This window comes from Janibacter sp. A1S7 (assembly GCF_037198315.1).
In the GTDB taxonomy this organism is placed as follows: Bacteria; Actinomycetota; Actinomycetes; order Actinomycetales; family Dermatophilaceae; genus Janibacter; species Janibacter alittae.
Window position 1 is genome coordinate 1,820,325 of record NZ_CP144913.1, and the last position, 115,343, is coordinate 1,935,667.

At 70.3% G+C, this 115,343-nt stretch carries 103 protein-coding genes, 1 tRNA gene and 1 pseudogene (1 of these 105 only partly in view); 31 read left to right on the forward strand and 74 right to left on the reverse strand.

What is annotated here, in order from left to right:
* The 5 genes from V1351_RS08690 to V1351_RS08710 all read right to left on the reverse strand — a co-directional run.
* Nucleotides 1-267: the 5' end (the start) of a UDP-glucuronic acid decarboxylase family protein gene (locus tag V1351_RS08690; RefSeq protein ID WP_338747764.1), read on the reverse strand. 729 nt of this gene lie to the left of the window's left edge; 267 of the gene's 996 nt are visible here — the first part of the coding sequence; the start codon lies at nt 265-267; its stop codon lies beyond the left edge, outside the window.
* 9 nt (nt 268-276) lie between these two features.
* Complete coding sequence (locus tag V1351_RS08695; RefSeq protein ID WP_338747765.1) at nt 277-1,278, reverse strand: DUF3068 domain-containing protein; 1,002 nt, start codon at nt 1,276-1,278, stop codon at nt 277-279.
* Between the two features lie 108 nt (nt 1,279-1,386).
* Nucleotides 1,387-1,926, reverse strand: coding sequence for a D-glycero-alpha-D-manno-heptose-1,7-bisphosphate 7-phosphatase (locus tag V1351_RS08700; protein ID WP_338747766.1), 540 nt, complete (start codon nt 1,924-1,926; stop codon nt 1,387-1,389).
* A gap of 29 nt (nt 1,927-1,955) precedes the next feature.
* Nucleotides 1,956-2,567, reverse strand: coding sequence for a D-sedoheptulose-7-phosphate isomerase (locus tag V1351_RS08705; protein WP_338747767.1), 612 nt, complete (start codon nt 2,565-2,567; stop codon nt 1,956-1,958).
* Nucleotides 2,564-3,607, reverse strand: coding sequence for a GHMP kinase (locus V1351_RS08710; RefSeq protein WP_338747768.1), 1,044 nt, complete (start codon nt 3,605-3,607; stop codon nt 2,564-2,566). Before V1351_RS08710 ends, V1351_RS08705 begins: the two co-directional genes overlap by 4 nt.
* A 29-nt stretch (nt 3,608-3,636) precedes the next feature.
* On the opposite strand from V1351_RS08710, the gene V1351_RS08715 reads away from it, so the two are divergent.
* Nucleotides 3,637-4,863: an acyltransferase family protein gene (locus V1351_RS08715; RefSeq protein ID WP_338747769.1), complete on the forward strand. Its 1,227-nt coding sequence runs from the start codon at nt 3,637-3,639 to the stop codon at nt 4,861-4,863.
* Here V1351_RS08715 and V1351_RS08720 read toward each other — a convergent pair.
* Genes V1351_RS08720 through V1351_RS08730 form a run of 3 tightly spaced genes read right to left on the reverse strand, consistent with a single transcriptional unit; the run spans nt 4,754 to nt 10,379 of the window.
* Nucleotides 4,754-8,848: an alpha-(1->3)-arabinofuranosyltransferase domain-containing protein gene (locus V1351_RS08720; RefSeq protein WP_338747770.1), complete on the reverse strand. Its 4,095-nt coding sequence runs from the start codon at nt 8,846-8,848 to the stop codon at nt 4,754-4,756. The two genes, V1351_RS08715 and V1351_RS08720, sit on opposite strands and share 110 nt — an antisense overlap.
* Nucleotides 8,815-9,537, reverse strand: a complete 723-nt coding sequence (locus V1351_RS08725; protein ID WP_338747771.1) for a class I SAM-dependent methyltransferase — start codon at nt 9,535-9,537, stop codon at nt 8,815-8,817. Before V1351_RS08725 ends, V1351_RS08720 begins: the two co-directional genes overlap by 34 nt.
* 14 nt (nt 9,538-9,551) lie before the next feature.
* The gene (locus V1351_RS08730) at nt 9,552-10,379 is read right to left on the reverse strand and encodes a class I SAM-dependent methyltransferase (RefSeq protein WP_338747772.1); all 828 of its coding nucleotides are present in this window, start codon (nt 10,377-10,379) and stop codon (nt 9,552-9,554) included.
* A gap of 100 nt (nt 10,380-10,479) precedes the next feature.
* Here V1351_RS08730 and V1351_RS08735 point away from each other — a divergent pair, with 100 nt between their 5' ends.
* Entirely contained in the window at nt 10,480-11,739 is a 1,260-nt protein-coding gene (locus V1351_RS08735) for a glycosyltransferase family 4 protein (protein WP_338747773.1), read from the forward strand.
* A gap of 73 nt (nt 11,740-11,812) precedes the next feature.
* Here the strand turns inward: V1351_RS08735 and V1351_RS08740 are convergent, their stop codons facing one another.
* The 5 genes from V1351_RS08740 to V1351_RS08760 form a co-directional block, all read right to left on the reverse strand.
* Nucleotides 11,813-11,965, reverse strand: a complete 153-nt coding sequence (locus tag V1351_RS08740; RefSeq protein WP_338747774.1) for a hypothetical protein — start codon at nt 11,963-11,965, stop codon at nt 11,813-11,815.
* Nucleotides 11,966-12,045: 80 nt separating this feature from the next.
* On the reverse strand, nt 12,046-13,734 hold the full coding sequence (locus V1351_RS08745) for a hypothetical protein (protein WP_338747775.1): 1,689 nt from the start codon (nt 13,732-13,734) through the stop codon (nt 12,046-12,048).
* A complete protein-coding gene (locus V1351_RS08750; protein WP_338747776.1) occupies nt 13,734-14,855 on the reverse strand; it encodes a glycosyltransferase family 4 protein in 1,122 nt (373 codons plus the stop codon). The genes V1351_RS08745 and V1351_RS08750 overlap by 1 nt, the downstream gene beginning before the upstream one ends.
* Nucleotides 14,852-15,676, reverse strand: a complete 825-nt coding sequence (locus tag V1351_RS08755) for a glycosyltransferase family 2 protein (RefSeq protein WP_338747777.1) — start codon at nt 15,674-15,676, stop codon at nt 14,852-14,854. The genes V1351_RS08750 and V1351_RS08755 overlap by 4 nt, the downstream gene beginning before the upstream one ends.
* Nucleotides 15,673-19,992, reverse strand: a complete 4,320-nt coding sequence (locus V1351_RS08760) for an alpha-(1->3)-arabinofuranosyltransferase domain-containing protein (protein ID WP_338747778.1) — start codon at nt 19,990-19,992, stop codon at nt 15,673-15,675. The genes V1351_RS08755 and V1351_RS08760 overlap by 4 nt, the downstream gene beginning before the upstream one ends.
* Nucleotides 19,993-20,133: 141 nt before the next feature.
* On the opposite strand from V1351_RS08760, the gene V1351_RS08765 reads away from it, so the two are divergent.
* A complete protein-coding gene (locus tag V1351_RS08765; protein WP_338747779.1) occupies nt 20,134-21,402 on the forward strand; it encodes an oligosaccharide flippase family protein in 1,269 nt (422 codons plus the stop codon).
* A gap of 16 nt (nt 21,403-21,418) precedes the next feature.
* Here V1351_RS08765 and V1351_RS08770 read toward each other — a convergent pair whose 3' ends face one another.
* Entirely contained in the window at nt 21,419-22,261 is an 843-nt protein-coding gene (locus V1351_RS08770; RefSeq protein WP_338747780.1) for a class I SAM-dependent methyltransferase, read from the reverse strand.
* On the reverse strand, nt 22,261-22,893 hold the full coding sequence (locus V1351_RS08775; RefSeq protein WP_338747781.1) for a hypothetical protein: 633 nt from the start codon (nt 22,891-22,893) through the stop codon (nt 22,261-22,263). Before V1351_RS08775 ends, V1351_RS08770 begins: the two co-directional genes overlap by 1 nt.
* A gap of 60 nt (nt 22,894-22,953) precedes the next feature.
* On the opposite strand from V1351_RS08775, the gene V1351_RS08780 reads away from it, so the two are divergent.
* Both V1351_RS08780 and V1351_RS08785 read left to right on the forward strand, forming a co-directional pair.
* On the forward strand, nt 22,954-24,903 hold the full coding sequence (locus tag V1351_RS08780) for an acyltransferase family protein (protein ID WP_338747782.1): 1,950 nt from the start codon (nt 22,954-22,956) through the stop codon (nt 24,901-24,903).
* Nucleotides 24,852-25,928: an NDP-sugar synthase gene (locus V1351_RS08785; RefSeq protein WP_338747783.1), complete on the forward strand. Its 1,077-nt coding sequence runs from the start codon at nt 24,852-24,854 to the stop codon at nt 25,926-25,928. Before V1351_RS08780 ends, V1351_RS08785 begins: the two co-directional genes overlap by 52 nt.
* Nucleotides 25,929-25,944: 16 nt before the next feature.
* Here V1351_RS08785 and polA read toward each other — a convergent pair whose 3' ends face one another.
* Complete coding sequence (polA, locus tag V1351_RS08790) at nt 25,945-28,614, reverse strand: DNA polymerase I (protein WP_338747784.1); 2,670 nt, start codon at nt 28,612-28,614, stop codon at nt 25,945-25,947.
* A gap of 82 nt (nt 28,615-28,696) precedes the next feature.
* Here polA and V1351_RS08795 point away from each other — a divergent pair, with 82 nt between their 5' ends.
* Genes V1351_RS08795 through V1351_RS08805 form a run of 3 tightly spaced genes read left to right on the forward strand, consistent with a single transcriptional unit; the run spans nt 28,697 to nt 31,617 of the window.
* Nucleotides 28,697-29,140 (forward strand): PaaI family thioesterase, encoded by a 444-nt coding sequence (locus V1351_RS08795; protein ID WP_338747785.1) that lies wholly within the window; start codon nt 28,697-28,699, stop codon nt 29,138-29,140.
* Entirely contained in the window at nt 29,141-30,847 is a 1,707-nt protein-coding gene (locus tag V1351_RS08800) for a hypothetical protein (RefSeq protein WP_338747786.1), read from the forward strand.
* A 17-nt stretch (nt 30,848-30,864) separates the two neighbouring features.
* Nucleotides 30,865-31,617, forward strand: a complete 753-nt coding sequence (locus V1351_RS08805) for a DUF554 domain-containing protein (RefSeq protein ID WP_338747787.1) — start codon at nt 30,865-30,867, stop codon at nt 31,615-31,617.
* A gap of 1 nt (nt 31,618) precedes the next feature.
* Here the strand turns inward: V1351_RS08805 and V1351_RS08810 are convergent, their stop codons facing one another.
* The 14 genes from V1351_RS08810 to hisI form a co-directional block, all read right to left on the reverse strand.
* Nucleotides 31,619-32,218: an ANTAR domain-containing response regulator gene (locus V1351_RS08810; protein WP_338747788.1), complete on the reverse strand. Its 600-nt coding sequence runs from the start codon at nt 32,216-32,218 to the stop codon at nt 31,619-31,621.
* Between the two features lie 28 nt (nt 32,219-32,246).
* A tRNA-Leu gene (locus tag V1351_RS08815) sits at nt 32,247-32,332 on the reverse strand.
* A gap of 45 nt (nt 32,333-32,377) precedes the next feature.
* Nucleotides 32,378-33,862, reverse strand: coding sequence for a pyruvate kinase (pyk, locus tag V1351_RS08820; RefSeq protein ID WP_338747789.1), 1,485 nt, complete (start codon nt 33,860-33,862; stop codon nt 32,378-32,380).
* 100 nt (nt 33,863-33,962) lie between these two features.
* Nucleotides 33,963-35,420 (reverse strand): glutamate synthase subunit beta, encoded by a 1,458-nt coding sequence (locus V1351_RS08825; RefSeq protein ID WP_338747790.1) that lies wholly within the window; start codon nt 35,418-35,420, stop codon nt 33,963-33,965.
* On the reverse strand, nt 35,413-39,975 hold the full coding sequence (gltB, locus tag V1351_RS08830) for a glutamate synthase large subunit (RefSeq protein ID WP_338747791.1): 4,563 nt from the start codon (nt 39,973-39,975) through the stop codon (nt 35,413-35,415). The genes V1351_RS08825 and gltB overlap by 8 nt, the downstream gene beginning before the upstream one ends.
* A gap of 172 nt (nt 39,976-40,147) precedes the next feature.
* Entirely contained in the window at nt 40,148-40,981 is an 834-nt protein-coding gene (gene lgt / locus V1351_RS08835; protein WP_338752495.1) for a prolipoprotein diacylglyceryl transferase, read from the reverse strand.
* Nucleotides 40,981-41,769: a DsbA family protein gene (locus V1351_RS08840; RefSeq protein ID WP_338747792.1), complete on the reverse strand. Its 789-nt coding sequence runs from the start codon at nt 41,767-41,769 to the stop codon at nt 40,981-40,983. Before V1351_RS08840 ends, lgt begins: the two co-directional genes overlap by 1 nt.
* The gene (locus V1351_RS08845; protein ID WP_338747793.1) at nt 41,766-42,248 is read right to left on the reverse strand and encodes a MauE/DoxX family redox-associated membrane protein; all 483 of its coding nucleotides are present in this window, start codon (nt 42,246-42,248) and stop codon (nt 41,766-41,768) included. The genes V1351_RS08840 and V1351_RS08845 overlap by 4 nt, the downstream gene beginning before the upstream one ends.
* A complete protein-coding gene (gene trpA, locus V1351_RS08850) occupies nt 42,245-43,051 on the reverse strand; it encodes a tryptophan synthase subunit alpha (protein WP_338747794.1) in 807 nt (268 codons plus the stop codon). The genes V1351_RS08845 and trpA overlap by 4 nt, the downstream gene beginning before the upstream one ends.
* Entirely contained in the window at nt 43,048-44,265 is a 1,218-nt protein-coding gene (trpB, locus tag V1351_RS08855; protein WP_338747795.1) for a tryptophan synthase subunit beta, read from the reverse strand. Before trpB ends, trpA begins: the two co-directional genes overlap by 4 nt.
* Complete coding sequence (gene trpC, locus V1351_RS08860; RefSeq protein ID WP_338747796.1) at nt 44,262-45,053, reverse strand: indole-3-glycerol phosphate synthase TrpC; 792 nt, start codon at nt 45,051-45,053, stop codon at nt 44,262-44,264. Before trpC ends, trpB begins: the two co-directional genes overlap by 4 nt.
* A 9-nt stretch (nt 45,054-45,062) precedes the next feature.
* Nucleotides 45,063-45,650 (reverse strand): Trp biosynthesis-associated membrane protein, encoded by a 588-nt coding sequence (locus tag V1351_RS08865; protein ID WP_338747797.1) that lies wholly within the window; start codon nt 45,648-45,650, stop codon nt 45,063-45,065.
* Nucleotides 45,647-47,221, reverse strand: a complete 1,575-nt coding sequence (locus tag V1351_RS08870) for an anthranilate synthase component I (protein ID WP_338747798.1) — start codon at nt 47,219-47,221, stop codon at nt 45,647-45,649. Before V1351_RS08870 ends, V1351_RS08865 begins: the two co-directional genes overlap by 4 nt.
* Nucleotides 47,218-47,598: a phosphoribosyl-AMP cyclohydrolase gene (gene hisI / locus V1351_RS08875; protein WP_338747799.1), complete on the reverse strand. Its 381-nt coding sequence runs from the start codon at nt 47,596-47,598 to the stop codon at nt 47,218-47,220. The genes V1351_RS08870 and hisI overlap by 4 nt, the downstream gene beginning before the upstream one ends.
* 150 nt (nt 47,599-47,748) lie before the next feature.
* Here hisI and V1351_RS08880 point away from each other — a divergent pair, with 150 nt between their 5' ends.
* Nucleotides 47,749-48,387 carry a TIGR03085 family metal-binding protein gene (locus tag V1351_RS08880; RefSeq protein WP_338747800.1) on the forward strand — a complete coding sequence of 213 codons (639 nt, stop codon included), beginning with the start codon at nt 47,749-47,751 and terminating at the stop codon, nt 48,385-48,387.
* Here V1351_RS08880 and hisF read toward each other — a convergent pair.
* The gene (gene hisF / locus V1351_RS08885) at nt 48,384-49,190 is read right to left on the reverse strand and encodes an imidazole glycerol phosphate synthase subunit HisF (RefSeq protein ID WP_338747801.1); all 807 of its coding nucleotides are present in this window, start codon (nt 49,188-49,190) and stop codon (nt 48,384-48,386) included. The two genes, V1351_RS08880 and hisF, sit on opposite strands and share 4 nt — an antisense overlap.
* Before the next feature lie 44 nt (nt 49,191-49,234).
* Between hisF and V1351_RS08890 the strand changes: the two genes are divergently transcribed.
* Nucleotides 49,235-49,783, forward strand: coding sequence for a hypothetical protein (locus V1351_RS08890; RefSeq protein ID WP_338747802.1), 549 nt, complete (start codon nt 49,235-49,237; stop codon nt 49,781-49,783).
* The gene (locus tag V1351_RS08895) at nt 49,780-51,027 is read left to right on the forward strand and encodes a cation:proton antiporter (RefSeq protein ID WP_338747803.1); all 1,248 of its coding nucleotides are present in this window, start codon (nt 49,780-49,782) and stop codon (nt 51,025-51,027) included. Before V1351_RS08890 ends, V1351_RS08895 begins: the two co-directional genes overlap by 4 nt.
* 18 nt (nt 51,028-51,045) lie before the next feature.
* Here V1351_RS08895 and V1351_RS08900 read toward each other — a convergent pair whose 3' ends face one another.
* The 25 genes from V1351_RS08900 to efp all read right to left on the reverse strand — a co-directional run bounded on the left by V1351_RS08900 (nt 51,046) and on the right by efp (nt 76,128).
* A complete protein-coding gene (locus tag V1351_RS08900) occupies nt 51,046-51,480 on the reverse strand; it encodes a PH domain-containing protein (RefSeq protein ID WP_338747804.1) in 435 nt (144 codons plus the stop codon).
* A complete protein-coding gene (gene hisG, locus V1351_RS08905; RefSeq protein WP_338747805.1) occupies nt 51,468-52,307 on the reverse strand; it encodes an ATP phosphoribosyltransferase in 840 nt (279 codons plus the stop codon). Before hisG ends, V1351_RS08900 begins: the two co-directional genes overlap by 13 nt.
* 10 nt (nt 52,308-52,317) lie before the next feature.
* Nucleotides 52,318-52,581, reverse strand: coding sequence for a phosphoribosyl-ATP diphosphatase (locus V1351_RS08910; RefSeq protein WP_338747806.1), 264 nt, complete (start codon nt 52,579-52,581; stop codon nt 52,318-52,320).
* An 11-nt stretch (nt 52,582-52,592) separates the two neighbouring features.
* A complete protein-coding gene (locus V1351_RS08915; protein ID WP_338747807.1) occupies nt 52,593-53,306 on the reverse strand; it encodes a nicotinamide mononucleotide transporter family protein in 714 nt (237 codons plus the stop codon).
* A 27-nt stretch (nt 53,307-53,333) separates the two neighbouring features.
* Nucleotides 53,334-53,990, reverse strand: a complete 657-nt coding sequence (rpe, locus tag V1351_RS08920; RefSeq protein ID WP_338747808.1) for a ribulose-phosphate 3-epimerase — start codon at nt 53,988-53,990, stop codon at nt 53,334-53,336.
* Nucleotides 53,991-54,048: 58 nt separating this feature from the next.
* Entirely contained in the window at nt 54,049-55,542 is a 1,494-nt protein-coding gene (locus tag V1351_RS08925) for an RsmB/NOP family class I SAM-dependent RNA methyltransferase (protein ID WP_338747809.1), read from the reverse strand.
* Nucleotides 55,539-56,471: a methionyl-tRNA formyltransferase gene (fmt, locus tag V1351_RS08930; RefSeq protein ID WP_338747810.1), complete on the reverse strand. Its 933-nt coding sequence runs from the start codon at nt 56,469-56,471 to the stop codon at nt 55,539-55,541. Before fmt ends, V1351_RS08925 begins: the two co-directional genes overlap by 4 nt.
* A gap of 61 nt (nt 56,472-56,532) precedes the next feature.
* Nucleotides 56,533-58,500, reverse strand: a complete 1,968-nt coding sequence (locus tag V1351_RS08935) for a primosomal protein N' (protein ID WP_338747811.1) — start codon at nt 58,498-58,500, stop codon at nt 56,533-56,535.
* 48 nt (nt 58,501-58,548) lie between these two features.
* Nucleotides 58,549-59,772: a methionine adenosyltransferase gene (metK, locus tag V1351_RS08940; protein WP_338747812.1), complete on the reverse strand. Its 1,224-nt coding sequence runs from the start codon at nt 59,770-59,772 to the stop codon at nt 58,549-58,551.
* Nucleotides 59,773-59,826: 54 nt separating this feature from the next.
* The gene (gene coaBC / locus V1351_RS08945) at nt 59,827-61,095 is read right to left on the reverse strand and encodes a bifunctional phosphopantothenoylcysteine decarboxylase/phosphopantothenate--cysteine ligase CoaBC (RefSeq protein ID WP_338747813.1); all 1,269 of its coding nucleotides are present in this window, start codon (nt 61,093-61,095) and stop codon (nt 59,827-59,829) included.
* A 10-nt stretch (nt 61,096-61,105) separates the two neighbouring features.
* Nucleotides 61,106-61,420 (reverse strand): DNA-directed RNA polymerase subunit omega, encoded by a 315-nt coding sequence (rpoZ, locus tag V1351_RS08950; RefSeq protein WP_185992242.1) that lies wholly within the window; start codon nt 61,418-61,420, stop codon nt 61,106-61,108.
* Nucleotides 61,421-61,446: 26 nt separating this feature from the next.
* A complete protein-coding gene (gmk, locus tag V1351_RS08955) occupies nt 61,447-62,001 on the reverse strand; it encodes a guanylate kinase (RefSeq protein ID WP_338747814.1) in 555 nt (184 codons plus the stop codon).
* The gene (mihF, locus tag V1351_RS08960) at nt 61,998-62,354 is read right to left on the reverse strand and encodes an integration host factor, actinobacterial type (RefSeq protein WP_338747815.1); all 357 of its coding nucleotides are present in this window, start codon (nt 62,352-62,354) and stop codon (nt 61,998-62,000) included. Before mihF ends, gmk begins: the two co-directional genes overlap by 4 nt.
* A gap of 2 nt (nt 62,355-62,356) precedes the next feature.
* Nucleotides 62,357-63,223 (reverse strand): orotidine-5'-phosphate decarboxylase, encoded by an 867-nt coding sequence (gene pyrF, locus V1351_RS08965; RefSeq protein WP_338747816.1) that lies wholly within the window; start codon nt 63,221-63,223, stop codon nt 62,357-62,359.
* A gap of 19 nt (nt 63,224-63,242) precedes the next feature.
* Nucleotides 63,243-64,217, reverse strand: coding sequence for a dihydroorotate dehydrogenase (locus tag V1351_RS08970; protein ID WP_338747817.1), 975 nt, complete (start codon nt 64,215-64,217; stop codon nt 63,243-63,245).
* A complete protein-coding gene (locus tag V1351_RS08975; protein WP_338747818.1) occupies nt 64,217-65,113 on the reverse strand; it encodes a dihydroorotate dehydrogenase electron transfer subunit in 897 nt (298 codons plus the stop codon). Before V1351_RS08975 ends, V1351_RS08970 begins: the two co-directional genes overlap by 1 nt.
* Nucleotides 65,110-68,460, reverse strand: a complete 3,351-nt coding sequence (gene carB / locus V1351_RS08980) for a carbamoyl-phosphate synthase large subunit (RefSeq protein WP_338747819.1) — start codon at nt 68,458-68,460, stop codon at nt 65,110-65,112. Before carB ends, V1351_RS08975 begins: the two co-directional genes overlap by 4 nt.
* Entirely contained in the window at nt 68,460-69,626 is a 1,167-nt protein-coding gene (carA, locus tag V1351_RS08985) for a glutamine-hydrolyzing carbamoyl-phosphate synthase small subunit (protein WP_338747820.1), read from the reverse strand. Before carA ends, carB begins: the two co-directional genes overlap by 1 nt.
* On the reverse strand, nt 69,623-70,951 hold the full coding sequence (locus V1351_RS08990) for a dihydroorotase (protein ID WP_338747821.1): 1,329 nt from the start codon (nt 70,949-70,951) through the stop codon (nt 69,623-69,625). The genes carA and V1351_RS08990 overlap by 4 nt, the downstream gene beginning before the upstream one ends.
* Complete coding sequence (locus V1351_RS08995) at nt 70,948-71,922, reverse strand: aspartate carbamoyltransferase catalytic subunit (protein ID WP_338747822.1); 975 nt, start codon at nt 71,920-71,922, stop codon at nt 70,948-70,950. Before V1351_RS08995 ends, V1351_RS08990 begins: the two co-directional genes overlap by 4 nt.
* A complete protein-coding gene (gene pyrR / locus V1351_RS09000; protein ID WP_338747823.1) occupies nt 71,919-72,503 on the reverse strand; it encodes a bifunctional pyr operon transcriptional regulator/uracil phosphoribosyltransferase PyrR in 585 nt (194 codons plus the stop codon). The genes V1351_RS08995 and pyrR overlap by 4 nt, the downstream gene beginning before the upstream one ends.
* 77 nt (nt 72,504-72,580) lie before the next feature.
* Nucleotides 72,581-73,777, reverse strand: a complete 1,197-nt coding sequence (locus V1351_RS09005) for a bifunctional GNAT family N-acetyltransferase/NUDIX hydrolase (protein WP_338747824.1) — start codon at nt 73,775-73,777, stop codon at nt 72,581-72,583.
* Nucleotides 73,778-73,825: 48 nt separating this feature from the next.
* Nucleotides 73,826-75,124 carry an AI-2E family transporter gene (locus V1351_RS09010; RefSeq protein WP_338747825.1) on the reverse strand — a complete coding sequence of 433 codons (1,299 nt, stop codon included), beginning with the start codon at nt 75,122-75,124 and terminating at the stop codon, nt 73,826-73,828.
* A 29-nt stretch (nt 75,125-75,153) separates the two neighbouring features.
* Nucleotides 75,154-75,567 carry a transcription antitermination factor NusB gene (nusB, locus tag V1351_RS09015; RefSeq protein WP_338747826.1) on the reverse strand — a complete coding sequence of 138 codons (414 nt, stop codon included), beginning with the start codon at nt 75,565-75,567 and terminating at the stop codon, nt 75,154-75,156.
* Nucleotides 75,568-76,128 carry an elongation factor P gene (gene efp, locus V1351_RS09020; protein ID WP_338747827.1) on the reverse strand — a complete coding sequence of 187 codons (561 nt, stop codon included), beginning with the start codon at nt 76,126-76,128 and terminating at the stop codon, nt 75,568-75,570.
* A 167-nt stretch (nt 76,129-76,295) separates the two neighbouring features.
* Between efp and V1351_RS09025 the strand changes: the two genes are divergently transcribed.
* Nucleotides 76,296-77,867 (forward strand): FMN-binding glutamate synthase family protein, encoded by a 1,572-nt coding sequence (locus tag V1351_RS09025; protein WP_338747828.1) that lies wholly within the window; start codon nt 76,296-76,298, stop codon nt 77,865-77,867.
* 61 nt (nt 77,868-77,928) lie between these two features.
* On the opposite strand, the gene V1351_RS09030 is transcribed toward V1351_RS09025, so the two are convergent.
* Together V1351_RS09030 and V1351_RS09035 are read right to left on the reverse strand one after the other, a co-directional pair.
* Entirely contained in the window at nt 77,929-78,714 is a 786-nt protein-coding gene (locus tag V1351_RS09030; RefSeq protein WP_338747829.1) for an ABC transporter permease, read from the reverse strand.
* Nucleotides 78,711-79,607, reverse strand: a complete 897-nt coding sequence (locus V1351_RS09035) for an ABC transporter ATP-binding protein (protein WP_338747830.1) — start codon at nt 79,605-79,607, stop codon at nt 78,711-78,713. The genes V1351_RS09030 and V1351_RS09035 overlap by 4 nt, the downstream gene beginning before the upstream one ends.
* A gap of 143 nt (nt 79,608-79,750) precedes the next feature.
* Between V1351_RS09035 and V1351_RS09040 the strand changes: the two genes are divergently transcribed.
* Nucleotides 79,751-80,956, forward strand: coding sequence for a sensor histidine kinase (locus tag V1351_RS09040; protein WP_338747831.1), 1,206 nt, complete (start codon nt 79,751-79,753; stop codon nt 80,954-80,956).
* Nucleotides 80,953-81,621, forward strand: a complete 669-nt coding sequence (locus tag V1351_RS09045) for a response regulator transcription factor (RefSeq protein WP_338747832.1) — start codon at nt 80,953-80,955, stop codon at nt 81,619-81,621. The genes V1351_RS09040 and V1351_RS09045 overlap by 4 nt, the downstream gene beginning before the upstream one ends.
* 13 nt (nt 81,622-81,634) lie before the next feature.
* On the opposite strand, the gene aroB is transcribed toward V1351_RS09045, so the two are convergent.
* The 8 genes from aroB to V1351_RS09085 form a co-directional block, all read right to left on the reverse strand.
* The gene (aroB, locus tag V1351_RS09050) at nt 81,635-82,705 is read right to left on the reverse strand and encodes a 3-dehydroquinate synthase (protein WP_338747833.1); all 1,071 of its coding nucleotides are present in this window, start codon (nt 82,703-82,705) and stop codon (nt 81,635-81,637) included.
* The gene (locus V1351_RS09055) at nt 82,702-83,232 is read right to left on the reverse strand and encodes a shikimate kinase (RefSeq protein ID WP_338747834.1); all 531 of its coding nucleotides are present in this window, start codon (nt 83,230-83,232) and stop codon (nt 82,702-82,704) included. Before V1351_RS09055 ends, aroB begins: the two co-directional genes overlap by 4 nt.
* Nucleotides 83,220-84,449: a chorismate synthase gene (aroC, locus tag V1351_RS09060; protein ID WP_338747835.1), complete on the reverse strand. Its 1,230-nt coding sequence runs from the start codon at nt 84,447-84,449 to the stop codon at nt 83,220-83,222. Before aroC ends, V1351_RS09055 begins: the two co-directional genes overlap by 13 nt.
* Nucleotides 84,450-84,484: 35 nt before the next feature.
* Complete coding sequence (locus V1351_RS09065; RefSeq protein ID WP_338747836.1) at nt 84,485-85,330, reverse strand: shikimate dehydrogenase; 846 nt, start codon at nt 85,328-85,330, stop codon at nt 84,485-84,487.
* Entirely contained in the window at nt 85,323-86,522 is a 1,200-nt protein-coding gene (gene mltG, locus V1351_RS09070) for an endolytic transglycosylase MltG (protein WP_338747837.1), read from the reverse strand. The genes V1351_RS09065 and mltG overlap by 8 nt, the downstream gene beginning before the upstream one ends.
* A complete protein-coding gene (gene ruvX / locus V1351_RS09075) occupies nt 86,519-87,031 on the reverse strand; it encodes a Holliday junction resolvase RuvX (RefSeq protein WP_338747838.1) in 513 nt (170 codons plus the stop codon). Before ruvX ends, mltG begins: the two co-directional genes overlap by 4 nt.
* A 7-nt stretch (nt 87,032-87,038) precedes the next feature.
* A complete protein-coding gene (gene alaS / locus V1351_RS09080; RefSeq protein WP_338747839.1) occupies nt 87,039-89,720 on the reverse strand; it encodes an alanine--tRNA ligase in 2,682 nt (893 codons plus the stop codon).
* 205 nt (nt 89,721-89,925) lie between these two features.
* Nucleotides 89,926-91,338 (reverse strand): replication-associated recombination protein A, encoded by a 1,413-nt coding sequence (locus tag V1351_RS09085; RefSeq protein WP_338747840.1) that lies wholly within the window; start codon nt 91,336-91,338, stop codon nt 89,926-89,928.
* A gap of 18 nt (nt 91,339-91,356) precedes the next feature.
* On the opposite strand from V1351_RS09085, the gene V1351_RS09090 reads away from it, so the two are divergent.
* The 7 genes from V1351_RS09090 to V1351_RS09120 all read left to right on the forward strand — a co-directional run bounded on the left by V1351_RS09090 (nt 91,357) and on the right by V1351_RS09120 (nt 99,971).
* Nucleotides 91,357-93,564 carry an MMPL family transporter gene (locus V1351_RS09090; protein WP_338747841.1) on the forward strand — a complete coding sequence of 736 codons (2,208 nt, stop codon included), beginning with the start codon at nt 91,357-91,359 and terminating at the stop codon, nt 93,562-93,564.
* Nucleotides 93,561-94,352 carry a GNAT family N-acetyltransferase gene (locus tag V1351_RS09095; protein ID WP_338747842.1) on the forward strand — a complete coding sequence of 264 codons (792 nt, stop codon included), beginning with the start codon at nt 93,561-93,563 and terminating at the stop codon, nt 94,350-94,352. The genes V1351_RS09090 and V1351_RS09095 overlap by 4 nt, the downstream gene beginning before the upstream one ends.
* Nucleotides 94,349-96,067, forward strand: a complete 1,719-nt coding sequence (locus tag V1351_RS09100; protein WP_338747843.1) for an FUSC family protein — start codon at nt 94,349-94,351, stop codon at nt 96,065-96,067. The genes V1351_RS09095 and V1351_RS09100 overlap by 4 nt, the downstream gene beginning before the upstream one ends.
* A gap of 161 nt (nt 96,068-96,228) precedes the next feature.
* Nucleotides 96,229-98,061, forward strand: coding sequence for a BCCT family transporter (locus V1351_RS09105; RefSeq protein WP_338747844.1), 1,833 nt, complete (start codon nt 96,229-96,231; stop codon nt 98,059-98,061).
* Between the two features lie 129 nt (nt 98,062-98,190).
* Entirely contained in the window at nt 98,191-98,652 is a 462-nt protein-coding gene (locus tag V1351_RS09110) for an NUDIX domain-containing protein (protein ID WP_338747845.1), read from the forward strand.
* 254 nt (nt 98,653-98,906) lie between these two features.
* A complete protein-coding gene (locus V1351_RS09115; RefSeq protein ID WP_338752497.1) occupies nt 98,907-99,029 on the forward strand; it encodes an RCC1-like domain-containing protein in 123 nt (40 codons plus the stop codon).
* Between the two features lie 207 nt (nt 99,030-99,236).
* Nucleotides 99,237-99,971: a class I SAM-dependent methyltransferase gene (locus V1351_RS09120; RefSeq protein ID WP_338752499.1), complete on the forward strand. Its 735-nt coding sequence runs from the start codon at nt 99,237-99,239 to the stop codon at nt 99,969-99,971.
* A 204-nt stretch (nt 99,972-100,175) separates the two neighbouring features.
* On the opposite strand, the gene V1351_RS09125 is transcribed toward V1351_RS09120, so the two are convergent.
* Genes V1351_RS09125 through V1351_RS09135 form a run of 3 tightly spaced genes read right to left on the reverse strand, consistent with a single transcriptional unit; the run spans nt 100,176 to nt 102,243 of the window.
* Nucleotides 100,176-100,940: an ABC transporter permease gene (locus tag V1351_RS09125; RefSeq protein WP_338747846.1), complete on the reverse strand. Its 765-nt coding sequence runs from the start codon at nt 100,938-100,940 to the stop codon at nt 100,176-100,178.
* Complete coding sequence (locus V1351_RS09130) at nt 100,937-101,674, reverse strand: ABC transporter ATP-binding protein (RefSeq protein WP_338747847.1); 738 nt, start codon at nt 101,672-101,674, stop codon at nt 100,937-100,939. Before V1351_RS09130 ends, V1351_RS09125 begins: the two co-directional genes overlap by 4 nt.
* Complete coding sequence (locus V1351_RS09135) at nt 101,671-102,243, reverse strand: TetR family transcriptional regulator (RefSeq protein ID WP_338747848.1); 573 nt, start codon at nt 102,241-102,243, stop codon at nt 101,671-101,673. The genes V1351_RS09130 and V1351_RS09135 overlap by 4 nt, the downstream gene beginning before the upstream one ends.
* Nucleotides 102,244-102,444: 201 nt before the next feature.
* On the opposite strand from V1351_RS09135, the gene V1351_RS09140 reads away from it, so the two are divergent.
* The 3 genes and pseudogenes from V1351_RS09140 to V1351_RS09150 all read left to right on the forward strand — a co-directional run.
* Entirely contained in the window at nt 102,445-102,888 is a 444-nt protein-coding gene (locus V1351_RS09140; protein WP_338747849.1) for an SRPBCC domain-containing protein, read from the forward strand.
* Between the two features lie 102 nt (nt 102,889-102,990).
* Nucleotides 102,991-103,584, forward strand: coding sequence for an MOSC domain-containing protein (locus V1351_RS09145; protein WP_338747850.1), 594 nt, complete (start codon nt 102,991-102,993; stop codon nt 103,582-103,584).
* 375 nt (nt 103,585-103,959) lie between these two features.
* A pseudogene (locus V1351_RS09150) lies at nt 103,960-104,160 on the forward strand (integrase core domain-containing protein); the annotation flags it as partial.
* 103 nt (nt 104,161-104,263) lie between these two features.
* On the opposite strand, the gene V1351_RS09155 reads toward V1351_RS09150, so the two are convergent.
* The 4 genes from V1351_RS09155 to V1351_RS09170 all read right to left on the reverse strand — a co-directional run bounded on the left by V1351_RS09155 (nt 104,264) and on the right by V1351_RS09170 (nt 107,134).
* Nucleotides 104,264-105,334, reverse strand: a complete 1,071-nt coding sequence (locus V1351_RS09155) for an IS110 family transposase (RefSeq protein ID WP_338747851.1) — start codon at nt 105,332-105,334, stop codon at nt 104,264-104,266.
* Nucleotides 105,335-105,517: 183 nt separating this feature from the next.
* Nucleotides 105,518-105,982 carry a hypothetical protein gene (locus V1351_RS09160; protein ID WP_338747852.1) on the reverse strand — a complete coding sequence of 155 codons (465 nt, stop codon included), beginning with the start codon at nt 105,980-105,982 and terminating at the stop codon, nt 105,518-105,520.
* Complete coding sequence (locus tag V1351_RS09165) at nt 105,979-106,563, reverse strand: recombinase family protein (RefSeq protein WP_338747853.1); 585 nt, start codon at nt 106,561-106,563, stop codon at nt 105,979-105,981. The genes V1351_RS09160 and V1351_RS09165 overlap by 4 nt, the downstream gene beginning before the upstream one ends.
* A gap of 4 nt (nt 106,564-106,567) precedes the next feature.
* Entirely contained in the window at nt 106,568-107,134 is a 567-nt protein-coding gene (locus tag V1351_RS09170; RefSeq protein WP_338747854.1) for a hypothetical protein, read from the reverse strand.
* Between the two features lie 150 nt (nt 107,135-107,284).
* Between V1351_RS09170 and V1351_RS09175 the strand changes: the two genes are divergently transcribed.
* Complete coding sequence (locus tag V1351_RS09175; RefSeq protein WP_338747855.1) at nt 107,285-107,851, forward strand: putative glycolipid-binding domain-containing protein; 567 nt, start codon at nt 107,285-107,287, stop codon at nt 107,849-107,851.
* A gap of 417 nt (nt 107,852-108,268) precedes the next feature.
* Here V1351_RS09175 and V1351_RS09180 read toward each other — a convergent pair whose 3' ends face one another.
* On the reverse strand, nt 108,269-108,679 hold the full coding sequence (locus V1351_RS09180) for a hypothetical protein (protein WP_338747856.1): 411 nt from the start codon (nt 108,677-108,679) through the stop codon (nt 108,269-108,271).
* Nucleotides 108,680-109,460: 781 nt separating this feature from the next.
* On the opposite strand from V1351_RS09180, the gene V1351_RS09185 reads away from it, so the two are divergent.
* The 6 genes from V1351_RS09185 (at nt 109,461) to V1351_RS09210 (ending at nt 115,182) form a co-directional block, all read left to right on the forward strand.
* Nucleotides 109,461-109,904: a hypothetical protein gene (locus V1351_RS09185; RefSeq protein WP_338747857.1), complete on the forward strand. Its 444-nt coding sequence runs from the start codon at nt 109,461-109,463 to the stop codon at nt 109,902-109,904.
* Nucleotides 109,905-110,060: 156 nt separating this feature from the next.
* Nucleotides 110,061-110,666 carry a hypothetical protein gene (locus tag V1351_RS09190; RefSeq protein WP_338747858.1) on the forward strand — a complete coding sequence of 202 codons (606 nt, stop codon included), beginning with the start codon at nt 110,061-110,063 and terminating at the stop codon, nt 110,664-110,666.
* A gap of 1,048 nt (nt 110,667-111,714) precedes the next feature.
* Nucleotides 111,715-111,909, forward strand: coding sequence for a hypothetical protein (locus V1351_RS09195; RefSeq protein WP_338747859.1), 195 nt, complete (start codon nt 111,715-111,717; stop codon nt 111,907-111,909).
* A 338-nt stretch (nt 111,910-112,247) separates the two neighbouring features.
* On the forward strand, nt 112,248-113,351 hold the full coding sequence (locus V1351_RS09200) for a peptidoglycan-binding domain-containing protein (RefSeq protein ID WP_338747860.1): 1,104 nt from the start codon (nt 112,248-112,250) through the stop codon (nt 113,349-113,351).
* Complete coding sequence (locus V1351_RS09205; RefSeq protein WP_338747861.1) at nt 113,348-114,064, forward strand: ABC transporter ATP-binding protein; 717 nt, start codon at nt 113,348-113,350, stop codon at nt 114,062-114,064. Before V1351_RS09200 ends, V1351_RS09205 begins: the two co-directional genes overlap by 4 nt.
* Nucleotides 114,061-115,182, forward strand: a complete 1,122-nt coding sequence (locus V1351_RS09210) for an FtsX-like permease family protein (protein WP_338747862.1) — start codon at nt 114,061-114,063, stop codon at nt 115,180-115,182. The genes V1351_RS09205 and V1351_RS09210 overlap by 4 nt, the downstream gene beginning before the upstream one ends.
* The last annotated feature ends 161 nt before the right edge of the window (nt 115,183-115,343 follow it).

The window sequence follows — 115,343 nt, forward strand, 5'->3', positions numbered from 1 at the left end:
GGTCTCGATCGGCAGCTGCAGGTAGTCCACCGGACTGGCGGGTGAGGCGAAGTGGAGGATCAGGTCGACGTCGCCCTCGACCCGGACGTCGCGGGTGACGTCGACCTGACGCAGCTCGAAGTGCGGGTCGCTCCGCAGGTGCGAGACGTTCTTCGGATCACCGGTGACGAAGTTGTCGAGGGCGATGACCTCATCACCACGTGCGAGCAGTCGCTCGCAGAGGTGCGAGCCGAGGAATCCGGCGCCACCGGTGACGACTGCGCGCATCACGTGTCCTCAGCCGCGGTCGCCGAAGACCGGGTCACCGCGGTCGTCTGCGTGGGCCGGCACGTCGCGGTTCCTGCGTCGACCGATGATGACGGACAGGACCAGACCGGCGAGCAGCAGGACGAGACCGACCACGGTGAAGAGGACCGGGAGCGTGGATTGGATCATCGCCAGCTGCGTCGACTTCGACTTGTAGTCCTCGACGTTCGTGTCGACCGTCTCCTGGGTGAAGCTCGAGGTCGTCGTCAGGGCGTTGACGGTCTCGCCGTCGTGGCGGAACTCCTGGTGCTGGTCCTCGACGCGGTCGATGATGACACCCGTGACGGGGTCGACCCAGAAGGTGCGCTCGTTGGAGTAGAAGCGGTCGGCCTCGACGGCGGGCGCAGAGGGTGCTCCACCGAACAACGATCCCGGTAGCTCCATGGTCGTGTACTTGGTCAGCGGGACGTCGCTGGTGAACTTGTACAGGTCCATGCCCTGGAGCGTCTCCTCACCTTCGTACGTGACGGAGAAGGCCTGGCCCACGGTCGCGTCCCACCACTCGTAGGTGTCGACGGCCTTGGTGTCGAAGGGGAACTTCACCAGCAGTCCCTCACGCTCGACCTCTTCGCCGTTCTCGGACTCACCACAGCAGTTGATCGCCTCGCCGGTGTGACGGTCGAAGACCATCACGGACGTGCTGCCGGCCATTGGCATGTTGTCGCCGTTGTTGTCGCTGACCTGCCCCATGTTCCACACCGCGACGTCACGGCCGGTCTCCTCGGACGCGGCCTCGGAGGCCTCCGGGTCGCCGATGATGCGGGCGGTGGTGGTCAGCTCGCCGGTGGCCCCCGGCTCGACGTTGTCCGCGTCGAAGAAGGTCGCGTTGGGGTCCTGGATGACCGACGTGGTGTTCTGGTCGGTCGGGACGACCGCCAGTTTCGGATAGGCATAGAACCGGAAGAGCAGTCCCATGGTGAGAATGAACGCGCCGACGCCCATGATGATCGCCGGCAGCAGGTACTTGCGCACGAGAGAAACCCTCCTTGGCCCTAAACAACTTACCGGACGGTAGCACCTCTTCGCCCGCGCTTCGGTCAAAAGGCAGACTAGAGGACGTGGCGTTCGCCACTGTTGACCTCAGGATGGCCTGTCGTCGACCGGATCGGACCCGAGGACCCGGTCGAGAACCTCCACGATGCCGACGGACCCGTCGACGCGGAGCGTCCGCATCCCGAGACGTGCCGCCGGTTCCAGGTCGGAGGGCATGTCCCCGATCATCAGGCACCGGTCCGCGCTCGCCCAGGGTGCGCGCGAGAGCGCGGCGCGGAAGAGCCCGTCCTGCGGCTTGCGGCAGCGACACTCTCCCTCCTCGTGGGGACACACCGCGATGCCGTCGAGACGCCCGCCACCGAGCGCCACCTCCTCGCGGAGGCGCGCGTGCACGGCGACCAGGTCCGCGCCGGTCATCCGTCCGCGCGCGATGCCCCGCTGGTTCGTCACCAGGACGATGCGACATCCTGTCGCGGCGATCCTCCCGACGGCACGCCCGGCGCCCGGCAGCATGACCAGGTCCTCCGGGCGGGTGACGTAGCCATCCGGGACCCGGACGTTGAGCGTCCCGTCGCGATCGAGCAGGACGAGGTCGAAGGGGGCCCCGGGCCCGGCGGAGTCGATCACCGCCGGGCCGGACCACCACGGCTGCCGGGTCAGCCCTGCTCCTGCATCGCGTGGTCGACCGCCTCGCACCAGGCATGGGCCCAGAGCAGGTGGACCTCCTGGATCCGTGGTGTCTCCCGGGAAGGAACGACGAGGAGGTGGTCGGCGAGATCCACCAGGCCGGCACCCTTCTCCCCCGTCATCAGGATCGTGACCAGGCCACGCGAGCGTGCCTCCGCCAGGGCGGCGACGATGTTGGGACTCGTGCCCGAGGTGGACATCGCCAGGAGGACGTCCCCCGGTCGGCCGAATGCCTGCACCCCGCGCACGAAGACCTGGTCGAAGCCGTAGTCGTTGCCGATCGCGGTCAGTGAGGAGTGCGACTCCGCCAGGCTGATCGCCGGCAGCGGGTGACGGTCCACGACGCACTTGCCGAGGAACTCGGCAGCGATGTGGCTGGAGATCGCGGCGCTGCCACCGTTGCCCGCGACGAGGAGCGCGCCGCCGGACCCCAGCGCTGCCAGGACGGCCACGCCGGCAGTGTGGGCGCGGTCGCGCAGGTCCGGGGCGGCGACCTGCTCTGCCAGCCGGCCCCAGGCCTCGATCCCGGCCTCGAGCCGGGTCGCGACGAGGTCGGCTCCCGAGCGTTCGTGCGTGGTCATTGGCGACCCTTCCAGGTGGTCACACCGTGCGTGGTGAAGGTGAACTCCGAGACCGTCAGCCCCAGCTCGATCAGGGCGTCGGCGACGACGTGGCGCCGCTCGAACTCGCAGATGAAGATCAGGTGGCCACCGCCACCCGCGCCGGTGACCTTGCCCCCGAGTGCACCGCTGCGCATGGCGATCTCGACTGCCTGGGAGATCAACGGCGTCGTGATCCGCGAGGACATCCGCTGCTTCTCGCGCCAGGCCTCGCCGAGCAGGTGGCCGACCTCGTCGACCTGGCCCCTCAGGAGCGCGATCCGCATGGCGTCCGCGAGGTCCCGCTGGGCTCGCAGGCCGGCCACGGCATCCAGGTCGCCGGTCTCGTACCGCGAGACCTGGTCCTCGATGATGTGGTCACTGACTCGGGTGCGTCCGGTGTACGCGAGCAACATGTTGTGCTCCAGCTCGTGCACGGTGTCCGCACGCACGCGCAGGGGGTTGACGACCACCTGGCCATCGGTGCGGAACTCCATGAAGTTGAAGCCACCGAAGGCAGCCGCATACTGGTCCTGGGAGCCGCCGGGGATCGCGAGGTCCTCGCGCTCCAGTCGGTAGGCGAGTTCGGCGATCTCGTACGGACCCAGATCGAGACCGCAGTGTCGGGCGACGAGGTCGATGACGGCCACCATCACGGCGCTCGAGCTGCCCAGACCCGATCCCGGAGGTGCGTTGGTGTGCAGGAAGAGGTCGAATCCGCCCGAGGCCATCGCTCCCTCGAGCGCCATGATGCGGGCGATCGCCGCCTTCGGCAGGTCGAGCTCACCGTCGAGCTCGAGCGGGGCGCCGACGTCGTAGCCGATCGAGGTCCCGTAGTCGTGGGACTCGACGGTGATGTGGCCGTCATCGCGTGGGCGCAGCGTCGCGTAGGCGTAGCTGCCGATCGTGGCGCTGAGGACCGCTCCCCCTTCGCGCTCGGGGAAGGGAGCCACGTCCGAGCCACCGCCGGCGAAGCTGACCCGAAGGGGCGCGCGGGCACGCAGTACCGGGCGCACGGTCATGGACATCCCTCTCATGCAGCACAATCGACGTGTACCGAATAGTAGGTGACGACATCGACGCACGTTTGCACGCCCGACCACGCATCCTCGGCCTCGACCTGCTCCGGGCGCTCGCGGCCTGGCTCGTGCTGCTGTCCCACGTGGCCTTCTGGACCGGCAGGAGCAGTGCGGGCATCGTCGGCGGGCTCGCCGCCCGCGGCGAGCTCGGGGTGGCCATCTTCTTCGCCCTGTCGGCCTTCCTGCTGTCCACCCCCTTCGTCCGACGGGCGCTCGGGCAGCCAGCCCGGTGGTCACTCGGCACCTACCTGGTGCGCCGGGCAGCACGGATCATGCCTGCCTACCTGCTGGCTCTCGCCGGGGTCGTGACCGCGGCAGCCGTGATCGGAGGCGCTGCCGCTGACGTGCTCGACCTCCCGACCGTGCTCGTCCACCTCGTCGTCGGACAGGGGTGGACGGGACGCACCTTCCAGTCCTTCACCCAGACGTGGAGCCTGACGACCGAGGTCACCTTCTACCTGGTCCTCCCGGTCGTCGCGCTGGTGCTGGCTCGTCCGACGAGAGGAGCCACCCCCTTGGCAACGGCCCACCGGCTGCTCGTGGCCTGTGGCGTCGTCGCCGTCGTCGGGTTGGTTTGCCAAGGGGCCACCGGTCTGCTGCCGAGCCCCGAGGACGCCGGTGTCCTTGGTACCTCGGCAGCCGGGCACGCCGCGTGGTTCGCCCTGGGGGCGGCCGTCACGGTCGTCATCGAGGCGGAGCACGCCGGCCATCCGGTCTCCCGACGGCCGTGGCTGGAGGTCCTGCGCACCAGTCCCGGCACCCTCGTCCTCCTCGCCGGCGTCCTGTGGCTGGCCGCCTCGTCGGACGTCGCCGGGCCACGCGGGCTGGAGCCGGCGAGCGGGCTCGAGTCGGTTGCCGCCGAGGCGCTCTACGGCCTGGTCGCCGGATGCCTCCTGCTCGCGGCGACGACCCGTGGCCTGACCGAGCTGCTCACCGACTCGTCTGTCGCCGGCCCCGCGCGATGGCTCGGTGACATCTCCTACGGCGTCTTCCTCTGGCACGTCGTCGTGCTCCAGGTGAGTTTTGCGGTGCTTGACCTCCAGCTCTTCGCCGCTCCCTTCGGCCTCGTCCTCGTGCTGACCACGGTCGTCAGCGTGGGGCTGGCCCATCTGTCGTGGAGCCTGCTGGAGCGTCCGGTGCTGGCCCGGGCCCACCGGCGCCGGCACGCGCCAGTGCCCCAGCCAGCATCCCGAGCGTGAACGTCCCCAGGCCCTGCGCCACCCAGGCCCCGGCCGACTGACGCTCGGCCACCCCGAGGACGGCGAGTGCCACCCCGGCGCCGGCGAGGACGAGCGCCACGGCGAGCCAGCGGAACCGAGGGGGAACCAACGCTCCCGGCACGGCGACGAGCAGACCGAGCGGTCCGGCCACGAGGAGCCCGATGACCGCCGCGGACAGGACACCGATGACGATCGGCCCGCGCCCGCGACCTGCGTCCGGCATGGACGCGGTGGTCCCGCCCCCCGCCGGGTCGGCGCGTTCGTGCGGCCCTTCGCCACCCGGAGCGGGAGCCGCTCGTCGGCGCAGAGCCAGCTCGATGGCTCCCCAGATGAGGAGCAGCACCGCCGCGACGGCGCCGGCGGCCAGGGCCGCTCGGTGCGTGCGGTTGGGGGTGAACTCGACGCCGACGGTGGTGGCCGGCCCCGCCGGTACGACGAAGGCCTGGCGCCACCCGTCCACGGTGACGGGACGCAGGGTCTGACCGTCAGTCGTGATCGCCTGCCAGCCCTCGTTGGCGCCCTGGGTGAGCACCAGCAGCGAGCGCTCGCCCGACCCGACGTCGAAGGACCAGCTGCCGGCGTGCTCACGGTGGCTGGCGACCGCCCGGGTCCGGGTCACCCCGGGAGCGGTCCAGCCCTCGGGGACCAGCGAGACCCGCTCGGCCACGAGTCCGGGGACGGCGGTGGCGGTGACCGTCCCGTCACCGGCGGGCAGGTCCCCGCACGGGGTGGCCGCCACCGGCCCACCCTCGATGAGGGCACGGCGCGACGCATCGAGGGAGAGTCCGACCCGACCGTCCCCACGGCCGACGGAGCCGGCCTGACCGCAGTCCAACCGAACCTGCTCCCGTGGCCCGTCGATCCCCGGCACGGTCACCTCCGGCGCCGACCATGCGGCACGACCGGGCGGTCGGGGAAAGCTCAACGTCAGGTGCTGCGTCCGCTGTCGCGGGATCGTCAGCGTGGTGCCGCTGGGCAGGACGTACCGCTCGGAGTCCGTGGCCACGGTGACACCACCGACCGCGCGGTCGAGCCGGATCGTGCCGACCTCCTGCTCGGCCTGGAAGTCGATGGACAGGACGGGGTCGGCCGTCCCGGCGGCGGGAGTCCACCGCGTGTCCGGGTCACCGTCGAGCGCGGCGACCGGCCAGCGCTCCAGGTCGGCCGACGAGGCGAATCCGTCCGGCAGGGTACTGCCGTGCAGGCTCCAGGGCGCGGCGACCAGATCCTGGCCGGCGGCACCCGGACGGATCCGCACGGTCGCCGAGATCCGGCTCCTGGGCAGGGCACCGGCCCGCCGAACCAGGGTGCTCGGGTCCTCTCCCGCGGTGAGGTCCGCGCCGGCACGCGGGTCGCGGGTGAACAGCACCGGCCCGCTGCCGTCCGGGAGGGTGAGTCCGGTCCCGAGCCGCGGCCCCCCGTCGAGCTCCACCTCGCGAACCCCCACGGGTCGGGCATCGTCACCGTCCGCCCCCGGCTGCGTCCTGAGGTCGATGGTGATCTCGTCGCGATCTGCGCCGTCGAGAGGGACGTGCCAGGTCATCGAGTCCTGTGGCCGGCTTCCCTGCCTCCCGTCGACGGAGACGGACGCGAGGCGGCCGAGGTCACCTCCCCAGGCCTCGTGGACGAGGACCTCGCGGGGTGAGGCCGTCTCGTCGAGGTGGAGGGTGATCTGCTGCGTCGCAGCCCCGTCGCCGCTGACCCACGCTGTCGCCGGGTCCCCGTCAACGAGTGCCGCGGGCCCCTCCCCAGGGCTCCGCGGGGCACGGGCGAAGGGGGAGGCCGCGCTGGAGCTGGTGGCGATCCCGGAGAGGCCGATCCAGAAGCGGGTCGTCCAACTCGCCCCCGGGCCCGCGCCATCGGCCGGAGGGGCCGTGAGCGCCCGGCTACCCACGGTCGTCGGCAGGCGGTCCCCGGCCGGGAGGGTCGGACCGCTGCCCAGCGCCGGTGGGCGGCCGGAGTTGAGCGCCTGCCAGCGCAGGGTGTCCGTCCTCACCTGCGCGGGGCGGTCGGCGGTGGGTTGCCGCGTCACCGATCGGGGGTCCAGCAGTCCCGCCGCGACGAGTGCGAACCACCCTTCGGGGGCGGCTGCCACGGTGACCACGGCGTCGGTCGGGACCATGGTGACGGGTGAGGCCGGCTCCTCCAGGCGCCAGATGCTGATCTCCTCACGACCCTCCCCGTGGGACCACGTGCGGCTCAGCCCCGGCGAGGCCGCGAGCGTGGCGGCGACCCGGCCCGGGTCCACGGCAGCGAGGTCCTGGCCCAGCCCCCCGCGCACGACCACCCGGGAGATCCCGAGACGGCGCAGGCCGGCAGCCAGCTCCGGTTGGCTGCGTCCGGTGGCCGCGAGTGCGTCCACGTGGTCGAGCACGCGGGTCGCTCCGGGATGCCCCAAGGGTGCTGCGGCCCGGACGAGGACCGGCGAGGACGCCAGCGCCCGCAGCGGCTCGTCGGTGACCCGCCCCCAGGTGAAGTCGGCTGTGCGTGCACCCGGCAGGACCAGCGTGGTGCCCCCGTCCTGCTCGGCCAGGGCGTCGACCCTCTCGGCGGTCTGCGTCCAGGTCGCGGGGATGCCCCGCGGTGCCCAGGCGTCGCCGACCCGGCCCACCCACACCGGGGAGAGTGCGCCGACGAGGGCGAGCACGGTGGTGACCACCACGACCTGCCGCACCAGCGGTCCCGCTCCCCGCTCGATCCGTGTCGCCCAGTGGGCCAGCAGTCCCACGCCCACAGCGACGGGCAGGCGCACGAGAAGGTCTGCCTTGTGCACGTTGCGCAGCGGCGCGAGGGGGCCGTCCAGGAGGTGCTGGACCGGTTCGGCGAGGAGCCCCGAGCCCGCGCCGGTGCGGCCCATGGTCATGGTGACCGTCCCGACGAGAACCAGCAGGAGGGCCCACCGCGTGAGATGGGCCCCTCCCCCTTCGTCGGTGGTGACCGGCTCGGCCCGCCGTCTCAGCAGACCCGCCAGCCCCAGCCCGGCGAGCACCGTCGTGGCGATGATCGCGGTGACCGACTGCGCCAGCACCCATCCGCTCTGCCAGGTCGGGTGGTCGCCGTCAGTGAGGATGAAGGCGATCCAGTGCTCGGTCCCCCGCAGGACATTGGTCACGGTGGCCACCGCGGTCGTCATGGAGGCCACCTCGATGTGGTCGAGGAAGGGGTAGGAGTAGCGTCCGAGCACGATGAGGGGGCCGAGCCACCACAGCGCCCCCAGGACGGTCGCCGGCAGCCACCAGGCCAGGGCGCGACCCCGGCCACGGGCCGTGGGGGCCACCGCGATCCACGCCGCCGCGGGCACGAGCGCGACAAGGGAGACCGTGGCGTTGACGCCACCGAGGCAGAGCGTGAGCAGGCCGGTCGCCACCGCCCCCCTGCGTCGACCTGTTCTCCCGGCCGCCGGCGCGACCATCCGGTCCGCGACGAGCACCAGCCAGGGCGCGAGCGCATACGGCCACACCTCGACGGAGATCTCCGCCAGCACCGTGAGCACCCGCGGTGACAGTGCGAAGACGACGGCGGTGACCAGGGCGGGGACCGTCGGCAGACCGACGACGCGACGGGCCAACCGCTCCGCGCCCACGAAGGCGACGACCAGGAGCAGGGTCCACCACAGTCGTTGGGTGACCCATCCGGGCAGTCCGGCAGCATCGCCGGCGAGGAAGACGGAACCCATCGGCCAGAGGTAGCCATAGGCCTGGTTCTGCAGCTCGCCGATCCCGGTGTGATCGTTCCACGCCCACAGGGAGCGCCGGAGGTACCTGGCCGGGGAGACCACGAGGTCGGTCTTGGTGTCCGGCTGGAGTCGTCCCGGGGCGATGAGCCACGGCAGGACGGCCACGAGCAGCGTCGCCGCCAGTCGCTGCACCCGTTGTCGGACCTCCTCGACGGCTCCTGCGTCCGCAGCCGACCCGGTGTCCTGCGCCGGGGTCATCGCCGCCGAAGGACGAGCAGGAGGTTCCACGTGAGGACCTCGCGGACACCCGGCAGACGCAGGATGGCCGCGCACCAGTCGGGCAGGTAACGCGGGCGGGCGGCGAGGACCTCGACGTCCGCGCCGCGGGCCCAGCGCAGCCCCTGACGCACGGACACGCGGTAGAGCGTCTCCCCCACCCTGTTCTTCGGCGGGTGCCCGTGCGTGCGCTCGTAGCGGCGGATGGCCCGCTGCCCTCCGAGCCAGTGCCAGGGCGAGGTCTCGTGCCCGCCCCACGGGGAGAGCCAATTGGTGTAGGACAGCAGGACGATCCCGCCGGGTCGGGTGACGCGCAGCAGCTCGTCGGCCACGGCCTCGGGGTCCGGGACGTGCTCCCACATGTTGCTCGAGAAGACGACGTCCACCGATGCCTCGGCCAGGGGCAACCGCAGTGCGTCGCCGACCACACCACCGTCGCGTACCGACGCGACCATCGGATCGTGGTCGAGCGGGACGTAGCGCGCCCCCTCCTGCCGAAAGGCCCGGGCGAACTCGCTCGGCCCGGCACCGACGTCCAGGACCGTCCGGCCGTGCAGGCCGGTGTGCTCACGCAGCAGGTCGATGGAGTCGGCCGCGAGCTCCGAGTAGAAGCGGTGCGGGTCCGTCTGCTCGACCAGGAAGGCCGAGAAGAGCCGCACCGAGCGTCGGATCCCGCGATGCGCGGGCGGTGGGGTGGTCATCGGCACGCCACCCATCATGGCCGACGGGCGTGCAGGTGCAGCGTGGGCCGTGTGCGCGGTCGTACCAGGCGCTGGGCGAGGACGAGCGGCAGGCTCGCGACCGCTCCGGCCACCACGGCATCGGACGCGAGCACGCCACGGGGCCGCGGCCCCGGGCGCACGGCCCTGGCCACGCTGGCGGCATCGACACTCAGGCTGTCGAGCAGGAGGCGGCGCACCCGGACGTCGACGAAGCCGGCCGCCTCGGCGGCCCGGGTCAACGAGTCCGCCGTGAAGAACCGAACGTGCGTCGGGTCCTCCAGCATCCACCATGCGGCCCCGTACCGGTCGAGGGCGGTGCTGTCACCGGCCGGGGTGAGGAAGCCCACGCGCCCACCGGGACGCAGCAGGTCGTGGGCGGTAGCGAGCGCCCGGTGGGGGTTGGCCACGTGCTCGAGGACGTGCACGCCGTAGACGAGGTCCTGGTCACCCGGCAGGTCGGCTGCGTCCTCGATGCCGCCGACGCGCAGGTCCCCGCGGGCCCGCACCACCGGGTCCACGTCGACGAGGAGCTGGTCCGGATCGACTCCGGCGACCTCCGCCCCGGCGTCGAGGAAGCGGCGCAGCAGGGAGCCCGCTCCGTACCCGATCTCGAGGACGCGCTCCGGCATGCCGTCGCGCACGAGCTCCCGGTGGGTCAGGTCCAGACGGATCCGGTCGAGGGTGGGCTCACCCCCGTACGCGAGGTCGCGGTGGTCGGCCGGACAACGACCGAGATCTCGTTCGACGTGCCCGCACCGGGTGCAGCGATCGAGGACGCACCCACCCCCGACGGCCTCGCCGAGCACCAAAGAGCCGCACATCTCACACTCGGATCGGGACCTTTGGCCTACCGTTGGGTAACTCACGGCAGTAGCCTAACCGTCGGTGCCGTGACCTCCCCGGTACCGACAAGGAGAGATGATGACGATCAGCGGGACCCACCCGATGACCCGCCTTCGGGTGCTGTACCTGTCCTGGCGCGACCGCGAGAACCCGGAAGCCGGCGGCGCCGAGACCTTCACCGAGCGCACGTCCGAGGTCCTCACCCAGCGGGGGCACGAGGTGACGATCTTCACCGCCGCCTACCCCGGTGCCAGCCCCACCACCCGCCACGGCGACGTGCAGGTGCTCCGCCGCGGCTCGAAGTTCAGCGTCTATCTCCACGGCATGTGGCATCTGCTGCGCCATGGCCGCGACTACGACATCGTGCTCGACGTGCAGAACGGCGTGCCCTTCTGGTCGCCGCTGGTGTCGCGGACCCCGATCATCAACATCGTCCACCACGTCCACCGCGACCAGTGGCGTGCAGTATTCAACGACACGGTGGCCCGCCTGGGCTGGTTGCTGGAGTCGAAGGTCGCGCCGTGGGTGTACCGCAAGAACCGGTACGTGACCGTCTCCAAGTCCACCCGCGACGAGCTCGCCGGCCTGGGCGTCGATCCCGGCCGGGTCGACCTCGTCTACTCCGGCAACGACCGACCGGATGACCTGGACCACTACGCGTCGCTCGAGCGCACGAACACCCCATCGATCCTCTTCCTGGGCCGCCTCGTCCCGCACAAGCACGTCGAGCAGGCCATCGACATCCTCGCCGCGCGCGCGGCGACCCATCCGGACCTCGAGCTGCACGTGGTCGGCGGCGGCTACTGGGAGGCGGAGATCGCCAATCACGCCAGGGAGCGCGGTGTCGCCGATCGCGTCCACCTCCACGGCTTCGTCGACGAGCCGGTCAAGCACGAGCTGCTGGCCCGGGCCTGGGCCGTGGTCATGCCCTCGCACAAGGAGGGGTGGGGCCTGACGATCGTCGAGGCCGGCCTGCACGGCACCCCTGCGGTGGCCTACTCCTTCGCCGGAGGACCGAGCGAGTCCATCGTCCACGGGCGCACCGGTCTCCTCGCCGACTCCGTGGAGGAGTTCGAGGAGCACGTCATCGAGCTCATCGACGACCCCCTCCTCCGACGCACCCTGGGCCGGACGGCCCGGCTCTACGCCAGCTCCTTCGACTGGGACCGCACCGGTCGGCGTCTGGAGTCGGTGATCGCCTCCGTCATCGGCCACGCGGACCGCTACCGCGATGACGTCATCGACCTCGACGCCCTCATCGCCCGGGCGCCCGAGACGCCCGAGGCACCCGCCACCGAGGTGGTACCGAAGGAGGGCCTGGCGGCCATCGCCTCCTGATGGTCGTCACCGTCCGGGGACGACGAAGGGGGCCGGTCACCGTGCGGTGACCGGCCCCCTTCGTCGTGCGAGGTCAGCTGTTGTAGTTGATGACCTGCTGGTTCTCCTGAGGCATGGAGGCCGTGCTCTGGGACTGGACGATGCCAAAGATGGCCAGTGCCGCCACGAGCGCGCCAAGGACGGTGCCGCCGACGTTGTAGGCGATCTTCTTCGAGCCGGTGTTCACTTCACAACCCTCCAGGAGTGGATGTCTTTCCCCCATGGTAAACCCACGGGTCACTACGGCGCGACCCCAACAGGCGTGCGTCAGGTCTCATCGCGACGTGACCGCGCCAGCAGAGCGACGGCCACGAGCACGGCAACCAGCGTACCGGCCAGACCCGCACCCACCAGGGGACCACGCGAGGTGGCCGTCGCGTCCGTGGCCCCTAGGTCGTGGACCTCGAGGTCACCGGCCACGAGGACCGGCTCACCGGGCAGGTCGGGCACCGACCGCGGCGGCGCCGGTTGGTCGGTCTGGACGACGACCCACCGCACGCCCTCCTGCCTCAGCAACTCGACCGTGTCCGTCCCGTCCGCCAAGGAGGTGGTCACGGCAGCCGCCGCAGGGTCCTCCCCCGCCACGGTCCGTTCGCCACGCAGGGCCAGTCGGTCGTCGGAGACGACCCGCTGCGGCAGGAGGCGGTTCCACGGGTCGAGGACGACCCGGTCGTCGTTCCAGTCGTAGCGCCGGTAGGTCGACCACGGGAAGACCGCCACCGCATCGGCCGAGGTCGACAGCCGATCGGTCACGAGCTCGACCTCGTTAGGCCACCCGACACTGCCCCACGCCCCCCAGTGCCCCCATGCCAGTGTCGGGAGGGTCGCCACGGGCCAGACCACGGCCACGGTCAGCAGGACCACCGGGAGTCGGTCCAGACGGACCCGGTCGACCACTCGCGCCGTGGCGACCGCGAGGAGGAGCACCCACAGGGCCGCGAACTTCTGGGCGTCACGCAGGATGCCACCGCCGGGGACGGTCGTGACGACGGCCTCGAGGAGGACCGGACCTCCCGGCAGGGCCCCCAGCGCCGCCAGCACCAACCCCAGGACGCCGGCCATCGTGGCGCCCCGCGAGAGCGGGTCGACCCACCAGTGCCGGCGGCGGACACAGAGCAGGAGCAGGGCGAGCACCGCCAGCAACGCACCCGCGGCCACCGGCCAGGTCGTACGTTCGACGAACCACGTGCCCTCGTGCCAGAGGCCCCCACCGAGGAGCAGCGAGCCGAGGGCTCCGAAGGGGGTGTCGGCCGTCGCGGCGAAGGCGCTCGCACCGGCCGGGTCGGCCGCGTGGGAGGCCGAGCGCAGGAAGGGGTACCACCACGAGGCATTGGCCAGCAGAGCCGTCCCGGCGACGATCGCCAGGTGCCGTGGGTGGGGTGGTACCGATCCACCCGGGACCAGTACCACCACCGCCGCGAGGATCGTCGCGATGATCCCGGGGGTCGAACCGGCGAGCGCCGACGCCGTGAGCGTCACGACGAGGGCGGCGACCCCCTTCCCCGAGGACCGCAGTCGTGCGGCCGCCACGAGGACCCACGGCAGCAGGGCGAAGCCGACGAGGTAGCCCCAGTGACCGATGCCGAGCCGTTCACCCACCCACGGGTTCCACGACCACCACGTGGCAGCCGCCACGGCACCCACCCGGGTGGCGGCCAACCGACCGACCCCGGCGCCACCGAGCACGAAGCCGCCCAGGAGGATCACCTTCTGCACCACCCATCCCGGCAGGGCCAGGGACGCCAGCGCGACCAGCAGGTCGTTGGGGACGGCTCGCGGCACGGTGCCGTCGACACCGAGGGTGCGTGCCGACACCGGCAGGTCCGGGACGAAGACGAGGTCGTAGTGCAGGGTGTAGCCCGGCACCAGTGCCGGGCCCAGGACGAGGACGCCCAGCACGAGGCCGACGCAGCCCCCGACCGACATTGGCCGAAACCGGGAAGGTGTGCGGTCCATCAGCTCGACCGGTGCAGGGCCTCGACCTCGCTGAATGCCGTGCCCATGGCCACGCACTGCGTCGCCAGATCGTGGTGGGTCAGGGCATGACGTCGGTTGGCCGCCCCGACCTCAGCACGTCGGATGGGGTCGGACAGATGGTGCAGGATCCCGTCGGCCACGGCTTCGGCCGAGTCCTCCACGAGATGGTTCGGCGGATGCACCGCCTCGTCGTTGGTGCCGCACCGGGTCGTGACGACGGGCAGCCCGCTGGCCAGTGCCTCGAGGTAGGCCAGGCCGAGCTGCTCGGTCCACTTCCATGTCGGCCGCGGCGCCGTCGTGAAGACTGCGGCGGACCGCATGAGTGCGGCCACCCCGGCCGTGTCCAACGACCCCATGAACTCGACCCCGGTGCGCGGGTCCTCGGCCTCGGCCCGCACGAGGTGCTCCAGAGGGCCTCTCCCGGCAACCCGCAGGCGGGCCTGCGGGATCGAGCGGCGCACGATGCGCATGGCCTGCAGGACGCGGTCGATGCCCTTGTTCGCCGCCAACGGCGAGACGAAGACGACGACGGGCTCCTGCGTCGGCGTGGGCGCGGGGTGGAACAGCTGCGTGTCCACCCCCGGCTTGACCACCCGGATCAGCTCCTCATCGAACCCATTGGCCACCAGGTGGTCCTTGGCCGCGTCGACCATGCACAGGAGCAGGTCGGCGTCCCGACAGGAGTTCAGGGCCTGACGGTACGGCGGGAGCCGGTACAGGGGTTGGTCGGGCAGGTTCTCCCAGGTGATCACCGCCTGCAGCGGACGGGACGCCCCGGCGGTGCGGGCGGCCCGCCGCCAGGCGGACGCCTGACCGGTCACGAGGGAGCACAGCTCGAGCGAGGTGACCCAGTCGTGCTGCCGGGGGTCCTGCTGGTCCAGGCCGCGGACCCAGGCCAGGGCGCCCGCCTCGACGAAGCGCTTGATGGGGCGGCGGTAGGTGCTCGGGATCCAGTCGACCTCACCCACGGGTTCCTGTCGGGCCATCGCCCGGACCCGGGTGCCGGGCATGCGCGACATCCAGTACAGCTCGCGACGGGGTCGCTGGTCGGGGAGCGAGACCCACAGCATGCGCCGCACGTCGTCGGGCCCGGGACTCATCGTCGCGCCTGCCCGGCCCGGTCCCGGCGTCCCCGGTGGGCACCGAGCGCATAGCCGCCCGCCTCAAGGGCGCGCAGCACGACCATCCCCGCAGCATGCGCGGGCTGCCGCAGCAGGAGTCGGTGGTTGCGCACGTAGGACTTCATGACGGCACGGCCCTGGGCCGTCACAGCACCGTCGTGCTCGCGGGCGAAGGCAGGAATGCTGCGACCGTAGTAGTACCGCTTGCGCATCACGTCGCTGACCGTGAGCCGGCCCTCGTCGTGGTCGATGATGATCGGGGCCAGTTCGATGCCGGCTCCGCTGGAGCGCATCTTCATCCGCAGGTCGGCATCCTCGGGCCCCGACATGTCCGGGTGGAAGGCTCCCTCCCCCAGGAGGTAGTCACGCCGCACCAGTCGCGGGTTGTGCAGCCAGGGGTCGTCGAGGTAGCACTCGCGCTCCAGGGCACGGCACGCCGTCCAGAACCCGTCGCCGATCGTGCGCTCCGGCAGGGCGATCCCGAGCGCGCCCGTCGCGTGCGCCGTCTCCAGCGCCAGGGCGATCGTCCTGGGTGGGAGGATCATGTCGCTGTCGAGCCACAGCACCCAGTCGGACGTCGCGGCGCGCACGCCGGTGTTGCGTTGCGCCGAGCGCTCCGGCCCGGCGGTGATGACCCGGTCGGCGATCCCTTCGGCGATCTGCGCGGTGCCGTCGGTGCTGTGGTTGTCCACGACGATCAGCTCGACGTCGGGGTGGGTCTGATCGACGACCGAGTGCAGGCACGCCTTGATCGTGCGCACGTTGTTGCGGGTCGGGACGACGACTGTCACGGAGGTCACGGGTCGGTCTCCTCTGGTGGATCGTGGCGCATGAAGGTGCCGAGGACGGCGAGCACGAGTCCGGCACCGGCGATGTGGTGGGGCACGAGGGCCGACTTGACCGCATCGGCATCGACCGTACCCAAGGTGTCGGTGACGACCGCCGCGTACAGGACGAAGGCGGCCGCGGAGAGGAGGACGAGTCCGGCGCCGGTCGCGATGACCAAGCCCGGCCGCGGGCTCCCGCGACGCACGAGCAGCACGACCGCCAGCGCAGCCAGGCCGCCGCCGATCCCGGTCAGGGCAGCGGTGCCCAGGACGACTCCCGCCTCGACCGCCAGTCGTCGACCACCGTGCTGCTGCGTCAGCAGCTCGGTCAGCCCCCGGGTGACGCGGCGGTGACGCACCTGCGGATCGGGCTCGGGATCCCCACCCGCACCGGCGCCGTCACCGCTGTGGAAGGGATCGTCTCCGGGGACGTCGCCGGCGAGGAACGCGTCATCATCGCCCGTGGTCGAGGACGGGTCCTCGTGCGAGGAGGCAGACGTCCCGCCGGGCGCCTGGCCCCATTCAGTCTCCCGCTCGGTGCGCAGGCTGGCGACTCGACGCCGCACGAGGGGGGCGAAGAAGACCGCGAGTGCCACCAGCAGGCCGAGACCGGAGAGCACGAGGGCGACGTTCGCTGCGCGCTGCGGCCCGTATCCGATGTGCACGCTGTGCGCATCGAGGTCGTCGACGTACCAGCCGACGGCGTACCCGTTGACGACGACCGGTTCACCCAGGTCGGTGCCGTCCTCGAGGGTCGCGTTCCAGCGGGGGTCGTAGCCCTGACCGATGGACAGGAAGTAGGGCTCCTGCGCCGGTCCGACGTCGACGGTCATGGACGAGGTGAATGTCTCCCGCTGCACCTCGACGACCGGCGACGGCACCTCCTCGACGACCTCGCTCCCCCGGACGTCGCGCAGGCTCAGCTCGTCGAGCTGGAAGTCCTCGACCGGCCGCAGCCGGTGCTCACCCCAGACGAACGTCTGCTCCTCGCACCCGCCCCAGGGTGTGCCGTAGCCATCGGTCCCGCCGATCTGCTCGGGGTCCGCCGGCCGCATGCGCACGGGCTCCCCGTCGATGGTGGCGACCGCGACGCACGGGCGTGCGGGTCCTCCACGGGTGATCGTGGCGCCGGTGTCGATGCTCACGAACCGCGCGGGGCGCTCACCCTGCGCCCCGTCCACCGCGTCGATCCGCAGGCGGACGCTCTCCCCGCTCGTGCCGGGTGGCAGGTCGATCGAGGCCGTGCCCTCGCCGAGCTTCCCGGTCGCGACCTCCTCGCCGTCGACGAGCACGGTGGCGGTGGTCGCCCACGCCGTGTCGTCCTCGTCGCCGGGCCCCGGCTTCTGCGTGACGGTCACCCGGGAGAGGTCTCGCTGCGGCCCGGTGAGCTGCCACCACGCCTCGGTGATCTCGCCACCGGGGACCCACGCGGTCCGTGCCGATCCGTCTGCGGCCTTGGAGGCACGGCGGGCCAGCGAGTCGAAGTACGTGCGGTTGGAGCGGGCACGGTAGGTGTCGTCCATCCCGGAGAGCCGGTCGGCCGCCGACTCGAGGTCACCGCGGACACGCACGCGGGCGCCGAGCTCGACGGTCCGCTCGTCCGGGAGCGTGAAGTTGCGGCGCAGGTCGGTCTCGGTGTCGTCGTCCGGGTCCGATGTGTTCTCCACCCGGGTGAAGAGCACGTCGAGCGGGGCGTCCGCGAAGTCCTGGCGCTCACGGGCGGACAGCTGGCCGTACAGGCGCGAGAAGGTGTCGGGAGTCTCGATCGCGCGCTCGGCGACGAGGTCGTCATCGCCGAGGTCGATCTCCGAGATCCCCACCAGGCTGACGCCCTCGCCCCTCAACCCCGCGACGGTCAGCTCCACCTCGTCGGTGCTCACGCCTCCCAGGTCGATCGTCGCCGTGCCCTCGCCGTCGACCTCGACCGTCCGCGCCACATCGCCCGCGCGCACGTCCAGGGAGGAGATCGCCACGTCGCCCACCGACATGGTGTCGATCCTCACCGTGTCCAGTGGGCGCTGCTCCGGCAGCCGGAGGGTGAGCGACTCGCCCTTCGCCCGACGGAAGTCACCGAAGATCCACGAGGTCGACGGGTCCCCGTCGACGGCGTTCTCCGCGACCCCGTAGGGCAGGTCGAAGAAGGCGCCGCCCGCGCTGGTGGCGTCGACCAGCACACCGCTCGTGGCGAGGGTGCTCTGGTCCTGCGCATCGCCCAGGGCCCGAGTGATCGCCGGCTCCTCGTCCGGGGGCAGCACGGCTCCCTGGTTCGCCGTCAACCGGTTGGTGATGGCTTCACGACGCTGGTTGGTGTCGGTGACGACCATGCGGGAGCCCTGCTCGAGGAGATGACGAAGGTCCTCCTGCGAGACGTCCTGCGCGTAGCGCATCGCCGGTGAGCCGGAGAGCAGCCCCTGCTGGGCCATCGGTGGAATGGCCCACGCGTCCCCGGCCACGACGACGGTGCCGGTGGCGGGGGTCGCGCGCACCATCCCCCGGGACTGCTCGACGCCATACAGCTGCAGCGGTGGCAGGAGGGCCTCCGTCTGGGACTGCGGCGGGAAGGACCGGGTGAACATGTTCTGACCCGACTCGCCGAAGTTCCGCAGTCCCTGCAGGCCCTCGTCCTCACTCAGCGCCTCGGCGTTGTGTGCCGGGCGGGCCCCTCCGGAGTCCTCCCACTCCACGTCGTGACGCAGCAGGACGTGGTCCACCCCCAGGTAGCGGGCGAAGGGGGAGATGTCGGTGCTCCCGGACGTCCCCGACTGCAGGGTGGTGCTCAACGCCGCGAGATAGTTGCCGCCCCACCGCGAGGTGTTGGGGGTCGTCTCGGGGATGACGGCGTCGCGCTCGAACAGGGAGTTCGGCAGATCGTCCGGTCGCTCGAGACTCCAGCGGTAGTCGGACCTGGTCTGGCCGGGCAGGAGGAGCACCCTGTGGTTGGGGTCGCCCGTGTCAACGGCGTCGGCCGCCTCCTGCCAGTAGTCCGGGACGTCCAACGGCGAGACGTAGAGGTTGCCGCTCACGGCGGGGGCGATCAACGCGATCACGGTCGCCGTGCCCAGGGTGCCGACGATCGGGGCACCGCCCGGGCGTCGGACCACGGCGGGCAGCAGGCGGATGATCGCCCACCCGATCACGAGCGCGAAGGCCAGTGCCAGACCTGCGCCGACCTTGTTGGTGGTGCGGAAGGCCACGAGCGGCCCGACGTGCTCGAAGAGCTGACGCAGCACGACCGCGACGAGCGAGCCACCGTTGCCCCCGGGGTAGATCCCGACCATGATCACCGCCACCATGCCGGTGGCCACCGCCGACAGCCGGGCCAGACGTGCCGGTGCCACCTTCAGCGAGAAGAGGGCCAGCGCGGGCCAGAGCATGGTCAGCAGGATGATCACGGCGCTGGTGAAGTACATGGCGAACTGTGGCAGCCACGGGCCGGCGTCTCCCGACCCGTAGTACGACCACAGACCCAGCCCGCGCAGCACCTCGACGAAGGAGCTGGTCCGGGCGATCCCGTCCAGCGACTCCGACCCGGCGGCGATCCGGGCTCCCGTGTCCGTGGCAGCCGCACCGGGGATCAACCAGTAGAGCGAGACGACGATGACGAAGAGGGCGCTCTTGCCCAGGGAGGCCGCCACCCGGGACCAGGGCAGCCCCTGCTCGGCCCGTACGTAGAGGGCCACCGGGATGACGAGCAGGAGTTGGTAGACGGGGATGACACCGACGTTCATCCCGCTCATGGCGAAGAAGACCAGCCCGACCGCTGCCGGCCACGCCCAGCTCGACGGGTCGCGCAACGACTTCGTCACCGCGACGAGCAGCCAGGGCAGCAGGGCCATCGGCAGGGCGACCGCCAGGGTGCTGCCCGCGGCGACCGCGTAGGGGTTGGCGATGTAGGCCACCCCCGCGAGCAGGCCGGCCCAGACGCTCGCGCCGGGGACGAGGGTGCGCAGGAGGCGGTTGGTCCCCCATGCGGCCAGGGCCCAGAGGATGAGGTGGTAGACCTTGAAGGCCAGCTCGGGGTCGAGCCCGATGCCGCGCAGGAGTGCTGTCGTGGCCAGGACCGGGACCAGTCCCACGTTGAAGTTCGGCGATCCGAGATAGGGCGAGGAGGTCCACGCCGACAGGTACCGCGGCAGCATCTCGCCGGGGTTGAGGTAGACCTCTGGTTTGATGTCGGTCTGGAAGACACCCCAGCTGTTGCCGAAGACGATGACTGCCAGGACGACGAGGAGGATGACCGAGACCGTCCGCACGGAGACCGCGCTGGGTAGCCGGAGCCGGCTGCGCACGCTGACGTCTCCTCTCGTCCGGTTCTGGAGTGTGACGCACCTGCAGCGCGCCGGTCGAGCGATCCTAACCGACGGCGCTGACCCCGCTACCGGGGCGTAACATCGGACCCGCCCCCCATCAACGACCGCATCAGGAGTGCCATGTCGTCGCGCGCTCGCCGGATGCTGCCGACCGCCGGGCTGACCCTCGGCGTCGCCATGGGACTGGCCAACGTCATGGGCTACGTCTTCGTCGCCCTGGTCTCGGCGACACTGGGGCCCGCTGATTTCGGTGGATACTCCGCGCTGAACACCTACGGTGTCCTGCTCGCGATGCCCGCCGGCGCGTTCCAGGTGATCGTGGCCCGTCGTCAGACCCGCACGCACCGTGCCCAGCACCGTCACGTGACCGGGCTGAGGAGCTCCCTCGTCGTCGGTGTGCTCCTCGCCGTGATCACCATCGCCCTGTCCCCCCTGCTCCGCGACCTCCTGCGCCTCGAGACCGCCTGGTCGGTCGTCTGGTTGGCGTTGATGCTGCCGCCGATGACCGTCACCGGCGCCCTGCAGGGCGTGCTGCTCGGACGTGAGGCCTACGGGCGCCTCTCCCTCGTCTACCTCGTGACGGCGGGAACCCGCCTCGCCGCCGCGGGGATCGCGGTCGGCTGGCGATTCGACGTGGCCGAGGTCTTCGGGGCCACCCTGGTCGCGTCGGTGGCCACCGTCGGCGTCGCCCTGGCGCTCGCCCGCAGGGACCTGGGCACCGGATCCCGTGCACCACGGGTCCTGGTGCTGCTCGACGATCTCGTCCGCAGCAATGTCGCGCTCGCCGGCCTGATGGCCCTGTCGAGCCTTGACGTGGTGCTCGCTCGCACGGTCCTGACCGACCACGACAGCGGCTCGTACGCCTTGGCCGCACTGTTCGGCAAGGTCGTCTTCTGGGGGACCCAGTTCGTCGCACTGGCGATCGTGCCCATCCTCGCGGACTCCCGCACCGGCGGGCAGGTGCGCGCGACGCTGCACCGCTCCGCCCTGGGTGTGCTGCTCATCGGTTCCGTCGTCTCCCTCGGGTGCGCGCTGCTGCCCGGACCGCTCGTTGCGCTCTCGGGTGGCTCGGCGTTCGTCGACGCCGAGCCGCTCCTGGTGTGGGCCGCCGTCACCGGGACCCTGTGGGCCGTCGTGCAGGTGTGGCTCTTCGCCGGGATGAGCCGCGGCGACCACGTCATGACGGTCGTGGTCTGGCTCGCCGCCGCTGTGCAGGCCGCCCTCGTCCTCGTCGTCTTCAACAGCTCGCCCTACGAGATCTTCGCCACCGTGGGCGGCACCGCTGGGGTGGTCGCCCTCATCGGTCTGGCGCGAGTGCCCAGAGGTGGGATGACCCCCTCCCCGGACTCGGCCGAGACGGCGGAGGCGCTCGGGATGACGCGGGAGTGAACTGTGGAGGACCCGGTCAGCCCGGGTCGATCTGGCTGGCCTTCTTCGACGGGTAGAGCGTCTTGGCCAGCGGGATGAGCCCGGGGAAGTGGTGGATCGCCTTCCAGGCCGCCTTCTGGCCGGGCCCGAGCGAGGCCAGGTAGGCCAGACGACGCCACCGCACGTCCCAGGACTCCGCGCTCCCCCGTGCCGTCGCCGCGTCGCGGCGGAAGCTCAGGGCGTGCAGACCGTTGGCCCACCGCGGATCCCCGTTGACCTCGGCATCCCAGCGGCGCTCGACGCGCCACTGCGGGTGTCGCGCGATGAACTCCTCGTGCGCACCGCTCACCATCGGGTAGCTCGCATCGTCGACGAGGATGATCGCCTCGTCCGCCAGCCACGGCTCGATGATGCCCAACGCGAGGTAGTGCGAGAGCCCGGTGTGCTCCCCGTCGTAGAAGTAGACCCCGACGGGCCTGTCGACGATCCCCGGACGACGCAGCAGCGCGAAGCAGTTGCCCTCGATGAGGCGCACGTCCGCGTGGGCGGCGTAGGTGGCGAGGTTGCGCTCGAGCTCCACGCGGGCCGCCCGACCCTGCATCCCGAACTCGAGGTAGTTCTCCACGACGTAGAACGTCTTGTCGTCCACGTCCTGGACCGCGGCGCACATCGACCGGCCCTTGTAGCTCCCGACCTCGAGGTAGCACTCGTCAACCGGCATGACCCGGGCCGCCGCGTTCAGCACCGCGAGCTCGTTGGCCGAGGTGTAGCCGTTGACCGACTCGGCGATCCCGACGAAGCGCGGATCGCGTGGCGCGCTCGTCCGCGGGTCCCCGTCGAAGGCCCGGTCGACCTCCGCGAGGAACTCCTCGACCCGCATCAGCGCCAGCCGTCCGAGGACCAGTCGTCGTCCGCACGGCGTCGGGGAGCCGGGTCCGCGAAGTCGTCGTCCCGCAGCACCGAGCGGCGTCCTCCGCCGCGGCGGCGAGCCGTGCGACTGTCCGCCACGTCGGTGTCGAGATCGTCATCGGCTGCGCGGTCACGTGCGTTCTCCGCGCCGCGCAGGCCTTCGGAGCGCCCCCGCTCCGAGGTGGGGGGTGTGTCGTCGCCGCGGTCGCGCAGGTCCACATCGCGGTCGCGCGTGTCGGCGCGCAGGTCGATGTCGTCCTGCCGGCGGCGACGCGGGCGGTCGTCGTCATCGTCCCAGTCCTCGTCGTCGCGCTGACCGCGCAGCAGCCAGAACGCTCCCAGCCCCACCACGCAGACCCCGGAGAGACCGGAGTAGATCGCCTTGTTCCGGGCGATCGTCTCGGGGTCGTTGCAGACGTTCTTCGCGTCGGTGTTGGGTGAGCTCGGGGATCCACACTTGAAGATCCCCTGCTGGCCGCCGGTCTCGAGGACGACGGGGGTGGTGTAGAAGAACACCGCCGCAAAGATCAACGGGATCCCGAGGATGATCGCCAGGGGAGCGATCTGGCGTGTGGTGGACGTCGCCTCGGTGTGCTCATTCATGGAGCGCACATTACCCGCCGGTCGGGTAATAATGGCCTCGCCCCCCTTCGGAATCAGGTCATGACCGCGACGATCTCAGCCACCACGCACACGTCCCTTCCCTACCGTCCCGCCATCGACGGACTGCGGGCGTTCGCAGTCCTCTCCGTGATCACCTTCCACCTCCTGCCGGCGACCCTGCCCGGAGGCTGGTTCGGCGTGGACGTCTTCTTCGTCATCTCCGGTTTCCTCATCACCGCCCTCCTCCTGGCCGAGTACCGCCGTGAACGCGGCCGCATCAACCTCGTGGGCTTCTGGTTCGCCCGTGCCCGTCGGCTCCTGCCCGCTCTGTTCGTCGTGCTCGCTGCCGTTCTCGTCGGCGCGACCTTCCTCACCGTGTCGGGACGTACCGGACACGTCGCGGGCGACGTCCTGGCCACCCTCGGGTACCTCGCGAACTGGCGCTTCGTCCTCGGCGACGAGGCCTACTTCGGCCAGGTGGCCTCCCCCTCACCGTTGCGGCACGCGTGGTCGCTGGCGGTCGAGGAGCAGTTCTACATCGTCTACCCGGTGATCCTGATCGGCCTGCTCGCGCTCCTGCGACGGCGGGCCACCCTCGTCGCGGTCCTCGCACTCATCAGCGTCGCCTCGGCGGTGCTGATGGCCTCCCTGCACCACCCCGGGCTCGACCCGAGCCGCGTCTACTACGGCACGGACACCCGTGCCCACCAGCTGCTCGTCGGAGCCGCCGTCGCCGCGCTGATCAGTGGGGGCCCGGGAGCGATCGACCGCGACAGGATCCGGATCCTCGACACGTGGTGCCGCCGGCTCGCCCTCCCGGCGCTCCTCGTGGTGCTGTCCGCCTTCTGGTGGGCCGGTCCCGCCCAGAGCGCGATCTTCGAGGGCTGGGCCGTGCCCCTGTCCCTGACGATCTGCGTGGTGCTCGTCGCCGCGTCGAGCCCTGCCGCTTCGCTGAGCCAGAGGCTGCTGTCGTGGGAGCCACTACGGCGGATCGGGGTGGTCTCCTACGGCCTGTACCTGTGGCACTGGCCCCTCATCGTCTTCCTCAACGACCAGGTCCTGCCCATCCCGACCGCAGCACGGGTCGTGGTGCAGGCGGGGCTCACCGCACTCCTGGCCTGGCTGTCCTACCGGTATGTCGAGCGTCCGGTTCGCCGGGAGGGTATCCGAGCACTCGTGCCCCGGTTGCCCCGGGCGAGTGCGATGGTCGCCTGGGCCGCGGTCCCCGCCCTGGTCGTCGGTGCCGTCGCGCTACCGGCTGCGGCCCGCACCGTCGCGTCGACGACCGCGTCGTCGAGCGAGTTGACCATCCCCCAGCCCGCGTACCGCCCCGGCGGCGAGATGATCTCGGTCACCTTCATCGGAAACTCGGTGCCATTGAGCCTCACCACCAATTTCTCGGCCTCCAATCACCCGGACCTGCGCCTGAGGAGCCTCGCCAACACAGGCTGCGACCCCCTCGACGTCAACCGCTTCGCCGACGGAAAGGTCCTGACGGAGGCTGAGGGGTGCCCGCAGTGGCGTGACAGTTGGAGCACGGAATTGGCGAAGGATCCGTCCGATGTCGTCCTCTACTTCATCGCCCAGACGATGGTGACCGACCGAGTGCTCGACGGCCGGGTCATCACGTTCGGCTCACCCGCCTGGGTGCATCTCATCGAGCAGGAGTTGGATGAGGTCCGATCGGCTGCTGACGACAGCGAGTTCGCGCTGATGAATCTGGCCTGCCACGAGATGCCGACGTTCAACAGCGAGGAGATCCAGCGCGTGAACGACGAGCAGTACGTCACGACACTCAACGAGACGGTCTCGACGTGGGCGCAGGAGAACGATGTGCCGGTCCTGGACCAGCACTCCCTCCTGTGCCCCGGGGGCGAGTACCACGACACGATCAACGGCGTCCCGCTCTACCAGGACGGGATCCACTTCACGGCCGAGTCCGGGCCGGTCTTCTGGCGGTGGCTCGCGCCACGCCTGCAGCGGATCTCCCGTGGGGAGGACCTCTCCTGAGCCGCACCGACGCGGTCATCCTCGCCGGGGGCCTGGGCCGACGAATGCACCCGCTGACACAGGACTGCCCCAAGCCGTTGCTCCCCGTCGGGCCGTGGAGCCTGGTCGAGCACCAGATCGCTGCCCTCGCCCGAGCCGGTGTCGGGCGGGTCGTCCTCTCCACCGGGTACCGCCACGCGGACTTCGCACAGCTGGTCACCACGCTCCGGGCGAAGGGGGTCGACCTCACCACTGTCGTCGAGGACACCCCGCTGGGCACCGGAGGGGGCCTGAGGGAGTCGCTACGGGCCCTTCCCGGCGCCGAGGCCGTCATCGTCCTCAACGGGGACCTGCTCACCGGGCACGACCTCGCCACCCAGGTGGACCTCCTGCGTTCCGCTCCCCCCTCGGTGGCCGCCACCGTGCACGTGCGGGAGGTGGCCGACGCCCGGCCGTACGGCAGCGTGCTCACCGATCGCGACGGGTACATCACCGCCTTCGTCGAGAAGTCACCCACACCCCCTTCGCCCACCGTCAACGCCGGTACCTACGTCGTACGACCTGCCCTGCTCGACGCCATCCCCGACCACGGGGCCGTCTCCCTCGAGCGGGATGTCTTCCCCGGGCTCGCCGGGCACGGGGCCGTGCTCGCCCACCGCGAGGACGCCTACTTCCTCGACGTCGGCTCCCCCGCGGCACTCGTGCGGGCCACCCACGACCTGCTGCTCGCCCCCTGGCCGGGTGCGGCCCCGACGCCGCGCGGGGAGTCGCTCGTGCTGCCGGGCGCCGTCGTGGCCCCGGGGGCCCGGTTGTCCGCCGGCACCGTCGTCCACGCCGACGCACGCATCGCAGCGGGGACACGACTGGAGTCGGCCGTCGTGCTCCCCGGCGCACGGGTCGACGACCGCGCCGAGGTGGTCCGGTCGGTGCTCGGTCGCGGCGCCCGCATCGGCGCTGCCGCCCACGTCGTCGACTCGGCGCTCGGCACCGGACAACAGGTGGCCCCGGGCGAGAACCTCACCGACGCCCTTCGTCCCGAGGCCTGACCTCGGTCTCGACCGCTCAGTGGGCGGCGTCGTGCCAGCTGTCCCCCAGCCCGATGGACACGTCCAGCGGGACGTCCATCTCGACCGCAGCGCCCATCTCGGCCCGGACCAGCTCCTCGACCTGCTCCGCCTCGCCGGACGCGACCTCGATGACCAGCTCGTCGTGCACCTGGAGCAGCACCCGCGAGCTCAGGGCCGTGCGGGTCAGGGCCTCGTCGACACGCAACATCGCCACCTTCATGATGTCGGCTGCGGACCCCTGGATCGGTGCATTGAGCGCCATCCGTTCCGCCATCTGGCGACGCTGACGGTTGTCGCTGTTCAGGTCGGGCAGGTACCGCCGCCGACCGAGCATCGTCTCGGTGTACCCGGTGGCGCGTGCACGGTCGACGATCTCCTCGAGGTAGTCGCGCACCCCGCCGAAGCGCTCGAAGTACTCCTCCATGAGCCCGCTCGCCTCGGCGGTGGAGATGCCCAGCTGCTTGGACAGGCCGAAGGCACTCAGCCCGTAGGCCAAGCCGTACGACATCGCCTTGACCTTGCTGCGCATCTCCGGCGAGACCTCCTCGGGCGGGACGGAGAAGACCCGGGCGCCGACGAAGCGGTGCAGGTCCTCACCGGTGCGGAAGGCCTCGATGAGCCCCTCGTCCCCGGACAGGTGCGCCATGACGCGCATCTCGATCTGGCTGTAGTCGGCCGACATCAGCGTCTCGAACCCGGGCCCGACCACGAAGACCTCGCGGATGCGTCGGCCCTCCTCGGTACGGATGGGGATGTTCTGCAGGTTGGGGTCGGTCGAGGACAGCCGTCCGGTGGCTGCGATCGTCTGCTGGTAGGTCGTGTGGATCCGCCCGTCGTCGGCGATGGACTTGATCAGCCCCTCGACGGTGACCCGGAGACGGGTGGCGTCACGATGGCGCAGCAGGGCCTCCAGGAAGGGGTGCTCCGTCTTGGCGTAGAGATCCGCGAGGGCATCCGCGTCCGTGGTGTACCCCGTCTTGGTCTTGCGGGTCTTGGGCAGACCGAGGGTGTCGAAGAGCACAGCCTGCAGCTGCTTCGGCGAGCCCAGGTTGATCTGCTCGTCGCCGATCGCCGCCCACGCGTCAGCCTGGGCGGCGGCCACCTTGCCGGCGAAGTCCGACTCGAGCCCGTCCAGGGCGGCGCGGTCCACGGCGATCCCGGCCGTCTCCATCTGGGCGAGTACCCCGACGACGGGCAGCTCCACCGCGCGCATCAGCTCGGTGCCACCGGTCTCCTCGACCTGCGCCTCGAGCACGTCGGCGAGTTCCGCGGCGGCTGTCGCACGGACCATCGCGCCCCGACCGGCCTCGGTGTCGTCCGCGGAGAAGTCCAGCATCCCCTGGTCCCGGGGCTCCTCGTCGCCACCGGAGAGGTCTCGGCCGAGGTGCCGGACCGCCAGGTCGGCCAGGTCGTAGGAACGCTGGTCCGGGCGGACGAGGTAGGCCGCGATGGCCGTGTCGACGGCGAGGCCGGCCAGGGGCAGCCCGGAGGCGGCGAGGGCGAGCATCGGGCCCTTGGCGTCGTGGAGCACCTTGGGACGCTCCGTGTCGGCGAGCCAGTCGCGCAGCGCCTTCTCGTCGGCACCGTCGAGACCGGGCACGCTGACGAACGCCGCCGTCCCGTCGACCGTGGCCAGGCCGAGGCCGCTGACCTCGCCGGTGCCCCGGCCCCACTCACCGATCACCTCGACACCCAGGCGGCCCGCGGCATGCTCCGCGAGCCAGCCGGCCACCTCGCCCTCGGCGAGGAGCGTGCCGTCGACCTCGATGCCACCGCTGACCTCGGTCTCGGCCGTGTCGAAGGTCGAGAAGAGGCGGTCGCGCAGGACCCGGAACTCGAGGCTGTCGAAGAGGGTGTGGACCTTCTCCCGGTCCCACTCCCGCCGCTCGACGTCGGCGACCTCGAGCGGGACGGGGGCGTCGCGCACCAGCGCGTTGAGACGTCGGTTGCGCAGGACCTGGTCGAGGTTGTCGCGCAGCGACTGCCCGGCCTTGCCACCGATCTGGTCGACCGCCGCAACGATCCCCTGGAGGTCACCGTGTGCAGTGATCCACTTCGCGGCCGTCTTCGGTCCGACTCCGGGGACACCCGGGAGGTTGTCGCTCGCCTCGCCGACGAGCGCCGCGAGGTCGCTGTACCGCTCCGGTCCGACCCCGTACTTATCCGTCACGGCAGCCGGAGTCATCCGGGCCAGGTCCGAGACGCCCTTCCTGGGGTAGAGCACGGTGGTGTGCTCGTCGATCAGCTGCAGGGTGTCGCGGTCACCGGAGCAGATGAGGACGTCCATCCCGCACTCGCGTCCCTGGGTCGCGAGGGTGGCGATGATGTCGTCCGCCTCGTAGCCCTCGAGCTGCAGATGGCTGATGTTCAACGCGTCCAGGACCTCCTGCAGCAGCGGGATCTGCCCGGCGAAGGCATCCGGGGTGGCGCTGCGGCCGGCCTTGTACTCGGCGTACTCCGCGCTGCGGAAGGTCGCGCGCGACACGTCGAAGGCCACGGCCACGTGAGTGGGGTCCTCGTCACGCAGCACGTTGATCAGCATCGCGACGAACCCGTACACGCCGTTGGTGTGCTGGCCGGTGCTCGTCGAGAAGTTCTCCGCCGGGAGGGCGAAGAAGGCACGGTAGGCCAGAGAATGTCCGTCCAGCAGCAGTAGTCGACTCACGCGCGCCAGCCTAAGCGCTTGTGCCGACAGCTCGTCCTCATGGCAGGCTGGTGCAAGACCACGACAGATGTAGGAGACATCGATGACCGAGACCAGCGCGCCCCGCGGGAAGACCGCCTTCTCCCTCGACGAGCTCAACGCCCACCGCGGCGCCCTCCCCGAGCGCATGGGCATCGAGATCCTCGAGGCGAGCCCGGAGCGGGTCGTCGCCCGCATGCCCGTCGAAGGCAACACACAGCCGTACGGCATCCTCCACGGAGGGGCGAGCGTCGTCCTCGCCGAGACGGTCGGGTCGATCGGTTCCGCGATGCACGGCGCCGGGTCGGGCAAGATCTCCGTCGGTCTGGACATCAACGCCACCCATCACCGGGCAGCGCGCGCCGGCTGGGTGACGGCGACGGCCGTACCGGTCACGCTCGGCGGGACGCTCGCCTGCTACGACATCACGATCACCGACGACAGCGGTCGCCGCACGTGCACCTCCCGGCTCACGTGCCTGCTGCGCGACCAGCCGCCCGGCGCCTGAGTGGTCCGCCGAGCCCTCCCGCACGCCCTCGATCCCCGCGACTGGGGCCCCGCGGACCGGTTCGTCGCCCTGGCCGTCCTCGCGGTCCTGCTCGCCCCACTCTTCGCGGTCGTCACGGCGATCTCCCACGACTGGGCACCCACCGGCGACGACGCCACCATCGCCCTGCGCAGCGCCGGGATCCTCGAGGGTCACCTTCCGCTGACCGGGATGCGCAGCACGGCCGGCAACGGCGTGGACGTCAGCCTCTCGACGCACCACCTCGGGCCGCTGCAGTTCTACCTGCTCGCGCTCCCCCTGGCCCTGGCCGGGGGCACCGCCTCGGGGATAGTGATCGGGGGCGGTCTCATCGCCGCCGTCGCATCCGTGCTCACCGTCGTGTGGGCACGCCGCCTCGGCGGAACCCTCGGAGTCGCCGTCTTCACCAGCGGCCTGCTCCTGGCGCAATGGGCGATCGGGCCGGCGGCGTTGTTCCGGCCACTCAACCCGTATGCGCCCCTGCTACCGACCTACCTCGCGCTCCTGCTCCTGTGGGCGCTGGCGCGTGGTGACCATCGGGCGCTGGCTCCCTTCGTCGTCGCCGTCTCGCTGCTGGCCCAGGGCAACCTCGCCTTCCTGCCGCTGGCCGGAGTCCTCGGGCTGGCCGCGGTCACGGTGGCCCTGTGGCCGCCCCGGGACCAACCCCGTCCGGCGAGCCGTCGATCCGGGGGGCCGCCCCGGGCCCGCCTCGTACGGGCCCACCGCCGGTCCCGCCGATGGGCCATCGGACTGGGCGTCCTCGTGTGGCTGCCGAGCATGCTCGAGCTGTTCGTCCACCAGCCGAACAACGTGCGCCAGTTCGTACGCTGGGCCACCGCGGGCTCCGGTGATCCGATCGGTGTGGTCGCCGGGCTCGAGCACCTGAGTCTGCTCGCACCCGTACCGGGCGGGTTCCGCCGCTACTCGCCGGACCTGCTGACCACGGGGACCCAGGTGGGCACGATCCTCGGGATCGTCGTGCTCCTCCTCCTCGTGGGGATCAGCACCGGGTGGCGGGTGCCCCAGGGCCGGGCGAGCAGCGCGTGGCCCGCTCGTGCCGCACTGGTGGCGAATGTCGGCATGATCGCGACCGCGTCCCGGTTGCCGGAGTGGCCGGCCGCCCCCTACTGGGTCATCACCTGGCTGCCGGTCGCGGCCTTCACCTGGGCCGCTCTGGTGTGGCGGGGCCTGGCCTACCTCGAGAACGCCACTCCCCGACTCCCGGCGCGGATCGCGATGCCACTGGCGGGCGGCCTCGTCGTCGGTGGTCTCGCTGCCTCCGTGCTCGCCGTGCCGCCCGACTGGTCGGAGAACCGCTCGATGAGCGCGGTCGCCAGCACGACCGTGTCCGAGATGGGCACCGGTCAAGGACGCGCCGTGCGCATCTCCGGCTTCGGGTTCGTGCCGACCCTCGGCGCAGCCCCGGCGATCGCCTGGGAAGCGCACCGGGCCGGGTGGGAGCCCCACTACCTGAGCTCCTGGCCCTTCGAGGAGGACGCCGAGTACCTCTGGGCCGGGACGGCCCCCGAGGAGGCGGACGAGCTCTTCGTCATCGACAGCACCGAGCCCGAGCTCCACGACGCCGTCCCCGGAGCGGCTCCAGAGATCGCCGCCGTTGACCTGGCCCACCGCGACGGGACCATCTCGGTCTACCGTGACACCGGTGCCACGCAGGGGCCCGACCAGTGACGACGAAGGGCGGATGAGTGGACTTCATCGGTGCGGGCACCGTCCTCAACGTCATCACGGTCGTCATCGGGGCCCTGGCCGGCATGGCCATCGGGGGACGGCTCCCACAGGCGACCCGCGACGTGGTCACCGACTGCCTCGGGCTGGTGACGCTCCTGATGGCGGCACTGTCGGTGATGGAGGTGCTCTCCCCGGCCCTGACCGCGGCCGTGGGGTCGAGCGCGCCGGTACTCATCGTCCTGGGCTCACTGCTCGTCGGCAGCATCCTCGGGTCCCTGGCCGGCATAGAGCGCCGTCTGGAGGCGCTCGCCGGACGGGTTCAGGGGTACCTGGGCCGGGGCCGGTCGGACCACGATGCCCGTGAACGATTCATCGAGGGGTGGCTGACCGCGAGCCTGCTCTTCTGCGTCGGCCCGTTGACGATCCTCGGCAGCCTGGATGACGGCCTCGGACGCGGTATCGACAAGCTCGCGCTGAAGTCCGCGCTGGACGGCTTCGCGGCGTTGGCCTTCGCCTCCACCTTCGGGATCGGGGTGCTCATGTCGGCCGTCAGCGTGGCGGTCGTCCAGGGGTCCCTGACCATCGCCGGAGTCGCACTCGGCGCCGTCCTGCCCGAGGCCCACATCGCCGCGCTGACCGCGACGGGAGGTCTGATCCTCGTCGGTATCGCCCTGCGGCTGCTCCGGATCCGTCAGATCCCGGTGGGTGACATGCTCCCGGCGCTGGTCGTCGCGCCGGTCCTCACGCACCTCGTGGTGGTCCTGGGGTAGATCAGGCCCTGTCCATGCCGGAGACGACCGCGTCGGCGACCTCACGCATGCCCAGACGTCGGTCCATCGCCGTCTTCTGGATCCACCGGAAGGCCTCCGCCTCGGAGATCTTCAACTTCTTCATCAGCACACCCTTGGCCTTCTCGACGGCCTTGCGGGTCTCGAGGCGCTCCCCGAGGTCCGCGACCTCGGACTCGAGGGCCTTCAGCTCCGCCCAGCGCGAGAGCGCCACCTCGACGGCCGGCGTGACGTCGGAGACGGTGAAGGGCTTGACGATGTAGGCCATCACGCCCGCGTCGCGAGCACGCTCGACGAGCTCCTTCTGCGAGAAGGCCGTGAGCATGATCACCGGACAGATCCGCTGCTCGCCGATCGTCTCGGCGGCGGTGAGCCCGTCCATGACCGGCATCTTGATGTCCATGATGATCAGGTCTGGTTGCAGCGACTCGGCCAGGGAGACGGCTTCCTCCCCGTTGCTGGCCTGCCCGACGACCTCGTACCCGGCCTCGGTGAGCATCTCGGCCAGGTCGAGGCGGATCAGCGCCTCGTCCTCGGCCAGCAGCACCCGCTGGCCCTGCCGGCCGTCCGTCTGCGCCGTCATGGTCCATCCTTCGTCGTTGAGTCGTACCTGGTGCCGAGGGCGGGACTCGAACCCGCACGCCCTTTCGGGCAGAGCATTTTGAGTGCTCCGTGTCTGCCATTCCACCACCCCGGCCGGAGTGCGCCGCAAGCATACCGACCCGCGGCGGTGATCCCGTCCTCAGCCCATCCCTCCGGGCAGGGCACCGTCCACGGTGGCGGCGTCCTCCTCGTAGGCGACCGCCGTCTTGTTCCTCGCGTCACCGATCCGGTGGACCCGCAAGGCATTCGTCGAGCCGGGCACCCCCGGAGGGGACCCGGCGACGATGACGACCAGGTCCCCTTCCGTGACCCAGCCCAGCCCGAGCAGGTGCTCGTCGACCTGGAGGGCATACTGGTCGGTGTGGGTCACCGGCCCGGTGAGGAAGGTCTGGATCCCCCAGACCAGGGACAGCTGGGACCGGGTGTCCTGCACGGGGGAGAAGGCGAGCATCGGCAGGCCGGAGCGCACCTGGGCCAGCCGACGGGCACTCCCGCCCAGCTGGGTGAAGGCGATGAGGTACTTGACCCCGAGGGCCTCCCCCACCTCCGCTGCCGCAGCAGTGACGACACCGCCCTGGGATGCGGGCGGTGCCATCAGGTCACGGATACGGCCCAGCCCCTCCTCCTCGGTCGCCTCGATGATCCGCGACATCGTCGTGACGACCTCGACGGGGAACTTGCCGACGGCCGTCTCCCCCGAGAGCATCAGCGCGTCGGCGCCGTCGAGCACGGCGTTGGCCGCGTCGGACGCCTCCGCCCGGGTCGGGCGGGCGTTGTCGATCATCGACTCGAGGACCTGCGTGGCCACGATGACCGGCTTGGCACGCTGGCGGCACAGCTCGACGGCCCGCTTCTGCACGATCGGCACCTCCTCGAGGGGCATCTCCACCCCCAGGTCGCCGCGGGCGACCATGATCCCGTCGAAGGCATCGATGATCGCCTCGAGTGCGTCCACCGCCTGTGGCTTCTCGATCTTGGCGATCACCGGCAGCCGCACCCCGACCTCGTCCATGATCTCGTGCACGCGGCCGATGTCGCGGGGCGAGCGCACGAAGCTCAGTGCGATGTAGTCCGCGCGCAGTCCCAGCGCCCAGCGCAGGTCCTCCTCGTCCTTCTCGGACAGGGCGGGGGCGCTCACGGCGGCACCGGGCAGGTTGATCCCCTTGTTGTCCGAGAGGGGACCGCCGTAGACGACGACGCAGCGCACCTCGGTCCCGTCGACCTCACGGACCGTCAGGCTGATCTTGCCGTCGTCGACGAGGACGCGGTCACCGGCGGCCACATCATCGGTCAGGCCGGGGTAGGTCGTACCGACGATCTGCTGGTCACCCCGGACGTCCCGGGTGCTGATCGTGAAGTGGTCCCCAGCCTTGAGGTGGATCGGTCCGTCGGCGAACCTGCCGATGCGGATCTTGGGGCCCTGCAGGTCGACGAGGACACCGACGGCGCGACCGACGGCGTCGCTGGCAGCACGCACGCTGCGGTAGTTCGCCTCGTGGATCGAGTGGTCACCGTGGGACAGGTTGAACCGCGCCACGTCGACGCCCGCGGTGACGAGCTCGCGGATGCGGTCGGGGGTGGAGGTCGAGGGGCCGAGCGTGGAGACGATCTTGGCGCGTCGCATGGTTCCACCCTATGCCGACCTCCCGGAGCCGCTCACGGCCCACCGATCCACGAAGGGGGCGGGACTCGCTGGGCGGTCACGCCCCCTTCGCCGACCGGCATCACGCCGTGAGCGGCCGGTCCGTGGGGTCGACGGGGCGGGGCAGCTGGGAGCTGCCCATGAGGAAGGCGTCCACGCCCTGTGCGGCGGCCCGTCCCTCGGCGATGGCCCAGACGATGAGCGACTGGCCGCGGCCGGCGTCACCGGCGACGAAGACACCCGGGACATCACTCTGGTAGTCGCGCCCGCGGACGATGTTCGAGCGCTCGTCCGTCGTCAGGTCCAGCTGGGCGACGATGCCCTCGGGCTCGGGACCCAGGAAACCCATCGCCAGCAGCACGAGTTGCGCGGGCAGCACCCGCTCGGTGCCCGCCACCGGCTCGAAACCGGAGTCGGTGCGCTCGACCTCGGTCAGCCGCAGCCCCGAGACCGCGCCGTGCTCGTCGCCGATGATCTCGGTGGTCGAGACCGCGTAGACGCGCTCGCCGCCCTCCTCGTGGGCCGAGGCGACCCGGAAGAGCATCGGGTAGGTCGGCCACGGCTGGCTGTCGGGACGCTCCGGCCCCGGCTGCGGCATGATCTCCAGACTGGTGACCGAGCGCGCCCCCTGGCGCAGCGAGGTGCCGAGGCAGTCGGCGCCGGTGTCACCGCCACCGATGATGATGACGTCCTTGTCCGCTGCCGTCACCTGTCCCTCGACCTCCTCGCCGAGGGCGACCCGGTTGGCCGGCGGCAGGAAGTCCATCGCCTGGACCACCCCGTCCAGCGCACGACCGGGAACGGGCAGGTCACGCGGCACGGTGGCACCCGTGGCGAGGACGACGGCGTCGTACCGGTCACGCAGCTGCTGACCGGTCAGCTCGCCACCGACGTCGACGCCGGAACGGAAGCGGGTGCCCTCGGCCTTCATCTGCTGGATGCGGCGGTCGACGATCCGCTTCTCCATCTTGAACTCCGGGATCCCGTAGCGCAGCAGCCCACCGGGCGCGTCGGCGCGCTCGTAGACCGCGACGGTGTGCCCGGCCCGGGTCAGCTGCTGGGCGGCGGCCAGCCCCGCGGGCCCGGAGCCGACCACGGCCACCGTCTTGCCGGTGAGACGGTCCGGGATCTGTGGCGGGACGTCACCGCGGCCGAAGGCCTGCTCGATGATGGTCACCTCGACCTGCTTGATCGTCACGGCCGGCTGGTTGATGCCCAGGACGCACGCGGTCTCGCACGGTGCGGGGCACAGACGACCCGTGAACTCCGGGAAGTTGTTCGTCGCGTGCAGCCGCTCGATCGCATCGTGCCAGTCGCCGCGGCGGGCGAGGTCGTTCCACTCCGGGATGAGGTTGCCCAGCGGGCAGCCCGAGTGGCAGAACGGGATGCCGCAGTCCATGCAGCGTCCGGCCTGGCGCTGCAGCTCGCCGGACTGCTGCTCCTCGTAGACCTCCTTCCAGTCCTTGATGCGCACGTCGACGGGGCGACGAGCGGGCAGCTCACGCTCGCGGGTGGTGAGAAAGCCGTGCGGGTCAGCCACGGGAAGCCTCCATGATCCGGTCCCAGACAAGCGGTCCGTCGACGTCGAGGCCCTCGGCCTCGGCATCGGCCCGCACGTCGAGGACGCGCTGGTAGTCGCGGGGAAGGACGAGCGAGATGCGGTCCAGGCCGCGTTCGGGGTCCGCCAGGAGCTCCGTGGCCACGGCTGAGCCGGTCTCCTCGAGGTGCTGGGTCAGCAGGTCGAGCACCACCTCCCGGTCAGCAGGGCGAAGGGGGGTGACGTCGACGAGCTCGCGGTTGACCAGCGACTCCTCGAGGTCGAGGACGAAGGCATTGCCGCCGGACATACCGGCCGCGAAGTTGCGGCCGGTGTGCCCGAGCACGAGGACGGTGCCACCGGTCATGTACTCGCACCCGTGGTCGCCGACGCCCTCCACCACGGCGACGGCACCGGAGTTGCGGACGCAGAAGCGCTCGCCGACGACTCCGCGCAGGAAGAGCTGTCCGGACGTCGCTCCGTAGCCGATGACGTTGCCCGCGATGACGTTGTCCTCGGCGACGAAATTCGCATCCTCCGGTGGCCGCACGATGATCCGACCACCGGAGAGGCCCTTGCCCACGTAGTCGTTGGCATCGCCGAGCATGCGCAGCGTGATTCCTGCCGGCAGGAACGCGCCCAGGCTCTGACCGGCCGAGCCGGTCAGGGTCAGGGTGATCGTTCCGTCGGGCAGCCCCTCGGGGCTGCGCTTGGTCACCTCGTGGCCGAGCATCGTGCCCAGGGTGCGGTTGACGTTGCGCACCGGCACCTCGGCCGCGACCGTCGTGCCATCGGCCAGGGCCGGCGCGGCGAGCTCGATCAGTCGGTGGTCGAGGGCGTCCTCGAGCCCATGGTCCTGGGCGCGGCCGTGCCGCACACCGGACCCGTCGAAGGAGCTGACCTCGGCGAAGATCGGCCCGAGGTCGAGTCCGGAGGCCTTCCAGTGGTCAACGGCCCGCCGGGTGTCGAGCAGGTCGACCCGACCGATCGCCTCGTCGAGAGTGCGCATGCCCAGGCCGGCGAGCAGCTCACGCACCTCCTGCGCGATGTACTCGAAGAAGGTCTCGACGAACTCCGGTGTGCCGGAGTAGCGCTCCCGCAGTTGCGGGTTCTGGGTCGCGATCCCCACCGGACAGGTGTCCAGATGGCACACCCGCATGAGGATGCAGCCACTGACGACGAGGGGTGCGGTCGCGAAGCCGAACTCCTCGGCACCGAGCAGCGCCCCGACCATCACGTCCCGACCGGTCTTGATCTGACCATCCACCTGGACGGCGATCCGGTCCCGGAGGCCGTTGAGCACGAGGGTCTGCTGGGTCGAGGCGAGGCCGAGCTCCCACGGTCCCCCGGCGTGCTTGAGCGACGTCAGCGGTGAGGCGCCGGTCCCGCCGTCGTGCCCGGAGATGAGCACGACGTCGGCGTGGGCCTTGCTCACACCGGCGGCGACCGTGCCGACGCCGACCTCGCTGACCAGCTTCACGTGTACCCGCGCCTGCGGGTTCGCGTTCTTCAGGTCATGGATCAGCTGCGCGAGGTCCTCGATCGAGTAGATGTCGTGGTGGGGCGGAGGGCTGATCAGGCCGACGCCGGGGGTGGAGTGCCGGGTGCTGGCCACCCATGGATACACCTTCGGCCCGGGCAGCTGTCCCCCTTCGCCCGGCTTGGCGCCCTGCGCCATCTTGATCTGGATGTCGTCGCTGTGGGTGAGATAGCTCGAGGTGACGCCGAAGCGGCCCGAGGCGACCTGCTTGATCGAGCTGCGTCTCTGCGGGTCCAGCAGGCGGTCGAGGTCCTCACCGCCCTCCCCCGTGTTGGAGCGCCCGCCGATCCGGTTCATCGCAACGGCAAGCGTCTCGTGCGCCTCCTTGCTGATCGAGCCGTAGCTCATCGCGCCGGTGGAGAATCGTTTGATGATCTCGCTGGCCGGCTCCACCTCGTCGATGCTGATGGGTGGCTGCGCCCGGTCGTCGGCGAAGGAGAAGAGACCGCGCAGGGTCATCAACCGCTCAGCCTGCTCGTTCACCCGCGAGGTGTACTGCGTGAAGATGTCGTACCGACGCGCACGGGTGGAGTGCTGCAGGCGGAAGACGGTGTCCGGGTCGAAGAGGTGCGGCTCGCCCTCGCGTCGCCACTGGTACTCGCCGCCGACCTCCAGCCTGCGGTGCGGCAGGCGCACCCCCTCGCGCGGGTAGGCACTGGCGTGCCGGGCCGCGGTCTCGGCGGCGATGACGTCCAGTCCGATCCCGCCGAGCTGGCTGACCGTCCCGGTGAAGTACTCGTCGACGAGGCCCTGCCCGAGCCCCAGAGCCTCGAAGACCTGTGCGCCCCGGTAGGAGGCCACCGTGGAGATGCCCATCTTCGACATCACCTTGAGCACTCCCTTGCCGAGCGCCCGGATGAGGTTGGCAACGGCCGTTTCCTCGTCGACCTCGGTGATGACCTCGCGTCGGGCCATGTCCTCGACGGACTCCATCGCGAGGTAGGGGTTGACCGCCGCGGCGCCGTAGCCGATCAGCAGGGCGACGTGGTGGACCTCGCGCACGTCACCCGCCTCGACGATGAGCCCGACCTGCGTACGGGTGCGCTCCCGGAGCAGGTGGTGGTGCACGGCGGAGGTGAGCAGCAGCGACGGGATCGGCGCGCGGTCCCGGCCGGAGTCGCGATCCGAGAGGACGATGAAGCGGGCGCCCTGCGTGATCGCCTCGGAGACCTCCTCGCAGATCGTGGTCAGGCGGGCGCGCAGGGCCTCGTGGCCACCGTTGACGTCGTAGAGGCCACGCACGACGTGGGTGGCCTTGCCGGGCCACTCCCGGTCGGCGTCGATGTGCACGATCTTCGCCAGCTCGTCGTTGTCGATCACCGGGAAGGGCAGCACGACCTGCCGGGCGTGGTCCGGATCAGCGGAGAGGACGTTTCCCTGCGGCCCGATCGCCGTGCCCAGGGCCGTCACGAGCTCCTCGCGGATCGAGTCGAGCGGCGGGTTGGTCACCTGCGCGAACATCTGGGTGAAGTAGTCGAAGAGCAGTCGGGGCTTCTCCGACAGGACGGCCACCGGGGTGTCGGTGCCCATGGAGCCCAGGGCCTCGGTCCCCTTCGTGGCCATGGGCGTGAGCAGGATCTTCAGCTCCTCCTGCGTGTAGCCGAAGGTCTGCTGCCGGCGTGCGACGGAGGCCGGCGTGTGCATGACGTGCTCACGCGGGGGCAGGTCCGCCAACATGATCCGCCCCTCGTCGAGCCACTGCCCGTAGGGGTGATCGGTCGCGAGCTGCTCCTTGATCTCCTCGTCCTCGATGATCCGTCCCTCGGCGGTGTCGACGAGGAACATCCGACCGGGCTGGAGACGGCCCTTGGCGACCACGTGCTTCGGTTCGATCTCCAGGACCCCGGTCTCCGAGGCGAGGACGACGAGCCCGTCGTCACTCACCTGGTAGCGCCCGGGACGCAGGCCGTTGCGGTCGAGCACGGCGCCGACGAGGCGCCCGTCGGTGAAGGTCACGCACGCGGGGCCGTCCCAGGGCTCCATGAACATCGAGTGGAACTCGTAGAAGTCCTTGAGCGCGGGATCCATCGTCGCGTGGTTCTCCCACGCCTCGGGGATCATCATCAGCACGGCGTGCGGCAGCGAGCGGCCACCGAGGTGGAGCAGCTCGAGGACCTCGTCGAAGGACGCCGAGTCGGACGCCTCCGGGGTGCAGACCGGCAGGATCCGCTGCAGATCACCCCGGATGATGTCACTGCGCAGGAGGGACTCACGCGCCCGCATCCAGTTGCGGTTGCCCTTGACGGTGTTGATCTCCCCGTTGTGGGCGATGAATCGGAAGGGATGGCTCAGCGGCCAACTGGGGAAGGTGTTGGTGGAGAAGCGTGAGTGGACCAGGCCCAGCTCGCTCTCGAACCGCTCGTCGGACAGATCGGGGTAGAAGGGCTCGAGCTGTGCCGTGGTCAACATGCCCTTGTAGACCATGGTCTTGGCGGACAGGGACGCGAAGTACACGCCCGTCTCCCGCTCGGCCCGCTTGCGGGTCACGAACGCCAGTCGTTCCAGCATGAGACCTGAGACCTCACCGCCGGGCGCGGCGATGAAGAGCTGATGGAAGTCGGGCATGCAGTCACGCGCCATCCGGCCGACGATCTCCCGATCGACCGGGACCTGCCGCCAGCCGAGGACCTGCAGCCCCTCCTCGGTGATGATCTCCTCGATCCGGCCGACCATGGCCGCTCGCTCGTCGTCGTCCGTCGGCACGTACGCGGTACCGACCGCGTAGTGCCCGGCCTCCGGCAGGGTGAAGTCGACGACCTCGCGCAGGAACCGGTCCGGGACCTGGGTGAGGATGCCCGCGCCGTCACCGACGAGCGGGTCGGCGCCGGTGGCACCGCGGTGCTCGAGGTTGGTCAGGGCGAGCAGCGCGTGCTCGATGATGTCGTGACCGGCGTGACCGCGCATCGTCGCGACCATGGCGACGCCACAGGCATCGCGCTCGGTGTCGCGACGGTAGAGACCCGTGTCCGGAGGAAGGGCCGACCAGCGCTCGTAGGGGGAGAAGGACACAGGGGTCACGTCGGGTCACCGTCCTTGAGGTGCAATCGGGTCGGACAGGCTCGCGTCGACCTGGCACGGACGTCGCGGATACCTGCTGGTGGGATCCGCAGACACCGGTGGCCGCGGTGCGGAGAAGAGTAGCAGCGCCACGTCTTGCTGGATGAGAATCTTGTTCTCACCTAGTGAGATTTCAGGCGCGGGCGCGCTCGCGCCTCCCGAAAATCCGGAACATGACGACTCCCAACGTGAAGACGATCACACTCACCCAGATATTCACGCGCAGTCCCAGGATCGTGTTCGCCGCGTCCGTTCGCATCATCTCGATGAACAACCGGCCCGCCGGATAGCCGGCGACGTAGAGCGCGAAGACCTGCCCGCGCGCCAGCACGACTCGACGGTCGACGACCAGGAGCACGATCGCCAGCGCGAACAGGAAGAGTGACTCGTAGAGGAAGGTCGGTTGGAAGGTGCCGAGGACGACCGGGTCCCCCGCTGCATCCACCACCGCCTGGCCGGACGCCGCATCGAAGCGGTGGATCTCCAGACCCCACGGGAGATCAGTGGGCTCACCGTAGATCTCGTTGTTGAACCAGTTGCCCCAGCGGCCGATCCCCTGGGCGATGAGCACGCCCGGTGCGACGGCGTCGGTGAAGTCGAGGAAGCGGACCCCGGTCGAGCGCAGTCCGATCCAGGCCCCCACGGCGCCGAGGGCGACCGCGCCCCAGATGCCGAGTCCGCCCTGCCAGATCTTCAGCGCGTCCAGCGGGGTGCCGTCCTCCCCGAAGTACGGCTGGGGCGTGGTGACGACGTGGTAGAGCCGGCCACCGATGATGCCGAAGGGCACGGCCCACATGGCCACATCGAGGACGACGCCCTCCTCGGCGCCACGATCGCGCAGCCGCCGGTCCCCCATCCAGATCGCCACGGCGATCCCGGCGAGGATGCACAGGGCGTAGGCGTGGATGGTCAGTGGGCCGAGCTCGATGGCGGCCGTCGTGGGCGAAGGGAGCGCCCCGGGGGCGATCACTGCCGGGCCACCATGTCCTCGGGCACGTCACCGCTGGTGAGGATCTGCTTCAGGGTGTCGGTGTCCACCTCTCCGGTCTGCTGGTCGATCACGCTGCCCCAGTTGAACGGCGTCCCGTCGACCTCCACCGTCGGTGTCCCCTTGATCCCGGACTCCACCGCGGCGTCGTCGACGCTCTGGACGTAGTCCACGTAGGTGTGCTCGTCGGTGCACTGCTGCCACTCGTCGAGCCCGTCGCCCGTGAGGCCGGCTCGCTCCGCAGCCTGCGTGTAGGCGGCGTCGGGGAAGCCGTCAGCGGTCTCCTGCTGCGGCTGCAACGCGAACAGCGCCTCGTGGTACTCGGTCCACTTGCCCTGGTTCGCGGCGCAGAGGGCGCTCGAACCGGCGATCGCCGACGACTCGCCACCGACATTGTTGTCGATGAGGGTCATCAGGTGCACCCGCAGTCGGATCTTCCCGTCCTGGGCCAGCTGGGTGACGGTCTCTCCCTCGTACTGCTCGAAGGCCTTGCACGCGGGGCAGCGGAAGTCCTCGTAGATGTCGACGACGGGCGCGTCCTTGGCCGGATCGGCGTCCGCGTAGGGCTCGACGGGCTCGCCCTTGGTCACGCCCTGCGGCAGCGCGTCCACGCCGCCGGAGTCGCGCACGGCGTTGACGACGACGGCGCCGACGACGAGGACGATGGCCACGATGAGGACGATCCCACCGACGATGACGGCATTGGCCCCGCCGCCGGTGCCCTTGGCTGCGGCCTGCGCCTTGGCCTTGCGGTCCTGGTTGCTCACGTGTGCTCCTTCACGTCGGCGAAGAGGTATCGATCAAGACTGAGGGCGGTGCGTGGCCGGACGAGGAGCCACACCCCGCAGAGGGCGAGACCGAGGTCGCGGGCGATCTCCTGCCCGTATCTCGTCTCGTCGGCCGCCACGTCGCCGCCACCGCCGAAGCAGCCGCAGTCGATGGTCAGTCCCCGGGCCCACGCCTGGGCGATGCCGATGACGAAGGCGGCCATGAGCAGCGTGCCCAGGAGCGCGTTGATCCGGGTGAAGAGACCGAGGACGAGGAGCAGCCCGATGATGACCTCGATCCAGGGCAGGGCGTATCCGATGTACTTGGCCACCTCGAAGGGCATGACGTCGTAGCCCTGGACTGCGCGCGCGGCCCCTCGGGGATTGCCGAGCTTCAACCCACCCGCGACGAGGAGGACCCCGCCGAGGGCGAGTCGGGCCGCCAGACCCACGAGGTCCGGGAGACGCTGTCTGCTCATGCGCGTCCCCGCACGCCCTCCGCCAGTTCCCGGGTGAGGTCGCGCAGCGCTGCCAGCCCCTCCTCGGGGGCACGATCGAGCATGGTGCTCACCAGGGCGGAGCCCACGATGACTCCGTCGGCGAAGGAGGCCACCTCGGCGGCCTGGGAGCCCGTGCTGACTCCGAGACCCACGCAGAGCGGCAGGTCGGTCGTCGCCCGGACACGTGCGACCAGAGCCGACGCCGCACCTCCCACGCTCCCGCGGGCACCGGTGACGCCCATCGTCGAGGCGGTGTAGACGAACCCGCTCGTCGCGCCGGTGACCGCGGCGATGCGCTCGGTCGTCGAGCTCGGTGCGACGAGGAAGATGCGGTCGAGCCCGTGCCGCTCGCTCGCGGTGCGCCACTCCCCCGCTTCCTCCGGGATGAGGTCCGGGGTGATGATCCCCGCGCCGCCGGCGGCAGCGAGGTCGGCAGCGTAGCGGTCGACTCCCCGGCGCAGGACGAGGTTCCAGTAGGACATGACCACCGGAACTGCTCCGGCCTCCCTGGCCGCCGAGACGGCCCGGAAGACGTCGTCGACGTGGACCCCCTTCGCCAGTGCCTCGGTGGCGGCGCGCTGGATGACCGGGCCGTCCATGACCGGGTCGCTGTAGGGCATGCCGACCTCGACGATGTCAGCACCGGCCTCGGCCAGGGTGCGCACCGCGTCGATGGAACCCTCGACGCTCGGGTACCCGACGGGCAGGTAGCCGATCAGTGCAGCACGGCCCTCGTCGCGACACCGGGCGAAGACGTCGGCCAGCCCCGGGGAGGCGCTCATGCCTGATCTCCCTCGTCACCGTCGACCAGCCCGAACCACTCGGCGACCGTGTGCATGTCCTTGTCGCCGCGGCCGGAGAGATTGACGAGCAGGACGGCCTCGGGACCGAGTTCCCGGCCGATGTCGAGCGCCGCGGACAGGGCGTGCGCCGACTCGAGTGCCGGGATGATGCCCTCGGTGCGACACAGCAGCTCGAAGGCGTGCATCACCTGCTCATCCGTGGCGTAGCGGTACTCCGCCCGGCCCGAATCGCGCAGGAACGAGTGCTCCGGACCGACGCTCGGGTAGTCCAGTCCTGCGGAGACGGAGTGCGTCTCGAGGGTCTGGCCCTCCTCGTCCTGCATGAGGTAGCTCATCGCTCCGTGGAGCACGCCGGGCTCGGCCGTCGCGAAGCGCGCCGCGTGCCGTCCGGTCTCGATGCCCTCGCCACCGGCCTCGACGCCGACGAGACGGACCGCCTCGTCGCCGACGAACCGGTGGAAGATGCCCATGGCGTTGGACCCGCCGCCGACGCAGGCGATGACGGCGTCCGGGAGACGTCCGGTCAGCTCGAGGACCTGCTCGCGGGCCTCCTCTCCGATGATCCTGTGGAAGTCACGGACCATCTCGGGGAAGGGGTGGGGGCCGGTGACCGTGCCCAGGACGTAGTGGGTGTGCTCGACATTGGTCACCCAGTCGCGCATGGCCTCGTTGATCGCGTCCTTGAGAGTGGCGCTGCCGTGCTCGACCGGCACGACGGTGGCCCCGAGGACCCGCATGCGGGCGACGTTGAGCGCCTGGCGTTCGGTGTCGACGCGACCCATGTAGACCGTGCACTCCAGGCCCATGAGCGCCGCCGCCGTCGCGGTCGCGACACCGTGCTGGCCGGCACCCGTCTCGGCGATGACGCGCTGCTTGCCCATGCGCTTGGTCAGCAGGGCCTGGGCAAGGACGTTGTTGATCTTGTGGCTGCCGGTGTGGTTGAGGTCCTCGCGCTTGAGGATGATCCGCGCCCCCCCGGCGTGCTCGGCGAAGCGGGGGACCTCGGTGATGATGCTCGGCCGGCCCGTGTAGGTGCGGTGCAGCCGGGCCAGCTCGTCGAGGAAGTCGGGGTCGACCATGGCCTTCAGGCGGGCCTCGTCCAGCTCTTCGAGCGCGGGGATCAGCGCCTCGGGCACGTAGCGCCCACCGAAGGCGCCGAATCGTCCCGGTGTGGGCTGCTGCTGCTCGCTCATCGCGTGGCTCCCGCCTCGATCATGCTGCGCACACCCGCCGCGGGGTCTCCCCCGATCACGAGGGCCTCTCCGACGAGGACGGCGTCGGCACCGGCACGGGCGAAGAGCCGCGCGTCCTCGGGCCCCTGCACCCCGGACTCGGCGACCCGCACGCATGCCTGCGGGATGAGCGGAGCCAGCCGGGCAAAGGTGTCGTGGTGGACCTCGAGGGTCTTGAGGTTGCGGTTGTTGACCCCGATCACCGTGGCCCCGAGGTCGACCGCGCGGGTTGCCTCCGCCTCGTCGTGGACCTCGACCAGGCAGGTCATGCCGAGCCTTCCGGCCAGAGCCATCAACGAGGCCAGACGCGCGTCGTCGAGGGCCGCGACGATGAGCAGGACGATGTCGGCGCCCCGGGCGCGAGCCTCCCAGACCTGGTACTCGCTCACCATGAAGTCCTTGCGCAGCACGGGCAGGTCGACGGCGGCGCGGACGGCGCTGAGGTCGTCCAGCGACCCGGAGAAACGCCGCTCCTCGGTGAGCACCGAGATGGCTGTGGCCCCACCCTCGGCGTAGGCGCTCGCCAACGCCGCCGGGTCGGGGATGCGGGACAGATCGCCCTTGCTCGGGCTCTTGCGCTTCACCTCGGCGATGACGGACAGGCCCGGACGCCGCAGCAGGGCCTGGGCATCGCGTGGCGCCGGCATGCCGTCGCACTGTCGCTGGAGCTGCTCGAGCGGGAGCCGGGCCTCGCGCCCGGCCAGGTCCTCACGGACACCGTCGATGATCTGGTCGAGGACAGTGGGCATGTCCACAGGCTAGTCGACGCTCGGGTCGTCCCCGCGTGTGACCCGGTCCCAGTCGGAGTCGACGCGCTCACCACGCGCACCACCCACCTGGGTGGCCCCGTCACCGGCCGGCCGCTCGTACCTGCCACCGAGCGCGCCCCACCGGCGGCCGCCCACGACGGCCCCGGCCGCGGCGACCAGCAGCAGCACGGCGCCGGCGACGGCGACCCACGGCCAGGCGCTGGCGGATCCGGTGGCCTCGAGGGTGCCCGTGGTGCCGGAGCCCTCGGCGGCGACGGCCCCGAGCACCTCGGGCGCACTCAGTACCGCGCGCACCGACAGTGCGCTGACCCCGACCCCGACCCCGACCATGGCCAGGATGCTGATCCACCGGGCGATCCGACCGGAGGTCGTCGCGGCGACCGCGGCAGCCATCGCGACGAGCGCAAGACCGGCCAGGCCGGGCGCCGCCTCGCTCCCGACCGCGATCGCCCGGACGGGACCGGCCGGGCCGTCGACGGTCCCCGTGATCCAGTCCGCGCGACCGGCCGCCAGCATGATGATCCCGGCGGCGATCGCGAGCAGCACCACGGCGGGCTTGCGCGTGAGCCGGCTCATCGGGCTGCACTCCCCACGGGGCGCACCGCGCGGGCGGCCGCAACGGCCGCCAGGGCCGAGCCGGCCTTGTGCACCGTCTCCTCCTGCTCCAGCGCGGGGACGGAGTCGGCGACGATGCCCGCACCGGCCTGCACGTGGGCGACGCCGTCCTTGATCAGGGCGGTGCGGATGGCGATCGCCATGTCCATGTCCCCGTGGAAGTCCAGGTAGCCGACGACCCCGCCGTAGACACCCCGCCGGCTGCGTTCGTACTTCTCGACCAGCTGGAGGGCCCGGGGCTTCGGCGCCCCGGACAGGGTCCCGGCCGGGAAGGTGGCGACGAGCACGTCGAAGGCGTTCACCCCCTTCGCCATCTCGCCGACGAGCGTGGACTCGAGGTGGATCACGTGGCTGTAGCGGCGCAGGTTCATGAATTCGACACAGTCGACGGTGCCTGCGGCACACACCTTCTGCAGGTCGTTGCGACCCAGGTCGACGAGCATGACGTGCTCGGAGCGCTCCTTGGGGTCACCGATCAGGTCCTCCTCGAGCTGGAGGTCGTGCTCCGGGGACTTCCCGCGTGGCCGGGTACCGGCGATCGGGTGGGTGATCGCCCGGCGGCCGGTGACCTTCACCAGGGCCTCCGGCGAGGAGCCGACGACGTCGTAGGTGGACCCGTCGGGGTGCGGCAGGCGCACGAAGTACATGTACGGGCTGGGGTTGGACCGGCGCAGCGCCCGGTAGACCTCGAGGCCGTCGACGGGGCACGGGGTGGAGAAGCGTTGGGAGAGCACGACCTGGAACACCTCCCCGGCGCGGATCTCCTCCTTGGCCTCCTCGACGATCTCCTCGAAGCGCTCGACGTCCACGTCGCTCTCCACCTCGGTTCGGGCGGCGGCGGCCACCTCCGGATCGACCGTCGCGACCGTGCTCTCCGCGGGCGCCGCCAGACACTCGGCCATCGCATCGATCCGGGCCACGGCGTCCCGCCAGGCCTCCTCGACGCGCTCGTCGGTGTCGTCGTAGTTGATCGCGTTGGCCACGAGCAGCACCGATCTGTCGCTGTGGTCGAGCACGGCGACGTCGGTGGCCAGGACCAGGCCGAGCTCCGGCACCCCGAGGACGTCGGGAAGCCGACTCGGGATCGTCTCCCACCGGCGCACCGCGTCGTAGGAGACCGCCCCCACCATCCCGCTGGTGAACGGCGGCAGACCGTCGACGGGTTCGGTGGCCAGGGCCTCCAGGGTGGAGCGAAGGGCGGTGGTCGGGTCACCCTCGGTCGGCACCCCGACGGGCGGCTCACCGATCCAGTGCACCTGCCCGTCCTGCTCGGTCAGCGTCGCGTGGCTCCGGGAGCCGACGATCGACCATCGGGACCACACACCGCCGTGCTCGGCGGACTCGAGCAGGAAGGTGCCGGGAGCACCGCCACCGAGCTTGCGGTACACGCCGACGGGCGTTTCGCCGTCGGCGATGAGTCGGCGCACGACCGGCACGACCCGGCGATCCCGGGCCAGGACGGTGAAGGCGTCGAGATCGGGCCAGGTGCGGCCCGGGCTCAGGTCCGGGATCTCGCTGCGGGGCGCGGTCATGCACGCGCTCCCACGACGGCACCGAGGTCGCCGGCGTCGAAGCAGGTTCGCCTTCCGGTGTGACAGGCAGCCCCGACCTGGTCGACGCGCACGAGCAGTGCGTCACCATCGCAGTCGAGTGCCACCGAACGCACGTGCTGAGTGTGGCCGGAGGTGTCACCCTTGCGCCAGTACTCCCCGCGACTGCGCGACCAGAAGGTCACCCGACCCGAGGTCAGGGTGCGCCGCAGCGCCTCGTCGTCCATCCAACCGAGCATGAGCACCTCACCGGTGTCGTGCTGCTGGATGACGGCCGCGACGAGTCCGGCGGGATCACGGCTCAGTAGGGCCGCGACCTCGTCGGGGAGGGGCGAGGTAGGAGTGGACACGCCTGCCATTCTGCACTCCGACGCATGCCGCTGCCGAGCCGCCCACACGGTGCCTGTCGGGTCTCGAATCGGCCACGGCCACCCGGTCGGCGTGGCGCGGTCAGGTGTCGGGGCTACCCTTCGACCTCAGATGCCCCTGCCCCCGACCACGGAGCACCGATGACCCGTCATGCCAGCATCGAGCGAGCCGCCCTGTGCGACACCTTCCTCGAGGTCGGACCCGATGCACCCACCCTCTGCGGCGGATGGAGCAGCGGCGACCTGCTCGCCCACCTGATCGTGCGAGAAGGCCGCCCGGACGCCTCGGCCGGCATCGTCGTCCCCGCCCTGTCGGGACGCGCGGAGACGGCCATGGCGCGGCTGCGGGCGCGCCACGACCACGAGACGCTCGTCGAGCGGTTGCGCCAGGGACCGCCCAGGTGGCACCCGACCCGCGTCCCCGTGGTTGACGAGAAGGTCAACCTCGTGGAGTTCTTCGTGCACCACGAGGACGTCCTGCGCGCCGGCCTCGGCGCTCCCCGCCGCTCGCTCAGCCGGGAGCACGTGGCCGCCCTCGGGGATCAGCTCGCCCTGGTGGGCCGCCTGCTCTTCCGCCGCACGAACGGGGCACGGGTGGAGCTCGTCACCGCCAAGCGCCGCACCCGGATCGGTTCCGGCGACGGGCCGGTGGTCCAGATCCACGGACGTCCCGGCGAGATCCTGCTCTTCGGCTTCGGCCGTCGGGACGTCGCCGAGGTCGAGCTCATCGGACCTCCGGAGGCCGTCGAGACGGTCCGGACGGCGGACTACAGCCTCTAGGAGCCGCTCCTGCCGGCCCCGGCATCACCGCGACGCACCGGGTGACCGGTGGCGGCCAGTGCGTCCTTGACCTCGCTGAGCGTCACCTCACCGAAGTGGAAGATGCTCGCCGCGAGTACGGCGTCGGCGCCGGTGTCCACCGCGGGTGGGAAGTGCTCCGCAACACCGGCACCCCCGCTGGCGATCACCGGGATGCCCACCTCGGGTCGCACCGCCGCGATGAGCTCGAGGTCGAAGCCTGCCTTGGTGCCGTCCCTGTCCATCGAGTTGAGCAGGATCTCACCGGCACCGAGCTCGGCAGCCCGCGCGCACCACTCGACGGCATCGATCCCGGTGCCGCGCCGACCGCCGTGGGTCGTCACCTCGAAGCCGCCCACGAGGGAGCCGCTCTCGTCCCGTCGGCGACGCACGTCGGCGGAGAGCACGAGCACCTGGGCGCCGAAGCGGTCGGCGACCTCGCTGATCAGCTCCGGGCGCGCGATGGCTGCGGTGTTGACCCCGACCTTGTCCGCCCCGCAGCGCAGCAGCCGGTCGACGTCCTCGACGGTGCGTACTCCGCCACCGACGGTCAACGGGATGAAGACCTCCTCTGCGGTCCTGGTGACGACGTCATAGGTCGTGGACCGATCGCCGCTGCTGGCGGTGACGTCGAGGAAGGTCAGCTCGTCCGCCCCTTCGGCCCCGTACCGACGAGCGAGCTCGACCGGGTCGCCGGCGTCACGGAGGTTGTCGAAGTTGACGCCCTTGACGACCCGTCCGGCGTCGACGTCGAGACAGGGGATGACACGCACGGCGAGGGACACGGCTGCAGCCTACCGAGCGTCAGGACGGGCTAGTGTTCGCCCCGATGTCACCGCTGACCCGGATCCTCGCCCACGCCGGCAGTGCGCCCCCTTCGTGCGGCCGGGTCCACGTGATCGGGATCGACGGCCGCAGCGGCGCCGGCAAGACCTCCCTCGCGCACCAGGTCGCCGACGCCTGGTCGGCGCCCGTGGTGTCCATGGACGAGATCTACCCCGGCTGGGACGGCCTGGCGGAGGCGACGACGCTCCTCCTGCACGAGGTGCTCACCCCCCTGTCGCAGGGACGCACTGCGCTCGTCCCGACGTGGGACTGGTCCCGCGGTGCCCCCGGGCCCGGGCGGAGGCTCGAGGTCGGCGGTCGGCTCGTCGTCGAAGGGTGTGGCAGCACCGTGGGCCCGGCCGCGGCCCTCATCGGCACCCGGGTGTGGCTCGACGGTGACGAGAGCGTGCGACGGGAACGTGCGCTCCGGCGGGACGGCGAGGTCTTCGCTGCCCACTGGGACATGTGGGCGGAGCAGGAGTCCCGCGTCTTCGGCGCGGACCGGACGCGTGAGCGCGCCGATCTTCTCCTGGGGTCTAATCTCGCGGGGTGACCACCGAAGAACTCGGCCTCGAAGCAGCCCGGACGATCGGCCTGTGCCTCGGTGTCGGTGTCGTGGCGGTGATCCTCTCCGATCTCGCCGCACAGTGGCTGCCCCTGCCCACCGTCGTGCTGGAGATCCTGGGCGGCATCCTCATCGGCCCTGCCGTGCTCGGCATCGCTGCCGACAACCTGGTCGTCTCCTCGTTCTCGGAGCTCGGGCTGGCCGTGCTGATGTTCCTCGCCGGGTACGAGCTGCAGTTGTCCCGCATTGCGGGGCCGCCCCTTCGCGCGGCCTGCACCGGGTGGCTCATCTCCCTCGCGATCGCGCTCGTGGCGGGCATCACCGTGGTGACGCTGGCCCGACCGGAGGAGGGCCTGTCTGCCGGGATCATGATCGGCCTGATCTTCACCACCACGGCGCTGGGGACCATCCTGCCCATCCTGCGCGACGCAGGGGAGCTGGACACCCGGTTCGGCGGCGTCATGGTGGCGGTGGGCGCGATCGGCGAGTTCGGCCCGATCCTGGCCATCGCGTTGCTGCTGTCCGGCCAGAGCCCGCTGCACACGGTGGTGGTGCTCGTCGCGTTCGCGGGCGTCGCCGCCGCGACGTTGACGATGGCATCGCGCCCTCGGTCGCCGAGGTGGAGCCGGCTGCTCAGCCACACCCTGACGACCAGCGGGCAGCTGGGTGTGCGCGTGGCCATGCTCATCGTGATCCTCCTGGCGTGGACAGCCGGTCACCTGGGCCTGGACGTCCTCCTCGGGGCCTTCGTCGCAGGGCTGGTGGCCAGGCTGTTCCTCTCCGGCGTCGACGAGCACACGCAGGAACAGACCATCGCGCGGTTGGAGGGTGTCGGCTACGGGTTCCTGGTGCCGATCTTCTTCGTCGTCAGCGGGATCCGGTTCGACCTCGCCTCCCTGCTGAACGACCCCGGGGCCCTGCTGATGATCCCGCTCTCGCTCGTCGGCTTCCTCGTCATCCGTGGCCTACCGACCTACCTCGCGCTGCGGGGCACCCTCTCGGGAAGGGAACGGGTGGGAGCGGGCATCTACTCCGCCACCGCTCTCCCCCTCGTCGTGGTCATCACCACCATCGGGGTCGACAGCGGGGAGCTGACCGAGGCCACCGCTGCCGCCCTCGTCGGGGCGGGCATGGTCTCCGTCCTGGCGTTCCCGCTCATCGCCACTCGAGTGCGCGGGGTCTCCGCCACGCCGTTCACCGGCACGTGGACCGGCGGTCAGGACGCGCTCTAGGAACCTGACGCGGGCTGTCTACCTGCCGACGAGGTCGGCAAGCCGCTGCGCCTCGTCGCCCGAGCGTGGGCCGTCGGCCCGCTGGATGGCCATGACGGCCATGTCGGTGCCGTCGGCGAGGTCGAGGCGCACCCAGGGCATGCCCTGGGAGAAGCGCACCGCGACGATGTCCTCCCACGGCACGTACTCCCCCGGCCCGAGGTTGCGTACCCACAGTCCGGCCGCATCGGGCCGCGCGTGGATCGTGGCATAGCGGTGCAGGAAGGCAGCGGTCGCGACCCCGATCCCTGCGATGGTGAGCCGGTCCACGACGCCGTAGTGCCCGGGCATGGTCAGGGCGAGCACGACGGCTCCGACGAGGATCCCGACCCCGATGACGATGGGCACGATCCGACCGCGCACCGGCCGGAAGATCTGTCCCGAGGAGCGGCCGGCGGCGGTCACAGCCGGCACGCCGAGATCTCGGTCACGAGGATGGCCCTGGCGCCGAGGTCGTACAGCTGGTCCATGATCCGGTTGGTTCGTCCGCGCGGGACCATCGAGCGCACCGCACACCACCGCTCGTCGTGCAGCGTGCTCACGGTCGGCGACTCCAAGCCCGGTGTCAGCTGCACCGCGTGCTCGACGAGATCGGCCGGGCAGTCGTAGTCGAGCAGCACGTACTCCCGTGCGGTGACGACCCCCTTGATGCGACGGTGGAGCACGTCGATGCCGCTCTCGCTGGCGTCGGACCGGCGGATGAGCACGGCCTCGCTGCGCAGGATCGGCTCGCCGAAGACCTCCAGACCCTGCTGGCGCAGGGTCGTGCCGGTCTCGACGACGTCCGCGATCGCGTCGGCGACACCGAGGGTGATGGCGGTCTCCACGGCACCGTCGAGACGGACGACCTCGGTGGACACCCCCTTCGCCTCGAGGTGGCTGCGTACGAGCCCCGCGTAGGAGGTGGCGACGCGGCGGCCGTCGAGGTCCGCTGCGGAGCTGGCTTCGCCCGGACGTCCGGCGAAGCGGAAGGTCGATCCCGCGAAGCCCAGGCCCATGATCTCGGTGGCGGCGGACTCTGAGTCGAGCAGCAGGTCACGGCCGGTGATGCCCGCATCGACCTGTCCCTGGCCGACGTAGACGGCGACGTCACGCGGACGCAGGTAGAAGAACTCCACGTCGTTGTCGGGGTCGGCGACGATCAGCTCCTTGCTGTCGCGGCGGACCCGGTACCCCGCCTCACGGAGCATCTCCACGGCGGGTTCGGACAGGGAGCCCTTGTTGGGCACGGCGATGCGCACGTCGGTCCTCTCAGAGGTGGGTGTAGACGTCGTCGGGGGTCAGGCCACCGTCGATCATCAGCACCTGCAGGTGGTAGAGCAGCTGGCTGATCTCCTCGGCCAGCTCCTCCTTGCTCTCGTACTCCGCGGCCATCCACACCTCGGCGGCCTCCTCGACGATCTTCTTGCCGATCGCGTGGGTTCCGGCGTCGAGCTGGGCGACGGTGCCCGAGCCCTCCGGCCGTTCCGTGGCCTTCCGGGTGAGTTCGGCGAAGAGGGTCTCGAAGGTCTTCACAACGGCCCAGCCTAGTTGGCCGAGGTGCGCGTCGATGCCTCGGGTTCATGGTCCGGACTCTCGGTCCGGGTCGCGCGCCGCCACACGAGGAAGCCGTAGCCGACGAAGATCGCGTAGAGCGCGTAGAGCAGGGCGGTCGGCAGGTACCCGCTGTGCCACAGGAGGGGCACGCCCACGAGGTCCACGCCGATCCAGATCAACCAGAACTCGTTCCAGCCCCGCGCCATCGCGTACGTGGCGAGCAACGAGCCCATGAAGATCCAGGCGTCCGCCCAGTAGTACCAGCGTGGCGCCGGCCAGCCGGCGCCGAGCGCGGCGAAGACCTGTTGCACGACGACGATCCCGATGACGAGGGTGAGCGCCAGACCGAGGCGCTCTGCCCCCTTCGCCCACCGTGGCGTGATCGCCCGGCCGTCGTCGTCGCCCTGGTGCGCCTTGATGCGCTGCCACCGCCACCAGCCGAAGAGCGAGGTGGCGATGAAGAAGATCTGGCGGGCCGACTGGCCGAACAGCGGCGCCTTGTCGTGGACGTCCAGCGTGATGCCGATGTAGACGAGGAAGAGGATCGCGTTGCCGACGATCCCGACCGGCCAGGCCCACACCCTGCGCAGCATCCCTCCGACCGCCGAGGCGAGACCGAAGCCGATCCCGATGACCTCCATGAGCGAGAGTCGGTAGCCGGCGATGTCGAGGGCGGCCGAGTAGATCCACTCGATGATCGACATGCGTCGTCCCTGACCTGGCCGCAGCGCTCAGTGGGAGTGGCGGAGCGCCAGCTCCCGCAGCTCGTCGACCGCGGACGCCGCCTCGTGCGCCCCGTACACGGCTGACCCGGCGACGAAGACGTCGGCGCCGGCCTCGGCGCACTGCTCGATGGTCCCGGCGGAGACGCCGCCGTCGACCTGGACCCAGATGTCACCGCCGTGCTTCCTCACGGCCTGGCGGACCTGCTCGACCTTGGGCATCTGGTCGGCCATGAAGGACTGCCCGCCGAACCCCGGCTCAACCGTCATGACGAGAACCATGTCGACCTCCGTCAGCAGCTCCTCGTAGGGAGCGAAGGCGGTCCCCGGCTTGAGCGCCATGCTCGCCCGGGCACCCTGACCGCGGATGTCGCGGGCGAGCGTCACCGGGTCCTTCGCTGCCTCGATGTGGAAGGTGACGCTCTTGGCTCCGGCCTCGGCGTACGGCGGTGCCCAGCGGTCCGGGTCCTCGATCATCAGGTGGCAGTCGATCGGGATCGGGCTGACCCGCAACAGCGACTCGACGATCGGCAGGCCGAGCGTCAGGTTGGGCACGAAGTGCGCGTCCATGACGTCGACGTGTGCCCAGTCGGCGTTGCTGATCGCGGCCAGCTCGGACTCGAGGTTGGCGAAGTCGGCGGAGAGGATGCTCGGGGAGATCTGCACGGGGGCCAGTACACCACTCGGCGGCCACGAGGCGGATACCGGTACCAGGACCCGCGGACTACGCGCGTTTGCGCAGGACGGCGAGGAACATCCCGTCCGTGCCGTGGATGTGGGGCCACATCTGGGCATGGGGGCCGTCGCCGAGATCGGTCAGGCCCCCTGTCGCGACGTGGGCAAGCAGGTCACGTGCCTCGATCTGCTCCACGTCGTCACGCTTCTTCAGCACGTCACGGACGACGAAGGTCGTCTCGGACAGGTGCGGACTGCACGTCGCATAGGCGACGACACCTCCGGGTCGGGTGGCCTCGATGGCTGCGACCAGCAGCCCACGCTGGAGGGGGCCGAGACCGACGAGGTCGCTCGGCTGACGCCGCCAGCGTGCCTCCGGGCGCCGGCGCAGGGCGCCGAGGCCGGTACACGGTGCATCGACGAGGACGCGGTCGTAGCGCTCTGGCTCGTCGACGCCGAACTCACGACCGTCGCCGGTCCGAACCTCGAGGTGCCGGCCGGCGGTCTGCGCGGCGGTCAGCGCCGGACGCAGCGTCTGGCGCACCAGCTCGGCGCGGTGGTCGCTGATCTCGTTGGCCACGAGGTCCGCCCCCTGCGCCAGCGCCTCGGCGGCGAGCAGTCCGGCCTTCCCGCCGGGGCCGGCGCACAGGTCGAGCCACTGCTCGGTGGCACCGTCACCGCGCCCGCTGACCGGCGCGGCTGCGAGGGCGAGGGCGAGCAGCTGGCTCCCTTCGTCCTGGACGGCCGCACGTCCGTCGCGGACTGCCGCAATGGCACCGGGATCTCCTCCGTCGAGCTCCGCGGCGAAGGGGGACCATCGCCCGACGTGGGCACCGGCTCCGAGCAACTCGTCGACCTCCGCGAGACCCGGACGGGCGACGAGCGAGACGGGCGCGGGGACGTTGTGCGCTGCGAGCAGCTCCGCGACCGCGTTGTCGGCGGTCTCGGACGTGGCCACGCCGTGGCCGATGAGGGCCTGACGCAGTGCCTTGACGATCCAGACCGGGTGGGAGTGCTCGATCGAGAGCCGCTCGGCGAGCGGCTCGACGGGGACGACCCGCTCGCGCCATTCCGCCACGCTGCTCTCGGAGATGCGACGCATCACGGCGTTGACCAGACCCGCCGCCCCGGGCCCGGCGACCGAGCGGGCGAGGGCGACGGCCTGGTCAGCGGCGGCATGGTCCGGCACCCGCATGGCCAGAACCTGGTGGGCTCCCATCCTCAGGACGTCGAGGACACCGCCGTCGAGTCGGCTCGTCGCTCGTCCGGCCGCCTCGGTGATGACCGCGTCGTAGAAGCCCTGCATCCGCAGGGTCCCGTACGTCAGCTCGGTGGCGAAGGCGGCGTCCCGATCGTCCAGTCGAGCACGCCGCAGTGCCTTGGGCAGCTCGAGGTTGGCGTAGGCGCCCTCGCCGACGGCCTGCAGAACGGCATGTGCGGTCCTGCGCGCCGGACTGCCCCGGCGCGAGCGCTCGGCAGGTGCGGTCCGCGACTTCTGCCGGGGTCCGCGGCGCCGGTCACCACCACCTCGTGCATCACTCATGCCGGCTCCTCACCCAGTCGCTCATCCGCGGCCATCCGCACTCCCCGCGCCCAGTCGGCGGCGGGCATCGCCTTCTTGCCCAGGGGGGTGACATCACCCAGCCGGATGGCCCGGTCGGCGGTACCGACGAGGACCTCGTGCTTGCGCGCGTCGACGCGACCTGCCGGCAGGGTCTCGTCGGTGATCGTCACCGGACCCAGCTTCAGCCGGTCGCCACGGAAGGTCGTCCACGCGCCGGGGGCCGGGGTGCAGCCACGGATGTGGCGATCGACCGCCAACGACGGATGGGACAGGTGGACCCGGGCGTCCGCGACGGTGAGCTTGGCGGCGTGGCTGACCCCCTCCGCCGGCTGTTCCTGCGGCGCGAGATCGCCGGTCCCGATCCCGTCCATCGTCGCCAGGAGAAGGGGGGCACCCGCCTCGGCGAGCCGGTCCAGCACCGTCCCCGAGGTGTCGTCCGGACGAATCCGCTCGGTCATCGTCCCGTAGACGGGCCCGGTGTCGAGGCCGGCCTCGATCAGGAAGGTACTGGCCCCGGTGATCTCGTCACCGGCGATGAGTGCCCGCTGCACCGGAGCCGCACCGCGCCACGCCGGCAGCAGCGAGAAGTGGAGGTTGACCCACCCGTGGGTCGGGATGTCCAGGACCTGCTGCGGCAGGAGCGAACCGTAGGCGACGACCGGGCAGCAGTCCGGCGCCAGCTCGGTCAGGGCGGCCACGAACTCGGGCTCCCGGGGGCTGCCCGGAGTCAGCACCGGCAGTCCCAGCTCCTGCGCCACGGTCTTGACCGGCGACGGCTCGAGGCGCCGACCCCGTCCGACCCGGGCGTCCGGTCTGGTGACCACCGCGACGACCTCGTGGTCGGAGTCGGCCAGGGCACGAAGGGAGGGGACGGCGACCTGCGGGGTCCCGGCAAAGATCAGTCGCACGGGGGCAATCCTAGGGCGCATCGCCGTGCTCCACGTCGAGGCCACCCCGGGCGCCCGGTCATCACAGTGCGCCGAGGTGCCCGATCCTCACCGACGTCAGGGTCTCCGCCTTGCGAGCGCTCTCCCCGGCCCGCAGATCCTTCAGTGCCGCGGCGACGAGCGGACCATCGGCGAAGGGCGCCTTGACGACCAGTCGACGCTGCTCGTCCGCGCCGGCCACCGGCAACGGCCCGAGGACCTGCGCCTGAGGTACCACCGCCCGCACGGCGTGCTCGACGGGCTCCACCCGCTTGCGGTGGGCAACGACCTCCGCGGTCCACGTGGTCGGGGGCAGGGAGAGTTCCGCGCGATCCGCCAGTTCGCGACCGGCGAACCACTGCGGGTCCCACCGCACGAGCGCCTCGACCGGAGGGATGGTCACGTGGCTCGGTGCGCCACAGAGCACGACCACTCCCCCGTCGGTCCACGACCGGCACAGTGCGGCAGCCGCGAACCAGCGACGCACCGCCTCCTCCGCTGCCCGCAGGTCGGGGCGGTCCAGACTCGCCCAGGCGTCCAGCAGGAGAACCGCCGCGTACCCCCCGTCGGCCACGGGTTCCGCCCCGGGGGTGGCCACGACGATCGCCGGCTCGCTCCCGACGCTCGCGTGCACCTCGCCCGCACCCGACGTGATGACCTTGGTGCCGGGGAACGAGCGGCCGATCTCCTCGGCCGTCCGTCGGGCGCCGATGATGCCGGCCCGCAACCGGTCGCCATCGCAGTGGGGACAGATGAAGCCGTGCGGGGCACGGCCACACCAGCCGCACCGAGGCGGTTCGTCCGACGACGGCAGGGCCAGTGGGCCCCGGCACTGGGGACATCGTGCCGGCGCACGGCAGGACGCGCACGACATCGCCGGGAGGTACCCGCGGCGGGGTACCTGGAGGAGCACCGGACCCCCCGACAGCGCGGTCGAGGCCGCCCGGTGCGCGGACGAGGGGATGTGCGCCCGGGCTCCGGGCCCGTCCCGCTCCTCGTCGGTCCCCTCACCGGCGACGAGCACCCGCGGGGCCTCCTGGCGCGAGGCCTGGCCCCCGACGAGATGGACCCGCCCCGAGTCGACGAGCGCCGCGACGTCGGTGGACATCGTCAGACCGCCGACGAGCACGGCCGCGTCCTCCACATCAGCACGCGTGGTCAGCACCTGACGCACGTGCGCGTACGGGGCCCGCGGCTCGACGTGCAGGTCGTCGCCGTCGTCCCACCACGCGACCAGCCCGAGGTCGTGCACCGGTGCATAGGCGGCCGCCCGGGTGCCCACGACCACGCGCACGTGCCCGCGCAGGACCTTCAGCCACGCGGTGTAGCGCGCCTGCGGTCCCTGGTCAGCGGTCAACCGCACGTGCCGGTCCGGCCCGAGAACCTCGGACAGCGCCTCGTCGACGCGGGTCACGTCCCGCTGGTCGGGTACGACGATCACCGTGCCCCGACCGGAGGCCAGTGCCGCACGAGCGGCCTGTGCGAGGGCCACCGGCCAGTCCGACGCCGCCGGTCGTGAGGGGGCGGCCAGCCACGCGGCGCGAGGCGACTCCCCCGCGGCCACCCGGGACCGCCACGCGGCCCCGGCCCGGTAGCCGGCCCACACGTCCGCAGTGGCGACCGGAGCGATGGGCGTCCTGTCGGGATCCCCCTGTGGCAGGGCCTTCTCCGCCCGCGCGTGCCGGGGCGGGATGGCCAGACGAAGGACGTCACCAGTCGTCCCTGCGTGGTGCACGGCCAGGCGCCGGGCCAGCTCGAGGACCTGCGGCGTGAGCACCGGCTCGTCGGAGACGACCGAGCGAATGGGAGCCAGGCGGCCGGTGTGCTCCGCGGCGTCGGCGCGTTCGACCAGGTAGCCGGGGCGGTCCCGGCCGGCGAACCGCACCTTGACCCGGACTCCGGGCTGCGCGGACTCGTCGAGCTCCTCGGGCACGAGGTACTCGAAGGGCCGGTCGAGGTGGACCAGCCCCGTGTCGACGAGGACCCGGGCGACGGGCAGGGACAGGAGCACGGGACAAACGTAACCGGGTGGGGTGTCAGCCGACCCGGGTGCATCGACTCAGCGGCGGACGGCCGCCCGCAACTCATCGACCTTGGTCGTCTGCTCCCACGGGAAGGCGTTGTCGTACCCAGCAGCCGAGGTGCGCCCGAAGTGGCCGTAGGCAGCCGTCGGTGCGTAGATCGGCCGCAGGAGGTCGAGCTCCTCGACGATCGCCAGCGGGCGCAGGTCGAACACGGCGTCCACCGCGCGCTGGATCGCGTCCACCGGCACCGTCTCCGTGCCGAAGGTCTCGATGTACAGGCCGACCGGCTGCGCGGTGCCGATCGCGTAGGCGACCTGGACCTCGCACCGTCCGGCGAGTCCAGCGGCGACGACGTTCTTGGCGACCCACCGGGTGGCGTAGGCGGCGGAGCGGTCGACCTTCGAGGGGTCCTTGCCGGAGAAGGCACCGCCACCGTGACGGGCCATGCCGCCGTAGGTGTCGACGATGATCTTGCGTCCGGTCAGGCCGGCATCCCCCATGGGCCCGCCGATGACGAACTTGCCGGTCGGGTTGATCAGGGTGCGGTAGTCAGATGTGTCCAGCCGCACACCGGAGTCCTTCAGCTCGGTCATCACGGGATCGAAGACCTGCGCCATGATGTCGGCCGGTAGCTGGCTCTCGTGGTCGACCTCCGCGGAGTGCTGGGTCGAGAGCACCACGGTGTCCAGACGCATGGGGCTGTCGCCGTCGTAGTCGATGGTCACCTGGGTCTTCCCGTCGGGACGCAGGTAGTCCAGTCTCCCGTCCTTGCGGACCTCGGTGAGTCGCTGGGAGAGCCGGTGGGCGAGGTAGATCGGCAGCGGCATGAGGTCGGGGGTGTCCTGGCAGGCGTAGCCGAACATCAGGCCCTGGTCGCCCGCGCCCTGCTTGTCCTTGGGGTCGATCCCGCCGGTGCGGCTCTCGTAGGCGGTGTCGACGCCCTGGGCGATGTCGGGGCTCTGCGCGCCGATGGACACGGAGACGCCGCACGTGCGTCCGTCGAATCCCTTCTCGGAGGAGTCGTAGCCGACCCGGTCGGCGATGACCGATCGCACCAGGTGCGGGATCTCGACATAGGCCTCGGTGGTGACCTCACCGGCGATGTGGACCAAGCCGGTCGTGACCATCGTCTCGACGGCGACGCGACTGTGCGGGTCGGCCTCGAGCATGGCGTCGAGGATCGAGTCCGAGATCTGGTCGCAGATCTTGTCGGGGTGACCTTCGGTCACCGACTCTGAGGTGAAGAGACGTCCGGTCACGCATTACTCCCGGGTTCGACTGGCAGGCGGAGGGACCGCCCGGTTGGGGCGCGGTCAGTCTATGGCCCGCAACCCCGCGGGATGGAGGGAGGCCACCACCGCGTCCCAGATGCCCTCGGAGACGGCCCGCTTGCTCGCGGGGCCGATGTCGACCGCATCGTCCCGACCCCGGGTGAGGACGTGCACCGTGGTGTCGTCGGCGCCGAAGGTCAGGCCCGCCCCCACCTCGTTGACGACGAGCAGGTCGCAGCCCTTGCGAGCGAGCTTGGCACGCCCGAGCTCGAGCACGGAGCCGGTCTCGTCGCCCGTCTCCGCAGCGAAGCCGACGAGCAGTGGTGAGGCGGCACCACCCCGTGCCGAGACCAGGCCGGCGAGGATGTCGGGGTTGCGCACGAGCGTGATGGACGGGGCCGCGTCCGGGTCGGCCGGATCGTGCGTCTTCTTGATCTTCGACGCTGCGTAGTCGGCCGGGCGGAAGTCCGCGACGGCGGCCACCATGACGACGACGTCGTGGTCGGCAGCGCGGGCGTCCATCTCGGCCTGCAACTCCAACGCGGTCTCCACCGGGACGACATCGATGCCGGGAGCGACGGGCAACTCGAGGTTGGCCGCGACGAGGGTCACCCGGGCGCCGCGGGCAGCGGCCACCTCGGCCACCGCCAGTCCCTGCTTGCCGGAGGAGCGGTTGCCCAGGTACCGCACGGGATCGAGCGGCTCGCGGGTCCCGCCGGTGCTCACGAGTACCGCATGCTCGGTGAGGTCGTGTCCGCTGCCGCCCTCGGGCCGCGGACCCGAGGTGCCGCCGACAGCAGCCATCGCCGCAGCGTGCATGTCCTCCGGCTCGGGCAGGCGACCGGGCCCGGTGTCGGTGCCCGTCAGCCGACCCGAGGCCGGGTCGATGATCGTGACACCGCGCTCACGCAGGGTCGCCACATTCGCCCGGGTCGCGGCGTGCTCCCACATCTCGGTGTGCATGGCCGGCGCCAGCACGACCGGGCAACGCGCAGTGAGCAGGACGTTGGTCAGGAGATCGCCCGCGAGCCCGTGGGCGGCCTTGGCCAACAGGTCTGCCGTCGTCGGCGCGACGACGACGAGATCGGCCTCCTGGCCGATGCGCACGTGGGGCACATCAGTGATGTTGCTCCAGACGTCGGTCTGGACCTGCCGACCGGACAGCGCCTCCCAGGTCGGCGCCCCGACGAAGCGCAATGCAGCCTCGGTGGGTACGACGGTCACCTCGTGACCGCCCTCGCTGAACAGGCGCAGCAGGAGCGCCGCCTTGTAGGCGGCGATACCGCCGCCCACACCGAGGACGATGCGCACGAAGGCGGCCTCAGACCTCGTCGGTCGCCGGGATGTCCACGATGGACTCGACCGTGGCGTCGGCGGGCTTGCTGGCTTCCTTGGTCAGCAGGCCCTCGTCGATCTCGCGCAGGGCGATCGACAGCGGCTTCTCGTGGACCTGGGCGTCCACCAGCGGGCCGATGTACTCCAGCAGGCCCTCCTGCAACTGCGAGTAGTAGGCGTTGATCTGGCGGGCGCGCTTAGCCCCGTAGATCACGAGGGCGTACTTGCTGTCCGCCCGCTCGAGGAGATCGTCGATCGGCGGCTTGGTGATGCCGATGGGATTGGCCTTGGTACCGGACACGTCGAGGTGGTCCTTCGTCGTCGGGGTCAGTCGGATCTCATCAATGATACGAGTTCCTCGGCGGCACGACGAATGTCGTCGTTGACGACGACGTGGTCGAACTCGTGCTGGGCCGCCAGCTCGACCTTCGCGGTGTCCAACCGGACGGCCCGTTCCTGCGCCGTCTCGGTCCCGCGACCCTCGAGTCGGCCGACGAGCTCATCCCACGACGGCGGGGCGAGGAAGACGAATCGGGCGTCCGGCATCGACGCGCGCACCTGACGTGCCCCCTGCAGGTCGATCTCGAGCAGGGGGAGCTTGCCCTCGTCCAGCGCCCGGTCCACAGGGCCCCGCGGTGTGCCGTAGGAAGCGCGGCCGTGGACGACGGCCCACTCGAGCATCTCGCCCTCGCCGACCTTGGCAGCGAACTCCTCGCCGGAGATGAAGTGATAGTGCACCCCGTCGACCTCGCCGGGGCGCGGTGGTCGCGTGGTGGCCGATACCGAGAGCCACACCTCGGGGTGGTTCTCGCGGATCCAGGCGGCCACGGTGCCCTTGCCGACGGCGGTCGGGCCCGCGAGGACGGTCAGGCGCGATGTCATGGGCTCTCGAACCTCTCGACGAGGGCCCGGGCCTGGTGTGGTCCCAGGCCACGGATCCGGCGTGACCGGGCGATGCCGTGCTCGTCCATCAGCTGACCCGCCCGGACCTCTCCCACACCCGGCATCGACTGGAGGAGCTCGAGGACCTTCAGCTTCGCGATCGCCGGATCGTGGGCACCGTCGGCGATGACCTGGCTGATGGTCACGCTCCCCTGCTTGAGCCGACGCTTGACGACAGCACGCTCGCGACGGGCAGCAGTGGCCCTGGTCAGGGCGTGGGCACGCTGCTGGGCACTCAGCGAGGGGACGGGCACGAGCACTCCGGGGTCGAGCGAGAGGGGTGGCCCAACCATACTCAGACCCCGGTGATGTCAGCGACCTCGCCGGCGACCGTCCGAGCACGCTCCCGCAGCGCGGCCACGTGGGGGCCGGCACGCAGGACGTCGCGACTGCTGCTGGCCAGTACCTGCGGAAGGGCCCCGGCGAAGACCGCGCGCACGTCCCGGGCGGTCGCTCCCTGGGCTCCCAGGCCCGGAGCGAGGATCGGTCCGGCCATCGACGGCAGGTCGACGGACAGGTCGGACACGGCGGAGCCGACGGTGGCACCGACGACGAGTCCGACGCTTCCGAGCCTGCCGGCGGCCCGGTCGGGGGCGTTGTCCTGCGCCGCACCGTCCGCGATGGCGCCCGCGACCGACCGACCATCGGGCAGGTGGGCGTGCTGGACCTCGGCCCCCTCCGGGTTGGACGTCAGCGCGAGGACGAAGACCCCTCGCCCGGTGGTGTGCGCGAGGTCGATCGCCGGACGCAGCGAGCCGTACCCCAGGTAGGGGCTGAGCGTGATCGCATCCGCAGCGGACGGCGCGTCCCGGCCGAGGAAGGCCTCGCCGTAGGCGTCGACGGTGGTGCCGATGTCACCGCGCTTGACGTCGAGGACGGTCAGGGTGCCGGACTCGCGCAGTTCGCCGAGCGCTCGCTCGAGGACAGCCACCCCCTTCGCCCCGAAGACCTCGAAGAAGGCCGACTGGGGCTTGACGGCCGCGACCGAGCCCCCGAAGGCCTCGACACAGGTCATGGTGAATCGCTCCAGACCCGCGAGGTCGTAGGACAGACCCCAGGACTCGAGGAGCCCGCGGTGCGGGTCGATCCCCGCGCAGAGTGGGCCGTGCTCGGCCATCGCCGCCTGCAGACGACCACCGAAGGGGGTGGTGTCCGGGCTCATGTCCTGCTCCTGACGCAGTTCATGCGGTGAATCTCTCGTGGGCGATGCCGACGACGTCGGCAAGACGCTCGAAGCCCCGGTCCGCGACGAGCTGCTCCAGCTCGACACCGACCCGGTGGGGGGCACTCGGGTCGTTGAAGGCCGCGGTCCCGACCTGGATGGCGGTGGCACCGGCCGCGACGAGCTCCAGCGCGTCCGTGCCGTGGCGCACTCCCCCGACGCCGACGATCGGGGCCGCCCTGATCCGCCCCTCGCGCATCGCACCGGCCACCTGCCAGATGGCCCGCACGGCCGTCGGGCGGATCGCGGGCCCGGACAGACCACCGGTCGCTGCGACAAGGTGCGGACGCAGCCGATCGGTGTCGATGGCCACCCCCAGGGTGGTGTTGATCATCGTCAGGCCGTGCGCCCCGGCCCGCAGCACGACATCCGCGATCTCGACGATGTCCGTGACGTCCGGGCTGAGCTTGGCCACCATCGGCAGGCCGCGCGGTACCTCCTCGCGCACGAGGGTGAGCACCTTGTGGGCACCCGCCGGGTCGCACGCGAAGACCAGGCCCCGGTTGGCGACGTTCGGACAGGAGATGTTGACCTCGAGCGCCGCGACGGCGCTCGCGTACCGGCTACGCACGATCGTCCGGGCGACGCGGGCGAACTCCGAGGCGGTGTTGCCCGCGATGGAGACGATGACCCGGGCACCGATCGAGTGCAACCACGCGAGGTCCTTCTCGACGAAGGCCCGCACGCCGGGGCCCTGCAGACCGATCGAGTTGAGCATGCCCGAGGGGGTCTCGGCCATGCGGGGGGTGCCTCTCCCGGAGACGGGGTCGAGTTTGACGGACTTCGTGACGAAGGCCCCCAGTGCGGTGATGTCGATGAAGCGGTGGATCTCGCGGCCGTTGGCGGCGCACCCACTCGCGGTCATCATGGGACTGGGCAGGCGGACGCCGCCGATGTCCACGGACATGTCGACGGCGGGTGCGGGAGTGCTCATCAGCGGACCACCGTGGGCGCACCGACGGCGTCCTCGGGAACACGGCAGTACCCGTCCTCGAAGGCCTCCCACCGCACGCGGTCACCGCGGAAGACGGGGCCGTCCAGACAGCTGCGGACCATGCTCGTCGTGCCCGACTCGTCGCGCACCGGCATCACGCAGGTCATGCAGACCCCGATGCCGCACGCCATCGCCTCCTCGACGGCGACCTGGGCGACGATGCCGTGCTCGTCGGCGATGGCACTCAGGGAGCGCAGCATGCCCATCGGTCCGCAACCGTAGACCACCGCGGCGCCCGTGCTCTCGATCAGATCGGGGACGACATCGGACACCCAGCCCCGGACCCCGACCGAGCCGTCGTCGGTGGTGACGGTGACCCCGTCGCCGACCCGACGTGCCTCCACGACCCCGAAGAGGCGGTCCGCGGACGCCGCGCCGAGGACCATCTCGACCGCGCAGCCGCGCTCGCGCAGCTGCTCCGCGAGCCAGAAGAGTGGCGCCGAGCCGTACCCGCCGCCGACGAGGACGCACGGCACGGGCTGCGCCGGGAGCGGGAAACCTCGCCCGAGCGGGCCGATGACCCCGACGCTCTCCCCCGGTTCCAGTGCGGTCAGGAGCCGGGTGCCCGCACCGTGGGCGGCGACGACGATCTCCGTCGTGCCGCCGTAGGTCCCCGCCGGGGAGACCTTGTGGATGGAGAAGCTGCGTCGCAGCAGCATCGAGCTCGTGCCGTCCCCCACGGACAGGGCGACGAACTGTCCCGGGCGCGCCAGCTCGGCCAGGCCGGGCGTGACGAGCGTGAGGTGCCGATAGCTGCCCGCAGCGACGTTGCCGATCACCTCGGCCTCGAGCTGCACCACCCCGGCACCTTCGCGGGCGGCGATCGTGCGCGTCACTGGTGAGCCCCGTACAGGTCGAGGTCGTAGGCGTGCTCCTGCAGCGGCTTGACGTCCAGCTCGCCGTTGATCCTGGATTCGATGGCCTGGACGGCGGCACCGAGCTGCTGGACGGTCGTGACGATCGGCTTGTCCATCGCCGTCGTCGCCGCGCGGATCGCGTAGCCGTCCGCTCGGGCATGCTGCCCCGACGGCGTGTTGAAGACGACGTCGACCTCACCGGCGAGGATCCGGTCGACGACGCTCACCTCCCCCTCGGCCCGGTCGGAGTGCTTGATCACGACCTCGCACTGGACGGCGTTGCGTCGCAACACGTCCGCGGTCCCCTGGGTGGCGAGGATGTTGAAGCCGAGGTCCATGAGGACCTTGATCGGGAAGATCATCGCCCGCTTGTCGCGGTTGGCGACCGAGACGAAGACCGTCCCCGACGTCGGCAGGCCGGTGGCGAGCGTGCCCAGCTGGCTCTTGGCGAAGGCGGCGCCGAAGTCGGCGTCGATCCCCATGACCTCACCCGTCGAGCGCATCTCCGGACCGAGGAGCGAGTCGACGACGTCGCCATCGGCGGTGCGGAACCGCTTGAAGGGCAGCACGGCCTCCTTGACCGACATCGGCGCCCGTGCCGGCATCGCCCCACCATCGAGGTCCTTCGGGAGGAGCCCCTCCGAACGCAGGTCGGCGATGGTGGCGCCGAGCATCACCCGGGCCGCGGCCTTGGCCAGCGGCACGCCGGTCGCCTTGGCCACGAACGGAACCGTCCGGGAGGCCCGTGGGTTCGCCTCGAGAACGTAGAGGACGTCCTGGGCGAGGGCGAACTGGACGTTCATCAGGCCGAGCACCCCGATGCCCTCGGCGAGCTTGCGGGTCGCCTCGCGCACCCGCGCCAGCTCGCTCGAGCCGAGCGTGGCGGGCGGGAGGGTGCAGCTGGAGTCACCGGAGTGGATCCCGGCCTCCTCGATGTGCTCCATGATCCCGCCGAGGTACATCTCGCTCCCGTCGTAGATCGCGTCGACGTCGATCTCGATCGCGTCGTCGAGGAAGCGGTCGACGAGGATCGGGTGCTCGGGTGAGGCCACGGCCGCTCGGGTGACGTACTCGCTCAGGGTGGTGTCGTCGTAGACGATCTCCATCCCCCGGCCACCCAGGACGTAGGACGGACGCACCAGGACCGGGTAGCCGATCCCACGGGCGATCTCGACGGCCTCCTCCGCGCTGAAGGCGGTACCGTGCTTCGGCGCGTTGAGCCCCGCCTCGTGCAGCACCCGCCCGAAGTGACCGCGGTCCTCGGCGAGGTCGATGGCCTCCGGGGAGGTCCCGACGATCGGCACTCCGGCTGCTTTGAGATCCCTCGCCAGACCGAGCGGGGTCTGACCGCCCAGCTGGACGATGACCCCGGCGACCGGACCGGCCTGGCTCTCGACGTGGATCACCTCGAGCACGTCCTCGAGCGTCAGCGGCTCGAAGTACAGGCGGCTGCTCGTGTCGTAGTCCGTCGAGACGGTCTCCGGGTTGCAGTTGACCATGACCGTGTCGTACCCCGCGTCGCGCAGGGCGAAGCTCGCATGGACGCAGGAGTAGTCGAACTCGACGCCCTGGCCGATCCGGTTCGGCCCCGAGCCGAGGATGATGACGGCCGGACGTTCCCGCGTCTCGACCTCGCTCTCCTCGTCGTAGGAGCTGTAGTGGTACGGCGTGCGCGCGGCGAACTCGGCGGCACAGGTGTCCACCGTCTTGTAGACCGGGCGGATCCCCAGGGCGTGCCGGACCCCGCGCACGACCGACTCGTCCATGCGGCGCAGCCGGGCGACCTGTGCGTCGGAGAACCCGTGCCGCTTCGCCAGGGTCAGCAGGTGCGGGGCCAGCTCGTCGGCATCGTGGACCTGTTGGGCGAGGTCGTTGATCAGGGCCATCTGGTCGAGGAACCACGGGTCGATCCTCGTCGCCTCGTGGACCTCCTCGACGGAGACCCGGGCGCGCATGGCCTGCTGCACCTGCACGATCCGACCGTCGGTCGGGACCCCGGACTGCTTGAGCAGCGCCCGGGCCTCCTCGATCGTCGGTTCCTCGCCGTCCCAGTGGAAGGCCGAGCCCGAGCGCTCGACGGAGCGCAGGGCCTTCTGCAGGGCCTCGGTGAAGTTGCGCCCGATGGACATCGCCTCGCCGACGGACTTCATCGTCGTCGTCAGCGTCGGGTCCGCTGCCGGGAACTTCTCGAAGGCGAAGCGAGGGACCTTGACCACGACGTAGTCGAGGGTCGGCTCGAAGCTCGCGGGTGTCTCCTGCGTGATGTCGTTGGGGACCTCGTCGAGGGTGTAGCCGATGGCCATCTTCGCGGCGATCTTGGCGATCGGGAAGCCGGTGGCCTTCGAGGCCAGGGCCGACGACCTCGAGACACGGGGGTTCATCTCGATGACGATCATCCGACCGTCGGCCGGGTTGATCGCGAACTGGATGTTGCACCCACCGGTCTCCACGCCGACCTCGCGGATGACCGCGATCCCCACGTCGCGCATCCTCTGGTACTCCCGGTCGGTCAGGGTGAGCGCCGGGGCGACGGTGATCGAGTCGCCGGTGTGCACGCCCATCGGGTCGAGGTTCTCGATGGAGCAGACCACGACGACGTTGTCGGCGTTGTCGCGCATCACCTCCAGCTCGAACTCCTTCCACCCCAGGATCGACTCCTCGAGGAGCACCTCGGTGGTGGGGCTGGCCCGCAGCCCGGCTCCGGCCATCCGGCGCAGGTCGTGCTCGTCGTAGGCGAAGCCCGAGCCCAGCCCACCCATGGTGAAGGAGGGCCGCACGACGACCGGGTACCCGAGCTCCTCCGCCGCGGCGAGGGTCTTGTCGAGCGCGTGGTTGACCTGCTGGCCCGGCGTCGACCCGGCAGGTGCGTCGTCGGCGTTGCAGATGATCGACTTCGCCGACTCCGCGCCGCAGCGCTCGACGACGCCCTTGAAGCGCTGCCGGTCCTCGCCGAGCTGGATCGCCTCGACGCTGGCGCCGATGAGCGGGCAGTTGTACTTCTCCAGCACACCCGCATCGTGCAGGGCGATCGCGGCGTTGAGCGCGGTCTGTCCACCGAGAGTGGCCAGCACGGCGTCCGGACGCTCGCGATCGATGATCTTCTCGACCACCTCGGGGGTGATCGGCTCGATGTAGGTGGCGTCCGCGAACTCGGGATCGGTCATGATCGTCGCGGGGTTGGAGTTGACCAGGACGACCCGGATCCCCTCTTCCCGCAGGACGCGGCACGCCTGGGTGCCGGAGTAGTCGAACTCGCAGGCCTGCCCGATGACGATCGGGCCGGAGCCGATGACGAGGACGCTGGAGATGTCGTCGCGCTTGGGCATCAGGCCTGGTTCTCCTTGGTGGTCGTGCTGGTGGTCTCGAGCAGGTCGACGTAGCGGTCGAAGAGGTAGCCGGCGTCACGCGGGCCGGCCGATGCCTCGGGGTGGTACTGGACGGAGAAGCCGAGCAGATCCCCCGCCTCGTTGCGCAGCTCCAGGCCCTCGACGACGTCGTCGTTGAGGCAGACGTGGCTGACCGTGACACTGCCGAAGGGGGTCTGTGTCGCCCCGTCGAGGGGGGCCTCGACGGCGAAGCCGTGGTTGTGGGCGGTGATCTCGACCGTGCGGGTCGAGCGGTCCATCACCGGTTGGTTGATGCCGCGGTGCCCGTACCTTAGCTTGTAGGTCGCGAAGCCCAGCGCCCGGCCGAAGAGCTGGTTGCCGAAGCAGATCCCGAAGTAGGGCAGTCCCTCCCGCAGCGCCTGGGTGAGCAGCTCGATCTGCTGCCCGGCGGTGGCCGGGTCCCCGGGGCCGTTGGAGAAGAAGAGCCCGTCCGGCGAGACCGCGCGCACATCATCCATCGTCGACGTCGCGGGGAGGACGTGGACCTCGATGCCGCGCTCGGCAAGACTGGCCGGAGTGGACGTCTTGACCCCGAGGTCGATGGCCGCCACCGTGAAGCGCTTCTCCCCCTTCGCCTCCACGACGTAGGGCTCCCTCGTACTCACCTCGGCGGCGAGCGCCGACCCGGCCATCTCGGGCGCCGAGCGGACCCGCTCCAGCAACGTCGCCTCGTCGGCAAGGGAGTCACCGGAGAAGATCCCGACACGCATCACACCCCGCTCGCGCAGGTGCCGGGTCAGCGCGCGGGTGTCGATGCCACCGATACCGACGACGCCGTGCTCGGTCAGGGCCTCGTCGAGGGTGCGGCGCGAGCGCCAGTTGCTCGGTCGGATCGCGGGGTCACGCACCACGTAGCCGTTGACCTGGATCCGGTCGGACTCGTCGTCCTCGTCGTTCCACCCGGTGTTGCCGATGTGCGGGGAGGTCATGACGACGACCTGGCCGTGATAGCTGGGGTCGGTGAGGGTCTCCTGGTAACCGGTCATGCCGGTGGTGAAGACGGCCTCGCCCACCGTCTCGCCGACGGCGCCGTAGACGCTGCCGGAGAAGGTGCGGCCGTCCTCGAGGACGAGGAGAGCGGGCTGGGTGGCTGGGTGGGTGCTCATGGGCGAACCTCTCCGTCGGCTACCGTGATGCGGCCGTTCAGGATCGTGGTGCGGACGCGACCGGTGAGCGTGCGTCCGGCGAAGGGGGTGTTGCGGGACAGGGACAGCGACGCGCCGGGGTCGACGGTGACCTCGGCACGTGGGTCGACGAGGACGAGGTTGGCGGGCGAGCCCGGGCGGATGTGCTGTCCGTGCTCGGCCAGCCCCGCGATCCGGGCAGGGGCGGTGGACATCCGCTCGGTGAGCAACGCCCAGTCCATGCGGCCGGAGGCGATCATCACGTCGTGGACGACGGAGAAGGCCGTCTCGAGCCCGAGCATACCGAAGGCCGCGTCGGGAAAGGCGTGCTCCTTGTCGTGCCGGGCGTGCGGGGCGTGGTCGGTGGCCACCGCATCGATCGTCCCGTCGACGAGCGCCTCGCGCAGGGCATCGACGTCCTCCTGCGGCCGCAGCGGGGGGTTGACCTTGAACACCGGGTCATAGCTGCCCAGCAGATCGGTCGTCAGCAGCAGGTGGTGGGGGGTCACCTCCGCGGTGATCCGGGCCCCGCGACGCTTGGCCCAGCGCACGGCCTCCACGCCCTCGGCTGTCGAGACGTGCGCGATGTGGACCCGGGACCCGGTGTGCAGAGCCAGCTCCGCGTCCCGCGCGATGATGCTCGACTCGGCCACGGCCGGCCAGCCGGTCAGTCCGAGTCGACCGCTGACCTCGCCCTCGTGGCAGCACGCGCCCGGCCCCGCGAGCGCCGGGTCCTGCGCGTGCTGGGAGACCACACCGTCGAAGGCCCGCACGTACTCCAGCGCGCGCCGCATCACGCGGGCGTCGTGGACGCATCTGCCGTCGTCGGAGAAGACGCGCACCCGGGCACGGGAGCGGTGCATCATCCCCAGCTCGGCCAGCTCGGCCCCCTCGAGGCCCTTGGTCACGGCGCCGACCGGGCGCACGTCGGCCAGCCCGGCGGCCACACCCAGGTCGAGGACGTGCTCGGCCGCCTCACCGGTGTCGGTCACCGGTGAGGTGTTGGCCATCGCGAGGACGGCGGTGAAGCCCCCGGCAGCCGCAGCGGCGGACCCGGACCGCACGGTCTCGGCGTCCTCCCGGCCCGGCTCGCGCAGGTGGGTGTGCAGGTCGACGAAACCGGGCAGGAGCACCAGCCCGTCGGCGTCGACGCGCTCGAGGTCGGTCTCGGTGGCGGCCCCCGTGGCGTCCGGGCCCACGGCGACGACGCGGCCGTCGCGGACGAGGACATCGGCGCTCTCGCCACCGTGGACGGCCGCTCCGGTCACGAGGAGGTCGTTGTGGCCACTCATCCTGTGTCCGTTCATGCGAGGCTCCCTTCGACGATGCCGTCCGAGGCGAGGAGGTGGTACAGGACGCTCATCCGCACGGCGACCCCGGCGCTGACCTGGTCGAGCACGAGGCTGCTGGCCGCGTCGGCGGCATCGGCGGCGATCTCCAGACCGCGGTTCATCGGGCCGGGGTGGCAGATGACCGCCTCGGGGTTGCGTCTGGTCAGTGTCGCGAGCCGATCGCGGGTGAGTCCGTAGCCGACCGTGTACTCGCGGGGCGTGGGGAAGAAACCACCGGCCATGCGCTCGCGCTGCACCCGCAGCATCATCAGCGCGTCGACGCCCGAGTCGATGACCTCGTCGAGGTCGTCCGAGAGGGCGAAGCCGTCGGCCGCCGCCCACGAGGCGACCCCGCTGGGCATGAGCGTGGGCGGTGCCACCACGGTGACGTGCGCACCGAGCCGTGGCAGGGCGAGCACGTTGGAGCGGAAGACCCGCGAGTGGGTGACATCACCGACGATCGCGATCCGCTTCCCCGCGAGCGGGCCGAGGCGCTGCTCGAGCGTGTAGGCGTCCAGGAGTGCCTGGGTGGGGTGCTCGTGGGTGCCGTCACCGGCGTTGAGGACCGAGGTGGCCACCCCGGACTCGTCGAACCAGCCGGCGACCTGCTGCGCGGCACCGGAGGCCTGGTGGCGCATGACGATGGCGTCCACACCCATTGCGGCGATGGTCCGCACGGTGTCGCGCAGGGACTCGCCCTTGGACGCCGACGAGCCCTTGCCGGTGATGTTGATCGTGTCGGCGCTCATCCACTTGCCGGCGATCTCGAAGGAGGAGCGCGTGCGGGTGGAGTCCTCGAAGAAGAGGTTGATCACGGTGCGTCCGCGCAGGGTCGGCAGCTTCTTGACCGCACGGTGCTGCACGTCGTGCATCTGCGCTGCGGTCGTGAGCACGGAGCGCAGGGCGTCGTCGTCCAGGTCGGAGACGGACAGCAGGTGCCTAGTCATCGTTCCGCCCTGGCGATCGTCACCGAGTCGTCGACGTCGTCGTAACCGGTCAGGCGCACCGTCACCCGCTCGGCGTGGGAGGTCGGCAGGTTCTTGCCGACGTGGTCGGCGCGGATCGGCAGCTCCCGGTGGCCACGGTCGACGAGCACCGCGAGTCGCACGGCCCGGGGGCGGCCGTAGTCCGCCAGCGCGTCGAGGGCGGCCCGCACGGTCCGGCCGGAGTAGAGGACGTCGTCGACGAGGACGACCACGCGGTCGTCGACCCCGGTCGAGGGGAAGTGGGTCTGGTGCGGGGTCTTCGTCGGACGACCCCGCAGGTCGTCCCGGTACATCGTCACGTCGAGCGAGCCGACGGGTACCTCGCTGCCCTCGATGTCGGCGATGAGGGCGCCCAGGCGGCGGGCGAGCTCCACACCGCGGCTGGGGATGCCCAGGAGGACGACGTTGCCGGCCCCCTTGTTGCGCTCGACGATCTCGTGGGCGATGCGGCGCAGCGCTCGGGAGATGTCACCGGCGCTGAGGACCTCACGATCGGGCGGGGACTGGTCAGGGGCCTGCGGGGGCGGCGAGTCCGGACACATGGGTGTCGTAGACCTCCTTCTCTGCCTCACGGGACAGCGGTTAAAGGATGTCGATCGGGGTGCCGATCGGCTCGACCCTACCGCCCCTGCCGGGGCGGCCGCACACCGGTCCGTGGTTCGCCCCCCGGCCTCGGTCGTGCGGCCGGGTGGTCGTCACGCACCGTCGTGATGACGGGGCGGAGCGCCATGACGGCGTCCACGACGCCGAGCCAGGCGAGCTCCTCGACGATGACCCGGGTCGGGGTCAGCATCGTCACCCGTCCGGTCTCCAGCCCCTCCAGCAGATGCACCACCGGCTCCCAGCCGGACCGGGTGGCCTCGGTCGTGGAGTGCCGGGGCTGGCTCACCGCATCCCGGGGCACGTGCAGGACGTAGAAGGCGACGTCGAAGCGCGTGGGGACGATCTCCGGGGTGACCCAGCGGTCCCACGGCACGAGCGCGCTCGGGTCGGCCACCAGCCCGGTCTCCTCCTGCAGCTCGCGCAGCCCCGTGGCGAGCAGTGTCCGCGCCTCCACGGCACGGGCGCCGGAACTGGTCGCGGCCCAGCGTCGTACGTGGTCGTCGAGCACGCCGGCAGGCAGGGGGAGGCGATGCCCGGCAGCGGTGTCCGCGGCGTCGCACCGTCCGCCGGGAAAGACCACGGCTCCGGCGGCGAAGTCCATGGTGGCCTGCCGGTGCTGGACGAAGACCTCCAGCCCCTGCGTCCCGTCGCGCAGGGGGATGACACTGACCGCCGGGCGGGGTTCGACGACGGTCGTCGCCAGGGGGACGCGCATGATGACCCGGCGGCCCCCGTCGTCCAGGCCGGCGGCGCGCTCCTGTGCCCGGATCGCCAGGACCGACTCGGGCGCGTGGGCCTCCTCGACCTCGCGGAACCCCAGCTGGCGGTAGAAGGGAGCGTTCCACGCGACGTCGACATAGGTGCACAGGGTCAGCTCGTCGTGACCGCGACGAGCCGCCTCGATCAGGGCCGCGCGCACGAGTGCGCGGCCGACTCCTGCACGCATCCGGTCCGGTCGGACCGAGAGCTGCTCGAGGTGGGCGTGACCGTCGAGGTCGAGCACGTGGACGAATCCCTCCGGCGGCTCTCCCGCGACGAGCAGGAACCCGGCCCGCTCGGCCCGTGCCGCGCCGGTGGGTGCAGGTCGCCAGCCGGAGGTGTCCATGATCTCGGTGAACATCGGCAGGCCCGCGTCCTCGATGGCAGCGAGGTCGGCCAGCGCCGGGTCGCCGGGCAGGACCGGCCGCACGGTCGCAGCGGAGTCGGAGGGCATCCCCCGATCCTGCCCGAGCGCCCCGGGAGGTGGTCTTTCGGGGCCCGCTCAGCCGAAGAGCCGGTCGGCGATCCCGACGAAGAGGCCGCGACGCCGCGCCGGCACCCCGTCGACGCCCACACCGACGCGGGCGTCCTCCCGGGCCGCTCGCTCGGCCCTGGCACGGGCCACGACGGCGGCCTGCTCGGCACGGGCGGCCGCCCGTCGCCCCTCGGCGGTCTCCGTGGGGACGCCGTCCGCGCGGACCGAGCCGGAGCGCAGGTTGGCCTGCTCGCTGAGGTAGCGCAGCACGACCGCACCCACGGCCGCGATCGGGACGGAGAGGAAGGCACCGACGATGCCGGCGACGGTGCCGCCCACGGCCACCGCGAGGAGGATGACCCCGGCGTGCAGCTGCATCGAGCGTCCTTGGAGGAAGGGTTGCAGGACGTTGCCCTCGAGCTGCTGCACCGCGATGATCAGCGCCAGCACGAGCAGGGCCGTGGTCGGACCCTGCGCGACGAGCGCGACGAGGACCGAGAGGGCACCGACGGAGAAGGCACCGATGATCGGGATGAACCCCCCGAAGAAGGTGAGCACCGCCAGCGGGAAGGCGAGCGGGACGCCGAGCAGGAGCAGTCCGGCCCCGATGAGGACGGCGTCCACCAGTGACACCAGCGCCTGGGTGCGCACGAAGCCGCCGAGGGTGTTCCAGGCGCGGGTCGCGACCTCGGTGAAGTGGTCTCCGGCGCGCTCGCCGGAGACGCCACGGACGAAGGGGAGAAAGGCCGGCCCGTCCTTGAGGAAGAAGAAGACGAGGACGAGGACGAGGACGAGCGTCACCAGGCCGCTGCCCACGGCCGACGCCCCGGTCAGTGCCCCCGAGGCGATGTCACCGCCACGCTCCTGCAACCACTGCGTCGCCGTGGTGACCCCTTGGTCGATGGTCTGGCTGTCGACGTTGAAGGGTGGCTGCGCCAGGCGTTCCTGCAGGCTGGTCAGACCCTCCGCCGCCGAGTCGGCGAGGTCACCGGCCTGACTGATCATCGACGGGGCGATCGCGCCGAGCACGCCGAAGAAGATCATGAGCGAACCGAGGAGGACGAGCGCAGCTCCCAGCGCCGACGGCACCCGGCGACGGCGTAGCCAGGACATGGGGCCCGACAGGACGGTCGTGACGATCAGCGCCAGGATCACCGGGAAGACCCCGACCCACAGGACGCCGAGGAGCCACCAGCACACGGCTGCTCCGACCGCGACGAGGAGCAGGCGCAGCGACCACCTGGCCAACCAGGTGATGCCGTCGCCGATCACCGCCCCGCGGTCATTGACTCCGGGGTCCTGGGTGGTGCTCGGTGACTGCTGCACTGCGGCCTCCTGGGGCGGGGTGGGACGGTTCACACGAGCGTCGGCTTGACCTCCACGATCCGCGCGAGCAGACCGTTGATGAAGCGGGGCGACTCGTCGGTGCTCAGCTCGGTGGCCAGCCCGACGGCTTCGCTGACGGCGACCTCGTCGGGCACGTCCTCACCGTAGAGGATCTCCCAGGCGCCCAGGCGCAGGATCGCACGGTCCACGTCGGGCATCCGCTCGAGGCTCCAGCCCTGGCTGTAGGTGGTCAGCGCATCGTTGATGTCGCTCCAGTGCGCGACGACCCCGCGGACCGCGGTGATCGTGTAGGGGTTCAACGGCGCCGGGGTCACGGGTCGCTCGGCCCGCTCCTGCGCCAGCTCACCGGCGTTGATGTCTCGTGACTCGGCCTCGAAGAGCAGGTCGATGGCCCGCTTGCGGGCCTTGGTGCGTGCGCTCACTCAGTTCACGCGACCGAGGTAGGAACCGTCGCGGGTGTCGACCTTCACGCGGGTGCCCTGCTCCAGGAAGAGCGGCACCGAGATCTCGGCGCCGGTCTCGAGGGTGGCCGACTTGGACCCACCCGTGGAGCGGTCACCCTGCAGACCGGGCTCGGTGTAGGTGATCTCGAGCTCGACCGACGGCGGCAGCTCGACGTAGAGGACGTTGCCCTCGTGCCGGGCCACGACCGCCTCGTTGTTCTCCAGGAGGAACTTGCTGGCGTCACCCATGACCTCGGGCGTGACCGGGATCTGGTCGAAGGTGCCCGGGTCCATGAAGATGAAATCGGTACCGTCGTTGTACAGGTACTGCATCGTCTGCTTGTCGACGTTGGACGTCTCGACCTTGGTCCCCGCGTTGAAGGTCTTGTCGATGCTCTTGCCGCTGGTGACGTTCTTCAGCTTCGTGCGCACGAAGGCCGGACCCTTGCCGGGCTTGACGTGCTGGAACTCCACGACGGTCCACAGCTGCCCCTCGAGGTTGAGGACCATGCCGTTCTTGAGGTCGTTCGTCGATGCCACGTGCTGCTCGCCTTCGCGTCGGAGTCGTTGTCATCCCCGCGCGCCCATCCGGCGCACGTGGGCCGCACAGCATCCTAACCGCCGACAGGGGCCCGGCCGACGCGCATCCACACACGCACGCCCCTCCGACGACCGGGATCTGCTCGCGAGGGTGCAGGATGGCGGACATGAAGTCCAAGGCCCTCCTCAGCACGCTCGCCGCCGGAACCGTCGGGATCGCCGCCCGCGATCTTCTCCAGCGGAGGCACGCGCTCAGCCGGAACTTCCCCGTCGTCGCCAATGCGCGCTATCTGCTGGAGCGGATCGGGCCGGAGTTGCGGCAGTACATCGTCACCAGCAACGACGAGGAGCGACCCTTCAGCCGGGACCAACGCACTTGGGTGTATGCGTCGTCGAAGCGGCAGAACAACTACACCGGCTTCGGCACCGACAACGACACGGAGCACCTCGACGGCTACGCGATCTTCAAGCACCGCACCTTCTCCGACGTGGCCGCCTCCAGCTCGATCACCGACTCCCATCGGATCACCCTCCCGTCCGCGAAGGTCCTCGGGGCGCCCCGCGGGCGCCGCCACGCCTTCCGCCCGGAGTCCGTGGTCAACATCTCGGCGATGAGCTTCGGCTCCCTCTCCGGCAATGCCATCACCGCGCTGAACAGGGGCGCCAAGCAGGCCGGGATCCTGCACAACACCGGCGAGGGCTCCCTCTCCCCCTACCACCGCCAGGGCGGCGACCTGATCTTCCAGATCGGGACCGCCTACTTCGGGTGCCGCGACTCGACCGGCCGTTTCGACCTGGCCATGCTCAAGGACGTCGTCGAGTCAGCACCGGTGAAGGCGATCGAGATCAAGCTCAGCCAGGGCGCCAAGCCCGGCCTGGGCGGTCACCTGCCCGCGGAGAAGATCTCCGAGGAGATCGCCCGCACCCGCGGCATCCGCCAGGACCGGGACTGCGCCAGCCCGGCCCGGCACAGCGAGTTCCACGACGTGGACTCCATGCTCGACTTCGTCGAGCTGATCGCCCAGGAGACCGGCCTGCCCGTGGGGATCAAGTCGGCGGTCGGCGGCTCGGGTCTCTGGGAGGGACTCGTCGAGCAGATGGCCGATGGGCAACGGGGCGTGGACTACATCCAGATCGACGGGGGCGAAGGGGGGACCGGCGCGGCCCCCCTCGTGTTCACCGACGCGGTGGCCCTGCCCTACCGGCTCGCCTTCACGCGGGTCTACTCCCTCTTCGCCGAGGCCGGCCTGACCGACCGGGTCACCTGGATCGGCAGCGGAAAGCTCGGCCTGCCCGAGAACGCGCTCGTGGCGTTCGCCCTCGGGGCCGACATGGTCAGCGTCGCGCGCGAGGCCATGCTCTCCGTCGGCTGCATCCAGGCGCAGAAGTGCCACACCGACCGCTGCCCCACCGGCGTCGCCACGCAGAACCCGTGGCTGGAGCGGGGTCTCGACCCGATGCTGAAGGCCAATCGTCTCGACAACTACGTGCGCACCCTTCGCCGGGACCTGCTCAAGGTCTCCGAGGCATGTGGGGTCTGGCACCCGAGCCTGCTCACCGTCGACGACATCGAGATCCTCGACGGCCACCGCACCGCGGTCCCGCTCGGCGACATCTACGGATACCGGAGCGGCTGGGGCACCCTCAACGAGACGGATGCCGCGCAGATCGTCGACCTCATGTCCGGCACGGCCACCTGTGGCGAGACGCGCCGCCGCCCGGAGGTCACCGTCGTCTGAGTGCGTGCGCACGACTCGGCCCGGTCACCCCCTGACGTGACCGGGCCGATGCCTGTGTGGGTTACTTCACCTCGCGGGTGAGCACCCGCCAGGTGCCGACGGCGATCGGCAGCCCGACCCAGACCAGGCTCGCGGTGCCCAGCTGTGCCCAGTTCTCACCGCTCATCTCGGCACCCGAGATGAGCATGCCGGTCGGCTGCTCGAGGTTGAGCCACCCGGCGACGTCACTCAGCGCCGAGATGAGGCTCGACGCGATGGTCCACGCGGTGGGCAGCACGAGCGAGGCAACGATGGCGAAGGGCGTGTTGAGGAAGGCCAGTCCGAACGCCGCGCCCTGCAGGACGAAGATGACCGTCGCAAGCACCATGCCGCCGGCGGAGACCCCGGACAGGGTCCACTCGCCGCCCACGAGGGCTGTGACGAGGCCGGCCGCCACGAAGGCGGCGGCGATGACCAGGAGCCCGAGGACGGCCGAGGCGACCAGCTTCGCGGCAATGACCAGGCCACGACGCGGCTCCAGGGTGAAGGTGACCAGCCCGGTGCGGGTGCTCCACTCCTGGGTGGCGAGCATGATCCCCACGATCGGCAGCAGCATCATCAACGGAATCGCCGTGACTGCGAGGAAGGATCCGAGGGTGTGGCCCTCGTCCGGGCCCCAGATGGCGGAGGCGCCCACGACCACGAGCGAGAGGCCGGTCATGACGATCATCAGCCACATCCCGGCGCGGGTGTTGACCGACTTGCGCAGCTCGATGGCCACGAGCCGCAGGAAGGAGACCTTCCCGACGTCCTCGAGGGCGGGCAGCGCGCAGGGCGTGTCGTTGGTGGTTGCGGTGATGGCGCTCATGCCGCTGCTCCTTCACGTGCGTCGGCGGCGGTGATCTCCAGGAACATCTCCTCGAGGCCGCCGGCTCCACCGGCGCGCAGCTCGAGCAGGACGACTCCGGCGTCCAGGGCGGTTCGTCCGACCGCCTCCGGCGGAGCCGGCACCACCAGACCGGATCGGTCGGTGGTGACGGAGTGGCCGGCCACCTCCAGCGCGGTGGCCAGCCGAGCGTCGTCGAGGGAGCGCACCCGGGTCCCGCGTGCGTCGAGCAACTCGCTCGTGCGCCCCCGGGTGACGATCCGACCACGACCGATCATCACGATCTCGTCGGCGATGACCTGCACCTCGCTGAGCAGGTGCGAGGAGAGCAGCACGGTGCCACCGGCGTCGGCGAAGTCGCGCAACAGACCCCGCATCCAGTGGATGCCCTGGGGGTCGAGTCCGTTGGCGGGCTCGTCGAGGATGAGCACCTGCGGGCGCCCGAGCAGCGCGGCCGCCAGGCCCAGGCGTTGACGCATCCCGAGCGAGTAGTTGCGCACCCGCCGGGCGGACTCCTTCTCGGTGAGGCCGACGCGGTCCAGGGCCCGACGGACCTCGTCGGTGCCGAGCCTGAGGTGCATGGCAGCCAGGCGCAGCACCTCACGACCAGTGCGTCCCGGGTGCTGCGCGGAGGCATCCAGCATCACGCCCACGTGCCGACCCGGAGTCGGCAGCTCCTTGTAGGCGCGGCCCAGGACGCTCGCCCGCCCGCTCGTGGGTGGGGTCAGTCCCGTCATCATCCGCATGGCGGTGGACTTGCCGGCCCCGTTGGGTCCGAGGAAGCCGGTGACGCTGCCGGGCCGGACCTCGAAGGTGATGTCGTCGACGGCGACGAGCCCGCCGTAGCGCTTGGTGAGGTTCTCTACCGCGATCATGTCCCCCAGCATGCGGGGGGACCGGGCGCGAGCACATCCGCCCCGGGTCTCGACCTCACCTACGACTTTCGGAGGGGGTCGACGTCGTCCGCCCCGCCCGGGGTGTGGATCCGCGATCCCCGGCCCCGGCCTACGGTTGGGTCGTGACGACGAGGACGGCAGCGCCCGAGGAGCGTGACCCCAACCGGCTCACCCGGTGGGGCACGACGTGGCGGGTCGCTGCTGCGCTGCTCATCGGCGGCGTGCTCTGGCTCCTCACCACCGCCGTCGTCTTCCCCGAGGCGGACAGCGATCCGGCGCTCCTGCCCGGCCTGTGGCTCGTCGTCGTCGACCCGATCCTGGGTCTCGTGGCCCTGGGACTGCTCCTGCTGCGACGCCGCTGGCCGGTGCGCATCGCGGTGGCCACCACCGCCCTCACTGCGGTCTCCGCGGCGGCGGTCGGCCCGCAGACGGTGGTGCTCGCCTCCCTCGCGACTCGCCAGCGGTGGCGGGAGATCATCCCCGTCGGCGTGCTCACCACTGCTGGGGGCCTCGTGCTGACCCGGTTCTTCTATCCCGACCCGGAGCCCCTGCCGCTGCTCTTCGAGGCCGGCTTCAGCATCCTGGCGACCGGCATCGTCGTCGCCGTGGGCTACTCGATCGGCTCGCGCCGCGCGCTCGTGCGCTCCTGGGTCGACCGGGCCCGCACCGCGGAAGCCGAGCAGCGGGCCCGGGTGGAACAGGCCCAGAGCACCGAGCGCACCCGGATCGCCCGGGAGATGCACGACGTGCTCGCCCACCGCATCTCACTGGTGACGATGCACTCCGGTGTACTCGCCTACCGGGACGACCTGCCCGAGGCCGAGCGGCGCGACGCCGTGGCCGCGATCGACAGCAACGCGCGAGCGGCCCTGACCGATCTGCGTGAGGTGCTCGGGGTCCTGCGCGACCCGGAGGGCCATGGGTCGCTTCGCCCCCAGAGCACCTTGACCGACCTGCCGGAGCTGGTCGACGGTGCCACCTCGGCGGGCACGCGGGTCACCGTCGAGACGGGCGGCCTCGACGCGGCTGCCGTCCCCGAGACGATCAGCCGCACCGCCTACCGGGTCGCCCAGGAAGGACTGACCAACGCCCGCAAGCACGCTCCCGGAGCCACGGTGGAGATCACTCTCGCCGGCCGACCCGGTGGGGAGCTGCACATCGGGGTGCGCAACCCGCGTACGGTCGGCGTCGCGCCCGACGTCCCGACCTCCGGTCTCGGCCTGCTCGGGCTGGCCGAACGGGTCGAGCTGTCCGGGGGACGGATGCAGCACGGCTGGGTGGGCGAGGACGAGCACCGGCTCCGCGTGTGGCTACCGTGGCCGCCATGACCCCGATCCGAGTCGTGCTCGTCGACGACGACGCGATGGTGCGTACCGCCCTGTCGATGATCCTCGGCGGTGACCCCGAGATCTCCGTCGTCGGCCAGGCCCCGGATGGCCGAGCCGGCCTGTCGGTCATCGCCGAGCACTGCCCCGACGTCGTGCTCATGGACATCCGGATGCCGCGGCTCGACGGTCTCTCCGCGACCGAGCAGCTGGTGCGCAGCGGCTCCCCGAGCAAGGTCATCGTCCTGACGACCTTCGACGCCGACGACGACGTGATGCGGGCGCTCCAGCACGGGGCAGACGGGTTCCTGCTCAAGGACACTCCCCCGGCCCGGCTCATCGAGGCCGTCCGGCTCGTCGCGGCCGGTCAGTCGATCCTCTCCCCCAGCGTCACCTCCCAGGTGCTGGAGACCGTCCGTGGCGCCGCACGCCACGGCTGCGACACCTCGCGCTCCGCCGCGCGGGAACGGCTCGCCACGCTCACCGAGCGCGAGCTCGAGGTCGCCCGGGCGGTCGGCGCGGGCCGGTCCAATGCGCAGATCGCCGGGCAGCTCTTCCTCAGCGTCGCGACGGTCAAGGCGCACGTCGGGCGCATCCTCGACAAGCTCGGCGCCGACAACCGGGTCCAGGTCGCGATCACCGTGCACGTGGCCGACCTGGACGGCTGACCCAGCAGGACTCTCACGCCAGGGCGGCGTACGCCTCCCGCAGCAGGACCTCGTCCGGCCCCTCGAGACGCGTGGGCCGCGTCAGCCCGTCGAGGACGACGAACCGCAGCGTGTCCCCCCGGGTCTTCTTGTCCCGCCGCAGCGCGGCCAGCAGGTCGTCGAAGTCGGCCCGGGCATACGTCGTGGGCAGGCCGAGCAGGCCGAGGACGTAGCGGTGCCGTTGGAGCAGGGCCTTGTCGATGTGACCGGTGCGGTGGGCCAGCTCGGCAGCAAAGACCATCCCGACGGCGACGGCCTCGCCGTGGCGCATCCGGTACCGCTCGTGGTGCTCGACCGCATGGCCGAGCGTGTGCCCGTAGTTGAGGATCTCGCGCAGGTTCGACTCGCGCAGGTCAGCGGCGACGACCTCGGCCTTGACGGCGATCGTGCGCTCGATGACCTCTCGCAGGGCGGGCGAGCCGGGCTCCTGCACGCCGGCAGCGTCGCTCTCGACGATCTCGAGGATCCGCGGGTCGGCGATGAAACCGCACTTGACGGCCTCTGCCAGGCCGGCAGCCAGGTCTGCGGGCGGCAACGAGGACACGTGGTCGAGGTCGCACAGGACCGCCGCCGGAGGGTGGAAGGCACCGACGAGGTTCTTGCCCTCGGCGGTGTTGATCCCGGTCTTGCCTCCGACCGCAGCATCGACCATGCCGAGCACCGTGGTGGGCACGTGGACCACGGTCACGCCACGCAACCAGGCCGCGGCCACCCATCCTCCGAGGTCGGTGACACTGCCACCACCGACGGCGACGACGGCGTCGCCGCGGGTGAATCCGGCCTGCCCCATGCGCGCCCACAGGTCGGCGGCGACCGTGACGGTCTTCGCCGCCTCGGCATCGGGAACCGCGGCGAGGTGCACGTCGAGTCCGGCCGCGCGAAGGGAGGTGGCCACCGGCTCGGCCAGGTGTCCCAGGGGCTCACCGTGGACGACCAGCACGCGCCCGACACCGACGGGCAGCACCCGGGCAACGCCCGAGGAGACCCCGGGGCCGACGAGGACGTCGTACTCCTGCCCGACCGGCACGGTCGTCATGTCGCTCATGCCTCCGCCTGCAGCAGGGGCACTGCCTCGTCGACCACCGACTCGGCGTCGCGCCCGGCGGTGTCGACCCGCCACCGGGCCAGGCCCTCGTACCTCGGGCGGCGCTCCTCCATCGCGGCGATCCACGACTGGCGCGGGTTGACCGCCAGGAGGGGCCGGGACCGGTTGAAGCCCAGGCGCTTGGCGGCGTCGGCGACGCCGACGTCGAGGAAGAGGACCCGATGGCCGGCGAGCGCCTCGGCGACCGCAGCCGTCATCGGCGCGCCACCCCCGAGGGCCAGGACGATCCCGTCCTCGGCCAGCGAGTCGATCACCGCACGCTGCTCGGCCTCGCGGAAGTACTGCTCGCCGCTCTCGATGAACAGGTCGGGGACGGACCTGCCTTCGCGCTCCTCGACGAGGGAGTCGGTGTCGACGACCCGACGGCCGGTGCGCTCGGCGATGCCGACCGCCACGGTCGACTTGCCCACGCCGGGCGGACCGATGACGACGACGAAGGGGGCACCCACCGCGCTCACGCGTCCCACGACCGCATCAGCTCCGGGATCGACGCGAGGTAGGCGCGGTGGTTGCGCGCGGTCTCCGCCACGGAGTCGCCGCCGAACTTCTCCACGCAGGCCTGCGCGAGGACGAGGGCGACCATCGCCTGGGCGACGACGCCTGCGGCCGGGACGGCGCAGACGTCGGATCGCTGGTGAATCGCCGTCGCCGGGTCAGGGCCCGCGACGTCGACCGTGTCGAGGGCACGCGGGACGGTGCTGATCGGCTTCATCGCCGCACGCACGCGCAACACGTCACCGGTGCTCATTCCCCCCTCGGTGCCACCGGCACGGCCGGTGCGCCGGCGAATGGTGCCGTCGGCATCACGTTCCATCTCGTCATGCGCCGCCGAGCCGCGACGCCGCGCAGTGGTGAAGCCGTCGCCGACCTCGACACCCTTGATCGCCTGGATGCCCATGAGGGCACCGGCGAGCCGGGAGTCCAGCCGGCGGTCCCAGTGGACGTGGCTGCCCAGTCCCGGGGGGACGTCGTGGGCAAGGACCTCGACGACGCCGCCGAGGGTGTCGCCGTCCTTCTTGGCCGCCTCGATCTCGGCCACCATCGCGTCGGTTCCCTCCCGGGTCCACGCGCGCACGGGGTCGGCGTCGAGCGCCTCGACGTCGTCGGGGGTCGGCAGCGGACCGTCGGCCGGGGCCGCCCCCTCGCCGATGGCGACGGTGTGCGCGACGAGGCGGATGCCGTAGGCCTGCTCGAGGAACCGCTCCGCGACCTCGCCGAGGGCGACGCGGGCCGCGGTCTCCCGGGCCGAGGCGCGCTCGAGTACCGGGCGGGCCTCGTCGAAGCCGTACTTCTGCATGCCGACGAGGTCGGCGTGACCGGGTCGGGGGCGGGTCAGCGGCTTGTTGCGGGCCAGCTCTTTCTCGGCGCCGATGTCGTTCGACCGAGCCAACTCGACATCATCAACCGGGTCCGCGCCCATGACCGCCTCCCACTTGGGCCACTCGGTGTTCCCGATCATCACGGCCAGGGGTGAGCCGAGGGTGCGTCCGTGGCGCACCCCGCCGAGGAAGGTCACCTCGTCCCGCTCGAACGTCATCCGGGCCCCGCGCCCGTAGCCCAGGCGGCGTCGGGCCAGGGCGTCGGCGACGTCGGACGTCCTCACCTCCACCCCCGCGGGCAGTCCCTCGAGGGTCGCCACGAGGGCCTGTCCGTGCGACTCACCGGCGGTCAACCAACGCAACATGGGCCAAATCCTCGCATCCCGACCGGCCCGTCGACTCAGGCGTCCGGGGTTTGGCCCAGTGCAGCGAGCCCGGCTGCCTGCATCGCCGCCACCGGCGCGCTCTTCCCGGTGAACAGCTCGAACTGCCGCGCGGCCTGGTGGACGAGCATCTCCAGGCCGGAGACGACCCGGGCGCCGTGGTCGGCGGCCGCGCGGGCAAGGGGCGTCGGCCAGTCCGCGTAGACGACGTCCAGGACGGTGGCCCCGGCGAGTCCGTCGTCGATGTGGCCCGCGGCGGCGGCGTTGGCCTCGCCGCCCGGCAGGGTCGAGATCACGGCCGGAGCGCCCGTGCGCGACCAGCGCTCGATCGGCACGATCTCGAGCCCCACCTCGGCGACGTCGCGCAGCGCCTCCGCCCGCTGTGGGGTGCGGGCGGCGACGGTGATGCGCGTGGCGCCCAGGTCCGTCAGGGCCAGCACCGCCGAGCGTGCGGTCGCTCCGGACCCGACCACGGTCGCCCGGTCGACACCGTCGACGCCCGCCTCACGCAGGGCCGCCGTGATGCCGTGGACGTCGGTGTTGTCGGCGGCCCACCCGGTGTCCGTGCGCACGAGGGTGTTGATGGCCCGGGCGGCCCGGGCGGTGTCGGTGACGCTCTCGGCGAGTCCGGTGGCGGCGACCTTCAGCGGCATCGTCAGGCTCAGGCCCCGCCAGTCCTCGGTGAGGTCGGCGACGAAGGGGGTCAGACCCCCTTCGTCCACCTCGTGCGCCGTGTAGGTCCAGTCCGTCAATCCGGCCGCGACGTACCCGGCCCGGTGCAGGGTCGGCGACAACGAGTGCGCGACCGGGGACCCGAGAACCCCTGCGCGCAGGGTCCGTCGTGAGCGGACGGGGTCACTCACAGCTACCCGTGTTGCGGCAGAACTCCTGGACATTGCGTTCGTGCTCGGCCTGCGTCTCGGCGAACTTCGTCTCGCCCGTGGACGGGTCCACGGTGACGAAGAAGAGCCAGTCGCCCTCGGCCGGGTTGCCTGCGGCGTCGATGGCGGCGGCACCGGGGTTGTTGATCGGTCCCGGAGGCAGCCCCTGGTTCGTGTACGTGTTGTACGGGCTGTCGGTGTTGCGCTCCTTGTCGGAGGTCGTGATCGTCCCCCGCTTCTGCAGCAGGTAGTGCACCGTCGAGTCCATCTGCAGCATCCCGCGGGTCGGGCCCGCGGGGTCGTCGAGGCGGTTCTCGACCACGCGGGCGACCTTCCGTCGATCCGCCGCCCCGGCCTCGCCCTCGACGATCGAGGCGACGGTGAGGGTGCGTTCCCACTCGTCCTTCGGGACGCCGGCCTCCTCCAGCTGCGACACCGTCTGGCTGATCATCGTGTTCATCTGCTGCACGGCGCTCGCGTCGTCGGCGAACTCGTAGGTGGAGGGGAAGAGCCACCCCTCGACCTCGCCCTCCGCCTGCGGGGGCAGCTCGAGCTCCTCCGACTCCTCGGCCTGCTCGTACTCCTCCACGGGCACGTCGGTGCCCTCGGAGAGACGCTCGTAGATCTCCGAGCGCCACAGGCCCTCGCGGAGGGTGACGCCCTTGGCCACGCGGTTGGCCGGGTCGAGGAGACGGTCGAAGGCGTCGGTGGCCGACATCTTCTGCCGCATCACGTAGGTCCCGGGCTGGATCGAGGCGGCCTGCTCCGGCTCCGCCCTGGCCACCGCGGTGAAGCTGCTCGTAGTCTTCACGACATCCGCCTCCTGCAGGGTCTGGCCGATCACCGCCCCGGACGCGCCGGAGTCGATGACGACCTCGACCTTGCCGCTCCCCGGACCTGCGTAGTCGTCGGACTCACCCCACCCGGGCAGCAGCGAACGCAGGGACCCGAGGGCGAACCACCCTGCGGCCAGCACGAGGGCACCCGCCAGGAGCACCGCGAGGCAGGACGCGCCTCGCCGGCGACCGCCACCTCGGGCGGCGTCCGGTGGGCGACGCCCGCGCTCACGCCGGCCCCGGCGTCGCTCGGCCCGGGTCGGGTGCGGTCCACCGTCCCGGTCGTCCCGGACCTCGTGCGCACCGTCGTCGAAGATGTTGTCGTCGAGCCCGGTCATGCGTCATCGCCCTTCCGCGGTGTGCGTCGGCGCGGCCGACCGACCCGTTCCCCGGGGGGTCCACCGGTTGCGCGCTCCGTGTCCAGCGCCGTCTGCAGGATGAGCACCGCGGCCGCCTGGTCGACCACCTGACGATGGTTGCGACCGGCCACGCCACTGTCCCGCAGACCTCGATGAGCATCCACCGTCGAGAGGCGTTCGTCCACCAGGCGGATCGGCGTGTTCCCGATCGGCGCTCCGTGCAGGGCGGAGCGCAGCGACTGCGCCCAGTCCCGCACGCTGCGTGCAGCGGGCCCCTCCCCGCCGTCGAGCGACCGCGGCAGGCCGACGACGACCTCGATCACCGACAGCTCCACGGCCAGCTCGACGACCCGATCGATGTCGCCGTCGTGCTCGAGGTCACGGGCCACCGTCTCGACCGGAGTCGCCAGGAGCCCGGAGGGGTCGCTCGTCGAGACCCCGACCCGAGCGTCCCCGACATCGATCCCCAGCCGTGTGCCGGTGCGCATGCGCGGATCAGGCCCCGATCTCGCGCTCGAGTGCGGCGAGCGCCTCGGACACCTTGCCGGCATCCTGACCACCGCCCTGGGCGAGGTCGTCCTTGCCGCCTCCCCCGCCGCCGAGGGTCGTCGCGGCGACGCGCACGAGAGCACCGGCCCGGACCCCCTTCGCGCGGGCCGACTCGTTGGTGGCGACGACGACCACGGGCTTGCCGGATCCGTCACCGGTGAGGGCCACGACCGTGGGCCGCTCCTCACCCAGTCGGCCACGGGTGTCGGTGACCATGCGGCGCAGGTCGTCGCCGGACGCGCCGGGTACGTGCTGGCCGACGAAGGTCACCCCTGCGACGTCCTTCGCCGAGTCGGTGAGCGACCCCGCAGAGGCTGCGACCTGCTGGCGGCGGACCTTCTCCAGTTCCTTCTCGGTCTCGCGCAGGCGGGTGATCATGTCGGAGACGCGCTCGGGCAACTCACCGGCCGGCGCCTTGACGAGGTCCGAGAGCTCGGCGACCAGGGCCCGCTCGGTGGCCAGGTGCTGCAGGGCGTTCATCCCGACGAAGGCCTCCAGGCGGCGCACGCCCGAGCCGACCGAGGAGTCGCCGGTGAGGGTGAGCGCACCGATCTGGCTGGAGTGGCGCACGTGGGTGCCCCCGCACAGCTCCCGGGACCACGGTCCGCCGATCTCGACGACGCGGACCTGCTCGTCGTAGGTCTCCCCGAAGAGCGCCAGAGCGCCCTGCTCACGGGCCTCCGGCAGGGTCATCCAGTCCGCGGAGACCGGCAGGTCGTCGCGCACGGCGAGGTTCGCGGCGTGCTCGATCTCGGCGCGTGCGTCGGCGGACAGGGACTGGTTCCACGCGAAGTCCAGCCGCAGGTACCCGGGCTTGTTGTAGGAGCCGGACTGCAGGGCCGACGGGCCGAGCACCTGGCGCAGGGCAGCGTGCACGACGTGCGTGCCGGAGTGGGCCTGGCAGGCATCGACGCGCCAGCCCGGGTCGACCTCGGCCGAGGTCTCCTGGCCGACCCGCACCGGACCGTCGGCGACCTCGACGGTGTGCACGACCAGGCCCTTGACCGGTCGCTGCACGTCCGTCACGAGCAGGCGGGTGCCATCGGCGACGATGATGCCGCTGTCGGCGACCTGACCACCGGACTCGGCGTAGAAGCTGGTGCGGTCGAGCACCACCTGGCCGGTCCGACCGGGCTCGAGCTCCTCGACGCTCACGCCGTCGCTGACCAGCCCGACGACCGAGCCGTGGGTGGTCAGCTCCTCGTAGGCACGCCAGTCGGTGGCACCGAGGGAGCGCAGCCGCTTCCACACCTCGGTATTGGCGTGGCCACCCTTCTTGGCCTTCGCGTCCGCCTTGGCCCGCTGACGCTGCTCGTCCATGAGCCGCACGAAACCCTCGCGGTCGACCGTCAGACCCTGCTCGGCCGCCATCTCGAGGGTGAGGTCGATCGGGAAGCCGTACGTGTCGTGCAGGGCGAAGGCCTTCTCCCCGGTCAGGACATCACCCCCGGACTGCTTGGTCTCGCTCACCGCAGTGTCGAGGATCGTCGTGCCCTGGGCCAGGGTGCGGCGGAAGGCCTGCTCCTCGCCGTAGGCGATCTGCGCGATCCGGTCGAAGCCGGTCCGCAGCTCGGGGTAGGAGGCGCTCATCCGCTCCATGGAGATCGGCAGGAGGTGCGGCAGGGCCGGCTCCTCGTAGCCGAGCAGGCGCATCGCGCGCACCGCGCGCCGCAGCATCCGGCGCAGCACGTAGCCGCGACCCTCGTTGCCCGGGGTCACCCCGTCGCCGATGAGCATGAGCGAGGAACGCACGTGGTCGGCGACGACACGCAGGTGGACGTCGTCGGGGTGGGAGTCCCCCGCGGTCTGACCGGAGGAGGCACCGTAGTCGCGACCGGTCATCTCCGCGGCCTTCTCCAGGACCGGGTAGACCTCGTCGATCTCGTACATGTTGTCGACGCCCTGCAGGATGCTCGCGATGCGCTCCAGCCCCATGCCGGTGTCGACGCTCTGCGCCGGCAGCGGGCCGGCGACGTCGAAGTCGTCCTTGGCGCGCACGGCCGAGAGCTCGTACTGCATGAAGACGAGGTTCCAGATCTCCATGAACCGGTCCTCGTCGACCTCCGGCCCACCGTCGACGCCGTACTCCTCGCCGCGGTCGTAGAAGATCTCGCTGCACGGGCCGCCGGGCCCGGGCACGCCCATGCTCCAGTAGTTGTCGAGCTCACCGCGGCGCACGATGCGCCCGGCCGGGATCGTGGTCTCCTCGAGCCAGAGGCGCTCGGCCTCGTCGTCGTCCCGGTAGACCGTGGCCCACAGACGCTCGGGCTCGAGGCCGTAGCCACCCTCGTCCTGGGGCGTGGTCAGCAGCTCCCAGGCGAAGGCGATGGCCTCCCGCTTGAAGTAGTCGCCGAAGGAGAAGTTGCCGTTCATCTGGAAGAACGTGCCGTGTCGGCTCGTCTTGCCGACCTCGTCGATGTCACCGGTGCGCACGCACTTCTGCACGCTCGTGGCCCGGTCCCACGGAGCCGTCTCCTGACCGGAGAAGTACGGCTTGAAGGGGACCATGCCGGCGTTGACGAACAGGAGGGTCGGGTCCTCGTGGACCAGCGGGGCGGAGGGGACGACCGTGTGCCCCTTCGCCTCGAAGAAGGTCAACCAGCGGCGCCGGATCTCGGCAGTTTCCATGGGTGTCTCGTGTCCAATCAATGCTGTTGCGAAGAGCGAGGTGCGCAGGTCTCAGGCAGGAGCGAAGGGGGCGAGCGGCGCGTCAGGCGCAGGTCGACCCCGGGATAGCTCGCCGCGCGGTGGTCCGCCGCGGTCGTGAGAGAGGCACGGTCATGACCTACACCCTACCCACCCGAAGAGCGTCACCCGCCCTCGTACCCGGCGGTCACCGGCGGCGCAGGCGCTCCCTGAGCCAGGCCCACCTGTCCTGCAGTCGTGCTTCGAAGCCGCGATCAGTCGGCCGGTAGTAGGACCTCTCGGCGAGCTCGGCGTGCAGGTCGTCCGGCAGGTACTGCTGCGTGGCGACGCCGTCGGGCTGGTCGTGGGCGTAGACATACCCCTCGACCTTCGCTCCCCCGCTCGCGCCGGCGGCCCGGTCGGAGGCCTGCGTGTATCCGCTGCCACGCAGGTGGGCCGGGACCGCTTGCACCTTGCCGGCCCGCACGTCGGCGATGGCCTCGTTGATGCCGGTGTAGGCGGCATTGGACTTCGGCGCGAGCGCGTTGTGGACGACGGCCTGGGCGAGGATGATGCGAGCCTCCGGCATCCCGATCTGGGCGACGGCGTGCATCGCGGCGACCGCCGTCTGCAGGGCTGTCGGGTCGCCGAGGCCGACGTCCTCGGAGGCGGCGATGACGATGCGTCGGGCGATGAAGCGCGGGTCCTCCCCCGCCTCGAGCTGACGGGCGAGGTAGTGCAGGGCCGCGTCGACGTCGGAACCGCGCATCGACTTGATGAAGGCGGAGGCGACGTCGTAGTGCTGGTCACCGGTGCGGTCGTAGCGCACGGCTGCACGGGCGACCGCCTGCTCGACGTGGGCCAGGGTGAGCGGAATGGTCTTCGGGGTGTCGGGGCCGAAGGGGACGTCGCCGTCGGCGACGCCGGCGGCGGCCTCGAGCGAGGTCAGCGCGCGACGGGCGTCTCCCCCGGCGATCGCCACGAGGTGGTCCCGGGCCTCGTCCGCGAGGTCGTAGCCACCAGCCAGTCCCCGCTCGTCGGTCAGGGCGGCATCGATGACCTCCCCGACCTCCTCCCGGGTCAACGACTCCAGCGTGACCAGGATCGAGCGTGACAACAGCGGCGCGATGACGGAGAACGACGGGTTCTCCGTCGTCGCCGCGACGAGCACGACCTCGCGGTTCTCCACACCGGGCAGCAACGCGTCCTGCTGCGCCTTGGAGAAGCGGTGGATCTCATCGAGGAACAGCACCGTCTGTCGCCCGTAGAGCGACCGCGCTCGCGCGGCCCCCTCCATGGCGGCGCGCACGTCCTTGACTCCCGCGGTCACGGCAGAGAGCTGGACGAAGTCCCGATCGGCGGCCGTCGCGACGAGGTGGGCCAGGGTCGTCTTGCCGGTCCCGGGCGGGCCCCACAGGATCGCCGACATCGGTCCGGTCACGGCGCTGACGCTGCCCTCCACGAGCCGACGCAGTGGTGAGCCCGGCCGAAGCACCTCCTGCTGACCACGCACCTCGTCGAGGTCACGTGGCCGCATGCGCACCGCGAGCGGCGCCTGCAGGTCCGCCCCACCACCGTCGGGTTCCCCACCGGCGGAGGCGAAGAGATCGAAGGAGGTCACGGGTGGCACGCTATCCCGGTGGCCGCTCACCGGGACACCTCCACCCTCCTGCACCGGATCGGCGTGCAGGTGGCGAAGCACCCTGTCGCCGTCCTGATCACCTGGCTCGTCCTCGCGGTCTTCTCCCTCGCGCTGGCGCTGGGCACCGTCACGGGCCACGCCCTCTTCGACGACCTGTCCAGCGGTGAGATCACCGCCCCGGGCGAGGCACTCCAGGCCCGTGATCTGCTCGTCGAGGCCGGTGGTGGCGACTTCGCCGCGGACACCCTGATCGTCGAGGGGTCGCCGGCCACCTCCCCCTTCGTGCGTCAGCAGGTCGCGGCGGCGGTGGAACGCATCCACGGGACCGAGGGCGTCGCCCGGGTCGTCAACCCCCTCGTCCTGCCCGGCGGTGTCGAGTCCGCGCGCGCGGACCCCCTCGTGCAGGAGCAGGGCGATGGGCGCTACGGCTTCGTCACGGTCGTGGAGTACGAGGAGGACCTCGGGGACGAAGCACTGGACCGGGCCCAACGCGCCGTCGACGTCCAGCTCGGCGAGATCGTCAGCGGCTCACAGGCCACGGACAGCTCCCGGGGCAGCGTGCAGATGCTCGTGGACGAGGTGATCGAGCAGGTGAGCACCGACCTCACGGTCGGTGAGGGCATCGCCCTGCCGATCACCTTCGTGGTCATGGTGCTGATCTTCGGCGGCTTCCTCGCCGCCGGGATCCCGCTGCTCGGCGCCCTGGCCTCGATCGCGGGAGCACTGGCGACGCTGTGGGGATTCGCCCACGTCATCGACCTCGATGCCACCGTCGTCAACATCGTCACCGTCCTCGGTCTGGGTCTGTGCATCGACTACGGCCTGCTCATCGTCTCCCGCTTCCGCGAGGAGCTCTCCCGCGGGCCCGACGGGGCCGGGGGCGGTCGTCACGTCGTCGAGCAGGCCACCGGCCGCACCCTCGACCGTGCCGGACGTACGGTCGTCTTCTCCGCGGTCACCGTCGCCATCGCGATGTCGGGGCTGTTCTTCTTCCCCGCGACCTTCATGCGCGCCTCGGGCGCTGCCGGTGTCTCGGTCGTGGTGCTCTGCCTCGCGGTCGCGACGACGCTGGTGCCCGCCCTGTGTGCCCTGTGGGCCCGACACCTGGTCAGGGGACGCGCCCAGCAGGCCCATGACGACGGGGCCTTCGCCCGCCTGGCGGGCAGTGTGCAACGCGTGCCGTGGCTGGTCATCGTCCTCGTGCTCGCGGCCCTCGGTGCCATGGCCCTGCCGGCGACCCGCATGGAGGTCACCTCCTCCGGGACCGAGCTGCTGCCCGTCGGCAGCGACCAGCGGACCTTCTTCGCCGAGCTCGCCGAGGACTATCCGCAGCTGGCCACACCGGACGTCCAGGTCGTCACCACCGCCGACGGGTCGCGGGTGCGTGCCTGGGCGGCGGACGAGGCGACGGCGCTGCCGCACGTGGACTCCGCGGAGGTCAGCGACGTCGGCACGACACCGGGCGGAGAGACGGTGCTCACCGTCGACCTGCGCACCAGCGACGAACCCCTCGGTGACGACAGTCGCGACCTCGTCGCCCACCTGCGGGCGGACAGGCCTCCCTTCGATGCCGACATCGGGGGCCAGGCAGCCGGGCTGGCCGACTTCGTCGACGTCCTCGTCGACCGCGCGCCGTGGGCGGCCGCGACCGTCGTCCTGGCGACCTTCGTGCTGCTCTTCCTCATGACCGGCTCGGTCATCGTCCCGGTGAAGGCCCTGCTGATGAACGTCGTCTCCCTCGGCGCCTCGCTCGGGGTGCTCGTGTGGGTCTTCCAGGACGGGCACCTGTCCGGTCTGCTCGACTTCGACTCCGTCGGTGCCGTCGAGGTGTCCATCCCGGTCCTCGTCCTCGCCTTCGCCTTCGGCCTGTCGATGGACTACGAGGTCTTCCTGCTCTCGCGGATCGTCGAGCTGCACGAGCAGGGCCGACCCACCGACGAAGCCGTACGGCTGGGCCTGCAGCGCTCCGGGCGGATCATCACCAGCGCGGCCCTGCTCATGGTCATCGTCTTCTCCGGCTTCGTCCTCGCCCAGATCCTGGCCGTCAAGCAGACCGGCGTCGCCCTCGTCGTCGCGATCATCATCGACGCGACGCTCGTGCGGATGCTCCTCGTGCCGGCGACGATGTCGGTCCTGGGCGAGTGGAACTGGTGGGCCCCACGCTGGATGAAGCGCCTGCACGCCCGCGTCGGGGTGACCGAGTGAGCGTCGTACGCATCCCCCTGCCAGACCTCGCCCTCTGGACGGGTGGCGACCGCGTCGTCCTCGCGGAGTCCACGCCCCTGCCCGGGACCGACGCGCTGTGCGTCCGGCACGGACCCGTCTGGGCGGTCGCCTTCGCCCGGCCCACGTACACCCACGGCACCAACCTGATGCTCCACGGTGACGACGACAGCGGTCAGCTCGTCTCCCCCGCGGTCGTCGCCGCGCTCGAGGAGCTCGTCTCGTCCGCCTCGTTCGCCGGGTGGCTGGCGCACCAGCGGACGAAGGGGGTGGATGCGGTCTCCCTCCCCCGCACCGCGGCGCACATCGGCGGGCTGCTGCCGCAACCACAGGGGCTGTGGGAATGGATGTGGACGACCACGCCCCCGGCCGCGCACCCCCCGCACGGGACGGTCGAGCTGGTCGAGGAGGACCGGGGCGCCCTGCAGGCACTGCTCGATGCGCACAACCCGGGGACGGACGGCCAACCCTTCGCCCGGCCCGGTCAGCGCTGGGTCGGCGTCCGGGACGTCGACGGGGACCTGCTCGCCGTCGGTTGCTGCGAGCCGGAGCGGTCGGGCACCCCGGTCCTGTCCGGGATCACCGTCGTCCCGGCGGCCCGCGGACGTGGCCTGGGCCGGATGGTCACCGCAGACCTGACACGGGTCGCCATCGGCACCCACGGGTGGTGCACTCTGGGCATGTACTCGGTCAACGACACCGCACGGCGTCTCTACCATTCCCTGGGATACGAGACCGGCGCGGTCTGGAGCAGTGGAGCGCTGGGATGAGCAGATCAGCCGCGGTCGACTTCGCGCGGCCCGTCGTCTCCTTCGCGCCGAGCCCCGTCCGGCGGTGGATCGCCCTGCGCGCCGCCCTGGCGATCGGCCTGCCGCTGACCGGGCTCACCCTCGCGGGGTTTCCCCCGCAGCAGGTCTTCCTCGCCGGACTCGGCGTCTTCGCGGTGCTCTACGGCGCGGGCGCTCCCGTGCGCCGGCGGCTGCGCACGATCCCCGGCGCGGGCGTGGGGCTGCTCGCCTCGCTGGCCCTGGGGATCGCGACGGCCGACCACCCCTTCCTCGCGGTGTCCCTCATGGCGCTCGTGGCGACCGTTGCGACCTTCCTGACCTACTCCCTGCAGATCGGTCCCCCGGCCGGCTTCTTCTTCGCCCTCGACGTCGGGATCGGCAACCTCGCCGCCTCGCACGGCGCGGACCCACGGACCATCCTGGGCATCGCCGCCGTGGGTGTCCTCTCGGCGATCGTCGTCGGCACCGCCGACCTGTGGGTCGGAGCCCACGGGGTCGAGAAGGCCGCGGTCGCGTCGGCCGAGGAGTTGATCGAGGCGTACATCGACCAGACCGACCCGTCGGCGATCGCCCGGTCGCGGCGCACCGCCTCCGCTGCCCTCAACCGTGCCTGGACCGCCGTCACCGACGGCGGCAGCGAGGACCGCTTCGGTGGTCGGCTGCAGCGGATGCACTCTCGCTACGCGACCGCCGTCTCGCGTGCCGTCGGCGGTCCGGACGACGAGGTGACGGCGGAGCTTGCTCTGTACGAGGCCGCCAGCGCTCGCCAGGTCTCGCTCGGTCGTCCGCGGGCCCGGTGGTCGCTGCGTCAGGCACTGCGCTGGCCCAGCGAGGACCTGCTCGTCGCGATCCGGGTCCTTGTCGCCGGGCTGGTCGCGGGCACCATCGCCCTCGCCCTCGACAACGCACACGCGTACTGGGCCGCGGCCTTCGCGGTGCTCATCGTCCACAGTGGTGGCACCCGTCGCGCGCAACTGCAGCGTTCCTTCCAGCGCACGGTCGGCACGGCGGCCGGCCTGCTGGCCTTCGGACTGGTCCTGCGGCTCGATCCCGGCCACTGGGCCCTGATCGCTCTCGTCGTCGGCCTGCAGTTCGTCGTCGAGATGCTCGTGACCCGCAACTACGCAGCCGCCGTGGTCTTCCTCACACCCCTGGCGCTGTCGATCTCCATGTCCGTCACGGACATGGACCTGTCGACCATCGTCTACGACCGCGGCATCGACACCGTGGTCGGGGTGGGTGTGGCGCTGGTGGTGGTCATGGTCTCCGGGACGCTCGGGCGCCCGGAGCTGTTGCTGCGGGCGCACGCCCGGCGGGTGGTGCTCGCCCTGGACGACGTCCTCGCCGATCTGGTGGAGCGCCGAACGCGCACTCCGGAGGGCATGGATGCGCACCTGCACCACTGCCGACAGCTGTACGTCGAGCTGCTCGCCTCGGACCAGGTCGCCACCCGCGCACTGGCCGATGCCCCCCGTGCCGTCGCTCCCTACCGCGAGATGGAGCAACTGCTCGCGCACATCGGGTACCTCGTCCTCGGGGCCACGTGGAACCCCCGGATGCGCGGTGAACGAGAGCGGATGGCCCTGGCGCGCGAGCGACTCGGGGGGATCCTCGACCACAAGGTGTCCCGGACCCGGTCGGCAGCGGCCATCGCGGCCGAGCTGCGGAGCGTGGAGGAGGCCCTCACCGGGTCGTGAGGCCCGTACGCCACGGCGCACGGGCGGTACCGGGCACTTTGACCCGCTGCGCTCTGCTCCACCATCGTGTCGTGCGACAGGAACCTCGCAGTCGGACCCACATCGACGAGGTGTGGTTTGCTGCTGGGGACCACGACCAACTTCGAGGAGAGCAGGCGCGCATGAGCGAATCGTCGAACGCCACCGACGGTCGAAGCCCGAACCACCACGATGATCCCGACCCGCGCACGGAGGACGAGCGCATCGCCGACCAGCTCCGTGCACACGGCGTCCGGCTGGGTCCGGGTGGCATCGCCCCGAGGGTGTTCTGGCCCTCGCTGATCATCGTCGTCGCCGTCTCCCTCTTCTCGATCGTCTTCAGCGAGACGGCCGGCGAGCTGTGGAACTCGATCCAGAGCAACATCGTGAGTGGCTTCGGCTGGTTCTACACCCTGGCCATCGCGTCCTTCGTCGTCTTCGCGATCTTCCTCGCGGTGAGTCGGTTCGGAAACATCACCCTCGGACGTGAGCACGAGAAGCCGGAGTTCAATCTGGTGTCCTGGTTCGCGATGCTCTTCGCAGCCGGGATGGGGATCGGTCTGGTCTTCTACGGCGTCGCCGAGCCGCTGACGTTCTACACCAGCCCCAAGCCGGGCGTCGAGGGAAGCGAGGCCGAGCTGGCCAACCAGGCCATGGCCCAGACCTTCCTGCACTGGGGACTGCACCCGTGGGCCGTGTACGTCATCGTCGGCCTGTCCCTCGCCTACGCGATCCACCGCAAGGGTCGTCCCGTCTCCCTGCGGTGGGCGCTCGAGCCGCTCCTCGGCGATCGCGTCAAGGGCTGGATCGGTGACGTCGTCGACATCCTGGCCATCGTGGGCACCCTCTTCGGTGTCGCCACCTCGCTGGGTCTGGGCGTCACCCAGGTCTCGACCGGGCTGATGGAGCTGGGCGTCATCGACGAGGCCTCCAACACCTTCATGGTCGTCCTCATCGCGGTCATCACCGCCATCGCCACCCTCTCGGTCATCAGTGGCGTGGGCAAGGGCATCCAGTGGTTGTCCAACCTCAACCTCGGTCTGGCCGCGATCTTCCTCGTCTCGATCCTCGCGCTCGGCCCCACCCTGTTCCTGCTGCGCGACTTCGTCCAGTCGATCGGTGCCTACAGCGCCAACCTCCTGCCGAACACCTTCGACGCCTTTGCCTACACCGGGCAGGCAGGCCTCGACTGGGCCGGTGGATGGACCATCTTCTACTGGGGATGGTGGATCGCCTGGTCCCCCTTCGTCGGCGTCTTCATCGCCCGGATCTCACGGGGACGCACGGTCCGTGAGTTCGTGACCGGTGCACTGCTCGTGCCGACGCTGCTGGGTTTCGTGTGGTTCACCGTGCTGGGCGGGACCGCCATCCACCGGGAGCGCACGGTCGGGGACCTCGTGCCGGACGACGGCCTCGTGGCCGAGGTCGCCCTGTTCGACACGCTGGCGACGCTGCCCCTGGGGAGCCTCCTGTCGACCATCGCCATCATCCTGGTGATCGTCTTCTTCGTCACCTCGTCCGACTCGGGCTCCCTCGTCGTGGACATGCTCGCCTCCGGTGGGCACCCTGACCCGCCGACCTGGAGCCGGGTGCTGTTCGCCGTCCTCGAGGGAGTCGTGGCGAGCGCCCTGCTCCTGGCCGGAGGAACAGAGGGTCTGTCCGCACTGCAGGCGGGCTCGGTCGCGACGGGTGCGCCCTTCGCGATCGTGATCGTCTTCATCATGATCGCGCTGTACAAGGCCCTCAAGAGCGAGCACCGGGTGATCCTCGACACCGAGTTGCGGATGCGCCGCCGGGCGATGGCCGGAGAGCTCACGGAGAACTTCGACGACGTCTTCGGCGAGCAGGTCGACGACCGCATCGACTACGCGCTCAGGAGCACCAAGGGCATCTGGACCCGGGAGCGCACTCCCGTCACGACGGTCACCAGGGCCCGCGAGCGCGAGAACGGGCACGACAAGGGTCAATCGACCTGACCGGTCCCCGCTCGAAGGCCCCCGGAGACGGCCGTCTCCGGGGGCTTCCCACGTCGCGGACCGGAGCGACGCGCGTGCCGCCGCGCAACTTCGACCGCGCAAGAGTGTCCCGGTGGCAGGCTGGGCCACGTGCCCCGTACGAGCGCCGGTCTCCTCCCCTTCATCACGGCGAAGGGGGTCACCCGCGTCTTCCTCGGACGCATGGGCGGACCGGCCTGGACACATCGCCCCCGGGCGTGGACGGTGATCAAGGGCGAGCACGGACCGGGCGAGGACGCGCTGGCCGCGGCGGAGCGGGAGTTCCTCGAGGAGGTCGGAACCCCACCGCCGGTCGGCCCCCGTCTCGACCTCGGCGAGGTGCGCCAGTCGGGAGGGAAGCGGGTCCGCGTCTGGGCCGTGGAGGCCGACCTGTCGTTGGGCTTCGTCTCGAGCAACCTGGTGACGATGCAGTGGCCACCACGATCCGGTCACCACGTCTCCTTCCCGGAGATCGAGCGGGCCGAGTGGTGCGAGGTGGGTAGGGCACACGAGCTCATCGTGGCGGCGCAGAGAGAGTTCCTCGATCGCCTGGTGGACCTGGCTGAGCGCTAGTGTCTGCGCAGCAGTGCTGATTGCACGCGCACGCGTCCCACTGTGCACAGATCTCGATCTTCTGGGCATTTCCGGTCGTCCCCGATCGTCCAGGGATTGCCTTCGGTGTCCTTCATCGTTAGCGCGCGAGTGCCGTGCCCTCGCCGACCTCGGTGTCGTGCGGATCGGCCAAGACCTGCACGCCGCGCGGTCTCGCAGTCGGTGACAACCGCCACGGCCAGTGTGACGTCGGTGACTGGGCAAGTCTGGTCGCGGTGTCGGCAGGATCTATCCACACGCTGGGATTGCGCAGCGGCGGCACTGTTGTCAGCACCGGCAACAACGCCGATGGCCAGTGCTCGGTCAGCGGCTGGGAGAGCATCCAAGCTGGGCCTTGACCCGCTGCTCGGCCACTCAGACAGCGCTTCCTCGGTCACCACAGCGGAAAACGACATACGGATCGGCTGTGCCCGGTAGTCGATCCGTCACGCGAAGCGTGACCATTGCGAAATGTCTGTACGGAGACCAGTGACCTCGGGTGACGGCACGGGCCTTTGCCGAAACTCGGTGGTGGTGTCGGGGCTGGGTACGAGACAGTGCCACGCATGACAAGCAGCGATGTGTGGACCGTCGAGCAGGCCAAGCGCTACGACTCCGAAGATGGCATGTTCAGTCCCGAGGTCCTCGCGCCGACTGTCGATGCCCTCGTGGCCATGGCCGATGGGGGCCGGGTCCTGGAATTGGCCATCGGCACCGGGCGGGTGGCCGTGCCCCTTCGGGCACGGGGAGTGTCCGTCGCCGGGATCGAACTGTCGGCTGCGATGGTCGAGCAGCTGCGCACCAAAGTCACGCCTGAGGAGATCCCGGTGGCTATCGGTGACATGGCGACCACCCCGGTCAAGGGCGAGTTCTCGCTCGTCTATCTCGTCTACGACACCATCGGGAACCTGTGCACGCAGCAGGAGCAGGTCGAGTGCTTCCGGAACGCGGCGCGGCACCTATCTCCTGGTGGACGTTTCGTCGTTGAGGTCGGCGTTCCATCTCTTCGCCGGTTACCGCCAGGTCAGGCTGCCGTGCCTTTCGACGTCTCCGACAAACACTTGGGCTTCGACACCTACGACCTGGTGAGTCAGCAAGCGGGCTCGCACCACCTCACCCGACAGGCCGACGGAACCTACCTCCGTGGGACACACAACTACCGCTATGTCTGGCCCAGTGAGCTCGATCTCATGGCGCAGCTCGCCGGGATGCAACTCGAGCGCCGTACACAGGACTGGGTCGCAACGCCCTTCACCTCCCAGAGCGAAGGCCATGTCAGCGTCTGGCGGCTCACCTCATAGAGCCAACCGGCGGGGTGCCGATCCAGACTCGGACGACCTGAGCGGGACGTCGTACGCGGCACCTCTTTCGGTGACTCCTAGGCTCGTGCGCTGCCGAATCTGAGTGCCCCACGGGCGGATCCGACTGTGGGCACGCCGTCTGTGCGAGGTTCTGTGGCGAGTGAGGACAGAGACGAGCCGAATCCCGTGTGTCCGTGTCCCCGGTCAGAGCACCTCGGCCCGCCGCCACCACGCGACCGTGGCCCACGCACCCAGGGCGGCGACCAATGGCACCACCGTCAGCCACGCGGGGGCGACCGGCTCCATCCCCGAGTCGGCGCCCATGGCCCACATTGCGGCGATCGACCAAGGCCACCACTGGCCCGCGCCGGCCACCATCGCGACCTGGGCCGCGACAACGAGCGCCAACACACCGCCAACGGCAGGCAGGTAGCCGCGACCGATGCTGGCAGGCAGAGCGACGGGAAGAGCAAGGAACCCGGACAGGACCGCCAGTGCCGCGAGCCGCAGGAGGACACGTCCGTCGGCCGCGTCGGGGAGCCCGAGGCCGGAGGCGATCCCGATCACGCAGGCTGCTCCAGCCCCGCCGACGCCCACGACGACGGACCACACCGCGAGGAGCACCAGCTTGGCCCGTGCGACCGAGGCACGTGGGGTCGCCGAAGCGTACAGGGAAACGATGGTGCGGTCGGCGTACTCCCGTCCGAAACACCACCCGACCACGATGCCGGAGCCGATCACGCCGGCAGTGGCGTAGATCTGGATCAGGCCACCGAGATAACCGGTCCAGCCGACGCCTGGCAGCAGCAGGGCTGCCTTGGCGCTCGTCGGGTCGGCGCCACCTGCCTCAGCGGCGATCAGGAAGGCGCGAGCGAGCAGAGCCGGCACCATCAGGAGGGTCACCGTCGCCACGGCCACTACTCGGGAGCGTCGCAGCTTGAGCGCCTCGACGGCGTACGCCGCGGTCATCGGAGTGTCTCCACGCGCCGGGCTTCCTCGTCGGCGGCGTGCACCATCGCAAAGAACGCCCGCTCCAGGTCGACGCCATGCGGGTCCAGCTCGCCCACGATCGTGCCGTCATGGATGACGCTCACGCGGGCGGCTATCCGAGCCACCTCGTCCAGGTGGTGACTGGAGACCAACGCGGCCGCTCCGGTGGCGACGCGCGCCAGTAGCAGTTCGCGCAGCAGCAGCACCCCGGCCGGGTCGAGGGTACTGGTGGGTTCGTCCAGGACGAGCAGCCGCGGTCCGTGCACGAGCGCGCTGCCCAGCCCGACGCGCTGGCGGTTGCCCTGCGAAAGCGTCGATGCACGGCGCTCTGCCCACTGCCCGAGCTCGAGGTCGGCCAGAACGCGGTCGGCGCGTGCCCCGGCCGCGGCAGCGGGCACGCCGTGTAACCGCGCCGCCGCCCAGAGGTTCTCCCGCACCGTCAGCTCGGGGTAGACGAAGGGCGTGTCGATCAGGTGTCCGACGCGGCCCCACCCCGCGTTGTCAAGGTGGGCAACCTCGACACCATCGATGCGGACGACACCACCGTCAGGCCGGATCATTCCCAGGGCAGCGCGCATCAGGGTCGACTTCCCCGCCCCGTTGAAGCCGACCAGCGCGTGCACCTCGCCACGAGCGATGCTCAGGTCGACATCGTGCAGCACGGCAGTGTTGCCGTAGCGGTGGGCCAGGTGACGGATCTGCAGAGCGCTCATCGCATCGCCGTCCCGTCGAGCACGCCGAGTGCGGCGCCCAGCCGACTCGACATCGGTTCGTTCGAGTCACTGAGGCACCACTCATGCAGGGCGACGGTGAGCGCGGCCAGCGCAGCCGCCGAGGCGACGCGGGCCTCGAACAGGCTGACACCGTCCGCCACCAGGACCTCGGCGATCTCCCCCTGGGTGACTTCGGTCGCTGCGTACGTCCCGGCTCGAAGCGCCGGGTGCCCTGCAGCGATCCGGACCCGGAGCCGAACCTCCTCCTGATCTGGCAGGTCAACGTGGGTGAGCGCGACACGGAGCCCCGCGCACACCCGCGCCAAGGGCTCGAGTTCGGTCGATGCGGCGGCTACAGCAGCCGCAATGGCCGGATCAAAGCCGTCCTCCAGCACGACCGCATCCTTCGTTGGGAAGTACCGGAAGAACGTCATGTGACTCACGCCGGCCACTCGCGCGATCTGCTCGACGGTCGTCGCGTCGTACCCCTGCTCGGAGAACAGCCTCAGTGCCGTCGCCTGCAGCAGCGCACGTGTACGTGCCGTCCTGCTGGTACCGGTGACAGTCATGCCGTTTATGTTAGTTGCTAACATTAGCGCAGCACAACACCCAGCAGTGACGACCTCCTGGACAACCACGACGGCCCCGCAGACGAACCACCACCGGTCACCGATCTCCTGGCGGGAGGGTGCCGGTCAGACAGACGATGAGTTCGAGCGCCCTCGCTGGTCTACTGACTATCGACGGCGGACACGAGGGAGTGGATGAGGATGGATGCAGTACACGAGACCCTGCACTTCACGCAGGAGATCGACGCACCAATCGATACGGTGTGGGCGGCCTACGCTGACGTCGACAGTCGCCGCGAATGGTCCGTGCCCGCAGGTGAAGAGATCGTCTACGATCTTGCCGACTTCACGACGGGGGGTGAAGACATCTACCGATGCGGTCCACCGGACGACCTGTCCAACCTCGGTGCGCATCGCTACCACCTGATCGACGCTCCCCACCGCCTGATCTACAGCGACGCGGTCCAACGAGACGGAGAACTGATGGCCGTGGCGCTGCTGACGTGGGAGCTCGAAGCGACCGAGGCCGGCACCCGGATCACGGTGGTTGACCAAGTCACCTCGCTCGTGGGACAAGGCATGGTCGAGGGACACCACAATGGGCACACCAAAACGCTCGCTCAACTCGCTAACTGGCTGAGTTGAACCAGCCCATCCCTCAAACAACCGAGTCTTTGCTCGCCGCGTGACGATCGGTGAGCGGTCACCGCTCCCCGAGCGGTGCCGCCGCCAGTGAAGAATGAGTCCATGACCGCATCCCGGGTTGCAGCCGTCAGCAGAGACGAGTTTCATCGATTCAGCAAGGAGCCTGCCGAGTCGATCACTCTCGTGGCCGGACTCGGTGTGCTCGGCGACGCCCATGCCGGGACGCTGGTGCAGCATCGGTCGCGTGTGCGTCGTGACCCCAACCAGCCGAACCTGCGCCAGGTTCATCTGCTTCACCGCGAGGTGTTCGATGAGGCCCGAGGCCTGGGCTACGAGCTGGCCCCTGGTGATCTCGGCGAGAACGTCCTCACGGAGCATCTTGACCTGCTTGGACTGCCGACCGGAGCTCTGCTCGATCTCGGCGGGCCGGTGGTGCGACTGACGGGCCTACGCAATCCCTGCGCGCAGATCAACGACTTTCGTACCGGCTTGCTCAAGGTGGTGCTGTCCCGTGCAGACGGCACGCCAACCGACGAGCCGCCCCCGTCGACCGCCTCACTGACGTCCGCGACCCCTCCGGTCATTCGCAAGGCGGGGGTCATGGCGGTGGTTGAACGAGGTGGGACCGTCTGGCCGGAGACCCCGATCACCGTGACTCTGCCTGACGCACCCCGCGTCCCCCTCGGCCCCGTCTAGCAGTCCGACCACTCTTCAAGCACATCAGGGACCCCGAGGGAGGATCGCGCATCGGCACGTTCTGCGTGACCGTCGCCGCACGGGGATGGCGAGGTCAGGATGTGGAAGTACTGCGCGGCCTCAATGGTTGCGCCCCATCCGCATTTGCTGAATCGCTGGACTGGCACGATGACGCGATGGCAGTCTTCACCAAAATGCGAGAGTTCTTGGGTCTAGACAGCGTCCACGTTCTCAGCGGTTACCGAACCAACTCCCGAGGTCCTCGGCTCCCTGTCTGCGAGACGTGCGGAGCGGTGGTGGCCTTCGAGGGCCAACGCTCGCACACTGACTGGCACAGGGAAAGGCGTCAATAGCCGCTCTACTCACCTTCGCCGCAGGTGGAACGGCAAAATCGAGCGCTTCCACCGAACCATGGCCGACGGGTGGGGATACGCCCGCTGCTACACCTCAGAGACCCAGCGACGCCAAGCTCTGTCAGCATGGCTCCACGAGTACAACCACCATCGTCCCCACACCGCCTGCGGGAACAAGCCGCCCATCACCCGCTTGATCAACCTGTCGGGTCAGTACATCTAGCAACGAGCGTCGCCCGAGCGGGTCGGGCTGCTCATAGGTGTTTCGCGGATCGCTCCACGCGCTGCTACCAGTACCGGCGCGGCGACGAAGCAGTTCGTGGGGCCTATGACATGGACGGCTCCTCGAGCACTGCCAGGGACCAGCACCAGCCGGCCAGTTCGCGAGCGATCGCGACGTTGGCGATAGTGGGCCTCTTCTTGCGTTCGTTGAACCTCACCCACCGCTCGTGCAGGCGCCGGTTGCCCGCGTCCCCGCGGGACTTCGCGGCAGCGGGGGCCAGGTCCCACCGATCACGCATGGTCTTGCCGATTCGGTAGCTGGGGCGGTGGTGCCACGCGGCCTCGACCAGCAACCGACGTACATGGGTGTTGCCGGTCTTGGTGATCGATCCCTGCACGCGCGAGCTGCCGGAGGAGTACTCGCTGGGTACGAGCCCGACGAAAGACCCGATGCTGTTACCGGTGAACCGGTGCCAGTCGCCGACCTCGACCGCCAACGCGAAACCGGTCAGGGCACCAACCCCGCGCAGGCACCCAAGCCGGTGCACCAGGTCGGTGTACTCGCCGTCCTCGGCCATTTCCTGGATCGCCGCGTTGAGTCGATCGCGGCGTGCCTTGACCGTCAACACGGCCTCGTAATCGGAGTCGAAGGTCACTCGGGTGGCTTGGCTGGTCAGCTGCGCCAGCGCCTCGGTGCGTAGCCACACATCGTGCTTGCCCGTCCACGCCGCGCCGCCGTAGTAGACGATCCCGTGACGCAGCAACAACTTCGACAACCGGTGCCGAGCCCGCATCAGGTCACCGCGACAATCCTCACGGGCACGGACCAAGTCCCGGGCGGCCTCCTGATCCACGCTCGGGATCGCCACCGAGGTGACCTCGTCCAGCCGCAACAGTCGAGCCAAGTGGAGCGCGTCCTTGGCGTCGGTCTTGACCCGATCACCAGAGGGCTTTTGCAGCTTGCTCGGCGCGGCGACCTCGCAGCGGACCCCCGCCTGGGTCAGTGCCCGGTACAGCCCGAATCCGGTCGGCCCGGCCTCATAGGTCACCGCCACAGGGCCCGGCAGGGCCTGCACCCAGGAGATGACGTGCTCGCGTGATGGAGTCAGCTTCGCTTGGAACAGCTCGCCCGTGACGCCATCGATCGCCGCCGCCGCGACCGATCGTGCGTGCACGTCGAGCCCAACACTCGTACGCTCGGTAAACACCCGGGGCCTCCCACAACTGTCGGACAGGCCGAGCAGGCAGCCCCTACTCGGTAACCCACGAACATGTGTGAGAGAGGCCCCGGCCCGCAACCACTCAGACGCCCCAAGCGGTCACTCCATACCGTCTAGCCGAGGTGTGGCGTTAGGTCGTCAGGTAGCTGGCGGGAGGGTGACCGCCGTCCACCCTCCGATCAGTGCACTCGCGGCGGCAGCGGCCTCGAGGTCGTTGGGCGTCTGGAGTGGACGCGGCCCGCCGATGAAGATCAGGGCTCGTTCGATCTCGCCTGCGGTGTCGATCCATGCCTGATCGAGTCCATCCGGGGCCACGGCTGCCGTCGAGTCGTCGAAGATGACTCCGCGAGTTGCGGTCACCACCCAGCGGCCGTTGCGCGCCACCGATGCCTGCACAGCAGGCTTCCGGCGTCCTGGACGCCAATCGGAGACGGGGCCCGTCACATGCTCCAAGCCCACCCGTCGCGCAAACAACTCGAGCATCTCCGTTGCTCTGCCTGCAGGCGGGAACATCTGAACGGCCAACAGCGGCAGGATCTGCTTGCTGGTCCCATGAGCCATGAGCATCGGACACAGCACCGCGTCGTCAACACCTGTCGTCACTGCGACATCTCCCCCTTCGCCTTGGCGCGCTGAATGGTCCGGTAGACGGTCGCGCGAGAGACCGCGTAGTCGTCGGCCAGTTGGGCCACGGTGGCGGTGCCGTCCTCGTACTCCTGGAGAAGCTTTCTCGTGCGTCGCTCGTTGAGTTTGGGCTGCTTTCCGAGCAGCCGGCCCTGAGCCTTGGCGATCGCCAGCCCTTCCATCGTGCGCTGCCGGTTCAGGTCAGCCTCGAACTCGGCAACCATCGCCAGCGCGTTGAACAGGAACTTGCCGACAGGGTCTTCCGGGTCATGCAGCGACGGACCCAGCTGGAGCGCCGCACCCTTCTCGTAGACCTGTCCGACGAGGTCACGAGCGTCGGGCACAGAACGAGCGAGGCGATCGAGCTTGGTCACCACGAGCACATCGCCCGGGCGAAGGGCAGCGATCGCCTGCTCGAGCCCGGGCCGGTCCTTCGTGGAGCGGCCGGTGCCCTTGTCGGTGTAGATCCGTTCCTGGTCGACTCCGAGGTCGGCCAGCCCCTTCAGCTGAGCGGCAAGGTCCTGCCGCCCAGTCGAGACTCGCGCGTAGCCGATTAGCACGGGTTCAGTTCCCTGCGGCCAAGTCGGTCGCCGACTGCGGCCACGGATAGAGACTAGGGAGGCGGTCGAAGCCTTGCGGGGTGCCGTCGTTGTCGTACCGGATCTCCGAGTGCTCGTGCGACCCGTTGGCGTGGGCGATGGCAGCGAGCACAAGCGAGATGTTGTTGCGGTCGAGTCCCGAGACGTCCTCGTTGAGGTCGACCCGCTCCCCCCCGATCAGGGACGCGGCGATGCGCGCCACGCGCTGCTCTCCTCCGGACCAAGCACCAATCCCGTCGAGAAGTTCGTCGACGTCGACGACAACCCGGTCGCCATAGTCGTACAGCCACGGCGCGCCGGCGTAGATCCCGCGGCCCTGTCTGATCAGTAGCTCCACGCCGGCCTCGAGGGGACAGATGCCCTTCGCCCAGCCTCGGACGCCTTCGACAACTTCACTCTGAGTCTTCATCGTTGATCGAGCTCCTATTCTCAGTCGCGTCCCTGGCAGTCGCTTCCTTCGCCTTTTGACCAAAGCCATCGTCGCTTCTAGGTCTGACAGTCTCGCCAGCCGGTCGCGTTTGTCCGGGGTCATTGCGACCCTATAGCCGGGCGGGTCTAATGCGACAGCATTTCAGCGAGTTCCGTCGGTGAGCGGTCGGCCCGTCCGATGTCGCGGTTGACGATCGGCTACTGAGCGCCACCTGGCACTCCACCTCTTCGTCGTTCTCGGTACCGTCATCGCGTGACAGCGCAGACGTACGCGTGGGAGCGCGACGACGAGGGCCGCGGGCACAGCTTCGCCCGGGTCGAGGAGCATCCGGCCGGCTGGACGGTCCACGGCACCGAAGTGCTCGTCGGCGAGGAAACCCTCGCGTGCACCTTCCGCGTACGGCTCGACCCGGACTGGCACACGCGCGAGGTCGAGGTGGCGGCCGTTGATGCGAGTGGCGAGCGTCGCCTCGTGCTGGGCGCCTCCGACGGGCGTTGGGAGGTCGACGGCGTCTATGATCCGGGGCTCGATGGCTGCGTCGACGTCGACGTGGCGGCCACGCCACTCACCAACGCGTTCCCGATCCGGCGGCTGGCCTCCCTTCCACCCGGTGAATCGCGGACCTCACCTGTGGCCTGGGTCGAGGTCCCGTCGCTGCGGGTGCGCCGGGTTGACCAGACCTATCAGCGGCTCTCGCCCGCCGCCAACGGTGGGGCGCAGTGGGAGTACGGCGACCCCGACCACGGCACGTTCCGGCTCACTGTCGATGAGGGTGGGGTCGTGATCGACTACGAGGGTTTCGCGCGCCGGATCGGATGATCGACGACATCGGGCGCGATCACCCCGTCCGTAAGCGGATCCCGGACTGGAACGCGCGGATGAGACCGACCATTCGCGTCTGTGGGGCGCCCACAGTACGACGAGGGCGAGGCTCCCCCTGCAGAGCCCCGCCCTCGCGAGCCGTGCGCCTGCGCACAGTCCGTCAGTGGATGCCCTGCTCAGCCATCTGCCGACGTAGGAGCCGAACGCGGACCGGTCGATGAGAACAAATACCCAGCGGCAACCCCCGAGGCCTCCGCGAAAAGTCTATAGTTGTCGCGTGCAGGGCCAGTGGTGTGCGTGTCCGGGATATCGGCCACCGAGGGCTGTGCGAGGTTTCCCTGCTCGATGGCGGGATCGGCGGCAGGCGTGGTTCCGGCGTCGGCGATGGCGTCCTTGGCCTTGGCCGGGACCAGGTTACCGGTCGATCGAGGCCGCGCTCATCGACAGCAGTTCGGTCCGTACCGCGCGACTGTAGCGATCCTTCGCCTCGACGAGTTCACCGTGGCGCTCCAGGGCGTCCACGTGGGCGCGCATCGAGACCACCGGGCACTTGCCGCTCTGCCCACCGGATGCGGCCCACACCTTCTGCAGCACCTTCCACGCGTCGTAGGAGAACTTCGGCGCCCGCGGTTTACGGACCGGCGTGGCCACCGCCCGACCGGGCCCCGGCGGCGTCTTGGCCGCCGCGACCAGCCGCCGGCGGGCGTTGTCCCGCGACCAGCCGGTCACCGAGACCACCTCATCGAGCATCACGCCCTTGTCGGTCTTGCTCGCCTTCGCGTAGGCCGTGGCGTACTTGTTGGTCACATCGGCACGCGAGGCCATCGACAACTCACTTCCCATGCCCCAGCAGCATCCACCGATTTCGCGGGCATTTCCTTCGTGAGGCGCCGAGGGTGGTTCGCGGGCACTTTTCGTGAGTCTCGTCGGCCGTTGACGATGTGATCACTGCGCGATATCTTAATTCTATTCACGTAAAGTGATGAAGCAGGGTGAAGCGGCTTTGCAGTATTCAATGAGTCGCTTCATCGGAGGGGGATCATGAGTCGCATTGGTGGCATTGTTCGGCGGGTCGGATGTGCGGCTCTTCTGGGCACAACGATGGTTCTCGGCCTGCAGTCGGCTGCTTCTGCTGGTATCGATCCCGGCACGGGGGGCTCTGGCTACACCATTTACCCGACGTCCTCGCCGTATATCTCCTATGCGGTCGTGACCAGTTGCTACCCAACAACGGCTCTCATCGCTCAAGCAAAAGCTGTTCTCAGTGGCGTCGTGGCGTTAGGGCCCAAGTCAGTCAATAGTGTGGATGGTGAAAGCTTCGTCAGTCTGAGACGGGTAGGGACCTACAGCGGCCACTGGTACTGCATGAGAATCGCTTAAACAGGTCAACGGTGGATGAGGAACTGCAGGGAGGCTCATCATGGTTCACACAATTCGCAGTGCCGCTCTGGCGGCCCTCGCGGTAGGTGCCGTTGCCGCCACTGCGGCCATGAGCCCTGGGACAGCGAGCACTTCTGCTCCGGCAGCTGACGAGTCCACGGAGACGGCCTACTCACTGGTATACAAGAAGGCGCTCAGGCGTGCTTCGGTCTCTCCAGGGGAGGACATGGCCCTGTCGTGGGCACTTGCGGACGGACGCATTGATCCCAAGGAGAATGCGCAGGCGCACCGTCGGTACGCAGATTGCATGACGGAGAGCGGTTACACCCCACGCTTCCGGGAGAGCACGGACGGCCTTTACGTGGAATTGCCCTATCTGACTGTCGGCGATCCAGCGCGCTTGGATGCCGCCGTGCGGGACTGCTCTGTCGGCACTGCCATGGTCTCGGCCCTCTACCGGATACAGTTGTTCAACCCCCGCGGTCTGAGCGACTCGCGGCTCGTTGCCGTGCAGTGCCTGGCCAAGGAGGGGCTCGTCTCGAGCACCTACTCGGCCGAGGAGTTCGAAAGGAACCTGATCGCCGACAAGTTCCCCTTCGACGCAACCGCACCGGAGGCGAACGACTGTCTGTACGGAGCCGGATACGCGTACTTCGCCCTCGACAAGTGACGCGAGCTCCGTCGTAGGGTAGACCCATGGCAACTCTCGTGGAAGTCCACCCTGACGATCGGTGACCGGTCAGCGATCCCCTTGGCACTCTCGCAGGTCACCTCCTGGCCCAGGCCAACTCCGCTCTTCCCAAGCGGAATACGCTGCCGTAAACCAATGGTTGACAAATTTGTCAACCATTGGTTTACTGTCGATATGGAAGCGATCAGGGAAGCGCAGCAGGCTGTGGACCGCGCCAAGGATCAGTTGAGATCAGCCGTGCAGGAGGCCCGGAGCCAGGGGCAGACCTGGGCGGCGATCGGTCAGGCCCTGAACATGAGCCGGCAAGCCGCTTTCAAGCGATTCGGCGAAGTGACCAACCCGGTCGATGGCCGGAAAATAGAGGGAGTGCGTATGTCAATCGACCAGGTTCGACGAACAACCGAGCAGATCTTCGACCTCATCAGTGCGGGTGAGTACGACAAGCTCGAGCAGTTGATCCACCCTGAGGTCAGGAACGAGTTGCCAGCATCGCTGATCTCGGAGACCTGGGCCCGCGTCCTGACAGAGGTCGGCGTAAAGGAGTCATACGTAGACACTCACGTGGCTCTGCCCGCAGGAGAGCGAATCGAAGAAGACGACCAAATCCTAGGGACCGTTGTAGGAGTCACCACGCTGAACTGCGAAGCCGGCGAGATGATGGGCCGCGTGGCCGTCGATGACCACCAGCGGGTGGTAGGACTCTTGATCGTCACCCCCGACTACAGCCCGTTGCCATTCTGAGCTCACGCAGCTGAACAAGCAGCAGTCCCGTAAGCGGGAAACCTGTTCCGGTCACGGATCGCTCACTGGGTCGCGGAGCGACCCGGTTGCCGATCGCTCAGCACCGCACGTGCCGACACCGGATGGGGCGTTGGAGTGGGGACCTGCGTCGGTGCGGCGGGGTGCCCGCGATGAGGAATTAGGCGATTGCGCGGTTGCTGAAGGAAGGGGTTCTCTTACGAAGTCTTTACGGTTTCGACCTCCTCTTACGCGAGGAGAGGGAGTAGCGTACGTCGAACCTCAAGCAAAAATACAAGCTTGGGTATCGCTCCATACCAGTGATTGGTTGACTACCGCGTGAGGCGAATGGAGTGCTATTTCTTCGGGGAAGGAAAGATCATGGGGAAAACTCGATCCGTCGCGGCACGAGTTGCCGTTGCGGCGTCTGCAGCCGCAATGTTGGTTGTCAGCACTGCGGGTAGCGCAGCTGCCTTGGGGGAGGATGACGGTACCGTGTGGTGCTCGCACAAGGTGCAGAAAACCAAGGCTTACGCGACTGGAACGGTGCATCACAATCCCGCACCTTCGGGGTCAAAGACGGTATACCACGGCGGTTGGAGCGTTAGTTACGCTTCCGCGAATGCGCTGGGTGGTGGGCACTGGGTCGTTTGGACTTCGGGTCGGTTGAACCCGACCTCGACCAGGGCGTATTGCGTGGGCTGAGGGAAGTCTTGTGAGGCTTCTGCACGCAAAGTCTTCGGGCTGCATGGCTCTACTCTTCGTGTTCTTGATGGCTGGTTGCGCTAGTCAAGAGAAGGAGGCCAATGACGCTTATCCCACTTGGCAGGGCACTCCCTTGGAGTACATGGAGGCCGTCGCCGATTGCCTGCGCGATGCAGGATGGGAAGCGAAGGTAACTCCGCGTCCTCCTAGCGTGGAATCGGACTACCCTGCCAGCCAGAGGGAGGCCTTTATCCGGGACGACCGGGCTTGCACGAAGAAGCTCGGTCGAGGACCCGTCCCTCCGCCAATCACCCGGGAGCGTGCCGAGAGTCGGTATGAGTACCACGTGAAGATGCGTGGTTGCCTGTCCGAGCATGGCTATGAGACGAGCGAGCCCCCCAGCAAGGAGCAGTTTGTCAACACGGCTCTGAGCGGTCGGCCGCCATGGAATCCCTATATGGACGTGCCGGCCGACTTGAGGCAAGAGGAGTGGGATTCGCTGATAGCGGACTGCCCGCAGGATCTGCCGCTCGACGAGTGAGTACGGGAATGGCTACGGCCTGTTCCCGGTGTGGCTTACCAAGGCTGCGCCGGGAACGGGCCGGGTCAGCTGTTGGTGGCAGCAGGACATGTGCGGCAACGGTTATGCAACGGATCAGTGACTCATCATCTGCGCGGCGTGGACACGTGATGGCATGTCCGCAATGTGCGGCGTCAGCCATCGTGACTGGGTCGCTTGATGACATCTGAGACGAGGACGCAGTGGCCGTAGGAGAGGTTTGGGCACAGTCACGGGGAAGCTCAGCGAGTTCAGTTGATCGAGAGCCCGGCGATCAGCCACAGGAGCGGCGGCGCCGTGTCGGTCTCTGGGGAGTCATCGTGGCCATTGTCCTGGTCACGGGTGTGGCGCTCGGATGGTCAGGTCGCGAGTTGCTGCTGCCTCCTGATCCGTTGCCGCAGGGCCGGGACTTCTCCGTGGTCAAGGCTGACGAGGGTGAGGTTGAGCGATCGCTCAACCTCAATGTCTCAGCTCAGTGGTCGGGGGGGCCCGAGGTCATCAACGCCGCTGATGGCGTGCTGACCGAGCGTGCGGTGGAGGACGGTTCCACCGTGGGCGCGGGTGATGTCCTCTACACCATGGACCTCAAGCCGGTCATCGTGGCTGAAGGCACCGTTCCCGCGTTTCGAGATTTGATCTCGGGCCATGAGGGCGCCGATGTGCAGCAGTTGCAGGCACTCCTCGTTCACGCCGGCGTGCGGGACGCCGAGCCCACCGGAACCTTCGATGACGCCACACTGGCGCAATTGAAGGAGTGGCAGCAGCAGGAAGATCTCCCATGGACCGGGACGGTGCCGCTCGGCTCCATGGTGTTCGTTCCGGAGTTGCCGCGCGCTGTCGCTTGGGGCGAGACTCCACCGGCGCCGACGGATCAGTTCGGTGGACCATCGAGCGGGGAGGGCGGCAGCGAGTCGTCGGCGACCGTCGGCTCGCGGTTGGCGCCGGGCACGGTGGTGGCGCGATTGTTGCCGAAGCGTCCCGAGTTCACCATGACGATCCCCGCGAATCAGCTCAGCATGGTCGAGCGGGGCACGCCCGTTGCCATCCACGCTGAGGACGTGGCCTGGCGAGCCAGAGTGGGCCGGGTCGGTGAGCCGGATCAGGAGGGCTCGGCCGTCGCCCAGGTCCTCCCTGCCAAGGGTAAGAAGAGCATCTGTGGCAAGCAGTGCCACCTCGTTCCCATCAACGGTGGATCGCTTCCGACCGAGGTGATCGCCGTGCCGCCCACCACAGGCACGGTCGTTCCCACGGCGGCGCTGGTGGTCGGCGATGACGGATCCGCTGCCGTCGTCACCGAGGATGGTGACCAGGTAGAGGTCCAAGTGAAGGCTTCCGCAGGTGGCCAAGCCGTCGTCACCGGCATCGATGCCGGTACCCGAGTCCGCGTCCCGGGACAGTCCGACCCGGCAGCCGTGACCCCATGAACCCGTCCACCACGCCAGTGCGGAGCTATCGCAACCCGACGACCAATGGTGCACGCCTGGCCGCACATGCAGTGAGCTTCGCTTACGGCGGGGGTTCGGCGCGTGTGGCCCACGACTGGTCTGCCGAGTTCCGTGCAGGTGAGGTGAGCGCTATCACCGGTCCTTCCGGATGCGGGAAGTCCACTCGGCTCTACCTGCTGGCGCTGATGCTCGGCCTGGACGGCGGCATCGTAGAACTTGATGGACACCGCGTAGACGACCTGCCGGACGCCGAACGGGCGCGCCTGCGTGCCACGCGGTTCGGGTTCGTCTTCCAAGACGCCGCGCTGGACTCCACCCGCAGTGTGATGGACAACGTCTTGGAGGCGGCGCTCTATCGCGGTCAGGACCCGGCTGACCTTCGACCCCGCGCCGAGACTCTGCTCGCACAGATGGGCGTCGACATCCCCGTCGACCGGCGCCCGGGACAGATCTCCGGGGGCCAGGCGCAGCGCATCGCGGTCTGTCGCGCACTCGTCGGGGCCCCGGACGTCGTCTTCGCCGACGAGCCCACCGGAAATTTGGATCCGGGCAGCGCAGCAGCAGTACTTGGCATGCTGCGTGAACACGCTGACAGCGGCGCCGCGGTGGTGATCGTCACCCACGACCCGGACATCGCCTCGTGGGCCGATCAGCATCTCCCGCTCACCTCGCACCAGAGCCTCAGCGCATGACCGCGCCACTGATGGTTCGTGCCCGCGCGTTCGCCCGCGAGGTCCTCGCCTCGGCGTTTAGCCAACGCGTCACCTCAGTCGTCACCTTCCTCCTCGTGCTCGGTGCAACTGCCACCGTGCTCGTCACCGCTGGACGCAACGCTGGCGCCCAAGCCGCCGTCCTCGCGCAGGTCGATGCGGCCGGCACCCGCTCTCTCACCGTCTACGCGCAAGGGGTGCAGCCCTCGTTCACCTCCGCCATCGTTCCGCGCCTCGCCGCCCACGACGACGTGATTGCCGAGGTGGTTGGGTTCGGTCCCGTCACGGATGTCACGGCAGCGGCCATCCCGGTCGGCACGCCCGTGGGGATGCGCACGGCATACGGAACCTTCAGCGGGCGGCCTTTGGCCCCCGGTGAACCGGTCGCCGGTCTCACCCAAACCTGGGCGACACCGGCAGCTCTCGATACTCTCGGCATGCCGCAGGGCCGCGGAAGCGTCCGCGTCACCGACCAAGGCCGCGAACTGCTGGTGACCGACAGGGTCACCCTGCCTGAGCACCTTGAGCCTATCGAGCCGGCCGTCATCACCCCTGGAGATCCGGCTACCAATGAACCGCTGACCTCACTCGTGGTCATCGCCGACCGGCCCGAGGATCTGCCGTTGGTCACCGACCTCGTCACCGCTGCTCTAACCGATGTGCCGCCTGACGGGCTCAAGATCGAGTCCTCCCAAGCTATGGCCGACCTACGCGCCGTCATCGGAGGCAAACTCACCGCGCAGTCCCGTTCCATCATCCTTGGCGTCCTCGCCGCCGCGGCCGCCGCCAGCCTGGTCAACGTGTGGTCCCTCGCGCTGATGCGACGGCGCGACTTCGGCCGCCGCCGAGCTCTCGGAGCCACTCGAGCCATGATCGTCGCTCTCATGACCGGCCAAGTCCTCGTCCTCGCCGCAGCCGGAGCCACCGTCGGAGCTGCAGCAGGCGCCGGCTTCCTAGCCGCCTCGGGCGACCCCATTCCAACCCCTACCTACCTCCTCGCCCTTGTGGTCGCCTTCACTACGACCACGACCCTCATCGCCGCCATCCCCGCCACCTGGGCCGCCCGCCGAGACCCACTCAGCGAACTCAGAGTGCCGTAAACAGGCTCTTCGTACCTGACCCCCACCGCAGGTATGAAGACCCCGTAAACAGGCCAAGCCCAGAGTCGCTCAGGCCCTCGCTGCTGACCCGCAGTCCAAGAAAAATCGCACCCGGGGCGATTCGGGCTCAGGGGTCGTGGGAGTGATGCTCTTATGGGTTG

Bases quoted from the DNA above. Each gene is read 5' to 3' on its own strand.
- V1351_RS08705 (WP_338747767.1), bottom strand. From the start codon at position 2,567: ATGACCACGCACGAACGCTCGGGAGCCGACCTCGTCGCGACCCGGCTC.
- V1351_RS08710 (WP_338747768.1), bottom strand. From the start codon at position 3,607: ATGACCGTGCGCCCGGTACTGCGTGCCCGCGCGCCCCTTCGGGTCAGC.
- V1351_RS08725 (WP_338747771.1), bottom strand. From the start codon at position 9,537: ATGACCACCCCACCGCCCGCGCATCGCGGGATCCGACGCTCGGTGCGG.
- V1351_RS08730 (WP_338747772.1), bottom strand. From the start codon at position 10,379: ATGTGCGGCTCTTTGGTGCTCGGCGAGGCCGTCGGGGGTGGGTGCGTC.
- V1351_RS08735 (WP_338747773.1), top strand. From the start codon at position 10,480: ATGACGATCAGCGGGACCCACCCGATGACCCGCCTTCGGGTGCTGTAC.
- V1351_RS08745 (WP_338747775.1), bottom strand. From the start codon at position 13,734: ATGGACCGCACACCTTCCCGGTTTCGGCCAATGTCGGTCGGGGGCTGC.
- V1351_RS08750 (WP_338747776.1), bottom strand. From the start codon at position 14,855: ATGAGTCCCGGGCCCGACGACGTGCGGCGCATGCTGTGGGTCTCGCTC.
- V1351_RS08765 (WP_338747779.1), top strand. From the start codon at position 20,134: ATGTCGTCGCGCGCTCGCCGGATGCTGCCGACCGCCGGGCTGACCCTC.
- V1351_RS08770 (WP_338747780.1), bottom strand. From the start codon at position 22,261: ATGCGGGTCGAGGAGTTCCTCGCGGAGGTCGACCGGGCCTTCGACGGG.
- V1351_RS08775 (WP_338747781.1), bottom strand. From the start codon at position 22,893: ATGAATGAGCACACCGAGGCGACGTCCACCACACGCCAGATCGCTCCC.
- V1351_RS08780 (WP_338747782.1), top strand. From the start codon at position 22,954: ATGACCGCGACGATCTCAGCCACCACGCACACGTCCCTTCCCTACCGT.
- V1351_RS08795 (WP_338747785.1), top strand. From the start codon at position 28,697: ATGACCGAGACCAGCGCGCCCCGCGGGAAGACCGCCTTCTCCCTCGAC.
- V1351_RS08810 (WP_338747788.1), bottom strand. From the start codon at position 32,218: ATGACGGCGCAGACGGACGGCCGGCAGGGCCAGCGGGTGCTGCTGGCC.
- pyk (WP_338747789.1), bottom strand. From the start codon at position 33,862: ATGCGACGCGCCAAGATCGTCTCCACGCTCGGCCCCTCGACCTCCACC.
- V1351_RS08845 (WP_338747793.1), bottom strand. From the start codon at position 42,248: ATGAGCAGACAGCGTCTCCCGGACCTCGTGGGTCTGGCGGCCCGACTC.
- trpA (WP_338747794.1), bottom strand. From the start codon at position 43,051: ATGAGCGCCTCCCCGGGGCTGGCCGACGTCTTCGCCCGGTGTCGCGAC.
- trpB (WP_338747795.1), bottom strand. From the start codon at position 44,265: ATGAGCGAGCAGCAGCAGCCCACACCGGGACGATTCGGCGCCTTCGGT.
- trpC (WP_338747796.1), bottom strand. From the start codon at position 45,053: ATGCCCACTGTCCTCGACCAGATCATCGACGGTGTCCGTGAGGACCTG.
- V1351_RS08865 (WP_338747797.1), bottom strand. From the start codon at position 45,650: ATGAGCCGGCTCACGCGCAAGCCCGCCGTGGTGCTGCTCGCGATCGCC.
- V1351_RS08870 (WP_338747798.1), bottom strand. From the start codon at position 47,221: ATGACCGCGCCCCGCAGCGAGATCCCGGACCTGAGCCCGGGCCGCACC.
- hisI (WP_338747799.1), bottom strand. From the start codon at position 47,598: ATGGCAGGCGTGTCCACTCCTACCTCGCCCCTCCCCGACGAGGTCGCG.
- V1351_RS08880 (WP_338747800.1), top strand. From the start codon at position 47,749: ATGACCCGTCATGCCAGCATCGAGCGAGCCGCCCTGTGCGACACCTTC.
- V1351_RS08890 (WP_338747802.1), top strand. From the start codon at position 49,235: ATGTCACCGCTGACCCGGATCCTCGCCCACGCCGGCAGTGCGCCCCCT.
- V1351_RS08915 (WP_338747807.1), bottom strand. From the start codon at position 53,306: ATGTCGATCATCGAGTGGATCTACTCGGCCGCCCTCGACATCGCCGGC.
- V1351_RS08925 (WP_338747809.1), bottom strand. From the start codon at position 55,542: ATGAGTGATGCACGAGGTGGTGGTGACCGGCGCCGCGGACCCCGGCAG.
- gmk (WP_338747814.1), bottom strand. From the start codon at position 62,001: ATGACATCGCGCCTGACCGTCCTCGCGGGCCCGACCGCCGTCGGCAAG.
- mihF (WP_338747815.1), bottom strand. From the start codon at position 62,354: ATGGTTGGGCCACCCCTCTCGCTCGACCCCGGAGTGCTCGTGCCCGTC.
- pyrF (WP_338747816.1), bottom strand. From the start codon at position 63,223: ATGAGCCCGGACACCACCCCCTTCGGTGGTCGTCTGCAGGCGGCGATG.
- V1351_RS08970 (WP_338747817.1), bottom strand. From the start codon at position 64,217: ATGAGCACTCCCGCACCCGCCGTCGACATGTCCGTGGACATCGGCGGC.
- carB (WP_338747819.1), bottom strand. From the start codon at position 68,460: ATGCCCAAGCGCGACGACATCTCCAGCGTCCTCGTCATCGGCTCCGGC.
- carA (WP_338747820.1), bottom strand. From the start codon at position 69,626: ATGAGCACCCACCCAGCCACCCAGCCCGCTCTCCTCGTCCTCGAGGAC.
- V1351_RS08990 (WP_338747821.1), bottom strand. From the start codon at position 70,951: ATGAACGGACACAGGATGAGTGGCCACAACGACCTCCTCGTGACCGGA.
- V1351_RS08995 (WP_338747822.1), bottom strand. From the start codon at position 71,922: ATGACTAGGCACCTGCTGTCCGTCTCCGACCTGGACGACGACGCCCTG.
- pyrR (WP_338747823.1), bottom strand. From the start codon at position 72,503: ATGTGTCCGGACTCGCCGCCCCCGCAGGCCCCTGACCAGTCCCCGCCC.
- V1351_RS09005 (WP_338747824.1), bottom strand. From the start codon at position 73,777: ATGCCCTCCGACTCCGCTGCGACCGTGCGGCCGGTCCTGCCCGGCGAC.
- V1351_RS09025 (WP_338747828.1), top strand. From the start codon at position 76,296: ATGAAGTCCAAGGCCCTCCTCAGCACGCTCGCCGCCGGAACCGTCGGG.
- V1351_RS09030 (WP_338747829.1), bottom strand. From the start codon at position 78,714: ATGAGCGCCATCACCGCAACCACCAACGACACGCCCTGCGCGCTGCCC.
- V1351_RS09035 (WP_338747830.1), bottom strand. From the start codon at position 79,607: ATGATCGCGGTAGAGAACCTCACCAAGCGCTACGGCGGGCTCGTCGCC.
- V1351_RS09045 (WP_338747832.1), top strand. From the start codon at position 80,953: ATGACCCCGATCCGAGTCGTGCTCGTCGACGACGACGCGATGGTGCGT.
- aroB (WP_338747833.1), bottom strand. From the start codon at position 82,705: ATGAGCGACATGACGACCGTGCCGGTCGGGCAGGAGTACGACGTCCTC.
- aroC (WP_338747835.1), bottom strand. From the start codon at position 84,449: ATGTTGCGTTGGTTGACCGCCGGTGAGTCGCACGGACAGGCCCTCGTG.
- mltG (WP_338747837.1), bottom strand. From the start codon at position 86,522: ATGACCGGGCTCGACGACAACATCTTCGACGACGGTGCGCACGAGGTC.
- ruvX (WP_338747838.1), bottom strand. From the start codon at position 87,031: ATGCGCACCGGCACACGGCTGGGGATCGATGTCGGGGACGCTCGGGTC.
- alaS (WP_338747839.1), bottom strand. From the start codon at position 89,720: ATGGAAACTGCCGAGATCCGGCGCCGCTGGTTGACCTTCTTCGAGGCG.
- V1351_RS09100 (WP_338747843.1), top strand. From the start codon at position 94,349: ATGAGCAGATCAGCCGCGGTCGACTTCGCGCGGCCCGTCGTCTCCTTC.
- V1351_RS09105 (WP_338747844.1), top strand. From the start codon at position 96,229: ATGAGCGAATCGTCGAACGCCACCGACGGTCGAAGCCCGAACCACCAC.
- V1351_RS09120 (WP_338752499.1), top strand. From the start codon at position 99,237: ATGACAAGCAGCGATGTGTGGACCGTCGAGCAGGCCAAGCGCTACGAC.
- V1351_RS09125 (WP_338747846.1), bottom strand. From the start codon at position 100,940: ATGACCGCGGCGTACGCCGTCGAGGCGCTCAAGCTGCGACGCTCCCGA.
- V1351_RS09130 (WP_338747847.1), bottom strand. From the start codon at position 101,674: ATGAGCGCTCTGCAGATCCGTCACCTGGCCCACCGCTACGGCAACACT.
- V1351_RS09135 (WP_338747848.1), bottom strand. From the start codon at position 102,243: ATGACTGTCACCGGTACCAGCAGGACGGCACGTACACGTGCGCTGCTG.
- V1351_RS09140 (WP_338747849.1), top strand. From the start codon at position 102,445: ATGGATGCAGTACACGAGACCCTGCACTTCACGCAGGAGATCGACGCA.
- V1351_RS09145 (WP_338747850.1), top strand. From the start codon at position 102,991: ATGACCGCATCCCGGGTTGCAGCCGTCAGCAGAGACGAGTTTCATCGA.
- V1351_RS09170 (WP_338747854.1), bottom strand. From the start codon at position 107,134: ATGACCCCGGACAAACGCGACCGGCTGGCGAGACTGTCAGACCTAGAA.
- V1351_RS09180 (WP_338747856.1), bottom strand. From the start codon at position 108,679: ATGGCCTCGCGTGCCGATGTGACCAACAAGTACGCCACGGCCTACGCG.
- V1351_RS09185 (WP_338747857.1), top strand. From the start codon at position 109,461: ATGGCCCTGTCGTGGGCACTTGCGGACGGACGCATTGATCCCAAGGAG.
- V1351_RS09190 (WP_338747858.1), top strand. From the start codon at position 110,061: ATGGTTGACAAATTTGTCAACCATTGGTTTACTGTCGATATGGAAGCG.
- V1351_RS09205 (WP_338747861.1), top strand. From the start codon at position 113,348: ATGAACCCGTCCACCACGCCAGTGCGGAGCTATCGCAACCCGACGACC.
- V1351_RS09210 (WP_338747862.1), top strand. From the start codon at position 114,061: ATGACCGCGCCACTGATGGTTCGTGCCCGCGCGTTCGCCCGCGAGGTC.